The sequence below is a fragment of the Rhodoferax saidenbachensis genome (assembly GCF_031457975.1).
GTDB classification, from domain to species: domain Bacteria; phylum Pseudomonadota; class Gammaproteobacteria; order Burkholderiales; family Burkholderiaceae_C; genus Allorhodoferax; species Allorhodoferax saidenbachensis_A.
Map to the genome: position 1 here is coordinate 673,466 of NZ_JAVDXO010000002.1, position 103,713 is coordinate 777,178.

At 62.2% G+C, this 103,713-nt stretch carries 104 protein-coding genes and 6 pseudogenes (1 of these 110 running past the window's edge); 41 read left to right on the top strand and 69 right to left on the bottom strand.

All coding sequences use genetic code 11. The features are described 5' to 3' along the window. The 4 genes from J2X15_RS07425 to J2X15_RS07440 form a co-directional block, all read left to right on the top strand. Window positions 1-262 carry the end of a DeoR/GlpR family DNA-binding transcription regulator gene (locus tag J2X15_RS07425; RefSeq protein ID WP_310340962.1) on the top strand. 506 nt of this gene lie to the left of the window's left edge, so only the last 262 of its 768 coding nucleotides appear in the window; its start codon lies off the left edge, out of view; the stop codon is at window positions 260-262. 35 nt (window positions 263-297) lie between these two features. Further along, complete coding sequence (gene glpK / locus J2X15_RS07430) at window positions 298-1,788, top strand: glycerol kinase GlpK (protein WP_310340964.1); 1,491 nt, start codon at window positions 298-300, stop codon at window positions 1,786-1,788. A gap of 73 nt (window positions 1,789-1,861) precedes the next feature. Then, the gene (gene proC, locus J2X15_RS07435) at window positions 1,862-2,677 is read left to right on the top strand and encodes a pyrroline-5-carboxylate reductase (RefSeq protein ID WP_310340966.1); all 816 of its coding nucleotides are present in this window, start codon (window positions 1,862-1,864) and stop codon (window positions 2,675-2,677) included. A gap of 2 nt (window positions 2,678-2,679) precedes the next feature. Beyond that, window positions 2,680-2,943 (top strand): DUF2164 domain-containing protein, encoded by a 264-nt coding sequence (locus J2X15_RS07440; protein WP_310340967.1) that lies wholly within the window; start codon window positions 2,680-2,682, stop codon window positions 2,941-2,943. Between the two features lie 109 nt (window positions 2,944-3,052). On the opposite strand, the gene J2X15_RS07445 is transcribed toward J2X15_RS07440, so the two are convergent. The 5 genes from J2X15_RS07445 to J2X15_RS07465 all read right to left on the bottom strand — a co-directional run bounded on the left by J2X15_RS07445 (window position 3,053) and on the right by J2X15_RS07465 (window position 8,467). Next, on the bottom strand, window positions 3,053-3,991 hold the full coding sequence (locus J2X15_RS07445) for a LysR family transcriptional regulator (protein WP_310340968.1): 939 nt from the start codon (window positions 3,989-3,991) through the stop codon (window positions 3,053-3,055). A gap of 61 nt (window positions 3,992-4,052) precedes the next feature. Beyond that, window positions 4,053-5,753 carry an ATP-binding protein gene (locus J2X15_RS07450; RefSeq protein ID WP_310340969.1) on the bottom strand — a complete coding sequence of 567 codons (1,701 nt, stop codon included), beginning with the start codon at window positions 5,751-5,753 and terminating at the stop codon, window positions 4,053-4,055. 28 nt (window positions 5,754-5,781) lie between these two features. Further along, window positions 5,782-6,888: a substrate-binding domain-containing protein gene (locus J2X15_RS07455; RefSeq protein ID WP_310341247.1), complete on the bottom strand. Its 1,107-nt coding sequence runs from the start codon at window positions 6,886-6,888 to the stop codon at window positions 5,782-5,784. Between the two features lie 88 nt (window positions 6,889-6,976). Beyond that, the gene (locus tag J2X15_RS07460; RefSeq protein WP_310340971.1) at window positions 6,977-8,161 is read right to left on the bottom strand and encodes a CaiB/BaiF CoA transferase family protein; all 1,185 of its coding nucleotides are present in this window, start codon (window positions 8,159-8,161) and stop codon (window positions 6,977-6,979) included. Window positions 8,162-8,167: 6 nt separating this feature from the next. Beyond that, entirely contained in the window at window positions 8,168-8,467 is a 300-nt protein-coding gene (locus J2X15_RS07465) for a Dabb family protein (RefSeq protein ID WP_310340973.1), read from the bottom strand. Between the two features lie 138 nt (window positions 8,468-8,605). On the opposite strand from J2X15_RS07465, the gene J2X15_RS07470 reads away from it, so the two are divergent. The 3 genes and pseudogenes from J2X15_RS07470 to J2X15_RS07480 all read left to right on the top strand — a co-directional run. Beyond that, window positions 8,606-10,846 (top strand): malate synthase G, encoded by a 2,241-nt coding sequence (locus J2X15_RS07470; protein ID WP_310340974.1) that lies wholly within the window; start codon window positions 8,606-8,608, stop codon window positions 10,844-10,846. Between the two features lie 158 nt (window positions 10,847-11,004). Next, window positions 11,005-11,148, top strand: coding sequence for a hypothetical protein (locus J2X15_RS07475; RefSeq protein WP_310340977.1), 144 nt, complete (start codon window positions 11,005-11,007; stop codon window positions 11,146-11,148). Further along, window positions 11,135-11,782, top strand: a pseudogene (locus J2X15_RS07480) (transposase); the annotation flags it as partial. The gene J2X15_RS07475 and the pseudogene J2X15_RS07480, both read left to right, overlap by 14 nt. A 189-nt stretch (window positions 11,783-11,971) precedes the next feature. On the opposite strand, the gene J2X15_RS07485 reads toward J2X15_RS07480, so the two are convergent. The 3 genes and pseudogenes from J2X15_RS07485 to J2X15_RS07495 form a co-directional block, all read right to left on the bottom strand. Continuing rightward, window positions 11,972-12,214, bottom strand: a complete 243-nt coding sequence (locus tag J2X15_RS07485) for an ATP-binding cassette domain-containing protein (protein ID WP_310340979.1) — start codon at window positions 12,212-12,214, stop codon at window positions 11,972-11,974. After that, window positions 12,211-12,914, bottom strand: a pseudogene (locus J2X15_RS07490) (ABC transporter permease). The gene J2X15_RS07485 and the pseudogene J2X15_RS07490 overlap by 4 nt, the downstream one beginning before the upstream one ends. Window positions 12,915-13,009: 95 nt before the next feature. Continuing rightward, window positions 13,010-13,918 (bottom strand): MurR/RpiR family transcriptional regulator, encoded by a 909-nt coding sequence (locus tag J2X15_RS07495; protein ID WP_310340984.1) that lies wholly within the window; start codon window positions 13,916-13,918, stop codon window positions 13,010-13,012. Between J2X15_RS07495 and J2X15_RS07500 the strand changes: the two genes are divergently transcribed. Continuing rightward, on the top strand, window positions 13,919-14,971 hold the full coding sequence (locus J2X15_RS07500; RefSeq protein WP_310340986.1) for a LacI family DNA-binding transcriptional regulator: 1,053 nt from the start codon (window positions 13,919-13,921) through the stop codon (window positions 14,969-14,971). It begins immediately after the preceding gene. Window positions 14,972-15,004: 33 nt separating this feature from the next. On the opposite strand, the gene iolG is transcribed toward J2X15_RS07500, so the two are convergent. From iolG to J2X15_RS07525, 5 genes are all read right to left on the bottom strand, one after another. Next, the gene (iolG, locus tag J2X15_RS07505; RefSeq protein ID WP_310340989.1) at window positions 15,005-16,015 is read right to left on the bottom strand and encodes an inositol 2-dehydrogenase; all 1,011 of its coding nucleotides are present in this window, start codon (window positions 16,013-16,015) and stop codon (window positions 15,005-15,007) included. Window positions 16,016-16,071: 56 nt separating this feature from the next. After that, the gene (locus J2X15_RS07510; RefSeq protein WP_310340992.1) at window positions 16,072-16,854 is read right to left on the bottom strand and encodes a TIM barrel protein; all 783 of its coding nucleotides are present in this window, start codon (window positions 16,852-16,854) and stop codon (window positions 16,072-16,074) included. 69 nt (window positions 16,855-16,923) lie between these two features. After that, window positions 16,924-17,712 carry an ATP-binding cassette domain-containing protein gene (locus tag J2X15_RS07515; RefSeq protein ID WP_310340994.1) on the bottom strand — a complete coding sequence of 263 codons (789 nt, stop codon included), beginning with the start codon at window positions 17,710-17,712 and terminating at the stop codon, window positions 16,924-16,926. Window position 17,713: 1 nt separating this feature from the next. Next, entirely contained in the window at window positions 17,714-18,754 is a 1,041-nt protein-coding gene (locus J2X15_RS07520; RefSeq protein ID WP_310340996.1) for an ABC transporter permease, read from the bottom strand. Between the two features lie 146 nt (window positions 18,755-18,900). After that, the gene (locus J2X15_RS07525) at window positions 18,901-19,833 is read right to left on the bottom strand and encodes a sugar ABC transporter substrate-binding protein (RefSeq protein ID WP_310340997.1); all 933 of its coding nucleotides are present in this window, start codon (window positions 19,831-19,833) and stop codon (window positions 18,901-18,903) included. A 445-nt stretch (window positions 19,834-20,278) separates the two neighbouring features. Here J2X15_RS07525 and J2X15_RS07530 point away from each other — a divergent pair. Beyond that, window positions 20,279-20,795, top strand: a pseudogene (locus J2X15_RS07530) (hypothetical protein); the annotation flags it as partial. Between the two features lie 3 nt (window positions 20,796-20,798). Here J2X15_RS07530 and J2X15_RS07535 read toward each other — a convergent pair. Then, a pseudogene (locus J2X15_RS07535) lies at window positions 20,799-22,004 on the bottom strand (aldehyde dehydrogenase); the annotation flags it as partial. A gap of 5 nt (window positions 22,005-22,009) precedes the next feature. On the opposite strand from J2X15_RS07535, the pseudogene J2X15_RS07540 reads away from it, so the two are divergent. Beyond that, window positions 22,010-22,213 (top strand): annotated as a pseudogene (locus J2X15_RS07540) (hypothetical protein); the annotation flags it as partial. Between the two features lie 82 nt (window positions 22,214-22,295). On the opposite strand, the gene J2X15_RS07545 reads toward J2X15_RS07540, so the two are convergent. Further along, on the bottom strand, window positions 22,296-22,943 hold the full coding sequence (locus J2X15_RS07545) for a glutathione S-transferase family protein (RefSeq protein WP_310341000.1): 648 nt from the start codon (window positions 22,941-22,943) through the stop codon (window positions 22,296-22,298). A 103-nt stretch (window positions 22,944-23,046) separates the two neighbouring features. On the opposite strand from J2X15_RS07545, the gene J2X15_RS07550 reads away from it, so the two are divergent. Continuing rightward, window positions 23,047-24,015 carry a helix-turn-helix transcriptional regulator gene (locus J2X15_RS07550; protein ID WP_310341002.1) on the top strand — a complete coding sequence of 323 codons (969 nt, stop codon included), beginning with the start codon at window positions 23,047-23,049 and terminating at the stop codon, window positions 24,013-24,015. Window positions 24,016-24,107: 92 nt separating this feature from the next. Here the strand turns inward: J2X15_RS07550 and mmuM are convergent, their stop codons facing one another. From mmuM to J2X15_RS07570, 4 genes are all read right to left on the bottom strand, one after another. Then, on the bottom strand, window positions 24,108-25,049 hold the full coding sequence (gene mmuM / locus J2X15_RS07555; RefSeq protein ID WP_310341005.1) for a homocysteine S-methyltransferase: 942 nt from the start codon (window positions 25,047-25,049) through the stop codon (window positions 24,108-24,110). A 124-nt stretch (window positions 25,050-25,173) separates the two neighbouring features. Next, complete coding sequence (locus tag J2X15_RS07560) at window positions 25,174-25,869, bottom strand: ABC transporter permease (protein ID WP_310341008.1); 696 nt, start codon at window positions 25,867-25,869, stop codon at window positions 25,174-25,176. A gap of 3 nt (window positions 25,870-25,872) precedes the next feature. Then, on the bottom strand, window positions 25,873-26,544 hold the full coding sequence (locus J2X15_RS07565; RefSeq protein WP_310341011.1) for an ABC transporter permease: 672 nt from the start codon (window positions 26,542-26,544) through the stop codon (window positions 25,873-25,875). 55 nt (window positions 26,545-26,599) lie between these two features. After that, on the bottom strand, window positions 26,600-27,385 hold the full coding sequence (locus J2X15_RS07570) for a transporter substrate-binding domain-containing protein (RefSeq protein WP_310341012.1): 786 nt from the start codon (window positions 27,383-27,385) through the stop codon (window positions 26,600-26,602). Between the two features lie 305 nt (window positions 27,386-27,690). Between J2X15_RS07570 and J2X15_RS07575 the strand changes: the two genes are divergently transcribed. Further along, window positions 27,691-28,158 (top strand): Lrp/AsnC family transcriptional regulator, encoded by a 468-nt coding sequence (locus tag J2X15_RS07575; protein WP_310341015.1) that lies wholly within the window; start codon window positions 27,691-27,693, stop codon window positions 28,156-28,158. 200 nt (window positions 28,159-28,358) lie between these two features. On the opposite strand, the gene J2X15_RS07580 is transcribed toward J2X15_RS07575, so the two are convergent. The 6 genes from J2X15_RS07580 to J2X15_RS07605 all read right to left on the bottom strand — a co-directional run bounded on the left by J2X15_RS07580 (window position 28,359) and on the right by J2X15_RS07605 (window position 31,672). Then, on the bottom strand, window positions 28,359-28,961 hold the full coding sequence (locus tag J2X15_RS07580; protein ID WP_310341017.1) for a DUF4139 domain-containing protein: 603 nt from the start codon (window positions 28,959-28,961) through the stop codon (window positions 28,359-28,361). Beyond that, window positions 28,861-29,235 (bottom strand): hypothetical protein, encoded by a 375-nt coding sequence (locus tag J2X15_RS07585; RefSeq protein WP_310341019.1) that lies wholly within the window; start codon window positions 29,233-29,235, stop codon window positions 28,861-28,863. The genes J2X15_RS07580 and J2X15_RS07585 overlap by 101 nt, the downstream gene beginning before the upstream one ends. Window positions 29,236-29,271: 36 nt before the next feature. After that, window positions 29,272-29,835 carry a DUF1993 family protein gene (locus tag J2X15_RS07590; RefSeq protein ID WP_310341022.1) on the bottom strand — a complete coding sequence of 188 codons (564 nt, stop codon included), beginning with the start codon at window positions 29,833-29,835 and terminating at the stop codon, window positions 29,272-29,274. A 38-nt stretch (window positions 29,836-29,873) separates the two neighbouring features. Then, the gene (locus J2X15_RS07595; RefSeq protein WP_310341024.1) at window positions 29,874-30,737 is read right to left on the bottom strand and encodes an alpha/beta hydrolase; all 864 of its coding nucleotides are present in this window, start codon (window positions 30,735-30,737) and stop codon (window positions 29,874-29,876) included. 86 nt (window positions 30,738-30,823) lie between these two features. Then, window positions 30,824-31,138 (bottom strand): hypothetical protein, encoded by a 315-nt coding sequence (locus tag J2X15_RS07600; protein ID WP_310341027.1) that lies wholly within the window; start codon window positions 31,136-31,138, stop codon window positions 30,824-30,826. Between the two features lie 75 nt (window positions 31,139-31,213). Further along, complete coding sequence (locus tag J2X15_RS07605) at window positions 31,214-31,672, bottom strand: CYTH domain-containing protein (protein ID WP_310341030.1); 459 nt, start codon at window positions 31,670-31,672, stop codon at window positions 31,214-31,216. Between the two features lie 52 nt (window positions 31,673-31,724). Between J2X15_RS07605 and J2X15_RS07610 the strand changes: the two genes are divergently transcribed. After that, entirely contained in the window at window positions 31,725-31,970 is a 246-nt protein-coding gene (locus tag J2X15_RS07610) for a cysteine-rich CWC family protein (protein WP_310341032.1), read from the top strand. On the opposite strand, the gene J2X15_RS07615 is transcribed toward J2X15_RS07610, so the two are convergent. Next, window positions 31,939-32,274: a hypothetical protein gene (locus tag J2X15_RS07615; protein WP_310341034.1), complete on the bottom strand. Its 336-nt coding sequence runs from the start codon at window positions 32,272-32,274 to the stop codon at window positions 31,939-31,941. The genes J2X15_RS07610 and J2X15_RS07615 overlap by 32 nt on opposite strands. A 73-nt stretch (window positions 32,275-32,347) precedes the next feature. On the opposite strand from J2X15_RS07615, the gene J2X15_RS07620 reads away from it, so the two are divergent. From J2X15_RS07620 to J2X15_RS07635, 4 genes are all read left to right on the top strand, one after another. Beyond that, window positions 32,348-33,841, top strand: a complete 1,494-nt coding sequence (locus J2X15_RS07620; RefSeq protein ID WP_310341036.1) for an AMP nucleosidase — start codon at window positions 32,348-32,350, stop codon at window positions 33,839-33,841. A 4-nt stretch (window positions 33,842-33,845) separates the two neighbouring features. Next, window positions 33,846-35,000 (top strand): GGDEF domain-containing protein, encoded by a 1,155-nt coding sequence (locus tag J2X15_RS07625; protein ID WP_310341038.1) that lies wholly within the window; start codon window positions 33,846-33,848, stop codon window positions 34,998-35,000. 24 nt (window positions 35,001-35,024) lie between these two features. Then, window positions 35,025-35,948, top strand: a complete 924-nt coding sequence (locus J2X15_RS07630) for an ATP-binding cassette domain-containing protein (RefSeq protein WP_310341042.1) — start codon at window positions 35,025-35,027, stop codon at window positions 35,946-35,948. Window positions 35,949-36,080: 132 nt separating this feature from the next. After that, window positions 36,081-36,860, top strand: a complete 780-nt coding sequence (locus J2X15_RS07635; RefSeq protein WP_310341043.1) for an ABC transporter permease — start codon at window positions 36,081-36,083, stop codon at window positions 36,858-36,860. Window positions 36,861-36,864: 4 nt separating this feature from the next. On the opposite strand, the gene maiA is transcribed toward J2X15_RS07635, so the two are convergent. The 13 genes and pseudogenes from maiA to J2X15_RS07695 all read right to left on the bottom strand — a co-directional run bounded on the left by maiA (window position 36,865) and on the right by J2X15_RS07695 (window position 47,028). Beyond that, window positions 36,865-37,515, bottom strand: a complete 651-nt coding sequence (maiA, locus tag J2X15_RS07640) for a maleylacetoacetate isomerase (RefSeq protein ID WP_310341044.1) — start codon at window positions 37,513-37,515, stop codon at window positions 36,865-36,867. 3 nt (window positions 37,516-37,518) lie between these two features. Beyond that, window positions 37,519-38,232 carry an ABC transporter ATP-binding protein gene (locus J2X15_RS07645; RefSeq protein ID WP_310341046.1) on the bottom strand — a complete coding sequence of 238 codons (714 nt, stop codon included), beginning with the start codon at window positions 38,230-38,232 and terminating at the stop codon, window positions 37,519-37,521. Then, window positions 38,229-38,468: an ABC transporter ATP-binding protein C-terminal domain-containing protein gene (locus J2X15_RS21225; protein WP_409034259.1), complete on the bottom strand. Its 240-nt coding sequence runs from the start codon at window positions 38,466-38,468 to the stop codon at window positions 38,229-38,231. Before J2X15_RS21225 ends, J2X15_RS07645 begins: the two co-directional genes overlap by 4 nt. Window positions 38,469-38,474: 6 nt before the next feature. Further along, window positions 38,475-38,921 (bottom strand): annotated as a pseudogene (locus J2X15_RS21230) (ATP-binding cassette domain-containing protein); the annotation flags it as partial. 68 nt (window positions 38,922-38,989) lie between these two features. Further along, entirely contained in the window at window positions 38,990-39,961 is a 972-nt protein-coding gene (locus J2X15_RS07655; RefSeq protein ID WP_310341050.1) for a branched-chain amino acid ABC transporter permease, read from the bottom strand. 5 nt (window positions 39,962-39,966) lie between these two features. Next, entirely contained in the window at window positions 39,967-40,884 is a 918-nt protein-coding gene (locus tag J2X15_RS07660; protein ID WP_310341052.1) for a branched-chain amino acid ABC transporter permease, read from the bottom strand. A 4-nt stretch (window positions 40,885-40,888) separates the two neighbouring features. Continuing rightward, the gene (locus J2X15_RS07665; protein ID WP_310341054.1) at window positions 40,889-42,070 is read right to left on the bottom strand and encodes an ABC transporter substrate-binding protein; all 1,182 of its coding nucleotides are present in this window, start codon (window positions 42,068-42,070) and stop codon (window positions 40,889-40,891) included. A 53-nt stretch (window positions 42,071-42,123) separates the two neighbouring features. After that, window positions 42,124-42,444, bottom strand: a complete 321-nt coding sequence (locus J2X15_RS07670; protein ID WP_310341057.1) for a non-heme iron oxygenase ferredoxin subunit — start codon at window positions 42,442-42,444, stop codon at window positions 42,124-42,126. Window positions 42,445-42,460: 16 nt separating this feature from the next. Continuing rightward, complete coding sequence (locus J2X15_RS07675) at window positions 42,461-42,949, bottom strand: aromatic-ring-hydroxylating dioxygenase subunit beta (protein ID WP_310341060.1); 489 nt, start codon at window positions 42,947-42,949, stop codon at window positions 42,461-42,463. Continuing rightward, a complete protein-coding gene (locus tag J2X15_RS07680; protein WP_310341062.1) occupies window positions 42,946-44,211 on the bottom strand; it encodes an aromatic ring-hydroxylating dioxygenase subunit alpha in 1,266 nt (421 codons plus the stop codon). The genes J2X15_RS07675 and J2X15_RS07680 overlap by 4 nt, the downstream gene beginning before the upstream one ends. Window positions 44,212-44,246: 35 nt before the next feature. Then, a complete protein-coding gene (locus J2X15_RS07685; RefSeq protein ID WP_310341064.1) occupies window positions 44,247-44,942 on the bottom strand; it encodes a fumarylacetoacetate hydrolase family protein in 696 nt (231 codons plus the stop codon). Between the two features lie 31 nt (window positions 44,943-44,973). After that, the gene (gtdA, locus tag J2X15_RS07690) at window positions 44,974-46,020 is read right to left on the bottom strand and encodes a gentisate 1,2-dioxygenase (protein ID WP_310341068.1); all 1,047 of its coding nucleotides are present in this window, start codon (window positions 46,018-46,020) and stop codon (window positions 44,974-44,976) included. A 24-nt stretch (window positions 46,021-46,044) separates the two neighbouring features. Further along, a complete protein-coding gene (locus J2X15_RS07695; RefSeq protein ID WP_310341070.1) occupies window positions 46,045-47,028 on the bottom strand; it encodes a 2Fe-2S iron-sulfur cluster-binding protein in 984 nt (327 codons plus the stop codon). Between the two features lie 133 nt (window positions 47,029-47,161). On the opposite strand from J2X15_RS07695, the gene J2X15_RS07700 reads away from it, so the two are divergent. Then, window positions 47,162-48,064: a LysR family transcriptional regulator gene (locus tag J2X15_RS07700; RefSeq protein ID WP_310341073.1), complete on the top strand. Its 903-nt coding sequence runs from the start codon at window positions 47,162-47,164 to the stop codon at window positions 48,062-48,064. A gap of 1 nt (window position 48,065) precedes the next feature. Here J2X15_RS07700 and J2X15_RS07705 read toward each other — a convergent pair whose 3' ends face one another. Further along, complete coding sequence (locus J2X15_RS07705) at window positions 48,066-49,667, bottom strand: GMC family oxidoreductase (RefSeq protein WP_310341076.1); 1,602 nt, start codon at window positions 49,665-49,667, stop codon at window positions 48,066-48,068. A gap of 142 nt (window positions 49,668-49,809) precedes the next feature. On the opposite strand from J2X15_RS07705, the gene J2X15_RS07710 reads away from it, so the two are divergent. The 9 genes from J2X15_RS07710 (at window position 49,810) to J2X15_RS07750 (ending at window position 59,316) form a co-directional block, all read left to right on the top strand. Beyond that, window positions 49,810-50,268, top strand: coding sequence for a MarR family winged helix-turn-helix transcriptional regulator (locus J2X15_RS07710; protein ID WP_310341078.1), 459 nt, complete (start codon window positions 49,810-49,812; stop codon window positions 50,266-50,268). A gap of 62 nt (window positions 50,269-50,330) precedes the next feature. Then, entirely contained in the window at window positions 50,331-50,759 is a 429-nt protein-coding gene (locus J2X15_RS07715; RefSeq protein ID WP_296467939.1) for an organic hydroperoxide resistance protein, read from the top strand. Between the two features lie 89 nt (window positions 50,760-50,848). Further along, window positions 50,849-51,961 (top strand): DUF2855 family protein, encoded by a 1,113-nt coding sequence (locus J2X15_RS07720; RefSeq protein WP_310341083.1) that lies wholly within the window; start codon window positions 50,849-50,851, stop codon window positions 51,959-51,961. An 83-nt stretch (window positions 51,962-52,044) separates the two neighbouring features. After that, entirely contained in the window at window positions 52,045-52,797 is a 753-nt protein-coding gene (locus J2X15_RS07725; protein ID WP_310341085.1) for a metallophosphoesterase family protein, read from the top strand. Further along, a complete protein-coding gene (locus J2X15_RS07730; RefSeq protein WP_310341087.1) occupies window positions 52,794-54,317 on the top strand; it encodes a serine/threonine protein kinase in 1,524 nt (507 codons plus the stop codon). Before J2X15_RS07725 ends, J2X15_RS07730 begins: the two co-directional genes overlap by 4 nt. 45 nt (window positions 54,318-54,362) lie before the next feature. After that, complete coding sequence (locus J2X15_RS07735; protein ID WP_310341089.1) at window positions 54,363-55,412, top strand: serine/threonine protein kinase; 1,050 nt, start codon at window positions 54,363-54,365, stop codon at window positions 55,410-55,412. Between the two features lie 193 nt (window positions 55,413-55,605). Next, on the top strand, window positions 55,606-56,118 hold the full coding sequence (locus J2X15_RS07740) for a response regulator (RefSeq protein ID WP_310341092.1): 513 nt from the start codon (window positions 55,606-55,608) through the stop codon (window positions 56,116-56,118). Between the two features lie 178 nt (window positions 56,119-56,296). Continuing rightward, window positions 56,297-58,570, top strand: a complete 2,274-nt coding sequence (locus tag J2X15_RS07745; RefSeq protein WP_310341093.1) for a sensor histidine kinase — start codon at window positions 56,297-56,299, stop codon at window positions 58,568-58,570. 68 nt (window positions 58,571-58,638) lie between these two features. Beyond that, the gene (locus J2X15_RS07750; protein WP_310341094.1) at window positions 58,639-59,316 is read left to right on the top strand and encodes a phosphatase PAP2 family protein; all 678 of its coding nucleotides are present in this window, start codon (window positions 58,639-58,641) and stop codon (window positions 59,314-59,316) included. On the opposite strand, the gene J2X15_RS07755 is transcribed toward J2X15_RS07750, so the two are convergent. From J2X15_RS07755 to J2X15_RS07765, 3 genes are all read right to left on the bottom strand, one after another. Beyond that, complete coding sequence (locus J2X15_RS07755) at window positions 59,297-60,148, bottom strand: NAD-dependent epimerase/dehydratase family protein (RefSeq protein ID WP_310341097.1); 852 nt, start codon at window positions 60,146-60,148, stop codon at window positions 59,297-59,299. The two genes, J2X15_RS07750 and J2X15_RS07755, sit on opposite strands and share 20 nt — an antisense overlap. An 87-nt stretch (window positions 60,149-60,235) precedes the next feature. Beyond that, entirely contained in the window at window positions 60,236-61,039 is an 804-nt protein-coding gene (locus J2X15_RS07760; RefSeq protein ID WP_310341099.1) for a phosphatase PAP2 family protein, read from the bottom strand. A gap of 8 nt (window positions 61,040-61,047) precedes the next feature. Then, window positions 61,048-62,547, bottom strand: coding sequence for a glycosyltransferase family 39 protein (locus J2X15_RS07765; RefSeq protein WP_310341102.1), 1,500 nt, complete (start codon window positions 62,545-62,547; stop codon window positions 61,048-61,050). 72 nt (window positions 62,548-62,619) lie between these two features. On the opposite strand from J2X15_RS07765, the gene J2X15_RS07770 reads away from it, so the two are divergent. Then, entirely contained in the window at window positions 62,620-62,811 is a 192-nt protein-coding gene (locus J2X15_RS07770) for a 4-oxalocrotonate tautomerase (RefSeq protein WP_310341105.1), read from the top strand. A gap of 63 nt (window positions 62,812-62,874) precedes the next feature. Continuing rightward, window positions 62,875-63,765 (top strand): class II glutamine amidotransferase, encoded by an 891-nt coding sequence (locus tag J2X15_RS07775; protein WP_310341108.1) that lies wholly within the window; start codon window positions 62,875-62,877, stop codon window positions 63,763-63,765. Window positions 63,766-63,795: 30 nt separating this feature from the next. On the opposite strand, the gene J2X15_RS07780 is transcribed toward J2X15_RS07775, so the two are convergent. Continuing rightward, window positions 63,796-64,362 (bottom strand): PKD domain-containing protein, encoded by a 567-nt coding sequence (locus J2X15_RS07780; protein ID WP_310341110.1) that lies wholly within the window; start codon window positions 64,360-64,362, stop codon window positions 63,796-63,798. Between the two features lie 75 nt (window positions 64,363-64,437). On the opposite strand from J2X15_RS07780, the gene J2X15_RS07785 reads away from it, so the two are divergent. Further along, window positions 64,438-65,397, top strand: coding sequence for an SMP-30/gluconolactonase/LRE family protein (locus J2X15_RS07785; RefSeq protein ID WP_409034254.1), 960 nt, complete (start codon window positions 64,438-64,440; stop codon window positions 65,395-65,397). Here J2X15_RS07785 and gshB read toward each other — a convergent pair. The 7 genes from gshB to J2X15_RS07820 all read right to left on the bottom strand — a co-directional run bounded on the left by gshB (window position 65,319) and on the right by J2X15_RS07820 (window position 73,887). Then, window positions 65,319-66,278 (bottom strand): glutathione synthase, encoded by a 960-nt coding sequence (gene gshB / locus J2X15_RS07790; protein WP_310341112.1) that lies wholly within the window; start codon window positions 66,276-66,278, stop codon window positions 65,319-65,321. The genes J2X15_RS07785 and gshB overlap by 79 nt on opposite strands. A 39-nt stretch (window positions 66,279-66,317) precedes the next feature. After that, window positions 66,318-67,535 (bottom strand): benzoate/H(+) symporter BenE family transporter, encoded by a 1,218-nt coding sequence (locus J2X15_RS07795; protein WP_310341115.1) that lies wholly within the window; start codon window positions 67,533-67,535, stop codon window positions 66,318-66,320. Between the two features lie 48 nt (window positions 67,536-67,583). Continuing rightward, complete coding sequence (locus tag J2X15_RS07800) at window positions 67,584-69,452, bottom strand: potassium transporter Kup (RefSeq protein ID WP_310341119.1); 1,869 nt, start codon at window positions 69,450-69,452, stop codon at window positions 67,584-67,586. 159 nt (window positions 69,453-69,611) lie between these two features. Next, window positions 69,612-70,898: a glutamate--cysteine ligase gene (gene gshA, locus J2X15_RS07805; protein WP_310341122.1), complete on the bottom strand. Its 1,287-nt coding sequence runs from the start codon at window positions 70,896-70,898 to the stop codon at window positions 69,612-69,614. A gap of 94 nt (window positions 70,899-70,992) precedes the next feature. Further along, complete coding sequence (locus tag J2X15_RS07810; RefSeq protein ID WP_310341125.1) at window positions 70,993-72,315, bottom strand: glutamate-5-semialdehyde dehydrogenase; 1,323 nt, start codon at window positions 72,313-72,315, stop codon at window positions 70,993-70,995. 119 nt (window positions 72,316-72,434) lie between these two features. Next, entirely contained in the window at window positions 72,435-73,019 is a 585-nt protein-coding gene (locus tag J2X15_RS07815) for a hypothetical protein (RefSeq protein WP_310341128.1), read from the bottom strand. Between the two features lie 19 nt (window positions 73,020-73,038). Then, on the bottom strand, window positions 73,039-73,887 hold the full coding sequence (locus J2X15_RS07820) for a hypothetical protein (protein ID WP_310341131.1): 849 nt from the start codon (window positions 73,885-73,887) through the stop codon (window positions 73,039-73,041). Window positions 73,888-74,031: 144 nt separating this feature from the next. Between J2X15_RS07820 and J2X15_RS07825 the strand changes: the two genes are divergently transcribed. Together J2X15_RS07825 and J2X15_RS07830 are read left to right on the top strand one after the other, a co-directional pair. Beyond that, entirely contained in the window at window positions 74,032-74,892 is an 861-nt protein-coding gene (locus tag J2X15_RS07825) for a hypothetical protein (protein WP_310341132.1), read from the top strand. A gap of 56 nt (window positions 74,893-74,948) precedes the next feature. Continuing rightward, window positions 74,949-75,386, top strand: a complete 438-nt coding sequence (locus J2X15_RS07830; RefSeq protein ID WP_310341133.1) for a hypothetical protein — start codon at window positions 74,949-74,951, stop codon at window positions 75,384-75,386. A 13-nt stretch (window positions 75,387-75,399) separates the two neighbouring features. Here J2X15_RS07830 and holA read toward each other — a convergent pair whose 3' ends face one another. The 10 genes from holA to J2X15_RS07880 all read right to left on the bottom strand — a co-directional run bounded on the left by holA (window position 75,400) and on the right by J2X15_RS07880 (window position 85,012). Next, complete coding sequence (holA, locus tag J2X15_RS07835) at window positions 75,400-76,494, bottom strand: DNA polymerase III subunit delta (protein WP_310341135.1); 1,095 nt, start codon at window positions 76,492-76,494, stop codon at window positions 75,400-75,402. 32 nt (window positions 76,495-76,526) lie between these two features. After that, window positions 76,527-77,435: an arginase gene (locus tag J2X15_RS07840; protein WP_310341137.1), complete on the bottom strand. Its 909-nt coding sequence runs from the start codon at window positions 77,433-77,435 to the stop codon at window positions 76,527-76,529. Further along, window positions 77,432-78,484 (bottom strand): ornithine cyclodeaminase, encoded by a 1,053-nt coding sequence (locus tag J2X15_RS07845; protein WP_310341140.1) that lies wholly within the window; start codon window positions 78,482-78,484, stop codon window positions 77,432-77,434. Before J2X15_RS07845 ends, J2X15_RS07840 begins: the two co-directional genes overlap by 4 nt. A gap of 180 nt (window positions 78,485-78,664) precedes the next feature. Further along, on the bottom strand, window positions 78,665-79,144 hold the full coding sequence (locus tag J2X15_RS07850; protein WP_310341142.1) for an Lrp/AsnC family transcriptional regulator: 480 nt from the start codon (window positions 79,142-79,144) through the stop codon (window positions 78,665-78,667). Window positions 79,145-79,146: 2 nt separating this feature from the next. Then, window positions 79,147-79,641: an LPS-assembly lipoprotein LptE gene (locus J2X15_RS07855; RefSeq protein WP_310341144.1), complete on the bottom strand. Its 495-nt coding sequence runs from the start codon at window positions 79,639-79,641 to the stop codon at window positions 79,147-79,149. Between the two features lie 7 nt (window positions 79,642-79,648). After that, window positions 79,649-82,399 (bottom strand): leucine--tRNA ligase, encoded by a 2,751-nt coding sequence (gene leuS, locus J2X15_RS07860; protein ID WP_310341146.1) that lies wholly within the window; start codon window positions 82,397-82,399, stop codon window positions 79,649-79,651. 70 nt (window positions 82,400-82,469) lie between these two features. Next, on the bottom strand, window positions 82,470-82,913 hold the full coding sequence (locus J2X15_RS07865; protein WP_310341148.1) for an ExbD/TolR family protein: 444 nt from the start codon (window positions 82,911-82,913) through the stop codon (window positions 82,470-82,472). Between the two features lie 82 nt (window positions 82,914-82,995). Continuing rightward, complete coding sequence (locus J2X15_RS07870) at window positions 82,996-83,640, bottom strand: MotA/TolQ/ExbB proton channel family protein (protein ID WP_310341150.1); 645 nt, start codon at window positions 83,638-83,640, stop codon at window positions 82,996-82,998. Next, window positions 83,637-84,440, bottom strand: coding sequence for a 4-hydroxy-tetrahydrodipicolinate reductase (gene dapB / locus J2X15_RS07875; protein ID WP_310341153.1), 804 nt, complete (start codon window positions 84,438-84,440; stop codon window positions 83,637-83,639). Before dapB ends, J2X15_RS07870 begins: the two co-directional genes overlap by 4 nt. A 23-nt stretch (window positions 84,441-84,463) precedes the next feature. Next, window positions 84,464-85,012, bottom strand: a complete 549-nt coding sequence (locus J2X15_RS07880; RefSeq protein ID WP_310341156.1) for an outer membrane protein assembly factor BamE — start codon at window positions 85,010-85,012, stop codon at window positions 84,464-84,466. Between the two features lie 83 nt (window positions 85,013-85,095). Here J2X15_RS07880 and fur point away from each other — a divergent pair, with 83 nt between their 5' ends. After that, window positions 85,096-85,524 (top strand): ferric iron uptake transcriptional regulator, encoded by a 429-nt coding sequence (fur, locus tag J2X15_RS07885; RefSeq protein WP_310341159.1) that lies wholly within the window; start codon window positions 85,096-85,098, stop codon window positions 85,522-85,524. A 16-nt stretch (window positions 85,525-85,540) separates the two neighbouring features. On the opposite strand, the gene hprK is transcribed toward fur, so the two are convergent. From hprK to J2X15_RS07905, 4 genes are all read right to left on the bottom strand, one after another. Further along, window positions 85,541-86,488, bottom strand: a complete 948-nt coding sequence (hprK, locus tag J2X15_RS07890; RefSeq protein ID WP_310341162.1) for an HPr(Ser) kinase/phosphatase — start codon at window positions 86,486-86,488, stop codon at window positions 85,541-85,543. Between the two features lie 22 nt (window positions 86,489-86,510). Then, window positions 86,511-86,978 (bottom strand): PTS sugar transporter subunit IIA, encoded by a 468-nt coding sequence (locus tag J2X15_RS07895; protein WP_310341165.1) that lies wholly within the window; start codon window positions 86,976-86,978, stop codon window positions 86,511-86,513. A 78-nt stretch (window positions 86,979-87,056) separates the two neighbouring features. Then, window positions 87,057-87,386 (bottom strand): ribosome hibernation-promoting factor, HPF/YfiA family, encoded by a 330-nt coding sequence (gene hpf, locus J2X15_RS07900; RefSeq protein WP_296472434.1) that lies wholly within the window; start codon window positions 87,384-87,386, stop codon window positions 87,057-87,059. 157 nt (window positions 87,387-87,543) lie between these two features. After that, the gene (locus J2X15_RS07905; protein WP_310341169.1) at window positions 87,544-88,767 is read right to left on the bottom strand and encodes an MFS transporter; all 1,224 of its coding nucleotides are present in this window, start codon (window positions 88,765-88,767) and stop codon (window positions 87,544-87,546) included. A 201-nt stretch (window positions 88,768-88,968) separates the two neighbouring features. Here J2X15_RS07905 and J2X15_RS07910 point away from each other — a divergent pair, with 201 nt between their 5' ends. Further along, a complete protein-coding gene (locus J2X15_RS07910) occupies window positions 88,969-89,958 on the top strand; it encodes a magnesium and cobalt transport protein CorA (RefSeq protein ID WP_310341170.1) in 990 nt (329 codons plus the stop codon). Between the two features lie 41 nt (window positions 89,959-89,999). Here the strand turns inward: J2X15_RS07910 and J2X15_RS07915 are convergent, their stop codons facing one another. From J2X15_RS07915 to J2X15_RS07930, 4 genes are all read right to left on the bottom strand, one after another. Next, entirely contained in the window at window positions 90,000-90,755 is a 756-nt protein-coding gene (locus J2X15_RS07915; protein ID WP_310341172.1) for a 5'-methylthioadenosine/adenosylhomocysteine nucleosidase, read from the bottom strand. 90 nt (window positions 90,756-90,845) lie between these two features. Beyond that, window positions 90,846-92,519: a long-chain-fatty-acid--CoA ligase gene (locus tag J2X15_RS07920; protein WP_310341175.1), complete on the bottom strand. Its 1,674-nt coding sequence runs from the start codon at window positions 92,517-92,519 to the stop codon at window positions 90,846-90,848. 114 nt (window positions 92,520-92,633) lie between these two features. After that, window positions 92,634-94,052, bottom strand: coding sequence for a Re/Si-specific NAD(P)(+) transhydrogenase subunit beta (gene pntB / locus J2X15_RS07925; protein WP_310341177.1), 1,419 nt, complete (start codon window positions 94,050-94,052; stop codon window positions 92,634-92,636). Window positions 94,053-94,064: 12 nt separating this feature from the next. Continuing rightward, complete coding sequence (locus J2X15_RS07930; protein ID WP_310341180.1) at window positions 94,065-95,675, bottom strand: Re/Si-specific NAD(P)(+) transhydrogenase subunit alpha; 1,611 nt, start codon at window positions 95,673-95,675, stop codon at window positions 94,065-94,067. Between the two features lie 180 nt (window positions 95,676-95,855). Between J2X15_RS07930 and J2X15_RS07935 the strand changes: the two genes are divergently transcribed. From J2X15_RS07935 to J2X15_RS07965, 7 genes are all read left to right on the top strand, one after another. Beyond that, the gene (locus tag J2X15_RS07935; protein WP_310341182.1) at window positions 95,856-96,353 is read left to right on the top strand and encodes an NUDIX hydrolase; all 498 of its coding nucleotides are present in this window, start codon (window positions 95,856-95,858) and stop codon (window positions 96,351-96,353) included. Between the two features lie 90 nt (window positions 96,354-96,443). After that, window positions 96,444-97,562: a tRNA 2-thiouridine(34) synthase MnmA gene (gene mnmA, locus J2X15_RS07940; protein ID WP_310341184.1), complete on the top strand. Its 1,119-nt coding sequence runs from the start codon at window positions 96,444-96,446 to the stop codon at window positions 97,560-97,562. Window positions 97,563-97,700: 138 nt separating this feature from the next. Beyond that, window positions 97,701-98,024: a hypothetical protein gene (locus tag J2X15_RS07945; protein ID WP_310341186.1), complete on the top strand. Its 324-nt coding sequence runs from the start codon at window positions 97,701-97,703 to the stop codon at window positions 98,022-98,024. A 3-nt stretch (window positions 98,025-98,027) separates the two neighbouring features. Further along, window positions 98,028-100,214, top strand: coding sequence for a type I secretion system permease/ATPase (locus J2X15_RS07950; RefSeq protein WP_310341188.1), 2,187 nt, complete (start codon window positions 98,028-98,030; stop codon window positions 100,212-100,214). Continuing rightward, on the top strand, window positions 100,214-101,635 hold the full coding sequence (locus J2X15_RS07955; protein WP_310341190.1) for an HlyD family type I secretion periplasmic adaptor subunit: 1,422 nt from the start codon (window positions 100,214-100,216) through the stop codon (window positions 101,633-101,635). Before J2X15_RS07950 ends, J2X15_RS07955 begins: the two co-directional genes overlap by 1 nt. Beyond that, on the top strand, window positions 101,632-102,270 hold the full coding sequence (locus tag J2X15_RS07960; RefSeq protein WP_310341193.1) for a response regulator transcription factor: 639 nt from the start codon (window positions 101,632-101,634) through the stop codon (window positions 102,268-102,270). Before J2X15_RS07955 ends, J2X15_RS07960 begins: the two co-directional genes overlap by 4 nt. Before the next feature lie 92 nt (window positions 102,271-102,362). Further along, window positions 102,363-103,713 (top strand): retention module-containing protein (locus J2X15_RS07965; protein ID WP_310341194.1); only part of this gene is annotated, 1,351 nt, incomplete at its 3' end.

Genomic DNA, 103,713 nt, shown 5'->3' on the forward strand with positions numbered 1-103,713 from the left:
GCTGATCGGCATCTCGGGCATCGAGGCCGATGGCACGCTGCGCGACTACGACTACCGCGAGGTGAAGGTCGCGCAAACCATCATTTCGCATGCGCGCGAAGTCTGGCTAGCCGCCGACATCAGCAAGTTCAACCGCCCCGCCATGGTCGAGGTGGCCACGCTGTCGCAGATCGACCGGCTGTTCACCGACGCGCCACCGCCCGAACCCTTTGCCGCCCTGCTGGCCGAAGCGCAGGTGCGCCTGGCCGTGGCCATACCCTGATTCGCTCCTCCTGATTTATTGACACTCCGATTGCAATGACCTACCTGCTCGCCCTCGACCAAGGCACCTCCAGCTCCCGCAGCATCGTGTTCGACCCCAGCGGCCGCACGGTGGCCATGGCGCAAAAGGAACTGACCCAGATTTACCCCCAGCCAGGCTGGGTGGAGCACGATGCGCTGGAGATCTGGCGCATCCAGCTCGCCACCGCGCGTGAGGCCCTGGCCAAGGCCGGCATTACCGCGGCGCAGGTGACGGCCGTGGGCATTACCAACCAGCGCGAGACCACCGTGGTGTGGAGCCGCTTGACCGGCCAGCCCATCCACCACGCCATCGTCTGGCAAGACCGGCGCGCCGAGCCCACCTGTGTGGAGCTGCGCGCACGGGGCCTGGCCGACACCATCCGCGACAAGACCGGCCTGCTGGTGGACGCCTATTTCTCAGGCACCAAGCTCAAATGGATCCTGGACCAGGTACCCGGCGCGCGCGCGCAGGCCGCCAGCGGCGAACTGGCCTTTGGCACCATCGACAGCTGGCTGATCTGGCAGCTGACCGAGGGGCGCGTGCATGTGACGGACGTGAGCAATGCCTCGCGCACCATGCTATTCAATGTGCATACCAACCTGTGGGACGAAGACCTGCTGGCCGCGCTGGACATTCCCGCCAGCCTGATGCCCACGGTGCAACCCTCGGCCTCGCTGTTTGGCGAGGTGGCGCCCGCGCTGCTGGGCCATGCGATTCCGATTGGTGGTGTGGCGGGCGACCAGCAAAGCGCCTTGTTTGGCCAAGCATGCTTCAAAGCCGGCATGGTGAAGAACACCTACGGCACGGGGTGCTTCATGCTCATGCACACCGGCCACAACTTCCAGACCTCCGAGAACGGCCTCATCACCACCAGCGCCGCGCAAACCACCGCCAAGCCCGAATTTGCCCTGGAAGGCAGCGTGTTTGTGGGCGGCGCCGTGGTGCAGTGGCTGCGCGACGGGCTGCACGCCATCCAGGGCAGTGGCGAGGTGCAAAGCCTGGCGCAAAGCGTGCCCGATTCGGGCGGCGTGATTGTGGTGCCGGCCTTCACCGGCCTGGGTGCGCCCTACTGGAAGCCTGATGCACGCGGATCTATTACAGGGCTCACCAGGGGTTCAACCCTCGCCCACATTGCGCGGGCCGCTCTCGAAAGCATAGCATTCCAAAGTGCGGCGTTGCTGCAAGCCATGAGCCGCGACGCCGTGCGCGCGGGCGGTGCGCAGGTGTCTGAACTGCGTGTGGACGGTGGTGCCTGCGTGAACGATTTGCTCATGCAATTCCAGGCCGACCTGCTGGGTATTCCCGTGGTGCGCCCCGCCGTGACCGAGACCACCGCGCTGGGCGCGGCCTATCTGGCGGGCCTGACCACCGGTGTGTACGGCAGCACCAGCGAACTCACCGACCTGTGGAAGGCCGAACGCCGCTTCTTGCCCACCCTGGCCCCGGCACGCGCCCGGGAGCTGATGGACCGCTGGGAACACGCGGTGCAGCAAACCACGCTGTAAGCCGCGGTTGGTCTTGGGCGCTTTTGCCTTTGGATAGACTCTGGCGCTCAACCACACCACCAGAGGACACACCATGGGCAAGCGCATTGCATTCATCGGCGGCGGCAATATGGCCAGCGCCATCATCGGCGGGCTGGTCCGCCAGGGCTTTGCGGCCAGCGATATCGACGTGGTGGAGCCCTGGGCCGAGGCGCGCACACGCCTGCAGGCCGACTTTCGCATTGCCGCGCAGGCTGAGGCCAGCGCCTTTCTGGCCAGTGCCGACCTCATCGTCTGGGCCGTGAAGCCACAAACTTTCAAGGACGCGGCCGCTGCAGTGGCCACGCACAACACCAGCGCCCTGCACCTGAGCGTGGCGGCCGGCATCCCCAGCAGCAGCATTGCTACCTGGCTGGGCAGTGAACGCATCATCCGCACCATGCCCAACACGCCTGCGCTCATCGGCAAGGGCATCACCGCGCTCTATGCCCGCCCCGCCGTCACGCAGGCCGACAAAGACTGGGCCAACGAGGTGATTGCCACCACCGGCGCCACCGTGTGGCTGACAGCCGAGGCCCAGTTGGACGCGGTGACCGCCATCAGCGGCTCGGGCCCGGCCTATATGTTCTATTTCATGGAGGCCATGACCGAGGCCGGCGCCCAGATGGGCCTGGAACGCGAGCAGGCCTACCAGCTGGCCGTGGCCACCTTCATCGGTGCGGGCGAACTGGCCCGTGCGTCCACAGAGCCACCCGAGAGCCTGCGCGCCAAGGTCACCTCCAAAGGCGGCACCACCTATGCGGCCATCACATCCATGGACGAGAGCGGTGTGAAAGCCCTGTTTGCCAAAGCCCTGTTTGCCGCCCAGAAGCGCGCGGGCGAACTGGGCCAGGAATTCGGCGGGGCCTGAACATGGCCATCGACATCTCCAAGGAAGCGCGCAAGCAGGCCATCACCTCCATCGAGCGCTACTTCCGCGAAAACATGGACGAGCCCATCGGCAACCTGGCCGCGGGCGCGCTGCTGGGTTTTTTCCTCGAGGAGGTGGGGCCACTGGTCTACAACCAGGCCGTGACCGATGTGCAAGACCGGCTGCAGGCCCGTGTGATGGAGGTGGACCTGGAAGTGCACGAGGACGAGTTCCAGTACTGGCGCAAGTTCGACAAGAAACGCTGAGACGCCACCGAACACCGGCTGATCCAGCGCATGGCTGATGGCACGATGCATCTGACCGGCTTAGTACAAAATAAGCCACCAGCCCCCGTATCCATTGCGCGAGCAGCTCCTATTTTTGTAGCACCTGCCAAAACCCCGGTGCGCTGTAGCGTTCCTTGATGAAGTCGATCCACAGCCGCACGCGCAGCGGCAGGTGTTTGCGTTGGGGGAAGACGGCGTAGATGCCGTTGGGCGGTGCGGCATAGTCTTCCAGCACGGCAACCAGCTGGCCGGCGGCGATTTCGGCCTCCACCTCCCAGGTGCTGCGCCAGGCAATGCCCAGGCCTTGCAGGCACCAGTCGTGCAGCACCTGGCCGTCGCTGCAGTCCAGCGGGCCGGCGGGTTTGAGGTAGACCACCTCGCCCTCTTTGCCGTCCTTGGCCCCTGCGGGCAGCTTGAAGCCCCAGCCCCGGGTCTGCGAGGCATCGCTGGACAGCGTCAGGCAGTGGAACTTGGCCAGGTCCGCCGGCGTTTGCGGCGTGCCGTGGCGCTTCAGGTACGCCGGCGTGGCCACGCACAGGCGGCGGTTGTCGGCCATGCGCACGCTCACCAGCGACGAGTCGGGCATGTCCCCCACGCGCACCGCACAGTCAAAGCCCTCACCCGCAATGTCCACCACGCGGTCCGACAGGTTCAGCGATACGGTGACCTCGGGGTGCAGCGCGCGGAACTTGGGCACCAAGGGCGCCACATGGCGGCGGCCAAAACCGGCCGGTGCGGTGATGCGCAGGTGGCCACTGGCCTTCACACCGCCGGCGCTCACGCTGGCCTCGGCATTGGCCACGTCGGCAATGATGCGCTGGCAGTCTTCCAGAAACGCACTGCCCTCGTGCGTGAGCGTGATGCGCCGCGTGGTGCGCAGCAAAAGCTTCACGCCCAGGCGTTCTTCCAGCCCGTCCAGGCGGCGCCCCATGATGGCCGGAGCCACGCCTTCGGCATTGGCCGCAGCGGTCAGGCTACCGCGTGTGGCGACGGATACAAAAGATTCGAGTTGCTTGAGCTTGTCCATGGGGTTGTACCGGTATGGGTGAGTGCATACAGGTCACTGCAGACTCAGGAAGTGGGCTTGGTCAAACCGCTTCCGAATGGGTTTCAGCAGGTGCAACAACAGTTTGACGCGGCAGCAGCACCCTGAAAGTCGCGCCTTTGCCTGGTTCGCTTTTGACTTCGATGCGCCCACCATGCCGACTGACAATGCCATAGGCAATGGAGAGGCCCAGCCCCGTCCCCGTGCCAACGGGCTTGGTCGTGAAGAAGGGGTCAAAGATGCGGTCCAGATTCTCAGGGGGGATGCCACCGCCTGTGTCCTGCACGTCTACCCAGATATGGGTGCTGTCGTAACCTGTGCGCAGGGTGACAACGCCGCGCCCCTCGATCGCCTGCCCTGCATTGATCAGCAGGTTCATGAACACCTGGTTGATTTGCGAGGGAATGCATTCAATTTCGGGAATCGCACCGTATTCCTTCTGCACTTCCACCTTGTCCTTGAGCGCGCTCCACACCACGTTCAGCGTGCTGTCGAGGCCAGCTTCCAGATTGGCCCATTGCTTGTCAGTCGCGTCGACATGGGAAAAATTCCGCAGATCCTGCACGATGCGTTTGACCCGCTGCAATCCGCTCATCGACTCGGCCAACAAGCTGCTCATGTCCTCGCGCAGATAGACGATATCGATCTGCTGCTTCAGGTCGCGCATGGCCTTCTGTGTCGCGGGGCTCATTTCCTTCTCGCTCTGCTCATAAGCAGCCAAGGTCTTGAAAAGGTCCTCGACATAGCCCTGCAAAGTGCCCAGATTCGAGTTCACAAAGGCCACAGGGTTGTTGATTTCATGCGCGACGCCTGCAGCCAACTGGCCAATGGACGCCAGTTTTTCCGATTGCAGCAATTGGCTATGGGCTTGTGCCAGCTTGCGGATAAGTTCTTCCTGCCGGGTTTTCTCGACCAGCAGTGCCGCGTTGGCCAACGCCAGTTGCCGACGGTCTTCCTGGAATTGCTCAACGGCTCGCGCCATGGCACCAATCTCATCCTGGCCCCGCACCGGAACCACAAAACTGCCCTCTCCAATCTCTGTTTTGCGCAAGCTTTCGCTGACCAGCTCCAGGCGTGCCAGCACATGCTTGCCCAGAAAGCTCTGGGCAACCGCCCATGCCAGCAGCAAACTGGCAGACAACAGGACTGTGACCCAGCGCTGGTTCTTTTGAGAGGTTTCTGCCAGGGCGAGCATGGCCTCCCGGTATTCCTGGGTCACGCGATCCGATTGCGCTTGGGTCGTTTCCACCATCTGTCCGGCCTGTTCGCGCAGTTCGGTATGAAACTGCTGTTCAGACTCAGCGTTGTTGGGAGACGAGGCCCCGGCGGCTTTGAGTGCGCCTTCCCGCAACTGCCCGACGATGTTGACGGTGTTGCGAAACAGCTGGCTGGACTGATGCAGATCAAGCACGCCGATATCGTCGTCAGTGGCGGCCAGACGGTCTATCGTGTGGTCAAACGACTCCAGATGTTTAAGGATGTCTGCGTAGCTGTCGCGCATGTCCGCCACGGATACAGCCGTGGCCAACTGATAGGCCTCGCGTTCAATCAGCAGGGTGCTCCGGACCAAGTTTTGCGCATCCTGCATCTGCCCCAAGCGTTTTTCAACCAACAGCCGGGTGGCATTGGTATTGACATGCAAGGCATACACAGCGGTCACACCGCCCGCGAGAACCAGAGTGGCCAGTGCCGCGACGGCCAATATGAATTGGCTGCGCAAAGACTTGGGTAGCGACAAACCCATATTCAGCTGTACATGTCCACGCGTGTTTTCACCGTTTCCAGATGCGGCGGTAAACGGCACGGTAGCCATTGTCCGGATCGTACTGGCGCTGGGCACCACCGTCGAAAGCGATGTTGTCGGACGTCACCAAATGCACCGGAACAATGTAGCCACTGACAGGTTGGTGAGCCAACAGGCGGTTCAACTCATCGACCAACTGCCAGCCATGGAGGTTGAGCGGCTCGGACACTGTGCCCGTCTGGAATGTTCCGGCCCGAATGCGCAAGAACGCAGCCGCGCTGCCATCGCCAGCGGAAAGCATGTTGATGCTTTTGCTCGACTTGCCGGCATGGGTGAGTTCGGGCGCGGCATAGTCAAAATAAATGTCGTTGATGGCCAGGGCATGGGTCCACTGTGCGCCGTGTCGGCTCAGCAAATCTTGTGTCGCCGCAGGCATCAGCTCGGCACTTCTGGAAATGGGCATGTCCTTGATTTCCAGCAAACGGCAGCCCTTGCAAGCCCGAATAATGTCCGCCATGGCGTTGGACTTGGCCATGGCAATTTCAAAATTGCTGTCTGTGAACACGACCACACCCGCTCGCCCCTCAGATGCAACAACGGCCGCCATCGCGGTAATGCGCGCCACATCCAGGGGATTGGTGGACACATTCATGGCTATGGGGCTACCGGCGATCGGGCCGGCATTGGGGCCGACATGCCAGCCCACCATGGGTATCTTGCGTTCTTCAAAGGGTCCCAATTGGGCCTGGACCTCTTTCACATCGACCCCGACCAGAATGACCCCATCGGGCTTCAAGGCCAATGCTGCGGCAATTGCGCCAGCGCGTCCGGCAGGTGTGCCGCCGGCGTCGTAGATTTTGGTTTTCCAGCCAATCGTCTTTGCCGCTTCCTGAATACCTTTGCCGACCCCCAGAATGCCGCCGTTGCGCAGGTCCTCGCTAATGATCGCGATGGTGGCGCCGGGCTGTGCCGCAGGGCCTGATTCAGGCCCGTTCCACGGCGCGCCATGCTTGCTGGCATTGGCAACAGCCTGCCGCATGGCATCCAGACTGAGCTCAGCAGGGGCCGCCGGGCGGGGCGATTGTGCATGCACGAGATGCACCCCCACAAAACAGAAACCTACCACCAAACACATCCGTCTAAGGTATGACATGTGGAATCTCCAGAGTTGCAGTCACTTTATACATGCTAACGGCCAAAATCACTATACGCCGCTACGGTTTTCATAGCACGACGCCTTCCGCATGCAGTGCAGTCACCTCGCCCGCGGAATAGCCCAGGCTTTGCAGTAGCGCATCGGTGTGCTCACCCAGTTTGGGCGGGTCCAGCCGCAGGCCCAGGCGTTCACCGTCCAAGGTGATGGGCAGCAGCGGCACCTGGGTCTGGCGGCCGTCGGGCAGCTCCATGGGCGCCAGGCCACCGGTTTGCTGCAGGTGCGGATCGTCAAACAGATGCTGTGGATCAGTGATGGGCGCAAACGGCAGGCCCACTTTTTCGAAGCGCGCTGACAGCTCCGCCCGGTTGAACTGGGCCAGGCGCTGGCGCAGTTCGGGAATCAACCAGCTGCGGGCCAGCACGCGGTCGTTGTTGGTGGTGACGCGCGGGTCGGCAAACAGGTCGGCGTAGGCAAAGGCTTCGCAAAAGGTCTTCCACTGCCCGTCGCCCACTACGGCCAGGAAGATCTGTTCGTTGTCTTTGACGCTGAACACGTCGTAAATGCCCCAGGGCGAGATGCGCTCGGGCATGGGTGCGGCGGCCTTGCCGGTCACGGCGAACTGCATCATGTGCTGGGCTACGAGGAAGATGTTGTTCTCGAACAGCGCGCTTTGCACCTCCTGGCCCTTGCCGGTCTGCTGGCGCTGCATGAGCGCAGCCATGGCGCCGATGGCACCGAACATGCCACCCATGATGTCGTTCACACTGCTGCCCGCGCGCAGCGGGTCACCCGGGCGCCCGGTCATGTACGCCAGGCCGCCCATCATCTGCACCACCTCGTCCAGCGCGGTGCGGTGGTCATAGGGGCCGGGCAAGAAGCCCTTGTGGCTCACATAGATGAGGCGTTCGTCCAGCTTGCTGAGAGACGCGTAGTCCAGCCCCAGCTTCTGCATAGTCTCGGTCTTGAAGTTCTCGCTGACGATGTCGGCGGTGGCAATGAGCTTGAGGACGATCTCTCGCCCTTTGGGGCTTTTCAGGTCCACCGCAATGCTCTTCTTGTTGCGGTTGAACAGCGGGTAAAAGCCCGCGCCACTACCCAACAGCTTGCGCGTGCTGTCACCGGCCAGCGGTTCTACCTTAATGACCTCGGCGCCCAGGTCACCCAGCGTCATGCCGCAGGTCGGGCCCATCACCATGTGAGTGAACTCGACCACGCGGATGCCGGCCAGCGGCAGGGCTTTGGTTTCGCTCATGGACACTTACACCGTGTAGTCCAGCACCACCACGTCGTCCAGCGTGGGCTTCAAAATCTCCACAAACGCCAGGTGGTCCGGATGCGGCAGATAGACCGCACGGCCCGCGTCGTCGGCAAAGGTGAGGTTGAAGCAGTGGGTGAAGCCCTTGGCCAGGCCTTCGGGGCTGTTGTTGGTGCCCCATTCCAGGCTTTGCACGGCACTGATCTTGCTGCGCAAATCGACAAATCCTGCTTCGATCTTCTGGATCTCAGGTGCGGTCACAGTGGCTTTGAACTTCAGCAGAACCAGGTGGCGGATAGACATGAAATACCCTTGGTTTTGTCACAAATAGATTGATATTCTTCCATATAGTGGCTCGCAAAGGATGGAATACAGTAGCCCACTAGCCTCAGGCCTATAGCGCCGGCAACCCATTTCTCTTTTTCTCGAAAGGCATCGCCCATGTCCAACGCAAACACCACGCCCCGCACCACAGTGCACCGCCTGCAGGTGGCCACCAGCCTGCATACCTTCATCGAAGAGAAAGTGCTGCCCGGCACCGGCATTGCACCCGAAGCGTTTTGGAAAGGCTTTGACGCCATCGTGGCCGACCTGGCACCCAAGAACATCGCCCTGCTGGCCGAGCGCGACCGCTTGCAGACCGAGCTGGACACGTGGCACAAGGCCCACCCCGGCCCCATCACCGATATGCCTGCCTACAAAGCCTTCCTGGAAAAGATTGGCTACCTGGTGCCCACGTCCAAGAAAGTGAAGATCAGCACCAAAAATGTCGACGCCGAGCTGGCTGCGCAAGCCGGCCCGCAGCTGGTGGTGCCGGTGCTGAACGCGCGCTATGCCCTCAACGCTGCCAATGCGCGCTGGGGCAGCCTGTACGACGCGCTGTATGGCACCGATGTGATCAGCGAAGACAAGGGCCAGGAAAAGGTTGGCCCCAAGGGCTACAATCCCAAGCGCGGCAAGAAGGTTATCGAATACGCACGCCATGTGCTGGACCGCACCACACCGCTGAAGAAGGGCTCACACGTGGGCTCCACCGGCTACGCCATCAAGGGCGGCGATCTGGTCGTGACATTGAAGGACGGCAGCACAAGCAAGCTGGCTGACAAGGCCCAATTCATCGGCTTCCAAGGCGCGGCCAAAGACCCATCTTCCGTGCTGCTGCAACACAACGGCCTGCACCTGGACATCATCATCAACCGCAGCACGCCCATCGGCAAAAGCGACGCGGCGGGTGTGAGCGATCTGGTGCTGGAAGCGGCACTCTCCACCATCCTGGACCTGGAAGACTCCGTGGCCGTGGTGGATGCTGAAGACAAGGTGCTGGCCTATGGCAACTGGCTGGGCATTCTGCAAGGCACGCTGGTGGAAAGCTTTGAGAAGGGCGGCAAGACGCTGACCCGCGGCCTGAACGCTGACCGCGTGTACACCGCGCCCGATGGCAAGAAGGACGTGAAGCTGCACGGCCGCAGCCTCATGTTTGTGCGCAACGTGGGCCACCTGATGACCAACCCGGCCATCACCTATACCGCGGCCGATGGCGCAACGCACGAAATCCCCGAAGGCATCATGGATGCCGTGGTCACCACCACCATCGCCCTGCATGACCTGAAGAAAACCAAGAAGGACGCCATCCGCAACTCGCGCAAGGGCTCGGTCTACATCGTCAAACCCAAGATGCACGGCCCCGCCGAAGTCGCGTTTGCGGCCGAGCTGTTCACCCGCGTGGAGAAGATGCTGGGCCTGGCCGACAGCACGGTCAAGCTGGGCATCATGGACGAAGAGCGCCGCACCAGCGTGAACCTGAAGGCCTGTATTGCCGCCGCGCAAAGCCGCGTGGCCTTCATCAACACTGGCTTCCTGGACCGCACGGGCGACGAGATGCACACCAGCATGCACGCCGGCCCCATGGTGCGCAAGGCGGACATGAAAGCCAGCGCCTGGATCCACGCCTATGAGAAAAACAACGTGCTGGTGGGCCTGAGCTGCGGCCTGCGCGGCAAGGCCCAAATCGGCAAGGGCATGTGGGCCATGCCCGACCTGATGAAGGCGATGATGGAGCAAAAGATTGCCCACCCCAAGGCCGGCGCCAACACCGCCTGGGTGCCCAGCCCCACCGGCGCCACACTGCACGCCCTGCACTACCACCAGCTGCTGGTGAGCGATGTGCAAAAGGACATCGAAGCCACCCACGCCAAGCGCAATGCCAAGCAGGAGCACGACGCCCTGCTCGCTGGCCTGCTGCACATCCCCGTGACCGCCACCCCCAACTGGACCGCGGCCGAGAAGCAACAAGAGCTGGACAACAACGCCCAGGGCATTCTGGGCTACGTGGTGCGCTGGGTGGACCAGGGCGTGGGCTGCTCCAAGGTGCCCGACATCCACAACGTGGGCCTGATGGAAGACCGCGCCACGCTGCGCATCAGCAGCCAGCACATGGCCAACTGGTTGCATCACGGCGTGGTCACCAAGGCCCAAATCACCGAAACGTTTGAACGCATGGCCGCCGTGGTGGACAAGCAAAACGCGGGTGACAAGCTGTACCAGAAGATGGCCGGCAACTTCACCACATCGTCTGCCTACAAAGCGGCGACGGAGCTGGTGTTCAAGGGGCTGGAGCAGCCCAGCGGCTACACCGAACCGCTGCTGCATGCCTGGCGCCTGAAGGTGAAGGCGACAGCTTAAGCCGCCGAGGACGAGCAACTTACTATCAATTTAGGAGCTGCTCGCGCGCATTCCATGGGCGCGAAGTGCCAATTTGGCATTGAATCTCCAGTCAAAAACGGCACCTTCGGGTGCCGTTTTCTTTGCAAGTGCCAGCTCGATCAAATGGTTGCCAGCACATGGCGAACTGGTTGCACCACGGCGTGGTCACCAAGACCCAAGTAGAAGAAACCTTCCAGCGCATGGCTGCCAAGGTGAACAAGCAAAACGCCGGCGACAAGCTCTATACCCCCATGGTGGGCAACTTCAAGGGCGCGGCCTAACGACCTGGTGTACCGATGTGCCAAGCAGTACAGCGAGCCCAGCAGTGACAAGCATGGTGCCAAAGCAGACGAACTCACCCTCAGTCCACTGGAGCTGATCGACCGCATTGCGGCCCTGGTGCCGCCACCGCGTACGCACCGACATCGCTACTTTGGGGTGTTGGCACCGAATTCGCCGTTCAGGGCGGCGGTGACGGCGCTGGTACAGGTCGCAGTGGTGCAACCGGCGCAGGTGCGGGCCGAGCCATCCAGCACGGGGGAGTGCGCGCCTGGTGTGGTGCCGATGGGCAGCGCGCTACCCACCCAGAGCGAGCCGATGCTGCCCAAGCGCCCGGCCCACTATCTGTGGGCGGTGCTGATTGCCCGCATTTACGAGGTGTTCCCGCTCTTGTGCCCCATCCGTGGTGGGCAGATGCGCATCATCGCGTTCATCACACATAGCGCCGATATCCGGCACATCCTGGACCACATCGGGGCAGATTCCGAGTCGCCCCGCATCGCCTCGGCGCGCGGGCCGCCACTTTGGGATGACTGTGGTGATGCGCCAGGTGAAGGGATGCAAATCGAGCCGGATTCGGATTTGGTAGCGCAACCCGCACCGGATTACGAGGTCGATCAGCGCATCAGTTGGTAAGGAAGGAAACCGGCACATCCCATGGGCTGCTGGGAGAGGCTGTGTACGCGGCGGCTGCACAGCCGACCACAGCCGACTCGCTCGGGGCGCCCTCGCTTCTTGGCCGCTGTGAGCGCTCAATCTGCAGATTTCAACGGGGTCAGATCGCCCAAAATACCTGCCATACTTGGCCTCATGCTGTTGAATTTCCTATCCGTTGCTGGCCTCGCGCGGATTCTCGAACAGAACCGGTTTGCCATTCATCAGCATTTCGCCGGAGGTCGGCTTGTGCACGCCGGACAGCAGCCGGATCAAGGTGGATTTTCCGGCGCCGTTGTCGCCCAGCAGGCACAGCACCTCGCCGGCACACACCTCCAGAGAAATATCGTGCAAGACGTCGATGGGACCGAAGGACTTATGGACGCCTTTCAGTTGCAGCAGAGGGGTGGTCATTTGCCGGCCTTTCTTTTCGCGCTGGGTGCGGAGTGGGTCAATGCCATGGTATGGAAGGTGTTGTTAAGGAGCACGGCCGCCAACAGGAGCACACCAATGATCAGGCTGGCCCAGTTGGCGTCAAAGCCGGTGTAGTAGATGCCTTGGTTGACGATGGCAAAGGTGACCGTGCCCAGCGCGATGCCCAGCACCGACCCATAGCCCCCCGTGAGGAAGACGCCACCGATGACCACCGCAATGATGGAGTTGAAGATGAAGGATTGCCCAGCGGAGACCTGGGCACTGTTGTAGAGGATGGCCTGGCACATGCCCACAAAAGCCGCGCAGAAGCCACTGGCCATGTAGAGCGCGTGTTGAGCTTGTCGGTCGGAATATCGGCATTGCGGGCGCTGACCTTGTCGCCGCCGAGCGCCAGTATCCAGTTGCCGTATTTGGAGTAGCTCAGGATGTAGCTGACCAAGGCGATGGCGGCCACCCACCACAGCAGGATGACTTCAAATTTGCCGTCAATGAAGTCGCCAAAAACCATTTTGTAAATTGGACCGCTTTCCAGGGCCACGCTGGTGCTGCCTGCCAGGATCACCGACAAGTCCAGCGTCAGGCCCGCCACCGCAAACAAGGTGGCCAGCGTCACCACGAAGGAAGGCAGATCGGTGCGGATGATCAGGTAGCCGTTGAGAAAGCCGATGGCCAGGCCCAGGCCGCGGGGATGGTCAAAAAGTCATCGGCCCAACAGGTCACTTCTGGATGGAAATCAGCAGTAAGTGTTTCCCCAAGACAGGATTGACCTGACCGCTACTCACGCAAGCATGCGCACAGGGCGTTAACCAACGCGATGCCGGCAAGTGCAAGGTGCTCCGGAAAATCTGCATAGGAGAAAAGGCCCAAATGCGACATGGCGTTGGTCGAAAAAGCGGGTGACGGTGACACGGTGATGCGTACAAATTTCGTCATCGCAGTTGGCAACACCTTGCCGTAATCCGCCGATCTGCCATCCAAACCAATGTCGATGTCAAACAGGACATCGATCGGTGCAGGGAAGTCACTCTTCAAATACTTCTTTTCACTAAGCACGATGGTGGGTCTGCACAAGCGACGCAAGAGCGTTTCAAGATGCATGGCGATGGGCTTGTCGTCATGGGACCGTGCCAGCAGACCGATCAGGCTTGCGCTCCGGCCCCAGCGGACGGCTTGTTGAAAGGAGGTCGTCGTCACCACATCTTTGAGGGCCAGGGCGCCGGTCGACGCAAGCTCCAGCTCCCACAAGGCCGCGTGCATATGCAGTGTCCGGTCATGGACGGGCAACTCGCGTTTTGGTGCTTCACCTGGGACAGCCGCTGGCAGAAACGCCAGCTTGAAGTCATGGAAGCCCACGTAGCCATATCGTTTGGCAAAGCGCACCACGGTGGAGGGAATGTTGCCGGTTTGATCGGCCAACTCCAGAATGCGCATGTGATGCAAAGCATGCACATTCCTCACACAGAAGTCTGCCAGGTTGCGCATCTTGGGGCTCAAGCGCCGCTGGTCCTCATGGATTGCATTCAGGAGTGCCTGGCCCTGTTTGCGCTCCTTGGCAGCACCTTCTGAAAGACCTTGCGAGCCCCTCCGCAATTTCGATGGGTAAGAGCCATCTGTACTGTATCCTTCATGGGATGCACCCGGTTGCATACCGAGATATCCCTGTTTATTTGTCAGCGCATGCATATGAAATCAAAAGCCCTTACGGAAACATCCAAGCCGGTACGCGAGCCGCTAGGCAAAAAGGTCACGGCCAAAGACGTTGCGGAACGCGCGGGCGTATCCAAATGGACGGTGTCGCGAGCCTTTACCGATGGCGCTTCGATTGCTCCGGACGTCAGGGAAAAAGTTTTGAAGATGGCTTCCGAGATGGGCTACACGCCCAATCTGCTGGCCCGCAGCCTCTCGACGCGAAGCACGCAACTGATTGCCCTGGTGGTGGATGAACTCGGCAATCCGAACCAGTTGCGGACTCTGGATGTGACCACCCGCCAGTTGCAGGCCAAGGGCTACAGCACCTTGTTGCTCAATATCAGTCCCGAATACAGTCCCGCCACCGCGCTGCGCTTGGCCGACCAATTTCAGGTCGACGGCATTATCTTTCTGGGCACCACGCTCAAACACGAGCTGATCCAGTTCGCTCAGCAGGTCAAGCACATTCCACTGGTCGTCATTCTTCGCAACAGTGGCGAGGCCGACATTCCTTACGTAAGTACGGACGGTTATGCCGCCGGCGCCGAGATTGCGGATCTGTTTCTTGCGCAGGGGTACAGCCGGATTGGCTACATGGCCGGTCCGCTGTCGGAGCGGACCGAACTGCGGCGCTTGGAAGGATTTCGCGATCGGTTGAAAGAAAGAGGAATTGACCCGGCGACCGTGATGGAAGCGGCCCATTACCGGCGTGAAGAAGGAATGCAGGCCTTGCTTCGCTACATGGAGGCCACACCCAGGGCCGGCCGCCTGGAAGCGATCTTCTGCGAAAACGACATCCTGGCAATTGGCGCGATGGACGCTTTGGTTCTTAGCAACGCGCAAAATAAGATTGCCATCGTTGGCTTTGATGACATTGAACTGGCCAACGCGCCGAGCTACCAACTGACGACGTTTCGCCAGCCCATCGAATATCTGGTGGGGGAGGCTATTCTCCGCATCGTCGACCCGGAAATGGTCGGCCGCCCGTCTCTGATGGCCCCCGGTACGCTGGTGATTCGTGCATCGCATCGCCGCACCCCTTGGTAGATTTGTAAAGAGATGCAGCGTTAATCAGCAAGCTCAGGCTGCGACAGGACGTCCGTCCTTGAGTTGCACTGTCCGGCCCGTTTTCCAGGACAGCGTTGCTGCCTCTGCCACGGCCAGGGCATTTACGCCGTCTTGCAGAGTAACGGGATAGTTGGAGCCCGCTTCCACTGCGTCGACGAAGGCACGCCACTCTGCCTCATAGGCTTTCATGTAGCGTTCGAGGAAGAAGTATTCAGGCTTGGCGCTGAGTGCGCCTGCGGTTGTGATCTTGGCCACCGTGTTTTCCAGCACATTCCCAGCGGACAGCAGCCCGGTAGCACCCAGTAGCTCTACCCGTTGGTCGTAGCCATACACAGCTCGGCGGCTATTCTTGATGACTGCAATACGGCCATCTGCAAAATGCAGCGTGATGACAGCGGTGTCCACGTCCCCTGCGGCGCCAATGGCGGGATCCACGATGCTGGATCCGATGGCGGTCACCGATGCGGGCGCACCACCAAAAATCCAGCACGCCATATCGAAATCATGGATGGCCATATCCCGAAACAGCCCGCCGGAAACGTTGATATAGCTTACGGGCGGAGGAGATGGGTCAAACGATGTCACCGACAGCAACTCGCCTTTGCCAATTTCACCGGCATCAAAAGCGCGTTTGAGTGCCGCAAAGTTAGGGTCAAAGCGGCGGTTAAAGCCAATCATGACCGGACGGCCCGCCTTGGCAGCAAGGGCCTGGCAGGCCAGCGCACGCTCCAGATTCAGGTCTACCGGCTTTTCGCACAGCACGGCTTTGCCCGCCGCAACAGCCGCTTCGATGAATCCGGAATGGGTGTCGGTGGACGTTGCAATCAGAACGGCATCGATGCTGCTGTCCGCAAGAATTTCTTGCGAAGATTTGGCAGTGGCACCGCAAGTTGCAGCCAGTTGGCGTGCCGCTTCTTCATTGACATCCGATACGGCAACCAACTGGCTGCGCGAATCGGCAACGATGCTCTTGGCGTGAACCTTGCCGATACGACCGGCGCCAAGCAGACCAACTTTAATCATGGGTAACTCCTGAAAATGACTGTGTTGAAGGGAAATAGAAGCGTTAAGGGTGTGGACTACAACGTGAAGGCCGACTTGAATGCCTGCAGAGCCGCTTCCGGATCACCGGAGGCAAAAGCCTCCATGCCGACGGGGCCGCGGTAGCCCATGGCGAACAGTGCGCGGGCAACGCCGGCGTAGTTGATTTCGCCGGTACCGGGCTCCATGCGACCAGGTACATCCGCCACTTGCACCTCGCCAATCCAGGGCAGGCAGCTGCGGCACAGTTCGATCAAGTTGCCTTCGCCGATTTGCGCGTGGTACAGATCCAGATTGAGGCGCAGGCGTGGATGGTTCACGGCTGAGACCAATGCCAGTGTGTCCTCTGCCCGCCCGAAGGGAACACCGGGGTGGTCCACTGGCAGATTGAGGTTCTCCAGCGTGAAGGTAACGCCTTCCTCATCCGCCATATCGGCAATGCGGGCCAGGGTGTCGCGGGCCTTCAGCCACATGGAGCCAGTGATGGCTTCGCAGGGAGTGACGGGCAAACCGCCCTCGCCCAAGCCTGTGCCGTGCAGGTTCAGCCGTGCCACGCCCAAGCGCTTGCCGACCTGCGCAGTTTCGCGTGCCGTGCGCAGCAGTTCAGCCGCCCCCTCATCGTCCGTAAGACGCCCGCGCAGATAGCCATTCATGATGGAGAAGGTCGCGCCCGATTTCTCCAGCATGACCAGATCATGGTCGGGCCAGTTCCACAGGCCCACCTGGAAGCCCAGCTCGGTGAGGCGTTTGACACGCCACTCCATGGGTTTGTCGCGCCAGAGCATTTCGGCGCAGGCTGCAAGTTGAAAAGCTTGATTCATAAGTTTTGATTCCACTACGCGACCATCGTTGACCCTGGTGGCTTGGGTTGTATTTCTCTTGTTGATCTATCAGACGGTGCCGCCCAGTGAGCCTTCCAGCGTGGCAAGTTCCTGCCCGCCCGCCATCAGGTCCTGTAGCTGCTCGGCCGTGAGGTCTCCGCGTGCAGCCGTGCCCAGGGTCGTACCCCGATTCAGCACAGTGAAACGGTTGCCCACGGCCATGGCGTGACGCACGTTATGGGTGATGAAGATGACGCCCACACCCAGCTTGCGCACCCGATCAATCGTGGCTAGCACGTTGGCGGTCTGGCGTACCCCCAATGCAGAGGTCGGCTCGTCCAATATCAGAACCTTGGCACCAAAGTAGACCGCGCGGGCAATCGCCACGCATTGACGCTCGCCACCGGACAAGGTGCCGACCGCCTGGTCGGGTTCTCGCAGACGTATGCCCATACGCTGCATTTCGGCCATGGTGACCTCGTTGGCGCGCTTGACGTCGAAGCACTTGAATGGTCCCCAGCCTTTGGTCGGCTCACGTCCCATGAAGAAGTTGCGGGTGACGGACATCAACGGAATCATGGCCAAGTCTTGGAACACAGTGGCAATGCCTGCATTCATGGCTTCACGTGGACTCCGCAGCACGACCTCGCTTCCGTTGACCAGCATGGTTCCACGCGAGGGCGCATGCACGCCAGACATGGTCTTGATGAAAGTGGACTTGCCCGCACCGTTGTCTCCCAGCAGACAGTGGCATTCCCCCGCGTTGACACTGAAGGAAACGCCTGAAAGCGCAATTACGTTGCCGAAATGCTTTTCTATGCCCCGCATTTCAACCAAAGGATGTTGTGTATTTGTCATTTCAACGCTCCCCGGTCACGCGCTTGCGGATGATGTTGTTGAATAGCACAGCCACCAGCAGCATCGCGCCAAGAAACACCAGGTACCAGTCCTGGTCAATGCGGGTGTAGGTCAGGCCGATCATGACCATGCCGAAGATGATGGAGCCCAGGAAGGCGCCCACTGCAGAGCCGTATCCGCCGGTCAACAAGCAGCCGCCAATTACCGCTGCGATGATGGCTTCAAACTCTTTCTGAAATCCACGCCGGGCATCCGTGGACCCGCTGTCCAACACCGTGATGATGGCGACCAAGCCTGCACATAGTGCCGCCAGTACAAACAATCCAATCTTGACATTGCGCACGGGTACACCGGAGTTTTTGGCAGCGATGGGATCACCACCTGAAGCGAATATCCAATTACCCAGAGGTGTGCGCAACAGCACCCAGGTTGCCAGTGCCGTGAGCGCCACGAACCAAACAATTTCCACCGGGATGCCTGTAATCATGGCTTCGCCATTCGGAAATTTGGGGATCAGGCCATGCTTACCCATGGTCGTGAATACACCTTCAAAGGCCTTGCCGCTAAAGAACCCAAGCAAGGCACTGCCCTCAACTGCTTCGGTCACGCCGCGCAGTTGGGTAGAACCACCGGTTGCCCATTTCAGGCCCACCAGACTCAATCCCCGCAAGATGAAAAGCGAAGCCAGTGTCACGATGAAGCTGGGTAAGGCCGTGCTCAGGACAATCCATGCATTCAAGGCGCCGATTGAACCGGCTACCAGCAAAGTCAGCAGAACGGCCACGATCAGCGGAAGCTGGAAGACCACGATAGCAGCCGAGAAGACCAAGCCGCCAAAGGCAATCATCGATCCGATGGACAGGTCAAATTCGCCGCCAATCATCAGCAAGGCGGCACCCAGGGCCAGAATTCCGAGCTGGGCTGCTGGGGTCAGGAAGTTGACCAGGCCAGCGAGGTTAAACATCACCGCATCGGCGGTGGCCATGAAGAACACTGTTACCAGAATCAGGCCGGCCACGGCGCCAAGTTCGGGGCGCCTCATAAGTTGCGAAAAGATAGACGTGTGCTTTAGGCGGTCGTCGGTCTTCTTTAAAGCTGGGGAGTTCATATAGCCTTCAGGGAAGAGATGGACTTCGGGACCCAGAGAACTGCTGCTGCAGCGCCTCTGGGTCTCACGGGGTCTAAGGCTTAGCGAATGCCCTTGGCGGAGAGATCAATCACCTGTGCAGCCTTTTCAGACGTAATCAGGTTGGGGCCGGACGGCACGTTGCCGCCGGGAATCAGTCCAAATTTGGCGTGCAGAGCCAGGAAGCTCACCGGCAGATAGCCCTGCAGGAACTGTTGTTGGTCGATTGCGAAAGCAGCTTCCTTGGCCGCAATCGCCTTCAGGAAACCCGCTGACAAGTCAAAGGTTGCGACATTGATTTTGGCCAGACGTCCAGATTCTTTGGCTGCTGCCAGCGCAGGCTCACCCGCGGTGGATGCGCCCAAGGCCATGATGGTGTCAATCGATGTATCAGAATCCAATGCTGCCTTGACCTTTGAGCGCACTTCGGTGGGGTCATTGCCGGTGGGAACCACCTTGGACTTGCCGCCAAAGCCGTCCGCAAAGCCCTTGCAACGGAGATCTAGCGAAACATTGCCGACTTCCTGGTTTACGCAGATGCCATTTTTGCCGCCCATGGCCTTGAGTTTTTCACCGGCTGACTTGCCTGCGTCGTATTCAGACTGCCCAATGTGCAGCACAGCACCCAGCTTCTTGGAGGACTCCAGACCCGAGTTGATGGTGATGACGGGGATGCCGGCTTTCACTGCGCGTTGAATGGCTGGGCCAAGCGCGGACGCGTCAGGCAGGGAAACCACGAGTCCATCGGGTTTCTGGTTCACGGCTGCATCGATCAGCCGGCTCATGGCAACCATGTCAAAGCTCTCGGGTGCACGGTAGGTAACCTTGACGCCAGAGTCCTTGGCCGCGGCTTCGACTCCGTTCTTGACGACAGACCAGAAGGCGTCGTTGGCTTGACCGTGGGTAACCACAGCAATGTTTTGCGCATAAGCAGCACCAAAAGCCAATGCCGCGATGGCAACAGCGGACTTAACGATCTTGCGTGTGAATTTCATGTTTGCTCCTAAAAGTTTTTAGCGAATGAAGGACTCTCGACCCCAACCACCGGCGGTTTGGGCCACTCCCGGATGGAAGTCAGGGCACTTCTTCTGGACTGACCGATGCACCTCAGCAACATTTGCAACCGAGTGCAAGAATGATACGAATTTTGGTGAAATTTTTTCCGGGTAATTACCCTTATAGAATAAAAATTCTATTTTATTGAGGTGCAAAGAATAACTTTCGAGCCACGTCGCGAGGCTCGGGCCAGCTTCTTTAGCACTGCCATATGTTTGAATTCATGACAGAAATTGCGGCGAAAAATGGCAAACGTCTCTACGGCAACGTAGCATCACGCAGCAATTTCTCCATACTTTTTCGTTTTGCAAGGAACCCGGTTTTCATTTGAAAATGATTTCCTTTAAATGAGCAACCGGTTGCACAAAAGATAAATAAAATTCAAAATTTTTGGAAAGCATTGGGTTTGAGTTGCGCGGCAAGCACGCCGTGGTGATCGGTCGCAGCAATATCGTCGGCAAGCCCATGGCGCTGATGCCGCTGCAAAAAATGCCACCGTCACCATCTGCCACAGCGCCACAGCCGACCTGAAAGCCATGACCCTGCAGGCCGACGTGATCGCCGCCGCCGTCGGCAAACGCCATGTGCTGACCGCCGACATGGTCAAACCCGGCGCCGTGGTGCTGGACGTAGGCATGAACCGCGACGACCAGGGCAAGCTCTGCGGCGATGTCGATTACGCGGGTATCCGCCAGGTAGCCGCTTACATTACCCCGTGCCCGGTGGAGTGGGCCCCATGACGATTGCCATGCTCCTGGTCAATGCGATGGAAGCCGCTGAAAAGAGCAATGGCCCCATCAGGCACCGCAACAGTCCACCGCATCTTAGAACCCGTTCGCAATCTTTGGGTCCGGTGGCGCCCGACCCGCTGTACCGGGTACTGGCCGACGCCATGGCATAGCGGCTACAACGGGCTGTCGATGCGGATCCAGATGGTCTTCAGCTCGGTGTATTTGTCGAAGGCATGCAGCGACTTGTCGCGCCCGATGCCGCTTTGCTTGACGCCGCCAAAGGGTACGGTGATGTCGTCCTCGTCATACTGGTTGACGTACACCGTGCCAGCTTTCAGCGCGCGCGCCACGCCGTGGGCCTTGTTGATGTCACGGGTCCACACCGCAGCCTGCAGGCCATAGATGCTGTCGTTGGCCATGCGCACCGCCTCCGCGGCTTCGGTGAACGACAGCACCGGGCCAAAGATTTCTTCCTGGGCAATGTGCATGCGGTTGGTGACGCCGTCAAACACCGTCGGTTCTACATAAAAACCACCTGTATCGCCCATTACCTGTGCGCCACCTGCTATCAATTTTGCGCCTTCTTGCTGGCCCAGGGCGATATAGCGCAGCACCGTTTCCATCTGCGTCCGGTCGACCAGCGCGCCCATGATGGTGGCCGGGTCCAGCGGGTTGGCCGGGGCGTAGCGCGGCACCAGGGCCAGGGCTTTTTCCAGAAACCGGTCTTTGATGGAGGCCTCGACCAACAGGCGCGAGGGGGCATTGCAGCTTTCGCCCTGGTTGAAAAACACGCTGCCCACCGCCGCCTCGACCGCCCGGTCCAGGTCGGGGCAATCGGCGAACACGATATTGGGCGACTTGCCGCTCAGCTCAGTCCAGGCGCGCTTCAGGTTGCTTTGTCCGGCCATCACGTGGATGTGCTTGCCGACCTTGGTCGAACCGGTGAAGGCGATGCAGTCCACATCCATGTGCAATGCCAGTGCCTCGCCGGCCTCGGGGCCAAAACCCGGCACGACATTGAACACACCGGGGGGAATGCCGGCTTCCAGGGCCAGCTCTGCCAGGCGCAAGGCGGTCAGCGGCGACTTCTCGCTGGGCTTGAGCACCACAAAATTGCCGGCCGCCAAGGCCGGTGCGATCTTCCACGCGGCCATGATCATCGGGTAGTTCCAGGGCACGATCACGCCCACCACACCGATCGGCTCACGGGTGATCAGCGCCAGCGAATTCTTGCCGGTAGGGGCGATTTCGTCGTACACCTTGTCCACCGCCTCGCCGTACCAGCGGATGCAATTGGCTGCGCTATTGACGTCCACCGCGCGCGCATAGCGCACCGGTTTGCCCATGTCCAGGGTTTCCATCAGGGCCAGCGCGTCGGCGTGCGCAAGAAACCTTTGCCCGCATGGCCACCGTGGTGGACAAGCAGAACGCGGGCGACAAGCTGTACCAGAAGATGGCCGACAACTTCACCACGTCGTCTGCCTACAAAGCGGCGACGGAGCTGGTGTTCAAGGGGCTGGAGCAGCCCAGCGGCTACACCGAACCGCTGCTGCATGCCTGGCGCCTTAGGGTCAAGGCGGCAGCCTGATCGACAGTGCCTGCAAGCCGCTACTTATTTGGTAGCTGCTTACGCATATCCCAAGCGGGCTACAGGCCAATTTGGTACTTAATTAAGCCTCGATCTGCATCGCCGGCCGCGCCTGTACAAGGCCCAGCCATCGCTGCACGTTGGCATGGTCGGCCACCGGAGCGCCGACATAGGCGCTGTAGCCCATCACCGAGCCCACCAGCAGGTCCACCAGCGAATACGTATCGCCCAGCATCCAGGGCTGGCGCGCCAGCCTGGCATCGAGCAGGGCCAGCAGTGCATTCAGTTCGGTCCGGGCCGCGTCGGCATGGGCGCTGCTGCGCAGTGCCTCATCAAGCGCGGTGCAGGTCGCGCGGTGCAGCCGCGTCAGCACCGCGCCATAGCTGACATAGGCCCAGGCGCACCACGAGAGGGCTTGCAGGCGCTCGGGCGAGCCGGCTGTCGGCCACAGCCCGCGCTCGACCCCAAAGGTCTCGCCCAGCCACAGCTGGATGGCCAGCGCCTCAAACATCGGCGCGCCGTCGACCGTCAGCGTAGGCACCTTGCCATTGGGGTTCAGGGCCAGGAAGTCCGGGCGGTGTTGCTCGCCAGCCCGGATATCGATCTTGACCTTCTCATGCGGCAGGCCCAGCTCGGCCAGCGCACAGGCGACGGGGGTGGCACTGGACATGGGGTGCCAGTACAGCTGGACACGGGGTACCGGTACAAAACGATTGAAAACGATGGACATCGTGTGTTCTCCTTGTTGATGCATCGACACAGCGCCGATGAGGAAACCACTGTAAAAACCATTGCGGACAGATTCGGCCCTCAATCGTGGCTATAGTGGCCCGATGTTGAGTGCTTCCTCGCGACTGCTGCGGCTGCTTTCCTTGCTGCAGGCCCGACGCCATTGGGCCGGGCCCGAGCTGGCCGAGCGCCTGGCCGTGCATCCGCGCACCCTGCGGCGCGATATCGACCGGCTGCGCACGCTGGGCTATCCGGTTGCGGCCAGCAGCGGCGTCGCGGGCGGTTATGCCTTGCGGCCGGGCCAGGCCCTGCCGCCGCTGCTGCTGGACGACGAGGAGGCGCTGGCGGTGACCATCGCCCTGCGCACCGCCGCCTCCGGCCGGGTGGGCGGCATCGAGGAGCCCGCGCTGCAGGCCATGGTCAAGCTCGAACAGTTGATGCCGCTGCGCTTGCGCCAGCGCGCCGATGCGCTGCGCTCGGCCGTGCACGCGCTCGATGCGGTCGGGCCCAGCGTGGATGCCAGCCTGTTGACCGATCTGGCCGGTGCCTGCCGCGACCAGCTGGGTCTGGAATTCGACTATGTGGATGCAAAAGGCGGGCCTAGCCGGCGGACGGTCGAGCCGCAAGGCGTGGTCCACACCGGCAGCCGCTGGTATCTGGTGGCCTGGGACAGGGCGCGCTGCAACTGGCGCACCTTCCGCATCGACCGCATTGCCGGCGCAGCAGCGGTCGGCGGGCATTTTGCGCCGCGTATCGGCCCCGAGGGCGGCGATCTGCGTGCCTTTGTTGCACGCTCCGTGGTACTTGGGCCCCATGCCGAGCAGGCCAGGGTGATCCTGCACGCACCGCTGGCCCAAATGGCCGCCCGCATTCCGGCCACAGCCGCGCAGCTGGAGGCAGTCGACGGCGATGCGCAGCGCTGCCTGCTGCAATGCGGCACCCACGCGCTCGATTCGCTGGTCTACTGGCTGCTGGTGCTGGATGTCGAGTTCGAGGTGCTCGAGCCGCCGGCCTTGCGGGAACGGCTGGCACTGGCAGCTCAGCGGATCACGCGCAGCTCGGCCAGGGGCTGACGCGGCGGCCGCCGTGATGTAGCAACTGAACGGTGGTTACACCAGGCCGCTGCTGCATGCATGGCACCTGAAGGTGAAGTCGGCGTAACGTGTCAGGCTGCGGACATGTGGCGCACGGCGCGGATGTCGTCCGGGCCGGTGCGGCAGCAGCCACCGATCATGCGGGCACCCTTGGCTTGCCAGCGCGCGGCCTGCTCTGCGTATGCAGCAGCCTCGTCGCAGGCACCACTCCAAACCTTGCCTTCGGCGTCGTAGTGTTCACCAGAGTTGGGGTAGGCCAGCACTGGTTTGGTGGTGTGGGCTTTGGCCTGTTCCACGAGGCTGGCTACGTACTCGGGTGCGGTGCAATTCACTCCAATGGCGATGATGTGCGGGTAGGCCTCCAGCGCGGCCACGCAATCTGCCAGGCGCTCGCCTTGAACATTGTGCGTGCCATCTTTGCAAGAGAAGCTGATCCAGGCCGCGATGCTGCCCTGCTCGGTCAACACATCGGCAATTGCCAGGGCCTCGTCCAGGCAAGGAATAGTCTCGCAAGCCAACAGGTCGGCGCCCGAAGTGGCCAGCACCTGCAGGCGCTCGCGGTGGAAGTCTGCCAGCGCAGTGCGCCCCAGGCCGTAGTGGCCGCGGTACTCCGAGCCGTCGGCCAACATGGCGCCATACGGCCCCACCGATGCTGCCACCAGCGGGCGCAAGCGCCCCACACGGTTGGCGGGTTCGGCCCAAAAGGCATCACGCGCCTCGCAGGCCAGGGTGACGGAGAGGCGCATCAAATCGGCGGCCTGTGTATGGCTCATGCCACGGCGGGTAAAGGCTTCAAACGTGGCTTGGTAGCTGGCCGTAGTGGCGACGTCCGCACCGGCGGCAAAGTAGTCGGCGTGCACTGCGCGAATGAGGTCGGGCTGCTCGATCAACAGCTTGGCAGACCATAGCGCGTCGTTCAGGTTGGCGCCGCGGCGCTCCAGTTCGGTGGCGAGTGCACCGTCCAGCACCATCAGGCGGTCGTTCGTCAGGAAGCTTTCAATAGGGTTCAGCATACTTTGCATTGTTCAAAAACTGGCATCCAGAGTAGCCAAAATCCATGCGCAGTGGCGGCAAACTCGTACCTCTGTTTGCGGAGAAGAAGCACGCAAGCGGCCTTTGCGGCGGCCGTGCAGCACGTCAGGCTGCGTGGCGGTTACGCAGCCGCCCCAGCAGGTGCACGCCCGCGGCAATCAGGAGGGTCAACGCCCCGTACACCACGCCAGCCAGCACCAGGGCATCGGTGGTGTACGACTCGGTCGACAAGCGGCGGGCCACGCCGGTGAGGTCGAACACGGTGATGGTGCTCACCAGGGCCGTTGCCTTGAGCAAGGAGACCACCTCGTTGCCCAGGGCCGGGGTGGCAATGCGCAGCGCCTGCGGCAGCACAATGCGGCGCAGCAGGGTAAAGCCCTGCATGCCGAAAGCCCGGGCCGCCTCTTGCTGCCCCCGCGGCACGGCCAGAATGCCGGCGCGGATATCCTCGGCCATGTAAGCAGCGATGTTGAGTGTCAGGGCGATCAGGCCGCAGTACAACGCGTCCTCCAGAACCACCCACGCTGCCGAGGCCCGCACCCATTCAAACTGGCTGAGCCCGTAGTACAGCAGAAACATCTGCACCAGCAACGGCGTGCCACGCAAGGCCGCGCTGTAGGCACGCACAAGCCGCCGCACGGCCGGGCCGCCCTGGGTAGCGCCGAGCGCCAGGGTGATGGCCAACACAAAGCCCGCGACCCCTGACGTGGCCCACAGCTGGAGCGTGACCGTCAGGCCTTCCCACAGCTCGGAGCTGTTGTCTCGCAGCAGAGCGAGGTAGTCGGTCAGCAATGCTTCCATGGGCTAGCGACGATAGGGGCGCTGGGCTCGGCGTTCCAGGGCGGAGAACACCGGGTCCGACAGGGCCAGCAGCCCGAAGTACATCAGCGCCGCGGCCATCAAAAACAAGAAGGGCTGGTGCGAGGCCTGCGCCGCCATATTGGATTTCTTCAGCAGGTCTTCCAGCCCCACCACCGACACCAGCGACGTGTCTTTGAGCAGGGACTGCCAGAGGTTGCCCAGGCTGGGAATGGCGATGCGCCAGGCCTGTGGCAAGCGCACCAGAAAAAAGGTTTGCACCGGGCTCAAACCCAGAGAGCGGGCGGCTTCCAGTTGCCCGCGCTCCAGCGCCACAAAGCTGCCGCGAAACACCTCGGACGCATAGGCCCCCAACACCAGCGCGAGAGACACAACACCCGCAAAAAACGGGCTGATGTCAAAGGCGCTGTCAAAGTGGTTGTTGATGAGATTGGACAGACCGAAGTAGCAAACCAGCACCACCAAAAACTCTGGCACACCGCGCAGCACGCCGGTGAGCACCGCCACCGGGCGGCGCAACCAGCCATGCCGGCTGAGCTGGCAGGCCGCCAGCAACAAGCCCAGCGCCAGCCCGCACAGCAGGGCGGTGCAGGCCAGTTGCACGGTCATCAGCGCACCTTGCAGCAGCTGGCCCGTGTAGGCCTGCAAAACATCCATCTCGACTCCAGGAAAGCGCGACCACCGCCCACCAAGAGCGGTAGCGGCCTGTCAATTACTTGCTAGCAGGTGCAATGCTAAACGGGAACACCTTTTTGTTCTCGGCTGCAAAGCTACCGTCTGCCATCACCTTCTTGATAGCGGCGTTGAGGCGTGCCTTCAATGCATCGCCCTTGCGCACGGCGATGCCGGTGCCTTCACCGAACATCTCTACATCGTTCAGCGGCTTGCCGGCAAAGTCAAAGCCTTTGGCCTTGCCGGTCTTCACCAGCCACTCGTAGGCTACGGTGGTGTCAGTCAGGGTGGTGTTCAATCGACCAGCTTCCAGGTCCAGCCAAATGGCATCCTGGTTGGGGTAGGACTTGGTGGCAATGCCAGACTTGGCCTTGGGCAGACGCTTCTTCAGATAGGTCTCGTGGTTGGAGCCGCTGTAGACACCCACGGTCTTGCCACGCAAGGTGGCCGGATCTTCGCTGATGCCGGCGCCCACCTTGGCCACGTATTGCACGGGGGCCAGCGTGAACAGGTCGCTGAAGTCCACCACCTTTTTGCGTTCGTCCGTGATGGACATCTGCGCCAGCACCGCATCGATCTTCTTGGCCTTCAGCGCAGGAATCAGTGCGTCAAAGTCCATGGTGACGTATTCGCACTTGGCTTGCATGTGCTTGCAGATGGCGTTGCCCAGCTCAATCTCCATGCCCTTGAGCTGGCCCGACGCATCCTTGTATTCAAACGGAGGGTAGTCGGACAAGGTACCGATGCGCACCGGATCCTGCGCACAAGCCAGACCTGCGGCCATCCACAGACCGGCCACCACCATTTTCAAAACCTGACGCTTCATTCTTTGTTACTCCAGACAAGACCGGCCAACCGGCCGAAACCAACCCAATCACGGGTCACCCCTCCCACGCACCGACTCTTTCAAAAGACACCTTCAGCAAGCGCTTTGCTGCCTATAGCCATCTGAATCGAGAGCCCTGTGTTAGCCACGCAAAACTGCATTTTTGAGGCGCAAAGGAAGCTCAAGTTTCCCCAAAAGAAATGGCGCCAGGCGGCGTAATTAGCACGGTTTGCGCGGAAAAACGGCGCACAAGACCACCCCAACGCGGATTCCGACCAACCACCCATGTTGCCTACAATGAACCGATGGAAACGCCTTTGGACCCCTTTGACCGGAAGATTCTGGAGTTCGTGCAACGCGATTGCCAGGTCAATGCAGAAGTGATTGCTGAGGCTGTGGGGCTGTCCGCCTCTGCCGTGCAGCGTCGCCTGCGGCGCTTGCGTGCCGACAAGGTGATTACCGCCGAAGTGGCGATTGTGGACCCGCACGTCATCGGGCAGCGCATGCAGTTCATCGCCGGCATTGAGCTCAAGGACAACTACGAAGCCCTGCCCCGCATCCGCGCCTGGGTGCATAAAGAACCGGAAGTGCAACAACTGTTTTATGTGACCGGTGCGGTGGACCTGGTCATGGTCATCCTGAGCAAGAGCGTCAAAGAATACGACGCCCTCTCCGCCCGCCTGATGGCCGAAGTCCCCCAGGTCGTCCGCATGACCACCAATGTGGTGATCGATGCAATGAAGTCCGACCTGTACGTGCCGGTCGACGACTGAACGGCATGACGGCACCTCATCACGGCTTTTATTGACGCTCCTGCACTTCAATATCTTTGGAGTAGCGGATGGTGTGCTCGGCACTGAACTGCGCCGTCGCGCCGGCTGCAAGGGGCTGCTGTCAGGCCACGGTGCCAGGGTTGCCATTCCAAATCAAATCGGTGAGCTGGGGTTGGTAACGCGATTCGATCTCGATCTTTTCATTGCGAGAGACAGGCGCAGCGTGCAACACCTGCAGCGTAATCGCGGTCTTGTGGCGGCAACGCACGCACGGTGACCAGCTCGTCGCGCCTGAAAGCCAGGCTGCTTTTGCTGGCTGTGTTGGTCGCGGAGGCGAAGTCGATGCGCCCGGTACCAACAAAGGCGCCATCACGGTACAAGTTGGCAGACCCCACAGGCCACACCCCGGGCGGGGGTGCTAGCTCTGCCACCAAATAGGCTGCCTCCTCCACTGCTGGGGCGACACGGGTGAGAAGTGTGACGGGCGCGGTGTGCGCACCCAGCGCGAGCGTGACGCGCTGGCCATTGGATGGCACGGTGATGCGCTGCGGCACTGAGAACTCGGTGGAGAACCCTTTGTCAACACTACTCACGTCGAAACTGGGCAGGGCTTCCTCCGCGTTGATGCGCTTTTGTGCAATGGGCGACATCGCGGGCGCTGGTGCAGGCGCCGCAGCGAATGTACCGTAGTTTGCGGCGGCGTTAGTCGGCTTGACCGGTTGCACGACGTCCAGCGTCCAGGGGCGCGGTAGTCGGCCCTGGGTCGCACGCCCAGGTTGACCCGTCGACAAGGTGAGCTCCACGTTGCGCCGGCGTGAGCGGCTGCAGGCGGCCGTTGGCTCCTTCCGCAGCACCGGCAACCGCCACGGTCTTGAGGTAGCTGTCCACCAGTTGCAAGGACTCCATGTCAGCCTTGACGGAGGCGATCTGGTCTTCCATTTCGCAGATGCGCCCGTCCAGCGGGCTGGCGCAAGCGGTGACGACATCGCGGTCTTGGGTACGCACATTGAACTCGCCCACACGCACGCCGGCATCGGCGTTGATCTGCAAGCTCTGCGCGTCCAGCGATGCGGGCAAACAATCCAGGGTGATGCTGCGGGCCTTAGCCTGCCCTCAGTGCACCAAGGTGTAGGGGTCGGGGCCGCCAAAGTCGGCCTTGCCGATGGGCACGCCGTTGGCGCGCAGCAGCGCATAGACCATGGAGAGGTGGAACAGTGCGTTGGGTACGGCGTAGCGCTCGGCAAAAACAGTTGCCACAAACTGCCGCGCATTGCCGGGGCGGCGTACCGTCAGCACGGCGTCGGGCTGCACCCAGTGCGCGGCAGTCGCCAGGGCTTGTGCCTCACTCTGCGCAATGGCAACGCGGTCCAGCGCGTCATCCAACGTGCGCCAGTGCAAGTAGGGCAACAAGTCTTCTCCGCGGTTGAACACTTTGCCAGTGGCTACATGGTCCGCGCCCGCCAACAGGGCCACGCTGCCCACCACGGCATCAGCCAGCACCTCCACCTGGTGCGCCAGGTGGAGCATGTCGGGCGCCAGCCGTGCAGCCAGCAATGTGCTGTGCAGCGACGCACCGCCTGCGGACAAGTGGCGCTGCGCGATGCGCAACAGGTGGGTAGTGCGGTCCAGGCTGTGCAAGAGCTGCCACACGCAGGGGTCAAAGGGCGAGGTGTTCATAGTGCTTGCCATTGTGGTGCAACGCGTTTTTCATATCTTCAGGGCTTTGCTGGCCCCAGCCCCAGGGCCGCGTCAAAGAAGTCCACCACCACATCCTGGTAGGTGCTGCCAAAGCGCGGGGTGAAGGCCTCGATGTGACCACCGCCCGGTACGGTGATGAGCCGCTTGGGCTCTTGGGCCTTGTCCAGCAACTGCACCGCATGCGCATAGGGAATCACCGGGTCAGCGGTGCCGTGGATCAGCAGCAGCGGCAGGGGCGCCAGCCGGTCCACAAAGTTGGCGGCGCTGTAGCTGTCGTTCATCAGCAGGCCTGCGCCACTCACCTTGTCGCTGGCAATGCGGCTGTAGGAGTAGAACGTGGCCTCGATGGCCACGGCGCGCACGCCGACCCGGTTGCCGCTGCCCACGGCGGCAATCGCATTGGTGCCGCCCAGGCTCTGGCCCAGCACCAGCAGACGCCCGGGGTTCACGTCCTTGCGGGTGCGCACATAGTCCAGTGCGCTGCGGGAATCCTCGAACACACCCTTCACCTCGGGTTCGCCCTGCGATGCGCCGTAGCCCCGGTAGTCAAACGCCAACACGTTGTAGCCGCGGCGCGGGAGCCAGGCCACATACTGCCAGTGCGCGGTCATGTTCTGGGCGTTGCCATGGAAGTGCACCACCGTGCCCTTGGCATCGCGCGGGTTGGCGTAACCGGCGGCAGGAATGAACCAGCCGATGAGCGGTGTGCCATCCTGGCTATGGAAGCTCACCGCCTCAAACCGCAGCCCCAGATCGGCCGGTGTGCTGTAGAGCACGTGGTCTGGATGGTAGAAAACACTTTGCACGCCACAGCCGCCCAGCAGCAGCCCCAGGCACAGCAACAAGTAGCGCAAGCCGTGAAAAGACAATGTGGCGCTCATGGCGATCCGGTGTAACGCTCCTGATTTAGGAGCTTTTCGCACATATTCCACGGGGGCTACAGCCCCATTTCATACCAAACCGACCCTTAGTTGGCTGGTTTGGGCGGTGGTTTCCCCTGGCCATCGCCTTGGGGCGGCTGCGCGGAGCGACAGGCCAGTGGCTTGCCTTCGGGGCCGCCACAGGTACCGGTCAGGGTGCCACGCGGGGTGGTCATGCTGCAGGCCGCGCCACTGGCCAGCGACTTGCAGGCCGCCAGTGCCTCGGGCGGTGGGCCGCGATGGGTGGGGTCCTGCCCATTGCCCTGGCCTTCGGGTGGCTTGGGCGGTGCGCTCTGTTGGGCAAGTGCTGCGTAGCACAGCAGCGCGGCACAGATGGCCAGCGAGGGAGGAAGGGTGCGCATGGTCGGTCTCCAGTGATGCTGGCCTCTACTGTGCACCAGTCATGTTGCAGAAATGTAAATTTTCCAGTCCATGTGTCACCACTTGGTAAAGGGATGGCTCGCCAGGTTGGAATTGAAATAGCGTGCGTCGTGCGTCACCTCTGCGCCCAGCCAGTCGGGCCGGACAAAGGGCTGGTCTTCCGACGCCAGCTCCACCTCGGCCACCACAAGGCCGGCGTTGTCGCCGGCAAACACGTCCACCTCCCACACCGTGCCTTCATGGGTCAGCACGTGGCGGGTTTTCTCGATCAGCGGGCCGTCGCACAGCGCCAGCAGCGCCTGGGCATCGGCCACGGGGATCGGGTATTCGAACTCGGCCCGCGTGGCGCCCACGCTCACGCCCTTGATGGTCAGAAACGCAGCGTCACCGGCCACGCGCACCCGCACCGTGCGGGTTTTGTCACGGTTCAGGTAGCCCTGGCGATACGGTACACCGGGCGCCTGTTGCCAGGCGGTGCCGGTGACCAAAAATTTGCGTTCGATTTCGATGGCCATGGCGGCAGGTGTCCTCGCTGAAAAAATGAGAGGTGGTGGCTACACTGGGGGCATGTCCACGCCACGCCCCACCAACCCTGAAGTGTGCCCGCTGTGCGGCCAGGGCAACCTGTGCGCGATGGAGGTGGAGCGCGTCACGGGCCAGAAGCAGCCGCCCTGCTGGTGCACCCAGGCCAGCTTCAGCGCCGAGTTACTCGCACGGGTCCCCGCCGCCGACCGGGGCCAGGCTTGCATCTGCGCCGCATGTGCGGCGCTACAGCCCCCCACTATTCCAACCGGTGCAACCCCGCCAGGTTGATCAGGGCAGACAGAACTTCAGGCTTGAAGCCCACCCGATTGCGATTGGTATCGCTGTAGCCACCGCTGAGCACCAGGGTCTGCAGGTACTCCACGCAGTCGCGGTGGCCCCAGAATTTCTCAATGGCCAGGGCGATGCGGATGTGGTGGTGCGCGATGATGGCCATCTCGTGGTCGATGCGGGCCTGCAGCGGCCGCTCGTGAAACGGCATGGGACGCGTGGGCAAACCCTCCTCTTCCCACTGCAATGAGGGGAAACCGGTTTCCTGAAAACGAGAGTCTTTGGGGTCTTTGGGATCTGGCACCACGGCCCTTGGTTAGCGTCTTGCCCATCACTCTACCGCATACCGGCGCAACAATCACGGGGCACAATAGGCTATGTCCAGTCTGCCCCCCTTCATCGCCCCCGCCCGTTTTACCGACCCGGCCGCCGCGCTGGCCCAGGTAGCCCGCATCTACGATTCCAGCATCCAGCACCTGCGCCAGGCCATGCAGCGCTTTGTGACCGGCGACGACAGCGCAGGCCATGTACGGGCCTGTTACCCCTTGGTGCGCATCCACACAGACACCGTGTCCCGCGCACCTACGGCCGACAAATCCCTGTTGAGCTACGGCTTTGTGGCCGGCCCCGGCCGGTTTGAGACCACGTTAACCCGCCCCGACCTGTACAGCGGCTACTACCTGGAGCAATTCAGTCTGCTGCTGCAAAACCATGGCGTCGAGCTGGAGATCGGCACCAGCAGTCAGCCCATCCCCGTGCATTTCTCGTTTGCCGAACACGACCACGTGGAGGGCAATATGTCAGCCGAGCGCCGCACGCTGATGCGTGACATGTTCGACCTGCCCGACCTAGCCGCTATGGACGACGGCATTGCCAATGGCACCTATGTGCCCAAGGCGGGCGAAGCGCTGCCGCTGGCCTTGTTCACCGCGCCGCGCGTGGACTACTCGCTGCACCGCCTGCGCCACTACAGCGGCACCGGGCCCGAGCATTTCCAGAACTTTGTGCTATTTACCAACTACCAGTTCTACATCGACGAGTTCGTGCGCATGGGCCACGCCGCCATGGCCGACCCCAACAGCGAGTACTGCGCGTTTGTCGAACCCGGCAACGTGGTCACCCGCCGCGTGGGCCTGGCCGCCGAGCCCAACGACGCACTGGGCGCCGCCCCGCCGCGCCTGCCCCAAATGCCAGGCTACCACCTGGTGCGCTCGGACAACGCGGGCATCACCATGGTGAACATCGGTGTGGGCCCGGCCAACGCCAAAAACATCACCGACCACATCGCCGTGCTGCGCCCGCATGCGTGGATCATGGTGGGCCACTGCGCTGGCCTGCGCAACAGCCAGCAGCTGGGCGACTACGTGCTGGCCCACGGCTATGTACGCGAGGATCATGTATTGGATGAAGAGTTGCCACTGTGGGTGCCAATTCCGGCGCTGGCCGAAGTGCAAATGGCGCTTGAAAAAGCCGTGGCCGAGGTGACCCAGGTGCAGGGCGCGGCGCTCAAGAGCATCATGCGCACCGGCACCGTGGCCAGCACCGACAACCGCAACTGGGAGCTGCTGCCCGACAATCAGCCCCAGCGCCGCTTCAGCCAAAGCCGCGCCGTGGCGCTGGACATGGAGAGTGCCACTATTGCCGCCAACGGTTTCCGCTTCCGCGTGCCCTACGGCACCCTGCTGTGCGTGAGCGACAAGCCACTGCATGGCGAGATCAAGCTGCCCGGGATGGCCAACCACTTCTACCGCGAGCGGGTGGACCAGCACCTGCGCATCGGCATCCGCGCGCTGGAGCTGCTGCGCGCGCAAAGTCTGAACAAGTTGCACAGCCGCAAGCTGCGCAGCTTTGCCGAAGTAGCCTTCCAGTAGGCGCATGGAGCACCTCAGTGTCCTGACCATCCTGGTCCTGACAGCGCTCAACCTGAGCACCGTCTCGATCGCATTGCCAGTCATCATGGGCAAAGACATCAGCCGTGCAGCCAAGCTGGCACAACTCAGCCTGCTGAGCCAGACTATTGGCTGGATGGCCATCATCAGCTCCGGTTTTTTTGGTGGACACTGGCTGGACCCTGCTCTCTCTACCGTGTCCATGGCGTTTGGCTCGCTGGCCAACTGCCTGATGTTCTTCGCCCTGTGCGAATGGCTGGGCCCCCGCCCCTATCCGCGCCTGCTGGTGGGCCTGGCCATCGCGATGCCCATTGGCTACGTCCTGGTGTTTGGCAACTACAGCTGGCGCGTGGGCTATGCCAACCTGCTGTTTGGCATGCAGTTGCTCATCGTCGCGCGCGCGGCCCTGTTCCCCCGAGGTGATGCCAGCCTGCGGTGGCGTACGCTGATCGCGCTGTGCTACACGGCCTTTGCCGTGGCCAATCTGGCCCGCGGTGTGCTGGGTGCGTTCTTCCCCGAGCTGTACCCCAGCTTTGATGCACCCCACGTCGTGAACATCGTGGCCCAGATCACCGCCAACGTGGCACTGGTCTTGACCACCGTGGCCATCCTGGTCGCCTGGCGCGAAGAGGCCGAGGCCCAGCTGCGCGAACAGGCCTTTACCGACAATGTCACCGGGCTGCTGAACCGCCATGGTTGGGACGACCGCGCCACCGCGCTGTTTGACCAGGCCCGCCGTCACGGCACGCCGCTGGCCCTGATCCTGCTGGACCTGGACCACTTCAAGCGCATTAACGACACCCAGGGCCACGAAATGGGCGATCAGGTGCTGCGCATGACCGGTGGCGTACTGGAAGAAAACCGGCGCAGTAGTGATGTGGCCGCGCGCATTGGCGGCGAAGAGTTCGCCCTACTGCTGCCGCAGACCGACCGCTCTGCCGCCCTGCATGTGGAGCAGCGCCTGCGCCTGGCGCTGCGCGAAGAAGGCATCCAGGAACCCCACATGCGGGTGAACTACAGTGCCGGGCTGGCCTTGTTGCAGCCAGGCGATCTGAAGCTTGCAGACCTGATGGCGCGCGCGGATGCGGCGCTATACCAGGCCAAGGCCCAGGGTCGTGGCCGCCTGCTGCAAGCCGACTGAGAGGCCCTGCGGCACAATGGCCGCATGAATGCAAAACTGTTTGAAGTGCAGCACTTGCACAAGCGCTACGGCGACGCGGAAGTCGTCAAAGACCTGTCATTCGAGATCGCGCCGGGCGAATGCCTGGGCGTGATTGGCCCCAACGGCGCGGGCAAAACCACCACCATCCGCATGTGCCTGGGCCACACCGTGCCCGATGGCGGCAGCATCCACGCGTTGGGTCTGGAAATGCCGCGCGACGCGCTGGCCATCAAGGCCCAGTTGGGCGTGGTCACCCAATTCGACACGTTGGACCCTGACTTCAGCTGCGCGGAAAACCTGCTGGTCTATGGCCGCTACTTTGGCATGAAGGACCCCGACATCCGCGCGCGCATTCCGCAGCTGCTGGAGTTTGCCGCCCTGACCCACAAGGCCAACGCCAAACCCGGTGAACTATCGGGCGGTATGCGCCGGCGCCTGAGCCTGGCGCGCGCGCTGGTGAACGACCCCAAGCTGCTGCTGTTGGACGAACCCACCACCGGCCTGGACCCGCAGGCCCGCCATCTGATGTGGGAGCGCCTGCAGGTGCTGCTGCAACAGGGCAAGTCCATTTTGTTGACCACCCACTTCATGGACGAGGCCGAGCGCCTGTGCAACCGCCTGCTGGTGCTGGACCATGGCAAAAAGATTGCCGAGGGCACACCGCGTGCGCTGATCGCCCAGCACCTGGAGCCCGATGTGGTGGAGGTGTTTGGTGTGGGCGCACTGGCGCTGGTGGACGGCCCGCTGCGCAGCCTGGCTGCGCGCGTGGAAGTCAGCGGCGAGACCGTGTTTTTTTACACCCAGGATGCCGGCGCCCTGCTGCAAGGCCTGGCCGCCCACCCGCAGCTGCGCACCCTGCACCGCCCGGCCAACCTGGAAGACCTGTTTTTGAAACTCACCGGACGCCAGATCCGCGAGGACGCCTAAATGCAAGACCAAGATAAAGAAGCACTTGAGGGCCGCCGGGCCGCCCCAAGGCCCGAGGGCCCCCTCGGGGGGCAGCGAGGACACGCCAGTGCCGAGCGTGGGGGTCCACAGTCCCTTTGGCGCGCGCCTGAAGTGTCACTGCGCTTCTGGCCCGTGTTTTTGCGCAACCTGCTGGTCTGGCGCAAGCTGGCCATCCCCAGCCTGGTGGGCAATATTGCTGAGCCGCTGATGTGGCTAGTCGCCTTTGGCTACGGCATGGGGGCACTGGTCGGCCAGGTCACCGTGGTCGGCCCGACGGGCAGCGTGCAGGTGCCCTACATCCTGTTTCTGGCCAGCGGCTCCATCTGCATGAGCGCCATGCAGGCCGCGTCGTTCGAGGCGCTGTACTCCGCCTTCAGCCGCATGCATGTGCAGAAGACTTGGGACGGCATCATGAACGCCCCGGTAGCATTGGACGACGTGGTGCTGGCCGAGATGCTGTGGGCCGCATTCAAGTCGCTATTCACGGTGACCGCCATCATGGGCGTGATGCTCGCGCTGGGCATCAGCCACAGCCCCAAGCTTTTCGTCGCTTGGCCCATCCTGTTTGGCGTGGGCGTCACCTTCAGCTGCATCGCGCTGATCTTCAACGCGCTGGCCAGGGGCTACGACTTCTTCACCTACTATTTCACGCTGTTCCTCACGCCCATGATGTTCCTCAGCGGCGTGTTCTTTCCGCTGGAGCAACTACCCGTGGTGGTACGCGTGGTGGCCGACTGGCTGCCGTTGTCCAACGCCGTGGCCTTGATCCGCCCGCTGTTCATGGACCAGTGGCCGGCGGAGGCAGCACGCCATCTGGCGGTGCTGGCGGTGTATGCAGTGGGATCGTTCTGGATTGCGCTGGCGTTGACACGCAAGCGGTTTGCCAAGTAGCCGGTTACTCCGCGTCCGGCTGGCGCGCAGGGTGGGCCGCGGCAAAAGCTGGGAGTTGTTCGCATCGCCCGTAGATGCCGTTCACCAGTGGACAGTCTGACAGATCGACCCCGAACCGTTGGGCACTGAACACCTGGGGCACCAGGCAGCAGTCGGCCATCGTCGGCGTGTCGCCGTGGCAGAAGCGCCCCACCTGCGTGCGCCGCTGCAGCTGCGCCTCGAAGGCCTGCAGGCCGACCGAGATCCAGTGCGCAATCCACTGCGCCTTGTTGTCTTCCGACACGCCCATCGCACCGGTCAGGTACTTCAGCACGCGCAGGTTGTTGAGTGGATGGATGTCGCAGGCGATGCCCAGCGACAACTGGCGCACGAAGGCGCGGTCGGCGGCACGCGCGGGCAGCAGCGGCGTTTGCGGATAGACCTCTTCCAGGTATTCGATGATGGCCAGCGACTGGCTGACCTGCACCTCACCATCGCGCAGCACCGGTACCAGAGACTGCGGGTTGATCGCCCTGAATGTATCAACGAACTGTTCGCCGCCATGGCGGGTAAGGTGGACGAAGACCTGCTCGGTCTCCAGGCCCTTGAGGTTCAGCGCGATCCGCACGCGGTAGGCTGCCGAGCTGCGAAAGTAGGTGTGAAGAATGCGGTCCATGTTTCAAACTCCCAAATATTGATGCACGATTTCGGGTTGGCTTTTGAGTTCGGCGGACGTGCCGCCCCACACCACGCGGCCCTTCTCGATCACGAAATGCCGGTCGGCCAGGCCTAGCAAGGCCTTCACGTTCTTGTCGATCACGATCTGCGACAGGCCGTCCTGCTTCAGCTCCGCCAGCGCGCGCCAGATCTCGTTGCGGATCACCGGCGCCAGGCCTTCGGTGGCCTCGTCCAGCACCAGCAGGCGCGGGTTGGTCATCAGCGCCCGGCCGATGGCCAGCATCTGCTGCTCGCCGCCGGACAACTGCGAGCCAAGGTTGCCACGGCGCTCCTTCAGCCGCGGAAAAAAGCTGTAGACCCGCTGCAGATCCCAGCGTCGGCCGGCGCCCTTCTTGTCGTCGCGGGCGGTGGCCACCAGGTTTTCCTCGACACTGAGGTTGGGGAACACCTGCCGGCCCTCGGGCACCAGAGCCAAGCCCTGCCTGGCAATACGGTGCGAGGGCAGATGGTCGACCCGTGCTCCGGCGACGGACACGCTGCCTCCGCGCACCGGTAGCATGCCGAACAGGCACTTCACCGTGGTCGAACGGCCCATGCCATTGCGACCTAGTAGCGTCACCACTTCACCTTCGGCCACGTCAAAGGAAATGTCGAACAAGGCCTGGGCATGGCCATACGAGGCTTGCAGACCTTGGACGGATAAAAACGCGCTCATGCTGCAGCCTCGGCTTCTTCTTCGCCCAGGTAGACCGCGCGGACTTCGGGGTGGTTGCGAATTTCATCCGGCGTCCCGGTGAACAGTATCTTGCCGTAAACCAGCACGCTGATGCGGTCGGCCAGGGCAAAGACGGCATCCATGTCGTGCTCGACCAGCAGGATGGTGTAGCGGCGCTTCAGGCGCTGCAGCAGTGCCACCACGGCGGTGGATTCCTGCACGCTCATGCCGGCCATGGGCTCGTCGAGCAGCAGGAACTGTGGCTGTGCCGACAGGCTCATCGCCAACTCCAGTTGGCGCCGCTCGCCATAACCCAGATCGCCCGCGGCGGCATGCAGCCGGTGCGTGAGGCCAGTGGCTTCCAAGGACTCTTCGGCGACGCGGCGCGACTCTTTGCTGGCCAGCATCGGTGCCCAGAATTTGAACGCATGCTGGCGCGAGGCGAGTGCAGAAAAAGTGGCGTTCTCCAGCACGGAGAAGTCTTCGAAGATGGAGGTGATCTGGTAGGAACGCAGCAGGCCCAGCCGGGCGCGCTCGTGGATGGGCAGCGCGGAGACGTCGCGCCCCTTGAACCAGACGCTGCCGCTGTCGGCGGCCAGCTCGCCCGAGAGCTGGTTGATCAGCGTGGTCTTGCCGGCGCCGTTCGGGCCGATGATCGCGTGGAGTTCTCCCTCGCCGATGTCGAGCGACACGGCATCGGTGACCAGCAGCGCGCCGTAGCGCTTGGTCAATGCGTCGGTGCGGAGTACGCTGGCCATCAGAGGGTTCCTTTCGCGTTCGTGGCACTTCCATCCCAGTCTTGCAGCAGCCCGACGATGCCGCGCTTGCCGAGCAGCGCGACGATGACGATCAGCGGACCGAAGATCACCATCCAGTGCTCGGTAAAGCCCTTCAGCACCTCTTCCAAACCCAGGAACACCAGCGCACCCATCAGGGGGCCGAATACCGTGCCCAAGCCACCGATGACCACGATGACGATCAGCTCACCGGACACCGTCCAGGCCAGGGTGCTGGGCGAGGCAAAGGCGTTGAGATTAGCCAGCAGCAGGCCGGCCACGCCGCACAGCATGCCCGACATCACATAGGCCAGCAGCTGGTAGCGCACCACCGGAATGCCGGCCGCGCTGACGCGGCGCGTATTCTGCTTGGCCCCGCGAATCACCATGCCGAACGGCGCTACCCGCAGCCGGGCCAGGCACCAGATCGACAGCACCAGCACGACGAAGGCCGTGATGTAGACACTCGTGGCCGACGACAGGTCCACCGGGCCAAACCGGCTGGTGAGCGTGATGGCCAAGCCGTCGTCACCGCCGTAGTTTTTCAGGCTTACGAACAGAAAGTAGCCCATCTGCGCAAAGGCCAGTGTGATCATGATGAAGGCGATGCCACTGGTGCGCAGGCTGATGGCGCCAGTGACCAGGCCAACGCATGCGCAGACGCCCAGGCACAGCGCCAGATGCACCCAGCCGTTGCCTACGCCATGGAAGGAAGCCAACCCCACCGCATAGGCGCCAAGGCCGAGGAACAGCGAATGGCCAAAGCTCACCAAGCCACTGAAGCCCAGCGCGATGTTGAGCGCACAGGCAGCAATCGCATAGATGATGATGCGGGCAAAGAATGCGACATAAAACGGCTGACTGATGGCCTGCGCCACAAAGGGCACACTGGCCAGCGCCAGCAGCACCAACAGGGGCACCCAAGTGCCGGGACGTGAAAACAAAGTGTGCATGGGGATTACCGGTTGGCGGGAAACAGTCCGTGCGGGCGCCAGGCCAGCACCATAGCCATCAGCAGGTAGACCAGCATCGAAGCCAGTGCAGGGCCGGCGGCATCCGCAAACGAGCGTTCAGCCATCTGGCGCAGCATGAGGGGCAGGAAGACGCGGCCCATGGTGTCAACAATGCCGACAATGAGCGCCGCATAAAAAGCGCCCGTCACCGAGCCGATGCCGCCGATGACGATGACCACCAGGGTGGTGATCAGCACCGACTCGCCCATGCCCGACTGCACCGACAGAATGGGGCCAGCCATGGCCCCGGCCAGACCGGCCAGCATCGCCCCCACACCAAACAGCATGGCGTTGAGCAGCCGGATGTTGACGCCCAGTGCGGCGACCATGGCCGGGTTCGTCGCGCCGGCGCGGATCAACATGCCGACGCGGGTCTTGTTGATCAGCAGCCACGAGCCCACCGCCACCAGCAGCCCCACCACGATGATGGCGAAGCGGTAGGCGGGGTAGCTGAAGCCGCCGATGTCGATGGCGCCACCGAGGAACTCGGGCACCTGCAGGAAGACCGGCTGCGCCCCCCAGATGATGCGCACCAGCTCGTTGAAGAACAGCACCATGCCAAAGGTGGCCAGCACATGGTCGAGGTGGTCGCGCCGATAGAGCCGGGCTACGGCAACGAACTCCAGCGCCAGGCCCAGCAGCAGCGAGCCGCCCATGGCCGCGGCGACGGCCAGGCCGAACGAGCCGGTGTATTGGAAGGCGCTGGCCGCGAAATAGGCGCCCATCATGTAAAGCGAGCCGTGCGCCAGGTTGACGAAGCTCATGATGCCGAAGACCAGCGTCAGTCCCGCCGCCAGCAGGAACAGCAGCACTCCGAACTGCAGCCCGTTCAGCAGCTGCGCAAAAACAAGCGTGGCGCTCATGGGGTCACTTCAGGGCACATTGCGTGTGGTAGGCATCGACCTGCTTCGCCAGCGGCGTGGCCACCAGCTTGCCGGCGACGGTACCACCGGTCTTGACGGTTTCAAAGGCGTAGTAGTTCTGCACGGGCAAGTTGTTGTTGTTGAAGGCGAAGGGGCCACGCACAGACTTCACTTCATCGCCAGCAGCTTTGACCGCAGCGGCCAGAGCGGTCGCATCGCCGGGCTTGGCCTTGGCCAGTGCAATGTTTAGGATGTTGGCTGCGTCATAGGCAGTGGCCGCGTAGGCGCTGGGCGTGCGCTTGTACTTGGCCTCGAACGCGGCCACGAATTTCTTGCTCTCCGGCGTGTCCAGAGACGCATCCCACATGGCGCCGCTCACGCTGCCGATGGCGGCATCGCGCAGGCCTGGCAGGGTCGTTCCGTCCACCGTGAACACCGAATACAGGGGCAACTTGCCCATCAGGCCAGCCTGCGCCATTTGTTTGACGAAATTCACCCCCATACCGCCGGGGTAGAACACAAATACCGCGTCGGGCTTGGCCGCCTGCAGCTGCGCCAGTTCGGCCGAGTAGTCGGGCTGATTCACCTGGGTGTAGACCTCGTCAACGATCTGGCCCTTGAAGTAACGCTTGAAACCAGTCAGCATGTCCTTGCCAGCCTGGTAGTTGGGCGCCATCAAGTACACCTTCTTCACGCCTTTGTCCTGCGCAAACTTGCCCATGGCCTCGGCTGCACCGTCGTTTTGCCAGGCGGTGGAGAACACGTTGGCCTTGCAGCCCGCGCCCGCCATTGGCGACGGGCCCGCGTTGGTGGCGATGGCCACGGTACCGGACTCGACGATGCGCGGCAGGCTGGCCATCAGCACGTTGGAGAAGCTCAAGCCCACAATGGCATCGACCTTGTCCTTGTCGATGAACTTGCGCACGATCTGTCCACCGATCTCGGGCTTGAGCTGATCGTCTTCCTTGATCACGGTCGTCGCCTGGCCACCGAGCTTGCCGCCGAGCTGCTCAAGCGCCAGCATGAAACCGTCCACCTGGTCCTGCCCGACAACCGCCACCGGCCCGGATAGGGGTGCCATGAAACCGATGGTCGCCGCCGTGGCGAAAGGGCTGGCCACTGCAAGCGTTGCACCACTCAGGGCTGCGAATGCGGTACGGCGAATAGAGGTCTGTAATGTCTTCATTGTTTTGTCTCCTGGAATAAAAGTGGGGAACGGAACACGGCCGAGGCAGGCCCTCAGTCGCTCAACTTCAGAAAAACCCGGCCGCCTTCGATGCGGACCGGGTAGCTGCGCACAGCATCGACAATGGGCGCGCAGGTGCCACGCCCATTGCGAATGTCGAACTTGCCCTGGTGCAGCGGGCATTCGATTTCGTAGCCGTCAAGGAAGCCGTCGCACAGGCGTGCGTGGCCGTGGGTGCAGATGTTGTCGGTCGCGAACACACTGCCCTCGACTTTATACAGGGCCAGGTCTTTACCCGCGACCTGCAGGCCGATCACGTCGTCTTCGGGCACACCGTCTTCATCGGCGGCATCAATCCATTGGGAATCACTCATGGCAGTCACTCAGTATTTAGATGGGATAGATGATGGAATTCGGGATCATTTCGCTGTCGTACACGCAGTGGCGTGACGCGAACTTCAGCCCCGTGGGCGTGCGTACGATCACATCCAGGTAGCGGCCCACGTTGAACACCGTTGACTCCTTGGACAACTTGGTGCGGAACACCGCGTAATTGGCTTCGGTCTCAAAACGCTCGGCCTCGGCCTTGTGGACCAGAGGCGCACTTACGACATGGCGTTGGTAATACGGGTCGTGGAACAACGTCTCGCGGATGCCGTAGGCGCGGTCCTTCAGCATGCCCTTGCTCTCAAAAAACAGTGTGGCGAGAGGGAAACCGCGCTCGTGGTTCTCGCGCGGAATCAGCTTGTAAATGCAGTCGTCAATAAAGAACTCGGTCCACAGGTCCCAGTCGCCGGAATCGACGACACGGGCGTAGTCGGCATACAGCTGCGAGATCTGCAGGTAGTCGGCGAAGCCGATGTTCACAACCGTGCTCATGCCTCGGCCTCCATCACTTCACGCCAGTATTCGTACATGCCGCGAATTAGCGTCTCGGTGACCATATGGTCAGTATCTTCAACCGTGCGGCCTCCAAGCTCGGCCAGGGTGCGGTGAAAAGGCTTTTGCTCGAAGCCCTGTTGTGAGAATTCGATGACCTCGCCATCGTCGGCCGACACGAAGCCAGCCGGGCCAAACAGGTTAGCCTGGCGCAGGCGGCGCTGCGTCATCTCTTCGCTGTCGTCCTCGAAGCCGAAGTGTGTCCAGACGAAATCGAAGGCGCCGTGGCCATCGGGCTGGATATGCCGCGTCGACACGCTGTTAACCTGCTGCTGCAGTATGACGCTGGGAAACAGCGTCATCATCACAGCGGTTGGCCCATTCCACCAAGGCTCGGGCACGATGTCGAGAAAGCGCGGGTCATTGAGCGCCATGCTCTCCTTGAAGCTGGAGACCTGCGTGACCTGGTCGGCCCGGCCGGACTGGCCGCGGGTGGAGATCATGGCCGCGTGGCGGTGCCGGGCGTCCATCTTCAGCTCGCTCTTGTTGTCGGCACGCCAGAGGCCGAAGGTGACGAACCAGGTGTGCAGCAAGCCGGGATGGTAAGGGTCCTTGATGTTCTCCTGCATCAGCTTCCAGTTGCCCGGAATGCGCTGGCGGTTGTAGCCCAGGATCTTCAGTTTGCGCCCATCGAAGAGCCGGTCGAAGTAGCCGAGGATGACCGGGCCCACAAAATCCTCGAAAGACTCGATCTCATGGTCGAAACTGGCGAAGACAACGCCGCCGCGCGTGGCCACCTTGAGTTTGGTCAGGCCGTGGTCTGTGGTCTTGAAATCCATGGGCATGCCGCCGTTGACCTTGCCGTCCTGCTTGACGCCGCGGCGAAACGGCACGCCCTGCAGGTCGCCCTTGAGGGTGTAGCTCCACTGGTGGTAGGGGCAGACGAATTCCTTCTTGTTGCCATGGCGTTCACGGCAGAACTGCATGCCGCGGTGCGCGCAGACGTTTTCGACCACGCTGATGCCACCATCGGCATCGCGCACCATGATGACCGAGCGTTCGCCCACTACCGTGCGTTTGTAGTCGCCGGGGTTGGGCACTTCAGCCTCCAGGCCGACGTAGTTCCAATGCGCCTTGTAGAAGAAACGATCAAGCTCCTTCTTGTGTTGATCGGGGTCGGTGTAGGCCATGAAGGGAATGCGGCTCGTGCCTTCTGACTCCCAATGGATCTTGACGGGAAAAGTGGGGGTGGATGGGGTCATGGCCTGTCTCCTTGGATCGAATGCACGGCCGCTGCTCAGGTCCCGACGGTCACCGTGATGCCGGCCAGGCCGGCGATGTCGCCCTGCATCACGTCACCCGCCACCACCGCGTTCACGCCTTCGGGCGTGCCGGTCATGATGAGGTCGCCAGGCTCCAAGGTTTCGTATTCGCTGAGATAGGCGATGCACTCGGACACCGACCAGATCAGCTTGGCCACATCGGACGACTGGCGCGCGCCGCCGTTCACAAGGACGCTGATGGCGCCCTCGGCGATGTGCCCCACATCGGCCACCTTGGAGATGGCCCCGATGGGCGCCGACAACGCGAAGGACTTGCCGAACTCCCAGGGCCGGCCCTTGTCGCGCGCCTCCAGCTGCAGGTCGCGGCGCGTCATGTCCAGGCCGGTTGCGTAGCCATAGACGTGGTTCAGTGCATTCGCCTGCGCGATGTTCTTGCCGCCCTTGCCGATGGCCACGACGAGCTCGATCTCATGGTGGAAATTGGCGGTCTTGGGTGGATACGGAATGCGCGCAGGCGAGGCGGCATCGACCGCCGCGTTCGCAGGCTTCATGAAGAAGAAAGGCGGATCGCGGTCAGGGTCCTTGCCCATTTCGCGCGCATGCGCGGCGTAGTTGCGGCCCACGCAAAAGATGCGGTTGACCGGAAAGCGTTCGGCTATGCCGGCCACGGTGAGCGAGATGACGGCTGCGGGTGGGATCACGTAGTTCATGGGGTGTGTTCTCGAAAGGAAGAAGGGGAAATCAGTTGCGCTGTTCGCGCCACAGGCCCAGGGCCTGCTGCACCGGGCGGTCGGAATAACTGAACAGCACGGTCTCGGGGCCGGCGCGGAACTGGTGGCTGTGCCAGGAGGGCACAACGATCACGTCGTTCTCGCCCAGGCGGAAGCTCTGGCCCGCCACGCTGGCCTCGGCGCTGCCGCGCAGGCACACGTACACCGTGCCGTCGGTGCAGCGGTAGGGCCGCGTCTCGAAACCGGCGGGAATCAGTTGTGAGAACGCAGCCATCGTCGGCATGGGGGAGCGGCCTGTGGCCGGATTCACGTAGCGCTGCTTGTGGCCGAAATGGGTATCGGGTGTGCCGCTGGCTATCGCCCGTAGCGAGGCCAGCGTGCGCTCCCAAGGGTAGACAAACACCTTGGTCGGCTCCGCAGGCTGCTGGTAAAAATCAACCGGAACCATGTTGGCGCCATAACGCGCCAAGGCGTCGCCTTCGGGGCGGACCACGGCCTGGTAGGCGCTGTCGCTCTTCTCGGCAAAACCGGCGTCGAGGAAACGCACGATGGGGATGTCGAGGCCGTCGAGCCAGACCACCGGCTCATTGCCGAGGTTGCCATGGTCGTGCCAGGTCCAGGCCGGGGTGATGATGAAGTCGCCACGGCGCATGGTGGTGCGCTCGCCATCGACCGCGGTATAGGCACCCTCCCCGTCCAGCACCAGGCGCAGCGCGGATTGGGTGTGGCGGTGGGCTGGCGCGACCTCCCCCGGCATGATGAGCTGCAGCCCGGCATACAGCGACTGCGTGATGCAGGACTGGCCGTGCAGCGCCGGGTTCTCGAGGATCAACACGCGCCGCTCGGCCTCTTCGGCGCTGATCAGGCGGCCTGCCTCCATGACGCTGTCGCGCACCGCGGCATACTTCCACTGGTGCGGCACGGCCGGGGACTTGGGCTGGTGCGGCACCAGCGCGCCAAGCACTTCCCACAGCGGCGTCATGCTGTCTTTGCCGATGCGGTCGTAGTAGGCCTTGCGTTGCTGCTGGGCTGCGGGGTCGAGATTGTTGGCGTTCATGAAAAATCCTGCAAGGGGTACGACTCAGGTGCCGCTGGCGTAGAAGGCATCGGCGTAGATCTGCGAAGGCAACACGCCCATCTGGCGCACCAGCAGCGTCGTGGCCTCCACCATGGGCGGTGCGCCGCAGAGGTAGGCGCGAAAGCCTTCGAGGCTGCGCCAGTCCTCGGCGATGGCTTCGGTCACCAGGCCTGTGCGGCAACCCGGCGCCGTGCCCGAAGTCACCGCCACATGCACCTGCAGTTGCGGGTGCTGGCGCTGCAGCGCGGCCAGCCATTCGCGGCCATAGATGTCGCGTTCGGAGCGCACGCCGAAATACAGGTGGATCGGGTTCTGCATGCCTTCGGCGATCACGCCGCGGATGATGGACAGGATGGGCGCGAGACCGGTGCCGCCGGCAACGCACAACATCGGCCCCTCATGTTTACGGCGCAGATAAGCCGAGCCCAACGGGCCGCTGACCCGCACCGCGTCGCCCACCCTCAGCGTATGGGCGATGTAGCCGGTGACGCGGCCATCAGCCACCAGGCGCACATGGAATTCGAGTTCGCTGTCGGTATGCAGACCCGCCATCGAATAAGGCCGGATGTGGTCGGGGGTGAACTGGAGCTGGGCGTACTGCCCCGGAGAAAACTCGATCGGCTTGGCCGGCTTCAGGCGAATGCGCTTGATGTCGTGGGTCTGGTCCTCAATGGCGACCACGGTCGCCTTGACGATCTTGGCGGTATGCACCACCACCTCGTCGGGCTCGGGAATCTCAACCGTGCAGGATTCGGTGAGGAAGGTTTGGCAGGCCAGCACGTAGTGCTCGTCATCCGCTCCCGGGCGCTGCGTTTCGCGGCCCGACTCCAGCACCTCGCCTTCGACCACCTTGCAGCGGCAGGTGCCGCAACGTCCGGCCAGGCAGCTGTACGACACCGGCACGTCGTTGGCGCGCAGCGCGTCCAGCAGGTTGACACCCGCATTGACGCTGATTCGGCGCTGCAAAGGACGCACAAAAATTTCCATGTTCTTCTGTCGCTTGGTTGTCTCGTGGGGAAATCGGCTCAGTGGGGGCGATGATCGATACCGCATCAAAATCAGTCAATACAATGACATCAATGATTAACATCATTTGAATCAATAGTGAAGCGAGGCGGCAATGGAACTCGAAGATATGGATCTGAACCTGCTGGTGATCTTTAACCAGCTGCTCAAGGAAAGAAAAGTTTCCAAGGTGGCGGAGAACCTGGGTCTGGGCCAGCCCGCCGTCAGCAACGCGTTGGCCCGCCTTCGCAAGCTGTTCGGTGATGAGCTATTCCTGCGCACATCCACCGGCATGCAGCCCACACCGTTTGCCGATCAACTGGCAGAGTCGATCGGCTATGCGTTGGGCATGATCCACAGCGCGGTGAACGCGCGCAGCTCTTTCGACCCGGCCAGCAGCAAGCGCAGCTTTTCCGTGGGCATGACCGACATCGGTGAAATCTATTTCCTGCCGCGGCTGATGCAGTGCATCCGTGACGTGGCGCCCTTGGTTTCCATCAGCACCGTGCGCAACACCGCCGTCAATTTGAAAGACGCCATGGAGGGCGGTCAGGTCGATCTGGCCATCGGGCTGCTGCCGCAACTCAAGGGTGGATTCTTTCAACGGCGCCTGTTTGTCCAGCGTTACGTCTGCCTGTTCCGCAAGGGCCACGCACTGGACAAGAAAACCATCCGTGAGTCGGAGTTTTATGCAGCCGACCACGTGGCGGTGGTCTCGGCGGGTACCGGCCATGGCAAGGTGGATGAGATCCTTGACAGCAATTCACCCCAGCGGCGGGTGAAGCTGCAGGTGCCGCATTTCGTGGCCATTGGCCACATCCTGCAAACCACCGATCTCGTGGCCACCGTGCCGGAACGTCTGGCCGAACGCATGGTCGGCCCCTTCGACCTCAGGTACGTTTCCCATCCGGTGAAGCTACCGCAGATCGCCATCAACCTCTTCTGGCATGCGAAGTACCACAAGGACCCCGCCAACCAATGGTTGCGCAGCTTGATTTTCGATATGCATGCCGGCTGATCTACGTCGGAGCCTGCCACGCCGCCTTGATCAAATCCGCCGCCTTCTCCGCAATCATGATGGTCGGCGCATTGGTATTGCCGCTGACCACGCGGGGCATGATGGACGCGTCCACCACGCGCAGGCCTTGGATGCCGTGCACGCGCAGTTCGTGGTCCACCACGTCCAGTGGACCGGGGCCCATGCGGCAGGTGCCTACCGGGTGGTAGACGGTGTCGGCGTCGTCGCGGATGAACTGTTCAATCTCAAAGTCGTTGCGCGCTACCGCTGAGCGTGGCCCCTCTTTGCCGCCCAGCGCGGCCAATGCAGGCTGCTGCAGCACGGTGCGCATGAGTTTGAAGCCACGCACCAGGCGCTCCACATCATCGCGTTCACCCAAAAAGTTCGGGTCGATGAGCGGCGCAGCCATTGGGTCTTTACTGGCCAGGCGCACGCTGCCGCGGCTGAACGGGCGCAGCAGGCACACGTGGCACGAATAGCCGTGGCCCAGCACCGTGCTGCGGCCGTGGTTCACCAGCTTGGCAATGGCGAAGTGGAACTGCAAGTCGGGCGTGCGTTCGTCGGGTTGGCTTTTGATGAAGCCACCCGCCTCGGCAAAGTTGGTGGTGAGCATGCCCGTGCGCTGCTTGCGCCACTCAAAAATGCCGCGCACGGCGTTGACCAAGCCTGTGAATGACACACCAACAGTCTCGGTCAGCTGCGGAGCGTTCACCATCTGCACCACGTCGATGTGGTCGTGCAGGTTTTGCCCCACGCCGGGCAGGTCGTGCAGCGTGGCAATGCCTTTTTCCACCAGATGCTGGTGCGGGCCAATGCCCGACAGCATGAGGATCTGTGGCGACTGCAGCGCCCCCGCACACAGCAGCACCTCGCGGCCGGCGCGCAGCTCTTTCATCTCCCCGTCGTGCATGAACTCCACGCCCACGGCGCGCTTGTGTTCTAGCAGGATGCGCGTGGTGTGGGCGCCAGTGAACACGTGCAGGTTGCTGCGCCCGCGGTGGGGCGTGAGGTAGCTCTTGGCCGCGCTGAAGCGCTCGCCGTTCTTGTGCGTCACCTGGTAGACGCCTACGCCCTCTTGGCTTTCGCCGTTGAAGTCGGGGTTGACGGCGTAGCCCGCTTGGCGTCCCGCCTCTACAAACAGCGGGCCCAGGCGGTTCGGCGTGGTCAGGTCCTGCACATGCAGGGGGCCGCCCTGGCCGTGGAAGGCGTCGGCGCCACGGTCGTTGTCTTCCGCCTTTTTGAAGTAAGGCAGCACGTCCGCATAGGCCCAGCCCGGGTTGCCCTCGGCGGCCCAGTGGTCGTAGTCTTCCTTTTGGCCGCGGATGTAGATCATGGCGTTGACCGAGCTGGAGCCGCCCAGCACCTTGCCACGCGGCTGGTAGCCACGGCGTCCGTTCAACCCCGGTTGCACCGTCGTTTCGAACTTCCAGTTGGCCTGGCCGTTTTTGGCCAATACAGCCAGGCCGGCGGGGCAGTGGATGAGCACGCTGTTGTCCGCCGGGCCGGCTTCCAGCAGGGCCACGTTCACGGTGGGGTCTTCGCTCAGGCGGGCCGCCAGCACACAACCGGCCGAGCCACCGCCAACAATGATGTAGTCAAACACGAGTCCGCTCCTCTCAAAGTGGCGTTGACGTTACCGCAGAGGCCGCGGCCCTGCCAAGCCCGGTTTACCCTTGCAACCGGCAGGAAACAATTTCTTGCAATTTGCATTGTGTACAATTTAATTGCTTGCTATAATTCAACCCATGCCAAGCAGCCGCACCATTTCCGCCAACGACGCCGCCCTGCGACTGGACAACCAGCTGTGCTTTGCGCTGTACTCCACTTCGCTGGCCATGACCAAGCTGTACAAGCCGCTGCTGGAAGCATTGCAGCTGACTTACCCACAGTACCTGGTGATGATGGTGCTGTGGGAACAAGACGGCCTGAGCGTCTCGGCCCTGGGTGAGCGCCTGTATCTCGATTCCGGCACCCTCACCCCGCTGCTCAAGCGCATGGAACAAGCCGAGTTGCTGAGCCGCCAGCGCAGCGTCGCCGATGAGCGCCGCGTGGAAGTGTTTTTGACCGCCAAAGGCCGCTCCCTCAAGGTGCAGGCCGCCCGCATTCCGGCCTGTGTGCTGGCCGCGGCCGACTGCCCGTTGGACGAGCTGATGGACCTGACCCAGCAGGTGCAGGCCTTGCGCCAGCGCCTGACCGCTCCGTAGTTCCCCTAATTTCCCCATTACCCACCCGCTGCAACACCGCAGCACTTTATGAAAGAAGCGCCATGAGCAACAAGATCGAAAAAGTAATTTACCAAGCCCACGCCAAATCCACTGGCGGCCGCGACGGCACCACCCGCACCTCCGACGGTCTGCTGGACCTCAAGCTGGCTGTGCCCAAGGAAATGGGCGGCCCCGGCGGCGGTGTGAACCCCGAGCAATTGTTTGCCTCCGGCTACAGCGCCTGCTTCATCGGTGCGATGAAGTTTGTGGCCGGCACCCAAAAGATTGCCCTGCCTGCAGACACATCCATCAACGCCACCGTCGGCATTGGCCAGATTCCCCAAGGTTTTGGCATTGAAGTGCAGCTGGAAGTCTCCATCCCCGGCATGGACAAGGCCGCTGCCCAGGCCCTGGTCGACAAAGCCCACCAAGTGTGCCCCTACTCCAACGCCACCCGCGGCAACATCGACGTGACCATCACCGTGGTCTAAATCGGCAGCGCTGACAAGGCCCTGCGCCCTGTCACCTCGGAGGCCGGACCCGCTTGGCGGGCCCGGCCTTTTGTTTTATGGTGCGGCGCATGCACACCACCGAACTCCGGGTTCGCAAGAACCAACTCACCCAAACCCAGTTGCACAGCACCATGCTGGCCCCCCTGCAGGCCGGCCAGGTCCGCCTGCGCATCGACCGTTTTGCGCTGACGTCCAACAACATCACCTACGCCGCCTTTGGCGATGCCATGCAGTACTGGCAGTTTTTTCCGGTCACCGATGGCGAGGACGCCGCGGCCTGGGGCCGCATCCCCGTGTGGGGCTTTGGCACCGTGGTGCAAAGCCAGCACGCGGAAGTGCCCGTGGGTGAGCGCGTGTATGGCTACTTCCCCATGGCCAGCGCGGTGGACCTGACACCCGGCAAGGTGAACGCCAATGGCTGGTCCGATGTGGCGCCCCACCGTGCCACGCTGCACGCGGTCTACAACCAGTACACCCGCTGCGCCACCGACCCGTTCTACACTGCCAGCACCGAAGACATCCAGGCCCTGCTCCGCCCGCTGTTCATCACCTCGTGGCTGATCGACGACTTTCTGCACGACAACGCCTGGTTTGGCGCCACCGACACGGGTAAAGCTGCCATCCTGCTGTCCAGCGCGTCCAGCAAAACGGCCTATGGCACCGCCTTCCAGCTCGCGCAGCGTGAGGGCATTGAGGTGGTCGGGCTGACCTCGGAGCGCAACGTGGCGTTTTGCGAAAGCCTGGGGGTGTACCACCGGGTGTTGACCTACGCACAGTTGGACCAGATTGCGCCCGGCACGCCCTCCATCTACGTGGACTTTGCAGGCAACGCAGCGTTTCGCAAGGCACTGCACACGCACTGCACGGCACTGGTCTACAGCAGCTCCATCGGCGGCACGCATGTGGCCGAGCTGGGCGGTGGCAAAGACCTGCCGGGGCCGCGTCCCACGCTGTTTTTTGCACCCGCGCAAATCAAGAAGCGCAGCCTGGAATGGGGGGGTGCCGAGTTGGGCCGCCGCCTGCTGCAGTCCTGGCAGGCATTTACCGCGCAAGTGGCCAATCCGGCCCAGCCCTGGCTGCAGGTGCAGCACCACACGGGGCCCGAGGCGGTGCAGGCCGCCTACACCGCCATCCTGGCGGGCGAAGGCAATCCGCGCGGCGGGCACATCCTGTCGCTGTAACCCCAGCGGGCTGACCCTACTGCAAACTTGCCGTCAGGCGGGTGGCGCATGATGGCGTTTTTGCATTCCCCACCGGAGACTTGATGAGACTGGCGCTGCTGTCGGACATTCACGGCAATATCCAGGCGCTGGACGCCTGCCTGGCCCATGCCCGCGCGCAGCAGACGCAGCGCTTTGCCTTTCTGGGCGACATGGTGGGTTACGGTGCCAACCCCGCCCAGGTGGTGGAGCGCATCAAGCTGCTCACCGAAGAAGGCGCTATCGTGCTCAAGGGCAACCACGATGAGATGGCTGTCAATCCACCGGAGGTGGTGAAGACGGTGGGCGACAGCACCGCCGCGTGGACGCACCATCAGTTGTCAGACGCGCAGCGCCAATGGATAGACGCACTGCCGCTCACCCAGCACCTGGACACCGTGCTGCTGGTGCACGCCAGCGCCGATGCGCCCGAACTGTGGCGCTATGTGTACGACCAGCGCGCCGCCACCGCCAGCCTGAACGCCGCCACCCAGTGGAGCGGCGTGCGCTATGTGTTTGGCGGCCATGTGCACCTGCAAACCCTGTACTACCGCGGTGCCACCGACGGCCTGATGATGTTCATTCCCCAGCCCGGTGTGGCGGTGCCCGTGCCCAAACACCGCGAGTGGCTGTCTACCGTAGGCTCGGTCGGCCAGCCGCGTGACGGCAACCCCCAGGCCATGTACGCGCTGCTGGACACCGAGCGCGCCCAGCTGACCTTTCACCGCGTGTCGTATGACCACGGCGCGGCCGCCCAGGCCATCCGCCGCGCGGGCCTGCCCGAGTTCTTTGCCCACCGGCTGGAGCAAGGCCGATGAAACTGCTGGAGCCAGGCGCCGAGCTGGACGGATTCACCATCGAGGAGTGCATCCACTCCGGTGGCATGGCGCACATTTACCGTGTGGTCTACGCCGATGGCCGCCCCGGCCCGGGCTTTGCCATGGCCATGAAGGTGCCGCGCATGACCGCGGGCGACGGGGCCGAGAACATCGTCAGCTTCGAGGTGGAATGCCAGATCCTGCAGGCCCTGCACGGCAGCACTGTGCCGCGCTTTGTGGCTGCGGGCGACCTGCAGCGCGTGCCATACCTGGTGATGGAATATGTGCCGGGCGTCACCCTGCAGCACTGGCTGGATGGCCCGCAGCCCGTGGCGCTGGACGCCATCCCCAAGCTAGGCACCGCCATGGCCCGCGCGGCGCATGCGCTGCACCAACAAAACACGGTGCACCTCGACCTGAAGCCCGCCAACGTGCTATTCCGCGAGGACGGCAGCGCAGTGCTGCTGGACTTTGGCTTGTCGTGCCACGCGCACTACCCCGACCTGCTGGCCGAACAGCTGCGCAAGGCCGTGGGCTCGCCCGCATGGATTGCGCCCGAGCAGGTGGTGGGCGTGCGTGGCGACCCGCGCAGCGACGTGTTTGCCATCGGCGTGATGCTCTACCAGCTGTGCACGGGCGAGCTGCCCTTTGGCGAACCGCAAACCACGGCCGGCCTGCGCCAGCGCCTGTGGATGGACCCCACGCCACCGCGCAAGCTGCGCGCCGACCTACCGGCCTGGTTGCAAGAAGTGGTGCTGCGCTGCCTGGAGCCCGAGGCCGCCAGGCGCTACCCCTCGGCCGCCCACCTGGCGTTTGACCTGAGCCACCCCACACAGGTGCACATCACGCGGCGCGGCACCAACACCGTGGGCACGCCGTTGCGCACCCACTTCAAGCGCTGGCTCAAGGCCGCGGGCATGCACTACCAGCCCAGCCCCGTGCCATCCCGCCAGGTGCAGGAGGTGCCTATCGTCATGGTGGCCGTGCCGCACAAGGACGTGACCGATGCCACGCTGTACAGCCTGCGCGAGGCCGTGGCTCGTGCGCTGGGCACACGCCCCGGCGCCCGCCTGGCCTGTGTCACCGTGGTCAGCGGCAGCGCTACCAGCACTGCGGACGAGGACCAGAGCGAAACCCAGGTACACCGCCGCCACCTGGCCGCACTGCGCCAGTGGGCCCAGCCGCTGGACCACCCGGGCCACCAGACCTCCTGCCACGTGCTGGAGAGCGGCGACGTAGCCCAGGCCCTGCTGGACTACGCGCGCGGCAACCATGTCAGCGTGATCGTCATGGGCGCCGCCACCCATGGCCTGCTGACCCAGCGCTTTGTCGCCACCGTCCCCATCAAGGTGGCCATGGACGCGCCCTGCACCGTCATCCTCGTGAAACAAAGCCTGCCGTTTGAACAACTGGGCGATGTGCCCCACCCTACGCAGCCTCCTGCGGGTGGCTATTCAGATTCGGACGCCGACAGTGCGGCGCCCAAGCTGTATGGGGATGACCTGGGGCCGCTGGGCTAAGCCACCTGCGCGTGCAAGGACAAGCCCGCAGACGACAATCGGGGCATGCACAGCACCACGGGCAGCGCCCTTCACCCCTTTGAACCCCTGACCCCCGACCTGGTGCTGGACGCACTGGACAGCGTAGGCCTGCGCGGCGATGGCCGCCTCACCGCCCTGTCCTCCTACGAAAACCGCGTCTACCAAGTGCAGCTCGAAGAAGGCGCCCCGGTGGTGGCCAAGTTTTACCGGCCGGAACGCTGGACGGACGCGCAGATCCAGGAAGAGCACGACTTTGCCGCCGAACTGATGGCCGATGAAATTCCGGCTGTGGGGCCCCTGGTGCTCCATGGTCAGACGCTGCACCACTTTGGTGGCTTCTCTTTCAGCGTCAGCCCACGCCGCGGTGGGCGCCCGCCCGAGCTGGACGATGGCGAGGTGCTGGAGTGGATTGGCCGCTTTCTGGCGCGTATCCACGCCGTCGGTGCCAAGCGCCCGTTTGCGCACCGCCCGGCGCTGGATGTACAAACCTTTGCCATAGAGCCCATGCAATGGCTGCTGGCCAACCACATGGTGCCGCTGGATGTGCAAAGCACCTGGACCCAACGCTGCCAGGAAGCTATTGATTTGATAGCTGCTCGCGCAGATATGGCGGGGGCTAGCGGCCAAAACAAGTCCAATAACAGCGGTATACGCCAGTTGCGCCTGCATGGCGACTGCCACCCCGGCAACATCCTCTGGACACCCACCGACGCGGTGGCTGCCGCCGGGCCCGGCCCGCACTTTGTGGACCTGGACGACGCGCGCACCGGCCCCGCCGTGCAAGACCTGTGGATGCTGCTCAGCGGCGACCGCCAGCAGCGCACCCGCCAACTGGGCATGCTGGTGGACGGCTACGAACAGTTCCGCGAATTCGACCGCGCCGAGCTGGCGCTGATTGAACCCCTGCGCACGCTGCGCCTGATCCACTACAGCGCCTGGCTGGCCCGGCGCTGGACCGACCCCACCTTCCCCGCCAACTTCCCGTGGTTTGGCAGCAGCGACTACTGGAAGGGCCAGATCCAGATGCTGGAAGACCAGTTGGAAGCCATGCAGGAAGACCCGCTGCGCGTATAGCCCGCCCCTCCCCGCGCTGATGCATACACTCGATTTTGGGTAAATTCACTTCCTGTGTAATAGTAGCAACCATGGTGCGAAGCGCAGCAAAGAAACTGCGTATTTCATGGGCTGCAAACTCCGAAATTCGGAGACAGAATCGCGTTCCGTCCAAGTGCTAACGATGGCGGAAACGTGAAACGAGGGAGGCGCGATGAAGGCAGAAATTATTCTGTGCGTGGATGATGACCGTACCGTGCTCACTGCCCTGCGCGACTTGCTAAGTCGTGCGTTGGGCAAGAGCGTACTGATCGAGATTGTTTGCAGCGGTATTGAGGCACTTGAGTTTCAGCAAGAAGTACGCAGCAACGGAGAGGAAATAGCGCTTGTCATTTCCGACTACATCATGCCGCGCATGAATGGAGACGAACTGCTGGTGCAATTGCATAAACTCACACCACGCACGGTCAAGGTCATGCTGACCGGTCAAAGCGACATGGCAGGTGTCAAACGTGCAATCAACGAGGCTGCCTTGTACCGTTTTCTGGAGAAGCCTTTCAACAACGCTGATTTGGTGCTCACCGCGCGGTCCGCTTTGGACGCCTATGCCCAGACGCTTGCCATGCAGGCCCAAAAACTGGAGTTGCAGCAAGTCAAAGCGCACTTGCAAAGCCTGCTGGCCGAATTCGGGGGCCACCTTGCACAGCCCTCGAGAAATAAGCAATAAGCACCTTGCTTTGCCTGTTTTGTATTCCATTCACTTGAAACACCTCTTGTGCGGATGGGAAAGGATGCTGCGCGTGATGGCGGCGCTGCTATTTTGTCTGTTGCAGCCAGCTTGGGCTGCGCAGCCGCCCGCCGAGTTATCAAAGCCCGTCGATGTAAATGCCTTGACTACCCATGGCATGAAACTGCACTGGTCCGTTCTGGAGGACCCGCAGCGGACCATGACGCTGCAGGACGTGCGCCAGGCTGATGCAGCGAAGCGCTTTAGCCCAGCCGCCGAGGAGGATCTGAGTTTGGGCTACACACGCTCTGCCTACTGGCTAAAAGTCGAGCTGCAAAACAAGGGCCCCTCCGCCACCCGATTGCTGGAGATCGCCAACAGCGGCCTGGCATATCTGGACTTGTGGAGCCCCAATGCGGACGAAAACTATCAGGTCCAGCGCACGGGCAACCTGCTCCCGCTTGCCACTCGCCCCTATGCCCATCGGTACTTTGTGTTTCCTCTGCAGGTGGCCAGCGGCAGTGTGCAACCCATCTACCTGCGTCTGGAATCGATTGGCCCTTTGCAGGCCCCCTCTCGTTTATGGACTCCTGAGGCATTTCATGCCTATGAGCGCACGGACTATGCTACGCAAGCAGGCTACTTTGGCATGGTATTCGCCATTGCGGCGTTCAATCTGCTTTTGTTCATCGCACTGCGCGACCGAAGTTTCCTGCTGTATGTGAACTTTGTACTGTGCACAGCTTTCACGATAGCGTCGCAAAACGGGCTGTTGCGTGCTTTACTGGACATTGAGTCGCCGCTGTGGTGGGCCATTTCTACCAACGTGGGCTATTGCCTGTCTTTGGCCGCACTACTGATGTTTATGCGCACCATGCTGGCGACACGTCGCCTCGCGCCCCGCACGAACCGAGTCATTGGTGTGCTAACCCTTGTTCAGTTGTCACTGCCTGCGGCATTTGTATGGGACTTGTCGCGTTCGATTCAGCTAGCGGCCTTGAACTATTTGTGCACCGCCGTTTTTATTCTCGCTGTGGGGCTGTACGCCGTCTACAAGCGACAGCGCAGCGGTATGTTTTTTGTGGCTGCTTTTTCCATGCTGTGCCTGGGAGGCGTGGTAACCGTACTCCGGGCTATGGGGTGGCTCCCCACCCATTTCTTCACCATCAATGCTATTCAACTGGGCTCATGCCTTGAAATGCTATTACTGGCATTTGCCTTGGCCGATCGCTACAACGTGGGGCTTCGCGAGAAAGCGCAGGCGCAGCAAATGGCCATTGATGCAGAGCAGCGCTTGGTCAGCACCCTCAAAGCATCGGAAAAGTTGCTGGAAGACCGCGTAACTCAGCGCACCGTGGCGCTGAGCGAAAGCAACACCGAGCTCTCACGCCTTAACAGCGACTTGAACCTCGCCTATGCGGCGGCGGCGGCCGCACATACCAAAACCACCCACGCACTGGAGACTTTGCGAGCGACCCAGTCCCAGTTGGTGCAATCGGAAAAAATGGCCGCATTAGGCCAGCTTGTTGCCGGAGTGGCACACGAAATCAATACACCGATAGGTGCCATTCAAGCCAGTGGAAAAAACATCGCCGATGCGCTAACGCACACATTGAACAATGTGCCGCATCTACTGCAAACCCTGGACACGGCTACGCAGGCACTGGTGCTGCGTTTGGTGACTGCCGCCGCAGCTCACCCCCCGGTGGTACAAAGCACCCGCGAGGAGCGCGAACACACTCGCTCTCTAGCAAAGCGACTGGAGCAAGCCAACATTGCGGAGGCGCGGTACAAGGCAGACATCCTGGCGCAACTGCACTGCGACGCAGACCTGGCAGACTACCTCCCCCTGCTCACCCACGCCCAAAGCGAGCACATCCTCGATTGCGTCCACAGCGTGGCCAGCATCCTGAGCAGCTCAAGCAATATCAATGTGGCAGTAGGCCATGTATCCAAAATCGTATTTGCGCTCAAATCGTTCTCCCGCATCGACAACGGCGCGGAGAAGCGCCCAGCGCAATTGCAAGACGGGCTGGAGACCGTACTCACTTTGTACCAGTCGCAGCTCAAGCCGGGGGTGGAGCTTGTTCGACTTTTTGCGCCCATGGAGCCCTTGCTGTGTTGTCCCGACGAGCTCAACCAGGTGTGGATCAATCTTGTGCACAACGCACTGCAGGCCATGCGCTACGAAGGCACCTTGACGATTGAAGTGGGAATGGCGGACGGGGCTGCCCGGGTGGCCGTGAGCGACACGGGCTGCGGCATCGCCAGCGAGCATTTGGACAAAATTTTTGATCCTTTCTTCACCACCAAGCCTGCAGGCGAAGGCAGTGGCCTAGGGTTGGACATTGTTCAAAAAATTGTCACCAAGCACGGTGGTCGGGTGCAAGTGCAAAGCGAAGTAGGCCGGGGCTCGACCTTCGCCGTCTACCTCCCTTATCTGAGCGCCTAGCCCCAAGGCCCTGCGCCCGCTCGGCCAGGGCTACACTGGCGCCACTTTTTTGCACCGCAACATTTCCCATGCCCGACGCCCATTTGCCACCCGCACACGCTTGGTGGATCCTGACCCACCTGGGCGCCTCCAGCCTGCTTCTGCCCGCGCTGGTGCTGGTACTGGGAGGCCTGTGGGAATCCGGCGCACGCGATGCAGCCAAGCGCTACCTGCTGCGGCTGGTCATCGCGGTGGGCATCACCGTGGTGAGCAAGTGCCTGTTTTTTGGCTGGGGCATTGGCATTGCGGCGCTGGACTTCACGGGCGTCAGCGGCCACACGCTCTTGGCCACCAGCATCCTGCCGGTGCTGCTGCGCGGCATCCCCTGGCCCGCACTGCAGGCGCGGGGCGGCGGCGTGGCACTGGGCTGGCTGCTGGCACTGGTGGTGGGGGTGTCACGTTTGGCCGTGCACGCGCACAGCCTGAGCGAGGTGGTGGCAGGCTGGATTTTGGGCGCGGCAGTCAGTTGGCCCACGGTGCGCCAGCTCGCGCCGCTGGCCTTGTCGCACTGGGCTAGCAAACTCGCACCACTGGTTTTGTTGCTGGCGCTGAACACATCCACTGCCACCTACCTGCCCACCCACGACATTGAGGTACGCCTGGCCCTGCTGGTCTCTGGCCAGGGCAAGCCGTTCTCCCGGCACCAGTTGCACGCCGGCCCCAAGCCGGCCGCCCCTACCAGCTCAATCAGCCCAATACATCCTTGACGCCATACTGCGGCGCGTAGCCCAACAGGCGCGCCGCCTTGGCATGCGAGATCAGCGGGTCCGTGCCCGCAAAGCCCGGCGCAAACTCGGTCACTTCAGGCCAGAACTCGGCCAGCAACTTGCGGCCGTCCTGGCCGGTCCAGTTGTGCGGGCCGGTGATGAAGAAGGCCTCGTGCGGGTTCTCCAGCTCCACTTCCAGCGCCAGGCGATGGGCGGTGGCGACATCGCGCGCGTCCACAAAGGTCCAGAGGTTTTTGTACCAGTTGGCATATTCGGCCACCAGCGTTCGGTAGAAGGGCCGCTGCGCATCGTCGGGCAGCCAGACCCAGGGCATGCGCAGGCACACGGTGCGCATGCCGTAGCGCTGGGTGTAGGTCTTGCAGATCTGCTCGCTCACCACCTTGCTCAGGCCATAGGGGTCTTGCGGGCGCGCGGCATGGGCTTCGTCCACGGGGATGTAGAGCGGCGCCAGCCGGTGCGTGGCAAACGCAAAGCCCATGGTCGATTCGCTGGAGGTGAACACCACCTTGCCAATGCCATGCTGGGCCGCGGCCTCCAGCACATTGAAGGTTCCATTCACATTCACATCGAACACGCGTTTGGCCGGGTCATTCAGCGGGTGTGGAATCCCCGCCACGTGCATGACGGCGTCGTAGCCGGCCATGGCCTGCAACACCGCGTCCAACTGCAATACATCCACGGCGTGGTGCACCACGTCGCTACGCGCAGGGGCAGCGAGATCCAGCACACCGACCTGGTAGCCGTGCTGCACCAGATCGTCCACTACATATTTGCCGACGGCACCGGTGCCGCCTGTAACGAGAATTTTCATAAAGGGGATGGTAGTAGCTGTGGGTGCCTGGCTCAAGTCACTATCAAAACAGGAGCAGCTTGCGCAATATCAACAGGGGCTAGCGCCCTATTTCGCCTTGAAACTCTGGCGTGCAAAGGCCAACAGACTCAGCACCGCCACGGCCGCCAGCACCCATTGGGCGGGTTGGTTCTCGGCAAAGTCCAGTTCCTCGGTCAGCAGGTGGAAGACCGCCAACGCCACCAATGCGGCCACCAGGCGCAGGCTCCATGCCCGGGGCGCCCAGTGGCGCGGGGCCAACCGCATCCACAGCTGGTGGCCCAGCAGGCCGGACAACAGGCCCAGGCTGGCTCCCACGGCCACGTCACCGGGCCAGTGTGCGCCTACGGCAATGCGCGACAGACCCGTGCCAGCTGCCAGCAGCCACAGCCAGGCATGGCGGCGGCGCTGCGCTGGCGTGAGCGCGAAGAAGATGCCCGCCGCCACCGCAAACGCGGTGAGCGTGTGGCCCGAGGGCATGGAAACGTTGTGCAGCAGCTCGCCCACCACGCGCATCTGGTTGTTGTCCACCACGGCGGCAGGGCGCGGGCTTTCAATGAAGAACTTGCCGGTACGCGCAAAGAGGATGGCAAATGGCGCAGCGCACAACCAGCCCCACATCAGACGCGGCGCCAGCACCAGCAGTGGTGCGGTCACGCCCAGAATGCCCCAGCCATTGCCCAGCAGCGACAAGCCCGTCCACACCGGCGCAGCCACCGGCGCACACCACTGGTTGATGGCGATGAACAGGGCGGGTTCCCACACCTGCAGCCACAGCGGAGCGCCCAGCACGAACAGCACCAGCGGCAGCCACCACACCCAACGGGCAACCGGGCTGCTGAGGGCATGGGGCAAAAGAGGGGGAGCAAACATGGGCAGATTCAAGAGGTGGGCGCGAGTGTAAGGCGGGGCTGCGGCGCGCCAGACCAGCCGCGGCAATCGTAAAAACGGAAGCTGGCCAGCGGCATGCCCCAGTGGCTGGCTTGCTGCGTCTCCAGCAGCGTGCAGCTGGCAAACCCGTGGGGTGCCACCGGCAGGTCGTAGGCCATGTGCGACCAGTCCACCAGCAACGTATTGCCTCCCACGGGCAGGTCTGCGGCCCACAAGCGGAATTGCGAATCGCCGCTGTCCAGCACATGCACCGGCAGAGGGCGGGCGTACCAGCCCAGGCGGCTGGCCAGCGTCCAGTTCTGCACAGCCACACTGTCCAGCTGCTGCTGCGCGGCCAGGGCCTGCGCGCGCGCGCCAGCAGCCTGCCAGCCGTGCAAATCTGCAAATGGGTTGGGCGGTGGCGCCACGGCCGCCGCACTGCCCGCCACCAACGGCCAGCCCGCGCTGAGCATCAGCCCCAGCAGCGCCACACAGGCCAGCGCCTGCATGGCGACCAGCGCGCACACCGCCCAACGGCGGCCCGCCTGCCACCACGTGGTCACACCCCAACCCGCAAACGGCGCCAACGCCACCCACGCAGGTGCAGTCCAGTGCGGCAGGCTGGAGCCGCCACCGGAGAGGTAGGTAAAGAGCGCAAACGGCAGCCCAAAAAACAGCAGCAGCCAAACCACCGGCCCCGTGCTGCGCCGCCAGCCAACCCAACCCAACAGCAACAGCGGCCCATAGGCCAGCAGCTGGGTCAGCACAAAACGCAACACATGCTGCGCCTGCCACACACTGCCCTTGCCGTGCGCCACCTGGTAAGTGAACGAGATCCAGCCGTTCTGCGCATTCCACACCGCCACTGGCACCACCATCAGCATGGCCAGCGCCAATGCGGCCCATAACCTGGGCTTACGCAGCACAGCCACGCCATGCACGGCCAGCAGGCAGCCTCCCACCGCCACCGCGGTAAACACCGCCGTGTACTTGGACAAACCCGCCAGCCCTAGCAGCACGCCCAGCACCAGCCAGTTGCCCAGGGTGCCGGCCGTGGGCGACTGCACCAGGGTCCAGGTCTGCCACAGCAAGGCGACGGTCAGTGCCATGAGCAAGGTGTCGGGCAAGAGACCAATGCCCAGGATATGCAGCAGCGGCGCCAGCGCTAGCACCCACACGGCCGCCAGTGCGGCCTGCGGTGCCATGGGGTTTGGCGCGAAGATGCGCAGGGTCAGGCGGTACACGCCCCACACCGTGGCAAGCCACAGCAGGCCGGGCAGCAGGCGCAGCACGGCCACGGGTGCCTGCAGCGCCACCAGCGGCCACTGCACCCAGCCCACCAGCGGCGGGTGGTCGAAGTAGCTCAGGGCGGGGTGGGCGGCATACAGCAGGTAGTGCGCCTCGTCCACCGACAGGCCCAGGGCCGCACCCAGCAGGGCGTGCAGGGCAAACACAGCCCATAGCACATGGCCTGCACGGGCACCGGCGTGGGGCGGGAACAATAATTGCAAGGGGAAGTCAGAGGAAAATGGAAACCCCCGCAGTCTAATCTGCCCCTTGCATCCCCCACCCCAAGGACCGTCATGCCCACCTACCATATTGAACTGCTAGAAGGCCGCACCCAAGAGCAAAAGAAAAAGCTCGTGGACGAAGTAACCCGTGTGACCGTCGAAACCCTGGGCTGCTCGCCCGAGGCGGTGGACATCATCTTTGTGGACGTCAAGCGCGACAACTGGGCCACGGGCGGCAAGTTCTGGAGCGAGCCGCGCGCATAAGCTCTGACGGATTTCGCATAACGCTTTTCGCCCCCAGCCACAACCCCGGAGTACACTGTTTCTATGTGCCAACTGCTTGGGATGAACAGCCATTTGCCGGCCAGCCTGACGCTGAGCTTTACCGGCTTTTCGCAGCGCGGCGGCTGCACCGACCACCATGCAGACGGCTGGGGCATTGCCTTCTTCGAGAGCGAAGGCGACCTGCCCGGCAAGGCGGCCCGGCATTTTGTGGACAAGGAAAGTGCATCGACCTCGCCGATTGCGAAGATGCTCAAGTCCTACCCCATCAAGAGCCACAACGTGGTGGCCCATGTGCGCAAGGCCACGGTGGGTGCGGTCACGCTGGAAAACTGCCACCCCTTCACACGCGAACTCTGGGGCCGCTACTGGGTGTTTGCCCACAATGGTGACCTCAAGGAATTCAACCCACCACTGCACGGCAGCTTCAAACCCGTAGGCACCACCGACAGCGAACTGGCGTTTTGCTGGCTGCTGCAGGAGCTGAACAAATCCCACGCCTCGGTGCCCTCAGTCGAAGAGCTGACCCGCACCCTGGCCGAGTTGGTACCCAAAATTGCCCGCCATGGCACCTTCAACTTCCTGCTGAGCAACGGCCAGGCCCTGTGGGCCCATGCGAGCACCAAACTTTGCTACGTGGTGCGCCAACACCCCTTCAGCCATGTGCAACTCAAGGACGAAGATGTGACGGTGGATTTGTCCGAGCTCAACGGCCCGGAGGACCGGCTGGTCATCGTGGTGACAGAGCCGCTGACCACCAACGAGACCTGGGTGGCCATGGAGGCTGGCGAACTGCACGCCTTTGTGGACGGCCAGCCCCTCACACGTACGGTGTGCAAAGCCACGCTGATTGCGGCGGCTGCCGCCGCGGCGGCCCAGCGCGAAGCAGAAGAGGCTGCCAAAGCCGCAGCCCTGGCAGCCCCTGCTGCGGTTTAGATTATCAGCGGGCCGCTAGCCCGCCTGCCCTCAGGGCTTGCAGCCGTACTGGCCTTTCTTGGCGTTCTCAAAGTAGCTCAGGTCGCCTTTGCACACTGGCTTTTCGGCAGGCAAAGCGGTTCCAGCTTTGGCAGCACAGGTAAAGGTTCCGGTCTTGGCATTGAGCTTGCCGGAGAGCTTCCAGCCCTTGGCGCAAACGTCCGCAGGCTTCAATGGCATGGGTTTGGCAGGGGTGGCAGCGCCTGTCACAGTGATGTCTACCGCCCTCTCCGGGCCACCGCAGTTGGGGTGGTTCTGTACATTCTTGCCTCCCAGCGTCACGTGGTAGGCACCGGCTTTGGCATAGGTATGGGTCAGCACCAACGGCGTGGCATTGCTCACATCGCTCACGGCGTCCTTGAAAGCACCGTCACCGAAACCCACCACGAAGCCGCAGTAGTTGGCACTCACAACATCAATGGTGGCGCTCACCGTGACGGGCTCGCCCACTTTGGCCGCGGTAGGCGTTGCGGTGATGGCACCCAGCACCTGCGCATGCGCGCTCAGGGCAAGACACGAAACGGCGGCCAGTGCGGCACAAACGGTAGACATACGCATGATGGGCTCCTAGAAAAATGATGTCGAAGGCTACCACGAAGACCTGCGGCCGTCTGTTTTGGCCAAGTGCTTGCATTGGGTACAGTGCGGACCAAGAACTTCATAGACGCACGGCACCCGCACTTTGCCACCCTGTTTGCTGGTGCCCCTCCAGAGCAGTTGGCCAGTGGCTGCAAATGGGCTGAGGGGCCCGCCTACTTGGCGCAACAGCGCTGCGTGGTCTGGAGCGATATTCCCAACGACCGCATGCTGCGCTGGGACGAAGTCACGGGCGGCGTCAGCATCTATCGCAGCCCTGCACGCTACACCAACGGCCATACGTTGGATCACGAAGGCCGCTTGATCAGCTGTGAACACGGCTCTCGCAGTGTGACCCGACTCGAACACGACGGCAGCACCACGGTGCTGGCCAGCCACTGGCAAGGAAAACGCCTGAACAGCCCCAATGACGTGGTGGTGGCGCGCGACGGTGCCATCTGGTTCACCGACCCGGCCTACGGCATCGACAGTGACTACGAGGGCCACAAAGCCGACAGTGAGATAGGCGCCTGCCATGTGTACCGCGTAGACCCCGCCAGCGGCACGTGCGAAACGGTGTTGACCGACTTTGCGCGCCCCAATGGCCTGGCGTTTAACGCCGATGAAAGCCTTTTGTATGTAGCCGACACCGGCCGCACGCATGTGGCCGACGGGCCCAAGCACATCCGCGTGTTCACGGTGGGTGCTGGCTATGCACTATCGGGCGGTGCGCTGTTTGCCAATTGCGATGTGGGTCTGTTTGACGGCTTCCGCGTGGATGCGCTGGGCCGGGTATGGACCAGCGCGGGTGACGGTGTGCACTGCTATGCGCCCAGCGGCGCGCTGCTGGGCAAGGTGCTGCTGCCCGAGCCCGCAGCCAATCTGGTGTTTGGCGGTGTCGGCGGCAGTGACCTATTTGTCTGCGCCACCAGCGCGCTTTACCGCGTGCGGCTGGCCTCGGACTGGGCGACTTCGAGCGCGTCGATGAACATGGCGGCCACGTCAAAGCCGGTCTGATCGGCAATTTCCTGGAAGCAGGTTGGGCTGGTGACGTTGATCTCGGTCAGCGAATCACCAATCACGTCCAGCCCCACCAATAGCAAACCGCGTGCGGCCAGGATGGGGCCCAGCGCCTCGGCAATCGCGCGGTCGGATGCACTGATGGGTTGGGCCACGCCCTTTCCACCGGCCGCCAGGTTGCCTCGCACCTCGCCGCCCTGCGGAATGCGCGCCAGGCAGTAGGGCACGGGCTTGCCCCCAATCACCAGCACGCGCTTGTCGCCGTCCTTGATGGCAGGCAAAAATTTCTGCACCATGATCGTCTGGGCACCATCCTTGTTCAGCGTTTCGATGATGCTGCCCAGGTTCAGGCCGTCGTCCTTCACGCGGAAGATGCCCATGCCACCCATGCCGTCCAGCGGCTTCAAGATGATGTCGCGGTGCTCGGCGTGGAAGGCGCGCACCGCGTCGGCATCGCGCGTGACCAGTGTGGGGCCGATGAACTGGGGAAACTCCAGAATCGCCAGCTTTTCAGGATGGTCACGCAGGGCGCGCGGCTTGTTGAAGACCTGGGCACCCTCGCGCTCGGCCTGCTCCAGCAGGTGGGTGGCGTAAAAGAACTCGGAATCAAACGGCGGGTCCTTGCGCATGACCACGGCGTCAAAGTCTTTGATGGCCACAGTGTCCGCCGTCTCGGTGAACCACGCCTTGGCGTCGCCGGTGAGCGTGATGCGGCGCACGGCCGCCTGCACCACACCGCCGCGCTGCCACACGAGGTGACGGGGCTCGCAGGCAATGATGCGGTGGCCGCGGCGCTGGGCCTCGCGCATCATGGCAAAGGTGGTGTCCTTGTAGATCTTGAAGGATTCCAGCGAATCGGCAACAAACAGAATGTCCATGGCTACTTTCTATGAAGGCTGCAAAACAGGCGTAGCAGCTCAGGCGGTGGCGGCGGGTTTGCGGCCGTAGTGTTGCACCAGCAGCGCCAACGCGCCGGCCACCACGCCCCAGAACGCCGAGCCTACGCCAGCAATGACCACGCCGCTGAGCGTAACCAGGAAGGTGATGAGGGCTGCTTCGCGGTTGGCATCGTCCTTGAGCGCGGCCGTCAGTGCGCCGCCAATGGTGCCCAACAGCGCCAGCCCCGCAATGGCGGCAACCAGCTCTTTGGGGAAGGCGGTGAGCACACCCGTGATGGCGGCGCCAAACAGGCCGATGACGATGTAGATGGCGCCGCAGGACACCGCCGCGGTGTAGCGCCGTGTAGGGTTGCTGTGGGCCTCAGGGCCCATGCAGATGGCAGCCGTGATGGCGCTGAGGTTGATGGCAAACGCACCAAACGGCGCCAACACCAGCGTGGCCAGCCCGGTGAGCGTGATGACCTTGGAGATGGGAATGCCTGCATCGCCACCCTGGGCCCTGCGGTCCGCATAGCCGGCAGCCTGGATGGCCGCCACGCCGGGCAAGTTTTGCGAAGCCATGGTGACCACGAACAGCGGTAAGGACAAGCTGACAAACGCCGCCAGCGAGAACTGGGGGTTGATGAAGACCGGCCATGTCAAGCCAAAAGCAATGTCAGCCCTTGTAAAACCTGCGCCAGCAGCTACAAAAACAATAGCGATCAGCAGCGTGAGTGGCACTGCATAGCGTGGCAGGAAGCGCTTGCCTAGCAAGTAGGTCACCACCATGGTGGCCACCAGCGGCAAGGCGGTTTGCGCGGCGCCAAAGCCCGACAAGCCAAAACGTGCCAGCACGCCGGCCAGCAAGGCCGAGGCCAGCGCCAGCGGGATGCGGTTCATCACGCGCTCAAACCAGCCGGTGGCGCCCACCAGCGTGATCAGCAGTGCGCACAGGATGAAGGCGCCCACGGCGTCCGCCATACTGAAGCCGCCGGCCAGACCGGCAGACGCCAGCACGGCCGCACCGGGCGTACTCCAGGCCACCATGACGGGCTTTTTGAGCCACAGCGAAGGCACTAGCGTGCACAAGCCCATGCCGATGCTCAGCGCCCACATCCAAGAAGCGGTGATCTCCGGCGTGGCACCAAAAGCCTGAGCCGCCTGAAAGACGATGGCCACCGAGCTGGTGAAGCCCACCAGCACGGCCACAAAACCGGCTGTGAAGGCCGAGAGACTCAGGTCTTTGAAAAATTGCATCAGGCTTCATCCGTTAGGGACAGAGCCACAGATCTGTCCCCAACCGTTTTAGATTTCGATTTTGGAGCCCAACTCCACCACGGAGTTGTTCGGCAGGTTCAGGAAGTCTGCCGCGGCGCTGGCATTGTGGTGCATTTGCGCAAACAGCTTCTCGCGCCAGGGCGCCATCCCCTCACCCAGCGTGGGTACCACGGTGTCGCGCGACAAGAAATAGCTGGTGGTCATGGCATTCATGTCACAGCCTCGACTCTTGATCTGCGCCAACGCCTTGGGCAGGTCGGGGTCGTTCTTAAAGCCGTAGTGAACCACCACCTGCCAACAGTCATGGCCCAGCGAGTCCATTTGCACACGCTTGTCCAACCCGATCCAAGGTACCTCGTGGTTCTTGACCGTGACGAACAAGTTGCTGCTGTGTAGTACCTTGTTGTGCTTGAGGTTGTGCAACAGAGCGTTAGGCACCGTTCCAACTTCAGCCGTCAAAAATACAGCCGTTCCGTCCACCCGCACAGGAGGACTGACAAACACGGCTTCCAGAAAACTAGGCAGATCCAAGGCATCTGAACGCAACTTGGAGTTCATCAACCGCCTACCGTCCTTCCACGTGGACATCACCACATACAGCCCGGCGGCCATGGCTAGCGGAAACCAACCGCCTTGCGCAATCTTCAGCGAATTGGATGCAAAAAATGCTGCATCAATCACAAAAAATACACCGGTCGCAGCGATGCAAAGAGGGAGTGGATAGCCCCAGCCATAGCGAATCACAAAGAAGGTCATCACCGTGGTAATGACCATGACCATGCTGACCGAGATCCCATAGGCGGCGGCCAAAGCGGTCGATGAACCGAAGAAGACCACCGCCGCAATCACGCCAGCCAGCAATGCCCAGTTGACGGCGGGGATATAGATCTGCCCCGTGTCCTTGATCGAGGTGTGCAAGATGGTCAACCGGGGCAAAAAGCCCAGTTGGATGGTTTGTTTGGTGGCCGAAAAAGCCCCCGTGATCAACGCTTGCGAGGCAATCACGGTGGCCGCCGTGGCCAACCCCACCATAGGGATCAGCGCCCAGTCCGGCATCATGTTGAAGAAAGGATTGGAAGCAGCTTGCGGGTCACCCAGCACCAATGCCCCTTGGCCCAAATAGTTCAGTATCAGCGATGGCATCACCAGACCGAACCAGGCGATCCGGATGGGCGTTTTTCCAAAATGCCCCATATCTGCGTACAGAGCTTCCGCCCCTGTCAGGCAAAGAAAGACAGCGCCTAACGTGATAAAAGCCAACGCGTAATGTTCGACAGAAAAACGGATGGCGTACAGAGGCGAGATGGCCATCAAGACACTGGGGGTTTGGGCAATTTGAACCGCACCAAATACGCCAATCGCCAAGAACCACACCACCGTCACAGGGCCAAAAAAACGCCCAATGTCGCCCGTACCGCGCCGTTGCACCAAAAACAAGCCCACCAGCACACCGAGTGAAATCGGCACTACATAAGGTTTTGCATTGGGGGTAATGGCCTCCAACCCCTCAACAGCAGACAACACCGAGATGGCTGGCGTGATGACACCATCTCCAAAAAACAGCGCGACGCCGAAGACTCCCAGAACCATCAAAAAACCACGCACTTTAGGCCGCGACTTGGTGGACAAGGATGCCAAGGCCAGCAATGCCATCAGACCGCCCTCCCCGTGATTGTCCGCACGCATGATCAGACCCACATACTTCACGGAAACGATGACGGTGAGTGCCCAAATAAACAGGGATAAGACACCCAGTACGTTGTCATGGGTGATAGGAACGTGTCCACTGATGAAGACTTCTTTGAAGGCATACAGCACGCTGGTGCCGATGTCGCCGTAGACCACGCCGATGGCGCCCAGAGTGAGCGCCGTAAGAGACGATTTTGATGCTGACACACATTGACCCGGCCGGCAGGCGCCGCCGGGTTCCATTCCGTTAGGGATCGCTATTTTGCTCCCGGCGCTTGGGGCCGCAAGGACGCAATCGCCAAATTCAACGGATTTTCAGCGCATGTTGCAGCGCAGCAACTGTTGCTCAAAATGGGTTGACGCGCCTCAGTCGTAGCGCTCCGCATCGGGGTCGGTGGCTTCCAGTTCGTAGCTGGCGGCCAGCATGGCCAGGCGGCCGATGACGCCGTACATATAGAAGCGATTGGGGGCGCTGGCACCGGGTTTGACGCCTGGCTGAGGTAAGTGCGTACTCTCGGCAAACGCCAATGGCACGTAGCTGGCACCCGGCGCGCTGAGGTTCTCGTCGATGCCGCGCTCGGCGTGCATGCGGTAGAAGCCGCCCACCACATAGCGGTCCATCATGTAGACCACGGGCTCGGCCACGGCGTCGTTGACACGCTCATTGGTCTGCACGCCCTCTTGCAGGATCAGTTCCAGCGGGTCCGGCGAAGCCTCCTGCCCGGCGCCCAGCTTGCGCAGCTTGGCGTCCAGGTCCTTGGTGTCACGCACGGTCAGGATGGCGTTGCCGCTGGTGCGGTTGTCCGCCTTGATGACGAGGAAGGGCTTTTCCTTGATGCCGTATTCCTTGTACTTCTTCTTCACCTTGGTCAGCATCGCGTCCACGCGCTGGTGCAATGCGTCAACGCCCTGGGACGTGCTCAGGTCGACCACGCCGTATTTGTCGAACATCGGGGTAATGAGCCAGGAATCCACGCCAATGAGCTTGCCAAAGCGCTTGGCCACCTCTTCGTAGCACTTAAAGTGGGCGCTCTTGCGCCGTGTGGTCCAACTGGCGTGCAGCGGGGGCAGCAGGTACTGCTCGTGCAGGTCTTCCAGAATGCCGGGCACACCGCTGCGCAGGTCGTTGTTCAGAAGGATGGTGCAGGGGTCAAAGTCCTTCACGCCCAGGCGGCCCTTGGTGCGGATCACGGGTTCCAGCGTGATCGTTTCGCCATTGGGCAGCTCGATGGTGGTGCTTTTCTTGATATCGGGGCTGATGGAGCCAATGCGCACATTCAGGCCTGCCATGTGGAAGATGCGGCGCAGCTGGGCCAGGTTGCTCATCTGGAAGGTGCTGCGCGCGTTGTTGTCGGGCACGATGAGCAGGTTGCGCGCCTCTGGGCAGATCTTCTCGATGGCGGCCTGCGCGGCCTGCACGGCCAACGGCAGCATGGCGGGGGTCAGGTTGGTCCAGCCACCGGGGAAAAAGTTGGTGTCCACCGGGGCTAGCTTGAAGCCAGCGTTGCGCACATCCACCGCGGTATAGAAGGGGGGCGTGTGTTCCATCCACTCCAGCCGGAACCAGCGCTCGATGGCGGGCATGGAATCCAGAACCCGTTGCTCGAGTTCATTGATGGGGCCCGTCAGGGCGGTAACGAGATGCGGAACCATACGACGCTTTCAAGAAGGATCCCCATTCTAGGGGTCGCCCCTAGGTGGTGAACCTTGCGCCGATTTCAAGTCCCCGGCCGCTGCCCATTGGCATTTAAGTGCGCACTTCGCCTTCGCCGAGCACCACGTACTTCAGCGAGGTCAGCCCCTCAATGCCCACCGGGCCGCGGGCGTGGAACTTGTCGGTGCTGATGCCGATTTCCGCGCCCAGCCCGTACTCAAAGCCATCGGCAAAGCGGGTGCTGGCGTTCACCATCACGCTGGCCGAATCCACCTCGCGCAGAAACTTCTGGGCGTGCACGTGGTTGGTGGTGAGGATGGCGTCCGTGTGGTGGCTGCTGTACTGGTTGATGTGGGCGATGGCCTCGTCCACGCCGGCCACTACCTTGACGCTTACGATGGGGGCGAGGTATTCCTCGTACCAGTCCTGCTCGGTGGCGGGCACCAGTTTTGCTCCTGAATTCGTAGCTGCTTGCGCAGGTTCTACGGGGGCTAGCGGCAGATTGGCCTTCAAGATGGCGAGCGCCTCGGGGTCGCAGCGCATTTCCACGCCCTTGGCAGCGTAGACCGCGCCGATCAGCGGCAAAAACGCGACCGCAGAACCGCGCGCCACCAGCAAGCCTTCGGCGGCGTTGCAGGGGCTGTACTTGTTGGTCTTGGCGTTATCCGCCACCTTGACCGCCATGGCGATGTCGCAGGGGTCGTCCACATACACATGGCAGTTGCCGTCCAGGTGCTTGATGACAGGCACCTTGGCGTCGCGGCTGATGCGCTCGATCAGGCCCTTGCCGCCGCGCGGGATGATCACATCCACATACTGCGGCATGGCGATGAGCTGGCCCACTACTTCGCGGTCGGTGGTCTGCACCAGTTGCACAGCGTCCGCGGGCAGACCGCTTTCCACCAGCGCCTGCTGCACCAGCTTGGCCAGCGCCTTGTTGGAGTCAATCGCCTCGGAGCCGCCGCGCAAAATGCAGGCATTGCCGCTCTTGATCGACAGGCTAGCCGCTTCAATGGTCACGTTGGGCCGGCTCTCGAAAATCATGCCGAACACGCCAATCGGCACCCGCATCTGCCCCACGCGGATGCCGCTGGGCTGCTGCTTCATGCCAATGATCTCGCCAATCACATCCGCCATGGCTGCCAGCTGCTCGCAGCCTTCCGCGCAGGTTTCCAACACCTTGGGCGTCAATTTCAGCCGGTCCACCATGGGCGCGGCCAAGCCGTTGGCTATGGCCCGCTCAATGTCCTTGGCGTTGTCCACCTGCAGCGCTGCCGTGTTCTCGCGCAGCAACCGGGCCAGTGTGCGAAGCGCTACGTTTTTAGTAGCTGCCGGCGCACGCGCCATGAGGGCGGAGGCCACTTTTGCTTGAGAACCCAGAGCCAGGGCGTAGTCGGTGGTATTGGACGCGTTCATGAGAGAGATTTTCGCAGATTGACCACCACTGCCCCTAAAACGGCAATTTAACCTTTGGACAAGCCTCGCAACCCAACACCCTGCAGACAGACCTTGGGCCTATCTGCAGGTCGACGCGCTTATTTGGCGGCAGTTTTGGATTCAGCGCAGGCCGACTGCAAAGCAAGCGCCAGTTTGTTTGCCACGTTATTGAAAGCGTAGTTCAAAGTAGTCAAATGCTCCGAAGTCGCGCCCCACATATTGGCTTTGCTACCCGAGGCGCGGAATTTCTGCACCTTGCGCTCTCCGCCTACCGGCGTAACACCAATATCCATGGCGACCATGCCATTAATGCGCATATTTCCAAACCATGTGTAGGACCTGATGAGTTCTAAATCAAGGTTAACCGCATCTGGCAAGGGTGAAGTGCTTTGCTGAACTCCGTACCCGTAGGCCTTCAAACTACTCAGTCCATTTCCAACCCACACATTCGGCGCTCCGGCAAGAATTGGAATATCTGCGCTGATGCTCTCTTGATTGGTACGTTGATCGGCAATGCTCACCACATTGAGCAAGCACGCACCAGGCAAAATTGTGGGAACGACATCCATGGCACTTGCGTCATAAACAAGGGCAAGTTTTTCAGGTTCGGCGGCCAGGGCAAATGTGAACGCCCCCGTAGCAAAGGCGGCAACAATGACGCGACGGACAGATATTGATTTCATAAAAATACTCCTGCCTGCGTTATTGAGGTACCGAATAGAGGAAACCATCTGCATTGCGCATGATGGTGCGATCTGCTTGGGTGTCCAGAACTGGTCCCGTGATCTTGAAGGTTCCCGGGGCATCCATGCTTGCCACGGTTAGAGATTTCGCCGGTGCACTCTCTGTGGAAGGTGCACTGATATCCATTCGAATCATTTTCGCAATTTGGTCTGCGGCTTGACTCACAGCCTTGCGATAGCGTTCTCCATTGTCTTTCGACCAAAGACCCAGCGCATCAGCACCAGAATTGCTCACAGCCGCCGATTGGTAGAAAAAATTGTTGGAGTAAACCGGCACGCTCTTCCCACCCTGCCAAAGGTCAACATGGGTTGACATATTCAGTCGGGAGAAATCCGGAGAAAAGGTGTATGTAGTCCCAATTTGCATGAACCCTTTGCCAGGCTGCAAAGCCGCCTTCTTGGCATCAAGAGCGGAGCCAACCAACGCCACGGCAGAACCTCGAACGGTATCCACATTGATTGCAAAGTCGCTCCCCAGGCCAGCGGACAATGCATTCACCAAGTGCTTGCGCACATCCACATCGTCCACAGAGGCATAGAAGGGCTCCAACGCCCCCTGGATAGTGTTTTGACGTCCTTTGGCAATATTCGAATCGATGAGCGCACCAATCAACCCCCCACCCATCGCAGCGCTCACGCCGCCAGCCTGCGCCCGCACGATGACCTCATCCTGAGGAACAAAAATATGGGCTTCTGTGCGTGAGAGCTCTTTCTTGGCATCGGCACTTAAAGCCGTACGGGTCGGCGCGGACGCACATGCACTCAAGAGCAGCACTACGCAGCCACCCATAAGCAGTCGTTTGAACATAAAAACACTCCCTTTCTGACGTTATGAATTTTGAATTGCACGGGATTGTACGTTTCGCAATCAGTGCTTACTTTTAGAAACCCCGGCCGCCAATAGTCGCCAAAACATAGTAGAGTGCCTCCCCATAAAAAGGGAGTTTCAACAATGAAGTCTTGCATTCGCGCGATCGGGTTGGGCATTGCCGCAGCATCCATCCTTCTGATTTCCGCTTGCGGCGGCGGCGGCGGTTCCGCCAGCACCACCAAAATCGGTGTCTTTTCCGACAGCCCCGTAGAGGGCCTGACTTACATCATTGGCTCGCGCACCGCGCAGACCAATGCGTCGGGCCAGTTCAGTTACGAAGAGGGACAGACCGTCACCTTCAAAGTCGGCGACATTGTTCTGGGCAGCGCCACCGCCAGCGCGTTCGTCTCTCCCATTTCCCTGGTCGGCGGCGCGACGGATGAGAACGACACCACCGTGGCGAACCTCGCCAAGTTCCTGCAAACGATTGACGACGACAACGATCCCAGCAACGGCATCAAGTTGACTCCTTCCATCCACAATGCAGCGCTGGGCCGAACCATCAATTTTGCGCAAACGGACGTCAACTATGACGCCGACGCTACCGTCGCCAATGCCTATACGGCACTGACAAGCGTCAGCAGCGCCGGGGTCCATGCGGGCGTCACCGCTGCCACGGCAAAGAACCACCTGCGCAATACCTTGTTCACCGCGCTTTCCGGCACCTACTCCGGCAGCTATTCGGGATCCCGCAGCGGCACCTTCAGCATCAGCATTTCGACTAGTGGCGTCATCACGGGCACCGGCATCGAAACTTCACCAGCTCCCGCCAGCTTTTCCGTCACCGGCACGGTATCCACAAGTGGCACCGCCAATTTTGCATCTGGCTCAGCAGGAATCGCCACTTTCACCGGATCCGTCAACGTGAGCACAGGCACGGTGTCGGGGAGCTGGACCTCGAACAGCGGCACCCGCACAGGCACCTATTCCGGCCACAAATAATCCCCCGGCATCAACAGCCATCCAACTGACTTCATCAACACCGAGGAACTGAAATAATGATCCGTCCTACCGCAATACTTTTGGCACTTTCACTGGCCGTTCTCGGCGGTTGCGCAAGCAATCCCCAAAAAGCAGCTACATCTAGTCCAACTATCAGCGTTCCCGCCTTGAAAGTAGAACTGGCTTGCGGAACGTGCCAAGTGCGTCCCAACGTGCCCGCATTGATCCAAGAGGGCTACAACACCGCAGCAGCGAATGCCGGCGCGAAAATCAGCCCGTCCTCAGAAGCTGTTCTGACTATCAAGGAATATTCTGAGCGCGGAGATGCAGCGAGATTTTGGGCAGGCGCGTTTGCGGGCAAAGATGAGATCAAGGCCACTGTGGTTGCCAAGGGCAAGCAGTTTGCCTTGGAAGACTACTACCGCAATGCTTGGCAAGGTATTGAGTCGTTGGCCCGAAAAATCGGTGCTGCGGCGTTCGATCAGCTCCAGTAAAAACGGAGAGGCCTCACCGCCTGAACGCCGGTGCTCCCGGTGTAGCCGCCCCCGCACACAGCCCACATAACTGCAGCGCCAGCCGGTGCAGCGCCTGCCAGCCTGTGGTGGGCCAGTCCGGTTGCTTGAGGCCTTTGACGATGCCGTCTACCAGGTGGGCGGACTGCAGCAGCTCGGCCAGCTTGGATTCGGAGAGCTTGGGCAGTACGCGCTCGAACAGGCGCTCTTTCACGCCCCAGATGCGGTTTTCGCGCAGGGCCATGGGCAGGGGGCGGCCCTGGGCCATGGCGTCTTTCACACGCTTGAGGGCGCGGATGTCTTCGGCCAGCGTGTAGTGCACCAGCACCTCGGCTTCGCCCTCGGCCTGCAGGCCGTCCAGCATGCGCTGCACCCGCACCGCCTGGCCAGCCAGCACCGCTTCACTGAGTTTGAACACGTCGTAGCGTGCCACGTTGAGCACGGCGCTTTCCACTTGCTCCAGCGTCAGCACGCCACCGTTGGCATCGGCTGGGAATAGCAGGGCCAGCTTCTGGATTTCCTGGTGCGCGGCCAACAGATTGCCTTCCACGCGGTCGGCAAAAAACTGCAGCGTGCGCTGGCCCACTTCGCCGGCTTCTACGCGCTGGCCCTGGGCACCCAAGCGTTGGGCAATCCACTGCGGCAGCGCGCCGCGCTCCACGGGGCTGACTTCTAGCGTAACGCCGTTGGCATCCAGGGCCGCAAACCAGGCCGTGGACTTGGTCATCTTGTCCAGGCGCGGCAGCATGACGATGGTGAGCGTGGAATCGTTGCCCTGGGCGCCTTCGGCCAGCTGCTGCAAGGCTACGCTGCCGTCCTTGCCGGGCTTGCCGCTGGGGATGCGGATTTCAACGATCTGTTTGTCGGCAAACAGGCTCAACGAGCCCCCGGCCGCCAGCACCTCGCTCCAGTCAAAGTGGGCTCCGGCCACGGTGTGCGAGGTGCGCTCGGTGTAGCCATTGGCACGGGCCTTGGCGCGGATGGCGTCCAACGCCTCTTGTTGCAGCAGCGGCTCGTCCCCATGCAAGGTGTACAGGCTTTTGAGCCCACGCTGCAGGTGGTTGCTGAGTTGATTCGCTGCGAGTTGCATAGGGGCCCAAGTTTAAGGCCCCACGCTTCACCTCACGCCGCCAACCCTAACGCGTTGGCTTGGGGCGCGAGCATGGAACACACCAGATCCGTCGCAGCCTGGGCGGTTTGACCGCCAAAGTCGCGCAGCGGGTTGTACTCCGTCAGTTCCAGTGCCACAAACTGCGGATCCTGGCTGCAACCGGCCAGCACCTGCAGGGCGTCGGCCAGGCGGATGCCCTGCTCCACCGGCGTGCCGGTGCCCGGCGCGTCGCGCGGGTCCAGGCCGTCCAGGTCAAAGCTGATGCCCCAACCCACAGTGCCAGCCTGCACGCGGGTGCGGGCCTCATCAAAGCAGGCGGCAAAGCCCCGCTCCAGCACCTCGGGCATGAACATCACGCGCACACCCAGGCTATCGAGCAGCGCCGTCTCGGCCGGCTCATAGCTGCGCGCGCCGATGATGACGAGGTGCTCAGGACGCAGCTTATGGCGCCAACCAAATAGATCTGTCATGCCCACCGAGCCATGGCCTAGCAGGGCCGCCACGGGCATGCCGTGCGGTGCCTGGCTGTCCGAGGTGTCGGGGGTGTGGGCGTCCAGGTGTGCATCGATCCAGACCAGGCCCAGGGCACCTTGCGGACGCAGGTGCTCGGCCACGGCGCTCCAGGTGCCCACGGCACAGGAATGGTCACCGCCCAACACCAGCGGTTGCTGGTTCTGGCGCAGCACCTGGGCTACCGTGCCAGCCAAGCGTTCAGAGAACCCTTCAATGGCGTTCAGCCGGCTCGTCGCCAGCATGGGCTGGGCGGTTACCGTGTCACCCCAGGTGACGGTGCGGCCGGTCGCCGCCAAGGCTTGCGCAATGCCATGCTCGCGCAGCGCAGCAGCGCCCCACTTGCAGCCGCCATCGCTGGCGCCCTCGCCCACCGCGGCGCCGACCAGGTGCAGAACAGCGTTGCTCATGCGGCTTTGCGCAGAACAGGGCGCGCTGCAGTGGCGCAGGCAAACAGGTCTTTGGGGTCCGGCAGGTCGGGCACCAGTTGCACGGTGCTGCCCACGCCCAGCGTTTGCGACAGGGCGTGCACATAGCGCAGGGCCGACAGGTCTTCCAGCGCAAACCCGACGGAATCAAACAGCGTGACCTGGGCGGCGTTATCGCGGCCTATGGTGCTACCGGCCAGCACCTGCCAGAGTGGATACGTCACAAAGTCGGCCGGCATTTGCTGCAGCTCGCCCTCGATGCGGGTTTGCGGCTCGAACTCCACAAACACCTTGGCGTGGTGCAGGATCTCGGCCTGCAGCTCGGTCTTGCCGGGGCAGTCGCCGCCCACGGCGTTCAGGTGCATGCCGGGCTCGACCATGTCGGCCGTCAGGATGGTGGCATTGGTCTTGTCAGCCGTCACCGTGGTCACGATGTCAGCGCCGCGCACGGCCTCGCGCGTGGAGGCGCAGCGCACGATGGTGAGGCTGCCGGCGTCGGTGTAAGGGCGCAGGTTGGACACCAGCTTGTCGGTGGCCTTGGGGTCCACATCGAACACGCGCAGCGTGGTGATGCCCAGTTGGGTCATGAAGGCAATCGCCTGGAATTCGCTCTGCGAGCCATTGCCGATCAGGGCCATGGTCTTGCTCTCGGGCCGTGCGAGCACTTTGGCGGCCATGGCGGAGGTGGCCGCGGTGCGCAGCGCGGTGGTGATGGTCAGCTCGCTGAGCAGCTCGGGGTAGCCGGTGGCCACATCGGCCAGCACGCCAAAGGCCATCACGGTGGACAGGCCTTGCAGCGGGTTTTTGGGATGGCCGTTGACGTACTTGAAGGCGTAGAGCGCGCTGTCGGACACGGGCATGAGCTCGATCACACCGTTGGTGCTGTGGTTGGCGGTGCGGGGGGATTTGTCAAAGTCTTCCCAGCGCAGAAAGTCTTCGCGGATGGTCTGGGCCATCTCGGACATCATGGGGGCCAGGCCGTGCTGCAGCACCAGTTGCTGCATGTCGTGGACGTCGATATAGCGGGTCATGTCGTGTCTCCTCAGGTGACCGGGAGAGGTGCGGAATCCGCAAACCCTGATGGGCCGCCCGGCATACCAAGAAGTTTAGGCGTGGGGCGGGCGCTGTAAGCGCCGAAGCGTGAGTGGCAAAGCGCGTAAAGCGCTGAACTGGCAATCCAACGCTTCCGTTTCGGAATGCCCCGAAACAACTTAGCTGTCGTCGCGCACCATCAGCGGAAAACCCGCAAACTCTTTGACGGTCTGCAGCTCGGTGCTGGTGATCACCTTGTCGATCCCCAGACCGATGTCGTCGATCCAGGTGTTGGTGAGGTCGCGGTAGTGCGCGAGGTCGCGGCAGGCCAGGCGCACCAGGTAGTCGTAGCGGCCGCTCACCAAGTGGCAGGCAATCACCTCGGGGCAGGCCACCATGGCGGCCTCGAAGCGCTGCACCGTGGCCTGGCGCTGGTCTTTGAGGGCAATCTCGGCAAACACTGACACATGCTCGCCCAGCGCCTTGCGCGCCAGCAGCGCGCGGTAGCCCGCGATCAGGCCATCGTCTTCGAGCCGACGGATGCGGTTCAGCGTGGCGCGGGCCGAGAGGTTGACCTCTTCGGACAGGGCCTGGGCGCTCATGCGCCCGTCGCGCTGCAGCAGCTCCAGCAAAGTTTGGTCCACGCGGTCCAGTGCCATGCTCAGTCCAGGGTTTTGACCGCCGCAAGGCGGCGCAGCAACTGTTGCACGATGTCGGACTGCATGTCGCGGTACAGCAGGCCTTCTTCGGCCTCCTTGGCCAGCACCGCGGACTCGTTGAAGCTGATGTCGCGCTGCTGGATGATCTCGGTCTCGTCAATCAGATCGCGCCCCTGCGGCGTGCGCATGCGGAATTTCAGGCGGATGCGCAGCTGGAACTCGCGCACCTGGCCCGAGGCGTTCACGCCCACCACGGTCTTCTCACGCAGCTCCTGCAGGATGTCCACAATCACCTGCGGCGGCTGTCCACCAGCCGGTGGCGCCACCGGGCGCACGGCATCACCCAGGTAGCGGACCAGCTCGGACGCCACCGCACCACCCCGCTCGGGCGTGACGGCAATGGTCTCGAAGGCAAAGGTCTGTTTGCCGCGCAGCTTGAAGCCGCAGCCAGCCAGCAGGGCCGCAACGGGCAGGGCAATCAGGTGGCGGCGTTGCATCACAGGCTTAGACCACCACGTTGACCAGTCGGCCAGGCACCACGATGACCTTCTTGGCCGTGGCGCCTGCTGCGTGGCTCAAGAAAGCCTCGCTGGCCAGGGCGGCAGCTTCGATGGCTTCCTTGCTGGCGCCGGCAGGTACGCGCACCGCGCCGCGCAGCTTGCCGTTGACCTGCAGCACCAGCTCGATCTCGTCCTGCACCAGGGCCGAGGTATCGACTTGCGGCCAGGGCGCATCCAGCAAGTCGCCCAACGTGCTGGCGTAGCCCAGTTCAGACCACAGCGCGTGCGCCAAATGCGGCGTGGCCGGGTAGAGCACGCGCAGCAGAATACTGAAGCCTTCGATCAGCGCCACCTGGGCGCCCGCGCTGTCCAGAGCCTTGAAGCCCTCCAGCGCGTTGATCATCTTCATGGCGCCGGACACCACGGTGTTGTATTGCATGCGCTGGTAGTCAAAGTCCACCTGCTTGAGCACCGAGTGCATCTCCAGGCGCAGGGCTTTCGCCTCTTTGCCAAATTCAACATCTTTCAGGCTGCTAGCCCCCGTTGTATCTGCGCCAGCAGCTACAAAATCCATAGCAGACAGCTTGTAGCCAAAGTTCCAGACGCGGCGCAGGAAGCGGTAGCTGCCCTCCACCGCGGCGTCGTTCCATTCCAGTGTGGCCTCGGGCGGCGCGGTGAACATGGTGTAGATGCGGGCGGTGTCGGCGCCGTACTTGGCGATCAGTGCCTGGGGGTCCACGCCGTTGTTCTTGGACTTGGACATGGTGCCCACGCCCTCGTAGTCAATGGCGGTGCCCACGGGCAACCGGCCGTCGCCGCTGTCCGCTTCATTCTTGAGCTTGGCGCCCACCACCTTGCCGGCCTCGTCCAGCACATGCTCCACGTCATGCGGCCAGAAGTAGTCCTTGCCGCCCTTCGCAGTGCGGCGGCTGTAGATGTGGTTCAGCACCATGCCCTGGGTCAGCAGCTTGGTGAACGGTTCGTCCACCTTCACCAACCCCAGGTCACGCATCACCTTGGTCCAGAAGCGCGCGTACAGCAAATGCAGGATGGCATGCTCGATGCCGCCGATGTACTGGTCCATGCCGCTGCCACCGGTGGCCAGCTGTTGGTCCCGCATCCAATAGTCGGTGCCGCCGGCCACCATGGCCTCTGCGTTCTTGGGATCGCAATAGCGCATGAAGTACCAGGACGAGTCCACAAAGGTGTCCATGGTGTCGGTCTCGCGGCGTGCGGCCTTGCCGCACACGGGGCAGACCACCCCGGCGTGGAAGCCTTCGTGCTTGTGCAGCGGGTTGCCAGAGCCATCAGGCACGCAGTCCTGTGGCAGCACCACGGGAAGGTCTTTTTCGGGCACGGGCACGGCACCGTGCTCCTCGCAATGGATGATGGGGATGGGTGTGCCCCAGTAGCGCTGGCGGCTCACGCCCCAGTCGCGCAGGCGCCAGGTGGTCTTCTTCTCGCCCAGGCCCTTGGCGGCCAGGTCAGCTGCCACGGCGTCCACGGCGGCCTTGTAGGTCAGGCCGTCGTACTTGCCGGAGTTCACGGTCACACCGCGTTGCTTATCCCCGTACGAATCCGCCCAGACAGTGGACGAGAAGCTCTCGCCCTGCACCGCCACCACCTGCTTGATTTCAATGCCGTACTTCAGCGCAAACGCAAAGTCACGCTCGTCATGCGCCGGCACGCCCATCACAGCACCATCGCCATAACCCATGAGCACGTAGTTGCCCACCCACACCGGCACTTGCGTACCCGTCAGCGGGTGCGTGACAAACAGGCCTGTAGGCTGGCCCTTTTTCTCTTGCGTGGCCAGCTCGGCCTCGGTGGTGCCGCCGTGCTTGCACTCTTCAATGAAGGCGGCCAATGCGGCGTTGCCCACGGCCGCGTGCGCGGCCAGCGGATGCTCGGGCGCTACGGCGCAAAAGGTCACGCCCATGATGGTGTCGGCGCGTGTGGTGAACACATACATGCGGCCGTCGCCAATCAGTGCGCCACTCGCGTCCTTGATGTCGTGCGGGAAGGCAAAGCGCACACCTTCGCTCTTGCCAATCCAGTTTTCCTGCATCAGGCGCACGCGGTCGGGCCAGCCATTCAGCGTGGCCTTGTCGTTGCCCATCTGCACATGGTCCAGCAGCTCTTGGGCGTAGTCGGTGATCTTGAGGTAGTAGCCAGGGATCTCACGCTTCTCCACCACCGCACCGGTGCGCCAGCCCTTGCCGTCGATGACCTGCTCGTTGGCCAGCACGGTCTGGTCCACCGGGTCCCAGTTCACCACCTGGGTCTTGCGGTAGGCAATGCCTTTTTCCAGCATCTTGAGGAACAGCCACTGGTTCCACTTGTAGTAGTCCGGATCGCAAGTGGCGACCTCACGGCTCCAGTCAATCGCCAGGCCCATGGCCTGCATCTGGCCCTTCATGTAGGCAATGTTCTCGTAGGTCCATTGGGCAGGCGGTACCTTGTTCTTCAGTGCAGCGTTTTCGGCGGGCAGGCCAAACGCGTCCCAGCCCATGGGCATGAGCACGTTGTAGCCGTTCATGCGCAGGTAGCGCGTGAGCATGTCGTTGATGGTGTAGTTGCGCACATGGCCCATGTGCAGCTTGCCGCTGGGGTAGGGCAGCATGGAGCAGGCGTAGAACTTCTTCTTGCCCTCGTCCTCGGTCACGCGGTAGGCGTTCTGGCCGTTCCACAGGGGTTGGGCCCAATGGTCTTGGGCCGATTTTTCTACGTCGAGGTGCTGGTACTTGTCTTGCATTGGATGGGTGGGCAGCACAGGCGCTGCCAGAGGAGAAGCTGGAGGGATTTTAGGCGCTGCGCCGCGCGGCTCAGTTGCTGGCGGACGCGGGGGTACTGGGTGATTCGGGCTCGGCCACAAAGCCTATGCGGTTCAAGCCCGCTTTTTGGGCCAGTCCCATGACCTCCACCACCCGGCCATAGGGCACCGTGGTGTCTGCACGCAGCTGTACCTCGGTCAAGGGGTTTTGGGTGGCGGCCGTTTGAAAGGCCTGGGCCAGGACATGGGGTGGCGTGGGCTGGTCGGCCAGAAAAATCTGGCCGGTTTTGTCAATCACGACGGACAGGTATTTGGGGGCATCCGCCGCCTGCGCGCCCTCAGCCTGCGGCAGGTCTACCTTCACCGCACTCACCAACAACGGGGCGGTGATGATGAAGATCACCAGCAGCACCAGCATGACGTCGATCAACGGCGTCATGTTGATCTCGCTCATGGGCTTGGCGCCAGGGGTGCGCTCCAGGCGGCCGAAACTCATGCCCCCACGCTCCACCGCTGCGCGGGTCGCTGCCCCCCAAGGGGGCTAACTCGCCTTGGGGCGGCCCGGCGGCGAGTTGTTGTCATGGCTGCGACGTCAGCAACAGCTCGCGCAGATCGCGCGCAAAGCCTTCCAAATCCGCTTCGATGCGCCCGATGATGCGACCCAGGATGTTGTAGCCCAGCACGGCGGGAATGGCCACCGCCAGGCCCGCGGCCGTCATGATCAGGGCCTCGCCCACGGGGCCTGAAATCTTGTCGATGCTGATCTGGCCTGCGCCGGCAATGCCGATCAGCGCATGGTAGATGCCCCACACCGTGCCCAACAGTCCGACAAACGGCGCAATGGAGCCCACGGTGGCCAACAGCACCTGACCGGCCTGCAGGCGATGCAGCACGCCATGCAGCGCATCGCGCAGCACGCGCGTGAGCTGCTGGGAACGGTCACCGCCGGCAGCCAGCGTCCCCTGGGTGGGTACCTGGGTGGCGTCCACCAGCGGGGCCACCAGGGCCTCGCGGTCAAAGTTGCGCACCGCCTGCTGGGCCTGCGCCCAGTCTGGCGCCTGCCAGAACGCAGCGGTGCTGCGCGCCACATCGGCCAGTGCACGCGGCAAGAGCCAGCCTTTCCAGAGAATCACCACCCAGCTGCACACCGACATGCCCAGCAGCAGCACGGACACCGTGCTGCTCACCGCGTCACCCTTGAACAGCAGGTCGATCGCGCTCATTTCAGGTTCAGCACGTCAAACATGTCGAACAGGCCCGCCTTGCGTCCGGCCAGAAAGCGTGCGGCGCGCAGGCTGCCCTGGGCATAGGTGGCACGGCTGGAGGACTTGTGGCTGATCTCGATGCGTTCACCGGTGCCGGCAAACAGCACGGTGTGGTCACCCACGATGTCGCCACCGCGAATGGTGGCAAAGCCGATGCTGGACGGATCCCGCTCACCCGTCACGCCGTAGCGCTCATAAACAGCGCATTCCTTCAGGTCACGCCCCAAAGCACCCGCAATCACTTCCCCCATCTTCAGGGCAGTGCCCGACGGTGCATCGACCTTGTGGCGGTGGTGGGCTTCCACAATCTCGATGTCATAGCCCGTAGACAGCGCCTTGGCGGCCATCTCCAAGAGCTTGAGCGTGACGTTCACGCCCACGCTCATGTTGGGCGCCATGACGATGGCAATGTCCTTGGAGACCTCAGCAATCTCGGCCTTTTGGACGTCAGTGAAACCGGTGGTACCGATCACGACCGACACACCGAATTCACGGCACACCTGCAAGTGCGCGAGCGTGCCTTCGGGGCGGGTGAAGTCAATCAGCACGTCGCAGCCCTTCAGGCCTTGCTTCAAGTCCGAGGTGATCAGTACACCGCTGGACTGGCCACCGAACGCCCCGGCGTCCTGCCCCAGCGCGGGGCTGCCGACCATGTCCAGGGCGCCGCCCAAGCGGCAATCGTCGGCCGCACGCACGGCCTCAATCAACATCTGGCCCATGCGGCCGGAAGCGCCAGCAATGGCAATGGTGTGGGTCATGTCCCTGTCCTGTGGTGAAAAAATCAGGGCCCGGCAGCGGGCTCCAGTGGGGGGTAAACAGTAGGTGCGCCACCTGCTGCGGTACCCGGGGCGTCGGTCTTGGCAGGCGCGGGGAATTTGCTGAGGTTTTCTTCCGATGCTGTCAACGGGGGCAGCGGCCCCTTGATGGGGTTGGACTTCAGCGTGGCCACAAACTCGGATTCACTGGGCAGCTCGTCGGCCTCCACACGGTCCATGGCATCGCCCTTGAAGAATACCGTGACACGGCGTGCCTGGGGCTCTGCCCCCTGACGCTTGAGGGTGAACACATAGTCCCAGCGCTCGGCATGGAACACGCTCGTCAGCAACGAGGTGCCCAACACATCCTGCACCATGGCGCGCGGCATACCGGGACGCAGTACGGCCACTTGTTCACGCGTAACCACGTTGCCCTGGACGATGTCGATCTTGTAGGGAGTGATGGCCTGGGCGGCCTTGCTGCCCGCACCACTGAGCGAGCCGCAACCAGTCAGGGCCAGCAGAGTCAGGGCGACCCAGGAAGAAGCGACACCGCGGCACAGGTTATGGAGCATGGAAAGTAAGGGGCGATATGATCGTGCGATTGTAGCGGTTGGCCCTTGCCAGCCGGACTGGCCCCAGCGCTGGAAAGATGCCCATGAGCAACATCGATGAACTGAAAAATACGGGACTGAAAGCGACCGTGCCGCGCCTGAAAATTCTGGAAGTCTTCCAGCGTGGCACGCAACGCCACATGACGGCCGAAGATGTGTTCCGCGTGCTGCTGCAAGAGCGCTCGGACGTGGGCCTTGCCACCGTCTACCGCGTGCTCACCCAGTTTGAGCAGGCTAGCATTCTGAGCCGCAGCCACTTCGAGAGCGGCAAGGCGGTGTACGAACTCAACGAAGGCCAGCACCACGACCATTTGGTGTGCCTGGACTGTGGCAAAGTGGAAGAGTTTTACGACGCTGAGATTGAAAAGCGCCAGCATGCTGTCGCCAAGGCCAAGGGCTTCACCATCGCCGACCATGCGCTGAGCCTGTACGCCACCTGCACCAAAGACCAGTGCCCCAACCGCAAATCCTGAGGCTTTGCAGCGCAGCCTAGCCTTGGAGCATCGCCTTGCGGTGGCGCTCCACAAACTCCTGATAAGTGTCAATGCCGCGCAGTTGCAGGATGGTGTTGCGCACAGCCGCCTCCACCAGCACGGCGATGTTGCGACCGGCCACCACCTGAATCACTACCTTGCGCACGGGGATGCCCAGCACGTCCTGGGTCAGGGGTTCGTAGGGGATGCGTTCGTATTCGCGCTCCAGCGTCTCGCGGCGCACCAGGTGCACGATGAGCTTGAGGCGCATCTTGCGGCGCACCGCGGTCTCGCCAAAAATGCCACGGATATCGAGCAGCCCAATGCCGCGCACTTCCAACAGGTTCTGCAGCAGTTCGGGGCAACGCCCCTCAATCGTGGTCTGGTTGATGCGGTACAGGTCCACCGCGTCGTCAGCCACCAAACCGTTGCCACGCGAAATCAGCTCCAGGCCCAGCTCGCTCTTGCCAAGGCCAGACTCGCCCGTAATCAGCACACCCAAGCCCAGAATGTCCATGAACACGCCGTGCATGGACATGCGTTCGGCAAAGTGCTTGGACAGGTAGGCCCGCAGCACATCAATCACGAACGCCGACGACTCCTTGGTCGCAAACATGGGAATCTGCGCGCGCTCGCACATGGACAACAGCGCCTGCGGCGCGGCCTGACCGTCGGCCAGCACCAGCACGGGCGGCTCCAGCGTCACGATGCGTGCAATCCGGCGGGCACAGTCTTCGGGGGTGGCGTTGGTGATGTAACGGATTTCCCGCTCGCCCAGAATCTGTACGCGATAAGGGTGGATGTAATTCAGGTAGCCGACCAAGTCGGCACCGGAACGGGCCGCGCTGATGGCCACTTCGTCAAACCGGCGCTCGGAAGCCCCCAGACCCGCGACCCATTCCCAGCGCAAATGCGCCCGAAACTCCTCAAACAGAGCATCGGCACTGACCGCGGTGGGTTTCAAGGGCGTGGCCTCGGAAGAAAAATCAGGCCGCGCGGGCCGACTGCCAGCCAGAAATCAGGTCATACAGCAGGCCGCTGTCAGCGCAACTGGTGATTTGCTCGCGCAAAACGGCATCGCTGAGCAATTCAGCAATTTCAGACAGGATTTCGAGGTGCTTCTGGGTGGCCGCTTCGGGCACCAGCAGAAAAATCAGCAAACTGACCGGAATATCATCTGGAGCGTCAAACCCGATCGGGCTGGCCAGTTGGAACACTGCGGCCATGGGGGCCTTGAGCCCCTTGATACGTCCATGGGGGATGGCCACACCATGACCCAAACCGGTAGAACCCAACCGCTCCCGGGAGAACAGACTGTCGGTGACCAGCGCACGGCTCAGGCCATGCAGGTTCTCGAAAAGCAGGCCAGCTTCTTCGAAAGCCCGTTTCTTGCTGGTGACGTCGACTTGCGCAAGTACTTGCGAAGCGGAAAGGATGGACGCGAGTCGGTTCATGGTGTGAGCGAATTATGCACACAAAAAAACCGCCTATGAAAGGGCGGTTTTTGAGTGGCAGTCCCTAGCACTTTGGGGCTACATCAGACGCTTGGGAGCCTCGTGGTGGTGGTTTTGCAAGCGGTCCTTGTGGCGGACCACCTGGCGATCCAGCTTGTCGACGAGTTCGTCGACCGCGGCGTACAAATCCTCGTGGGCACTTTCGGCGAACATGTCGCTGCCCTTGACGTGGATGTTGCATTCGGCGCGTTGCCGTCGCTCCTTTTCCTTTTGCTTCTCAACGGTGAGTAGAACCTTGACATCTACCACTTGATCAAAGTGACGCATGATGCGATCGAGCTTGGTCGTGACATAACTACGCAGGGCCGGGGTAACTTCAAGGTGGTGACCGCTGATCGTCAAATTCATAAATAGCCTCCAGTTGCTCTCAGGGTTGACAAAGCCTTCCATTGGGATGGTCGGCACACGAAAAGCGGAATCTAAATGCGGTCGTCTTGAGAAAGACTATGCGCCCGAATCAGACCGAATGCAACGCATTTTTGTAATGCGATGCAACATCGAAAGGTCATTTGGGGACGGACGGCATGGCGGGCTGCAGGTTCAGGCGGCTGCCCAGCACAACGGCCAGGATACTGGCTGTTCCGCCCACAACGGCGGCCATCCAGTAGTTCTGCACCAGGCCAGCGGCATCACGGCTGATGATGGCACCGCCCACCAGTGCCGCCACGCCCATGGCGGCAGACTGAACCGCCGAATTCAGGGTCATGAAGGTGCCCCGCAGCGCTGGGTTGGCGGCCGAGGTGAGCATGGCCATGCCAGGAATCATGCGCCCGCTCATGCAGACAAAAAACAGGGTGGACACAGGCAAGGCCCAGTACAGGCCTACGGGCCCGAGCAAGGTAGTGGCCAGCATGGGCACGACCACGGCCACCGCCATTACACGGAAGGTCTTGAATTTGCCCCAGCTGTCGGCCACGCGGCCCACCCAGCGTGCCGAGACCAGGGTGGCCACACCACCGCAAAGGTAGATGTAGGGAATCTGGTCGGCATGCAACCCCACATTGGTCTGCATGTAAATGGTGATGTAGGGGATCACCGTGAACCCGGCAAACATCAACAGTGAAGAAAACATGAAGGCACGCTGGTGGTTGGCATCCTGCAACGCTTCGCGGATGCGGCTCCACGACGAGGCGGGTGCATGCAAGGCCAAGTGAGCATTGAGCACCGGCATGGACAGCTGCGCAAACACCATGAGCAGGAGGCACATGGCCGCAATGCCGAAAAATGGCACATGCCAGCCCAGGTGCGCCGCCAGGAACAGGCCCAGCGGCACCCCAGCCACGGTGGACACGGAAAAAGAGGTCATCACGATACCCATGGCGCGGCCGCGCCGCTCAAAGGGAATCACATCACCAATGATGGTCTGCCCCAGGGCAGACAACACGCCGCCAAAAATACCGGCACTGATGCGTGCAGCCATCAGCTCGCCATAGGTGGAAGCCAGGCCGCAAGCCAGTGTAGACAGTGCAAACAGGCCATACAGCACCAGCATCAGGCGCTTGCGGCCAAACCGGTCGATGTAGGTGGAGGCGGCCAGGCCGGAGACACCACCGGCCAAGGTATAGGCCGAAACCAGCAGTCCAAATTTCGCATCACTGATGCCAAACAGCTGGGTCAGGGCAGGGCCCAGCGGCATCATGATCATGAAGTCCAGGATGTTGGTGAACTGGATCCCGGCCAGGGTGATCAGAAGCCAGAGTTCACGGCGGGGAGTCAAGGCAATGGGCATGGGGTGAAAGCGAAGTGGGCGGCTGCAAAGCCAGCCGAGCACTCTATCACCGCCCTGACGGTGCGATAATTTCGGCATCGCAACATTTGGAGAGCGCTCCTTGGAAACCTACCCCAGTCGGTAGCTTTCAACTCCCACCACTGCATCGGGGTTGAAAGCACCATAGCCCTTTTGCAGACACCACCACATCGGGAGTGAGCCATGCTCAATATCTTTACGCTCGCCAACGGACGGCTCTTTCAGGAAGAGATCGAGTCGCTGGAAGAGCTTTCCAAATTCCAGCCCATCTGGGTCGACCTGGAATCGCCCACTATTGAAGAAAAGCGCTGGGTCAAACAGTACTACGGCCTGTCCATCCCGGAAGACGCGATGGACGAGGACATCGAAGAGTCCGCCCGCTTCTACGCCGAAGACAACGGCGAAATCCACATCCGCAGCGATTTCTTGGTTGCCGATGAAGACGAGCCCCGCGCAGTGCGCGCGGCTTTTATCTTGAATCTGGTGAACGACGACTTGAAGAGCAAAGGCGTCCTCTTCTCGATCCATGACGAAGACGTGCCCGTGTTCCGGCTTCTGCGCATGCGCGCACGCCGCGCCCCGGGCCTGATTGAAGACGCCAAGGAAGTGCTGCTCAAGCTGTTCGATGCCGATGCGGAGTATTCGGCCGACACGCTGGAAGGCATTTACGACGAGTTGGACAAGGTCAGCAAGAAAGTCTTGTCTGGCAACGTCACGGATGCCATTGCTGGCGAGGCGCTGGGAGCCATCGCCCGCCACGAAGACCTGAGTGGCCGCATCCGCCGCAATGTGATGGACACCCGCCGTGCGGTGAGCTTCATGATGCGCAGCAAAATGCTCAACGCCGAGCAGTTCGAGGAAGCGCGGCAGATTCTGCGCGATATCGACTCACTGGACTCCCACACCGCATTCCTGTTCGACAAGATCAACTTCTTGATGGACGCCACGGTCGGTTTCATCAATATCAACCAGAACAAGATCATCAAGATCTTCTCGGTGGCCAGCGTGGCGCTGCTGCCACCCACCTTGGTAGCCAGTGTCTACGGCATGAACCTGAAGTTCCCGGAACTGGAGTTTCTGGGGACCTGGAGTTATCCATATACCGTGGCGCTGATGGTGGCCACTGCGCTGGTGCCCATGTGGTACTTCTACAAACGCGGCTGGCTTCGATAAAAACAGCCCTCCAGCCCGCGTACTTATTGCGCGAGCAGCTCCTATTTTGATAGTGAACTGAGAAGCACGTGGATGATGTTGCGGGCGTAGATGCTGGCGACTTCGTTCACGAACTGGCTGAAATCCAGGTGCGCGCTGTCATCGGCCCGATCCGAGATGGTGCGCACTGCGGCGAACGGCACGCCATAGTCGGCACACACCTGGGCCACAGCCGCGCCCTCCATCTCCACGGCCAGCGGTGTATGGCCCGCAGCCGTCAAGGCCCCTACCAACGCCGCCACCTCGCTGGCGCCATTCACAAACCGGTCACCGCTGGCAATCAGACCGCAGTGCACGGCGGGCGCGCGGCCCTGGTGGAGCGTGCCTGCCAAGGCCTGGCCGGTTGCGCTTTGCAAGGCCGCGCACAGCGCCACTTCACCCGCAAACACCGCCTGCCCGTACAGAGGAACCTCATAACGCGGGAACAGCGGCGAGGCATCCATGTCATGCTGCACATAGGATGTTCCCACCACCACATCCCCCACCTGCACGCCGGCACCCACGCCACCCGCCACGCCCGTGAACACTATCCGACCCACACCGAAGTGGGCAATGAGCGCCGTGGCGGTAGTGGCGGCCGCCACCTTGCCAATGCGCGACAACGCCAGCACCACGGGCTGGCCACACAGGCGGCCACACCAAAACGTGCGACCGGCGTGCTCCACGCGCCGGGGGGATTCCAGTACCTCAATAAGCCCGGCCTGTTCTTCGGCCAGGGCGCTCAGAATGGCAATGGGGGCGGGGGCAGCAGCAGTCATGAAAAAGCGGGGTGGTTGAACGCAGACGTGAAGCGTAGCAGGCGTAAAAAAGCGACCCGAAGGTCGCCTTTCGTTTACCGCATAACTGCATCATTTATCACGCAGCTCGCGGCGCAGGATCTTGCCCACGGGGGTCTTGGGCAGCTCGGTGCGGAACTCCACCACCTTGGGCTGCTTGTAGCCGGTCAAGTTTTCCTTGCAGAAGTTGCGCACGTCTTCTTCGCTGAGGTTGGGGTCTTTCTTCACGATCACCAGCTTCACCGCTTCGCCGGTCTTGGCATCGGCCACACCCACGCAAGCGCACTCCATCACGCCGGGCAGCTGGGCCACCACGTCTTCGAGCTCGGTGGGGAACACATTGAAGCCGCTCACCAGAATCATGTCTTTCTTGCGGTCCACGATCTTGAAGAAGCCCTTTTCATCCACCACGCCAATGTCGCCGGACTTGAAGAAACCGTCGGCGGTCATGACTTTGGCAGTTTCGTCGGGGCGCTGCCAATAACCGGCCATCACCTGTGGCCCCTTGATGGCGATCTCGCCGCTCTGACCCATGGGCACTTCGTTGCCATCATCGTCCAGCAGCTTCAGATAGGTGCTCGGCAAGGGCACGCCAATGGTGCCGGTGTACTCGGTGGACGTAACAGGATTGCACGTGGCCGAGGGTGAGGTCTCGCTCAGGCCATAGCCTTCGCAAATGGAGCATCCGGTTTTCTCGAACCAGATTTTGGCCACGCCGCTCTGCACCGCGGTACCGCCTCCCACCGACACCTTCAGGTGGCTCCAGTCCACCGTGTTGAAGTCGGGGTGATTCGCCAGGCCGTTGAACAGCGTGTTCACGGCGGGGAAGCTGTGGATGGTGTGCTTGGTCAGCTCCTTGAGCACGCCGGGAATATCGCGCGGGTTAGGGATCAAGATCAGCTTGCCGCCCGTGCGCATCGACAGCATCATGCCCACGGTAAACGCGAAAATGTGGTACAGCGGCAAGGCGCAAACGCCCGTAGGTTGTTCACCCGTCGGCACCTTCTTCATGACCGGATCGTTCCAGGCTTCGGACTGCAGCACGTTGGCAATCACATTGCGGTGCAACAGCACGGCACCTTTGGAGACACCGGTGGTGCCGCCCGTGTACTGCAGCACGGCCACGTCGTCGGCCTTGGTGTCGGGCTTTTTGAAAGGAGCCTTGGTGCCCCGGGCAATGGCGTCATTGAAGCGCACCGCACCGATCAGGTTGAATGCAGGCACCATCTTCTTGACGTTGCGCACCACGTAGTTCACCAGCGCGCCCTTCAACAGGCCCAACTGGTCGCCCATGGCGCAGAGCACCACGTGCTTGACGGGGGTGGCAGCAATGCACTTTTCCAGCGTGGTGGCAAAGTTTTCGATGATGACGATGGCCTTGGCGCCGGAGTCCTTGAGCTGGTGCTCCAGTTCGCGCGGGGTGTACAGCGGGTTCACGTTCACCACGACAAAACCAGCACGCAGAATGCCGGCCACGGCCACGGGGTACTGGGGCACGTTGGGCATCATGATCGCAACGCGGTCCCCTTTGACTAGGCCCAGGCTCTGCAGGTAGGCCGCGAAGGCCTGGCTCAGGCTGTCGGTCTGGGCATAGGTCACTTCTTTGCCCATGAAGTTGTAGGCCACGCGGTTGGCGTACTTCTGGAAGCTCTCCTCCATCAATCCCACCAGTGACGGGTACAACGCGGCGTTAATGTCCGCTGGCACACCCTTGGGGTAACTGCTCAGCCAAATGCGATCTGTCATGTCCTTGTCTCCATCCTATTTTTTAGATCCAGCCTTTTTAGATCTGGCTGGGTATTCTCATCGCCCGGGGCCAAGCACGGGCGTGTGCTTTCCCTAGGTTTTCGTCCGGACCACTCAGGTTTTTAACGCGCCCAGCACCTCGTCAAGCATTTTCTTGGCGTCGCCAAACAGCATGCGGTTGTTGTCCTTGTAGAACAGGGGGTTGTCCACGCCCGCGTAGCCCGAGGCCATGCTGCGCTTCATCACGATCGAGGTCTTGGCCTTCCAGACTTCGAGCACCGGCATGCCGGCAATCGGGCTGGTCGGGTCGTCCTGCGCCGAGGGGTTCACGATGTCATTGGCACCAATTACCATCACCACATCGGTGGCAGGGAAGTCGTCGTTGATCTCTTCCATCTCAAACACGATGTCGTACGGCACTTTGGCTTCGGCCAACAACACATTCATGTGGCCGGGCATACGCCCCGCCACCGGGTGGATGCCAAAGCGCACGGTCACGCCTTTCTCGCGCAGCGTGCGGGTGATCTCGAACACCGTGTGCTGCGCCTGCGCCACCGCCATGCCGTAGCCCGGCACGATGATCACGCTCTTGGCTTCACGCAGCAGCTCGGCGGTCTCGCCTGCATTGAGGGCCACCACTTCACCGGCTGGCTGTACTGCTCCACCCTCAGCTTTGGGAGCAGCAGGGGCACTGCCAAAACCACCCGCAATCACGCTGATGAAGCTGCGGTTCATGGCATTGCACATGATGTAGGACAGGATGGCACCGCTGGAGCCGACCAGCGCACCGGTCACGATCAACAGGTCGTTGGAGAGCATGAAGCCTGTAGCCGCCGCGGCCCAACCGGAGTAACTGTTGAGCATGGACACCACCACAGGCATGTCCGCGCCGCCAATCGCCATCACCATGTGCACGCCAAACAGCAGCGCCACCACGGTCATCACGATCAGCGGTGTCATGCCTGCGTCCAGGGTTTCGGCGTGCAGGAACACGCGACCGAAGTACAGCACCACCAGCAGGCCCGCCAGGTTCATCCAGTGGCGGCCTGGCAGCAGCACAGGGCTGCCACCAATACGGCCAGAGAGCTTGCCGAAAGCGATCACGGAACCGGCAAAGGTGACGGCACCAATGAAGATGCCGATGTAGATTTCCAGTTCATGGATGGTCTTGGCCGCCCCCTCAAAGCCCACGGTGGCGGCGGGGTCCACGTAGGTTGCAAAGCCGACCAGCATGGCGGCCAAACCCACCATGCTGTGCATCAGGGCCACCAGCTCGGGCATCTGGGTCATTTGCACGGTGCGCGCGGCGTACAAGCCAACGCCGCCGCCGACCAGCATCGCACCGACGATCCAGGGAATGCCTGCCATCGTCACGGCAGGGCCAAAGATGGTGGCCAGCACAGCCAGCGCCATGCCCACCATGCCATACAGATTGCCGCGCAGGGCGGTGGACTGGTTGGACAGACCACCCAGACTCAGAATAAACAGAATGGTCGCGCCAATGTAGGAGACCGTAGCCAAACTTGCAGACATCTTCAGGTCTCCTTACTTGCGGAACATGGCCAGCATGCGCTGGGTAACGGCAAAGCCGCCAAACATATTGATAGCGGTCAGCACAATCCCCGCGGCCGCCAGCCAGGTGATCAGGCTGTCAGGCCGCCCCACGGCGCCGGCAATTGGCGAAATCTGCACCAGCGCACCGATGGCGATGATGCTGCTGATGGCATTGGTCACGCTCATCAGCGGCGTATGCAGCGCAGGTTTGACGTTCCACACCACCATGTAGCCCACAAAGCAGGCCAGCACAAACACCGTGAAGTGTCCCAGGAAGGCGGCCGGCGCGTAGCTGCCGATCAACCAGAACAGCAGGGCCGCTACAGCCATCAGAATGGCGAGGCTCTTGGCGGACATGGGTTCGCTCGCACCGCCGTGGCCGTGCGCGGGCTTCTTCGCCACCACGGGCGCGGCCTTGGCCGCAGCCGCAGGCGCCGCCGGCAGCTTGGGCGCTGGGGCCGGCCAGGTCACGCTGCCGTCCTTGATGACGGTCAGGCCGCGGATAGCGTCGTCCTCCATATTGATGTTGGCCACGCCGTCCTTCGCCTTGCACAGCTCCTCGCTCAGGCGGAACAGGTTGTTGGCATACAGGGTGGACGACTGTTTGGACAGGCGCGAGGCCAGATCGGTGTAGCCGACGATGGTCACGCCGTGCTTCACGACGGCCTGACCTGGCTCGGTCAACTCGCAGTTGCCGCCCTGCTCCGCCGCCATGTCCACAATCACGCTGCCCGGCTTCATGGAGCGCACCATCTCGGCGGTGATGAGCTTGGGTGCGGGCTTGCCGGGAATCAGCGCGGTGGTGATGATGATGTCCACCTCGCGGGCCTGTTTGGCATACATCTCACGTTGTGCCTGCTGAAAGCCCTCGCTCATGACCTTGGCGTAACCGCCGCCACCGCCGCCTTCTTCCTCGTAGTCCACCTTGACGAACTCGCCGCCCAGGGAGGTCACTTGGTCTGCCACCTCGGCACGCGTGTCGTTGGCACGCACGATGGCGCCCAAGCTGGCCGCCGTGCCGATGGCGGCCAGGCCCGCCACGCCCGCACCAGCGATGAACACCTTGGCCGGAGGCACCTTGCCCGCGGCCGTGATCTGACCGTTGAAGAAGCGGCCAAAGGCATTGGCCGCTTCAATGACCGCGCGGTAACCGCTGACGCCAGCCATGGAGGTCAGGGCGTCCATCTTCTGGGCGCGGCTCAGGGTCCGTGGCAGCGCGTCAATGGCCAGCACCGTGGCCTTGCGGGCTGCCAGCTGTTGCAGCAGATCGGGGTTTTGGGCAGGCCAGATGAAACTGACCAGCGTGCCGCCTTCGCGCAGCAACCCCACTTCGTTGCTGGATGGGCCTCGCACCTTGAAGACGATGTCGGATTGAGCCCAAAGTTCAGCGGCCGTGGCAACCACCTCAGCGCCCGCGGCACGGTAGCTGTCGTCGTCGCAGTTAGCCAAGGCCCCTGCGCCCGATTCGACGCTGACCCGGAAGCCCAGCTTGATCAGCTTCTCCACCACCTCCGGAACCGTGGCGACGCGTTTTTCTCCAGGAAAGATTTCTCTGGGAACACCGATACGCTGTCCTGTTTCAGTGGGAACACTGGTCTGCATAAAGCAACTCCTCAACGTGGATGGGGGCTTGGCCGTGGGGCGTGGTTCGCGACGGTAAGGTTCGCGAAAGGGTTCTGGGCGGCAACTTTAACTGAATTTCCCTGCGCGAATGCCCGTCTGGCGCCGCCTGCGAGACGGGTGCACGCAAAACAGCCCAACCCTGCATGCCCATAATCCCGCATGACCCAACGATGGAAACCCAGTGTCACCGTGGCCGCTGTCATTGAGCAGCAGGGCCGCTTTCTGCTGGTGGAAGAACATACGCCCGAAGGCCTGCGCCTGAACAACCCGGCCGGCCACCTAGACTCGGCGGAATCGCCCACTCAGGGTTGTTCCCGAGAGGTATTAGAGGAAACGGCCTATGCCTTTACGCCAACCTACCTGGTCGGCTTGTACCTGTCGCGCTTTCAGCGCCAGCGTGCGGACGGCCTGGAAGACGTGACCTACCTGCGCTTTGCCTACGCGGGCACTCTGGGCGCTTTCGACGCGCAGCGCTCGCTGGACACCGGCATTGAGCGCACCGTGTGGCTGACCGCAGACGAACTGCGCGCCAACCAGAACCGCCACCGCAGCCCGCTTGTGCTGCAGTGCATGGAAGACTACCTGCGTGGCCAGCGCTACCCGCTGGAGTTGGTCTATGCCGACGCCAGCCTTTGGAACCCTGCTGCACCGCTATAAAAACAGGAGCTGCTCGCGCACTATCGACGGGGGCTAAGGGCAATATTGATACTTAAACCCCGCCGAAGGGTGCCCCAGTAAAATAGGGGTATGAGCAAGCAACGCATCGTGGTGGGGTTGAGCGGAGGGGTGGATTCCGCCGTCACCGCGCACCTTTTGAAACAACAGGGCCACGAGGTGGTCGGCATCTTCATGAAAAACTGGGAAGATGACGACGACAGCGAGTACTGCTCCTCCAACATCGACTTTGTGGACGCGGCCGCCGTGGCCGACGTGCTGGGTATAGAGATCGAGCACGTCAACTTTGCCGCCGACTACCGCGACCGCGTGTTTGCCGAATTCCTGCGCGAGTACCAAGCCGGGCGCACGCCCAACCCCGACATCCTCTGCAACGCCGAGATCAAGTTCAAGGCCTTTCTGGACCACGCCATGCGCCTGGGCGCCGAGAAGATCGCCACCGGCCACTATGCGCGGGTACACCTGAACGAGTCCACTGGCCGACACGAGCTGCTCAAAGGCCTGGACCCGGCCAAAGACCAGAGCTACTTTCTGCACCGTCTGAACCAGGCCCAGCTGTCCAAGACCCTGTTCCCGGTAGGCGAGCTGCACAAGACCGAGGTGCGCCGCATTGCCGACGAGATGGGCTTACCCAATGCCAAGAAGAAAGACTCCACCGGCATCTGCTTCATTGGTGAACGTCCGTTCCGCGAATTCCTGAACCGCTACATCTCCAAGGAACCCGGTCCCATCAAGAACGCCAAGGGCCACACCATTGGCGAGCACGTGGGCCTGTCGTTCTACACGCTGGGCCAACGCCAGGGCCTGGGCATTGGCGGGCTCAAGGCCAAGGGCGCCCAGCGCGGCGGTGGCGACCATGCCCCCTGGTTTGTGGCGCGCAAGGACATGGAAACCAACACCCTATGGGTGGTGCAAGGGCATGACCATCCTTGGCTGCAGTCGCTGATGCTGCAGGCGCAGGACGCCAGCTGGGTGGCGGGCCAGGCGCCGACCGACGCAGACATGGCCGCCAAGACCCGCTACCGGCAGGCGGACGCACCGTGCCATGTGCACGCAGATTCCAGCACCACCTTCCAGCTAAGCTTCCCCCAAGCGCAGTGGGCTGTGACCCCCGGCCAATCCGCCGTGCTGTACGACGGCGAGGTGTGTCTGGGCGGCGGCATCATCACCGCGTCCCCCGCTGCGGTCTGAGCCCCCGGCATCGCCACGGGTGCGCAAAGGGAAAACCGTGACATGGTTGGCGCAGCGCTGTGCAAAGCTGGTGCTAACATCCAGCACAACAAGCGAATTGCATACAGTTTGCCAGGAACCACCTCACGAACCACTGCCATGTTCCACGTACTTCGCAATGCAGATGGGTCCATCGCCTCGCTGTCTCGGCAAGAGCGCGCGGGGGGCGAGTTTCTGGACGATACCCACCCCGACATCGTAGGCTTCATGGGTGCGCGATCCACGGAGCCGGGGTTCGACGCAGCCGATGCGGAGTTTGTGCGCGTGCTGGAAGACTTGATCGACACACTGATCATGAAGAACGTGATCCGCCACACCGATTTGCCAGCCGCAGCGCAGCGCAAACTGACACTGCGCAAGGGCTTGCGCAACCGCATGCAAGGTGCGCTGAACTTGCTGGGCGGAGACGACCGTCTGCTGTAACCCATGGTGTCCACTCCCCCTTCAACACCCACCCACCAACCCAAGCCCACCGCCTGGCGCTTGGGTGAGCACAGCGTCCATTTCGATCCGCTGCTGGACAGTGTGGTGGCGATTGCCCGGATCTTTGGCATCTCTACCAGCCAGGAGGCCTTGTCCGCAGGGCTACCGCTGGAAAGCAACCTCGTCACCCCTGCCTTGCTGCCGCGCGCGGCAGCCCGTGCCGGACTGACCGCACGACTGGCGCGGCGTGCGCTCGCCAACCTCCGGCCCGGGCTACTGCCGGTGATCCTGATGCTCAAGGACAAGCAGGCCTGCCTGCTGCTGGAGTGGATGGATGACGGACAAGCCCGTGTGCGCTTTCCAGAAAGCGGTGAATCGGGGGATGTGCTGCCCAAGGAAGAGCTGGAAGCACTGTTTGCCGGTGTAGTGTTTTTTGTGCGGCCGGTGTTCAAGTTCGACCCACGCACGCCACAGACCGGCGATGTCAAAGCACGCCACTGGTTCTGGAGCGTGGTGTTCCAGAACTGGCGCCTGTACCGTGACAGCCTGTTGGCGGCCCTATTGATCAACCTTTTTGCGTTGGCCATGCCCATGTTCTCCATGACGGTCTATGACCGCGTGGTTCCCAACCGAGCAGAAGAAACACTGTGGGTGCTGGCGATTGGCGTGCTGGTGATGATGTGCTTTGACGCCGCGCTGCGCGTGCTGCGCGCCTACATCCTGGACACGGCGGGCAAACGCATCGATGTAACGCTGTCCTCGCGCATCATGGAGCGGGTACTGGGCCTGCGCATGGCCGACCGCCCAGCGTCGGTCGGCTCATTTGCAGCCAACCTGCGCGCCTTTGAATCGGTGCGTGACTTTGTGGCGTCTGCCTCCATCACCACCCTGGTAGACCTGCCGTTTGTACTGGTGTTCTTTGTCGTCATCATCTGGATTTCACCCTGGCTGGTGCTGCCGCCGCTGGTGTGCATCGGCATGCTGCTGGTGGCTTCGCTGGTGGTGCAGCAAAAGATGCAGGAGCTGGTGGACGTCACCCAGCGCGCGTCTTCGCAGCGCAACGCCACACTGGTGGAAAGCCTGGTGGGCATTGAGACCATCAAATTCATGGTGGCTGAAAGTGCTTTTCAGCGCAAATGGGAACAGTCCACGGTGTTCTTGGCGCAAAACAGCACCAAGCTCAAGTTGCTGTCCAATGCCACGCTGAACTTTGCGCAAATGATGCAGCAGCTGGTGTCAGTCACCACCGTGATCGTGGGCGTGTACCTGCTGATGGCTAACCAGATCAGCATGGGCGCCATCATCGCGGCCTCCATGCTGGCCGGGCGTGCCATGGCGCCGTTTGGCCAGGTGGCCGGACTGCTGATGCAGTACCACAATGCCAAAAGCGGGTTGGCGTCGATTGCCAACCACATGCAAACACAGCCCGAACGCGCGGACGACGCCGCGTTTTTGCACCGCGCCGGATTCCAAGGAACCATTGAATTCAAGAACGTCAGCTTCTCCTACCCCGGGCAACAGCAGGCCGTGCTGAGCCGTGTGTCGTTCAAGATCCATGCTGGCGAGAAGGTGGCCTTCATTGGCCGCGTCGGGTCGGGCAAGTCGACCATCCAGCGCCTGATCTTGGGCCTGCACCAGCCCACGGACGGTGCCATCCTGATTGACGGCATTGACCTGCGCCAGATTGACCCGGCCGAGCTGCGTCGGGCCGCAGGCTTTGTCTCACAAGACGTCAGCCTCTTCTACGGAACATTGAAAGAAAACATCGCCCTGGGCGCCCCTTTTGCCGACGATCAGGACGTGATCGCAGCGGCTGAGATTGCCGGTGTCACCGAGTTTGCCAATCGCCACCCGCGCGGCTTTGACATGCCCATTGGCGAACGCGGTGAATCGCTTTCGGGCGGGCAACGCCAGGCCGTTGGAATTGCACGCGCCGTGCTGAACGACTCGCCCATTCTGTTGCTGGACGAACCCAGCAGCGCCATGGACCACCAGAGTGAGGATCTGCTCAAGGCGCGCCTGCGCCGCTTCACCATCGGCAAGACCGTGGTGCTGGTGACGCACCGCACCTCGCTGCTGGAGCTGGTGGATCGCCTGATCGTGATTGACAACGGCCAGATCATGGCCGATGGCCCCAAGGCCCAGGTGGTGGAAGCCTTGCAAAGCGGCCGCATTGGGAGGGCTGTGTAATGGCAACTGCTCCCTCCGCACCGAAATCCTCCAAGCTCATGGCGCTGTGGGGCCGCTTTTATGGCTGGTGCTCGCGCTGGATCGACCGCGGCCTGCTGGCCGTCACCGGCAAACACAGCGACCAAGACAGCGACTTTGACGCCAATGCCGATTGGGCGATTGCCGAGCAAACGCCCAAGGGTGCGCGCATTCTCATATGGCTCAGCCTGATCGCGGCGGTGGTGTTGCTGGTGTGGTCGGCATTTGCCGTGCTGGACGAGGTCACGCGCGGCGAAGGCAAAGTGATACCGTCACGCCAGATCCAGATTCTGCAAAGCTTGGACGGCGGCATCGTGTCCGAGATCCTGGCGCGCGAAGGCCAGACCGTGAAGGCCGGCGACCTGCTGCTCAAGGTGGACCCCACACGCATGGTGTCCTCGTTACGGGAAAACCAGTCGCAGTACCTGTCATTACTGGCCAAGGCAGCGCGTCTGCGCGCACTGGCAGAGGGCTCACGTTTTATCCCTCCAGACGAAGTGACGAAGCAGGCACCGGAGATCGTGGAACAGGAACGCACGTTGTACGAATCGCGCCGGGCAGAGCTGGATGCGACGATTGGTGTAGCCCGTCAGCAATCCACCCAACGCTCGCAGGAGCTGATCTCGGTGCGCGCACGGCGTGAACAGGCCTCGCAAAGCTACAACCTGACCGCGCGAGAACTGGACATGACACGCCCATTGGTGAAAACTGGGGCGGTGTCGGATGTGGAACTGCTGCGCCTGGAGCGTGACGTGGCCCGTTACCGCGGTGAGCGCGACAGTGCAAGCTCCGACATCCCGCGCCTGGAGTCGGCCGTGGCGGAGGCTAACCGCAAGATCCAGGAGGTGGAGCTGACCTTCCGCAACATCGCACGCTCCGAAATGAGCGAGGTGAATGCCAAGCTCAATGCACTGTCTGAAGGCAGTGCCGCGCTGGAGGACCGCGTGAAGCAAACCGAGATTCGCTCCCCCGTGAATGGCACCGTCAAGCAGCTCAAGGTCAACACGGTGGGTGGTGTTGTGCAACCTGGCAAGGACGTGATTGAGCTGGTACCGTCAGACGACGCGCTACTGCTGGAAGCCAAGGTATTACCGCGCGACATCGCCTTCCTGCGGCCTGGGCAAAAAGCGCTGGTCAAATTTACCGCTTATGACTTTGCCATCTATGGTGGACTGGAAGCCACACTGGAGCAGATCAGCGCGGACAGTGTGGTCGATGACAAAGGCAATGCCTACTTTGTGGTGCGCGTGCGCACGCTGTCCAACAGCATTGGCCCCCAGAAGTTCCCCATCATTCCCGGCATGGTCGCAGAAGTGGACATCCTTACGGGTAAAAAATCGGTACTGTCGTATTTGCTGAAACCCATCTTGCGAGCCCGCGCGAAGGCGATGACCGAACGATGAGCGGGGCCAAGGCTTGGGTCTATGCGACGCGCGACGCGGGTTTGCGCCTGCACTGGCAAAAAGCATTGGGGCACCCCAAAGCTTTTGCCGCGGCGAGTTTTCAGGAACTGCATGCGCTCGCTTTGCCAAAGGGAGCTCAAATTTGGCTTGATTTGGCCCTGCCCGACCTACCCAAGTGGCAAGACCCGACTTGGCAAGCTCTGTGGGGAAATGCAGGGCACCGTGTCATTGCGGCAAGCTCCAACCCCAAGGATGACGAGGCCATGGCGGCTCTCGACGCCGGTTGCGCAGGGTATTGCCATGCATTTTCAGACCCCGGCACCTTGCGCCAAATCCAACAAGTAATCCAAACAGGACATGTCTGGATTGGCTCCGCTCTGATGCAAAGGCTGATCCGCGGCGCCAATCTGGCCGCCCCCCTGGTCTCTGCACCCTCTTCTACATGGAGCAGTTTGCTGACCCACCGGGAGACTGAGGTGGCCGTGATGGCCGCCAAAGGAGCCTCCAATTTGGACATTGCGGGTGCCTGCAGAATTTCCGAGCGCACGGTGAAAGCGCATCTCAGCGCCGCTTTTGAGAAACTAGGCGTCTCCGACCGCCTGCAGCTGGCCTTGAAAGTCCACGGAATCCAATAAAAAAGCACAAAACCTGTACCCAAGGACAATAGCCACGCGCACCGCCTTCCCCTAGAGTCAGCTGATCCAATTAGCTGAATTCCGGAGTTTTCATGGCTGCCAATCAAGTTTCCGCCCAAGCACGTGGTGTTGTCGTTGTTCTGCAAGGCAATGCATGGATCGTGAACCCGGATGGCAGCCGTAAAGCCTTGCGCCTGGGCGATGAAGTTCAAGAGGGCCAGGTCATCGCAACAGAAGATGGCACGCGGCTTGAACTGGCCATGCCCCATGACCAGCTCATCACTGTCGAATCTGGCCGTGAACTGCTGATTGACGCCAACCTGCTGGGAACGATCAAGACCGACCCGACGGAAACTGCACTCAAGGATCTCAACAGTGGCGCGGAGGCGATTGCCAAGGTTCTCGCTAGTGGAACAGGCGACCTTTCCGCGGAACTGGACGCCACCGCCGCAGGCCTTTCTGGCGGTGATGCCAGCGACTCACACAGCTTTGTCCGGGTGTTGCGCATCAACGAAGAGTTGACCCCATTGGGCATCCAGCGCGACAACAACCAGCAGGATGTCACCGAATTTGATCCATCGGGGGTAGCCAACCCGCCCACGACCACCGCATCGGGAACCACAACGCCACCTGGCTCCCCCAGCGTCTCCGTCCCCGATGAGAACGGCGCAGGGTTTGCGGGCAACAAGACGGTCGCCGAGACCGATGGCGCCATCCCCGGTGAGTTCACCGTCTCCGCGCCTGCCGGCCTGGCCAGTATTTCCGTGGGCGGCACAACCCTGAGCGCAGCTCAGCTCGCCGCTCTGGGCACCACGCCTGTCTCCATCACCACCACCGATGGCACGCTGGTGCTCAATGGCTACGCCCCTGCCACCGGCAAGGTCAGCTATACCTTTGATCCCGTGGTGCACAGCTCCAATGCCTCCGTCACCGCAGCTTTTCCCGTCACGGTCACCGATTCCCTGGGCGCCACCAGCACAGCCAACAACCTCGATATCGTCATCACCGACAGCAAGCCCGTCGCTGTCAATGACGCCGCCTCCATCACCGAGGACGCCGCCACCAATACCGTCTCTGGCTCGGTGCTCACCGGCACTGGCGCCGATACCGTGGGCGCTGACACCAACGCCACCCCGGTCACCCCCGCGACCGTGACCCTCTCCTATGGCTCTCTGGTCTTGAACGCCAATGGCTCTTACACCTATACGCTGGACAACAGCAATGCCACGGTCAATGCACTCAACGATGCCAGCGCTCCTCTGACCGATACCTACACCTACACCATCACCGACGGTGATGGCTCCACCTCCACCGCCACCCTGACCATCTCCATCAATGGCCATACCGATGGCTCCCCCAGCGTCTCCGTCCCCGATGAGAACGGCGCAGGGTTTGCGGGCAACAAGACGGTCGCCGAGACCGATGGCGCCATCCCCGGTGAGT

Coding starts and splice junctions, on each gene's coding strand:
- gshB (WP_310341112.1), bottom strand. CDS start 66,278: ATGGACATTCTGTTTGTTGCCGATTCGCTGGAATCCTTCAAGATCTAC.
- J2X15_RS07810 (WP_310341125.1), bottom strand. CDS start 72,315: ATGAACGCGTCCAATACCACCGACTACGCCCTGGCTCTGGGTTCTCAA.
- J2X15_RS07730 (WP_310341087.1), top strand. CDS start 52,794: ATGAAACTGCTGGAGCCAGGCGCCGAGCTGGACGGATTCACCATCGAG.
- J2X15_RS07575 (WP_310341015.1), top strand. CDS start 27,691: ATGGAAACGCCTTTGGACCCCTTTGACCGGAAGATTCTGGAGTTCGTG.
- J2X15_RS07845 (WP_310341140.1), bottom strand. CDS start 78,484: ATGACCCGCTATATCGACGTCCACGACATGCAGCAACTGGTGCTGCAG.
- J2X15_RS07595 (WP_310341024.1), bottom strand. CDS start 30,737: ATGAGCGCCACATTGTCTTTTCACGGCTTGCGCTACTTGTTGCTGTGC.
- J2X15_RS07610 (WP_310341032.1), top strand. CDS start 31,725: ATGTCCACGCCACGCCCCACCAACCCTGAAGTGTGCCCGCTGTGCGGC.
- J2X15_RS07825 (WP_310341132.1), top strand. CDS start 74,032: ATGAAGTCTTGCATTCGCGCGATCGGGTTGGGCATTGCCGCAGCATCC.
- J2X15_RS07920 (WP_310341175.1), bottom strand. CDS start 92,519: ATGACAGATCGCATTTGGCTGAGCAGTTACCCCAAGGGTGTGCCAGCG.
- J2X15_RS07700 (WP_310341073.1), top strand. CDS start 47,162: ATGGAACTCGAAGATATGGATCTGAACCTGCTGGTGATCTTTAACCAG.
- fur (WP_310341159.1), top strand. CDS start 85,096: ATGAGCAACATCGATGAACTGAAAAATACGGGACTGAAAGCGACCGTG.
- J2X15_RS07855 (WP_310341144.1), bottom strand. CDS start 79,641: ATGCAACGCCGCCACCTGATTGCCCTGCCCGTTGCGGCCCTGCTGGCT.
- pntB (WP_310341177.1), bottom strand. CDS start 94,052: ATGTCTGCAAGTTTGGCTACGGTCTCCTACATTGGCGCGACCATTCTG.
- J2X15_RS07755 (WP_310341097.1), bottom strand. CDS start 60,148: ATGAAAATTCTCGTTACAGGCGGCACCGGTGCCGTCGGCAAATATGTA.
- J2X15_RS07930 (WP_310341180.1), bottom strand. CDS start 95,675: ATGCAGACCAGTGTTCCCACTGAAACAGGACAGCGTATCGGTGTTCCC.
- J2X15_RS07520 (WP_310340996.1), bottom strand. CDS start 18,754: ATGAGGCGCCCCGAACTTGGCGCCGTGGCCGGCCTGATTCTGGTAACA.
- J2X15_RS07950 (WP_310341188.1), top strand. CDS start 98,028: ATGGTGTCCACTCCCCCTTCAACACCCACCCACCAACCCAAGCCCACC.
- J2X15_RS07895 (WP_310341165.1), bottom strand. CDS start 86,978: ATGAACCGACTCGCGTCCATCCTTTCCGCTTCGCAAGTACTTGCGCAA.
- J2X15_RS07470 (WP_310340974.1), top strand. CDS start 8,606: ATGTCCAACGCAAACACCACGCCCCGCACCACAGTGCACCGCCTGCAG.
- J2X15_RS07645 (WP_310341046.1), bottom strand. CDS start 38,232: ATGAGCGCGTTTTTATCCGTCCAAGGTCTGCAAGCCTCGTATGGCCAT.
- leuS (WP_310341146.1), bottom strand. CDS start 82,399: ATGCAAGACAAGTACCAGCACCTCGACGTAGAAAAATCGGCCCAAGAC.
- J2X15_RS07840 (WP_310341137.1), bottom strand. CDS start 77,435: ATGAGCAACGCTGTTCTGCACCTGGTCGGCGCCGCGGTGGGCGAGGGC.
- J2X15_RS07695 (WP_310341070.1), bottom strand. CDS start 47,028: ATGGAAATTTTTGTGCGTCCTTTGCAGCGCCGAATCAGCGTCAATGCG.
- J2X15_RS07820 (WP_310341131.1), bottom strand. CDS start 73,887: ATGTTCAAACGACTGCTTATGGGTGGCTGCGTAGTGCTGCTCTTGAGT.
- J2X15_RS07525 (WP_310340997.1), bottom strand. CDS start 19,833: ATGAAATTCACACGCAAGATCGTTAAGTCCGCTGTTGCCATCGCGGCA.
- J2X15_RS07945 (WP_310341186.1), top strand. CDS start 97,701: ATGTTCCACGTACTTCGCAATGCAGATGGGTCCATCGCCTCGCTGTCT.
- J2X15_RS07850 (WP_310341142.1), bottom strand. CDS start 79,144: ATGGCACTGGACCGCGTGGACCAAACTTTGCTGGAGCTGCTGCAGCGC.
- J2X15_RS07935 (WP_310341182.1), top strand. CDS start 95,856: ATGACCCAACGATGGAAACCCAGTGTCACCGTGGCCGCTGTCATTGAG.
- J2X15_RS07605 (WP_310341030.1), bottom strand. CDS start 31,672: ATGGCCATCGAAATCGAACGCAAATTTTTGGTCACCGGCACCGCCTGG.
- gtdA (WP_310341068.1), bottom strand. CDS start 46,020: ATGAACGCCAACAATCTCGACCCCGCAGCCCAGCAGCAACGCAAGGCC.
- J2X15_RS07515 (WP_310340994.1), bottom strand. CDS start 17,712: ATGACAAATACACAACATCCTTTGGTTGAAATGCGGGGCATAGAAAAG.
- hpf (WP_296472434.1), bottom strand. CDS start 87,386: ATGAATTTGACGATCAGCGGTCACCACCTTGAAGTTACCCCGGCCCTG.
- mnmA (WP_310341184.1), top strand. CDS start 96,444: ATGAGCAAGCAACGCATCGTGGTGGGGTTGAGCGGAGGGGTGGATTCC.
- J2X15_RS07440 (WP_310340967.1), top strand. CDS start 2,680: ATGGCCATCGACATCTCCAAGGAAGCGCGCAAGCAGGCCATCACCTCC.
- J2X15_RS07560 (WP_310341008.1), bottom strand. CDS start 25,869: ATGGAAGCATTGCTGACCGACTACCTCGCTCTGCTGCGAGACAACAGC.
- J2X15_RS07600 (WP_310341027.1), bottom strand. CDS start 31,138: ATGCGCACCCTTCCTCCCTCGCTGGCCATCTGTGCCGCGCTGCTGTGC.
- J2X15_RS07725 (WP_310341085.1), top strand. CDS start 52,045: ATGAGACTGGCGCTGCTGTCGGACATTCACGGCAATATCCAGGCGCTG.
- J2X15_RS07495 (WP_310340984.1), bottom strand. CDS start 13,918: ATGCATGCGCTGACAAATAAACAGGGATATCTCGGTATGCAACCGGGT.
- proC (WP_310340966.1), top strand. CDS start 1,862: ATGGGCAAGCGCATTGCATTCATCGGCGGCGGCAATATGGCCAGCGCC.
- J2X15_RS07795 (WP_310341115.1), bottom strand. CDS start 67,535: ATGCAATTTTTCAAAGACCTGAGTCTCTCGGCCTTCACAGCCGGTTTT.
- J2X15_RS07780 (WP_310341110.1), bottom strand. CDS start 64,362: ATGCGTATGTCTACCGTTTGTGCCGCACTGGCCGCCGTTTCGTGTCTT.
- J2X15_RS07565 (WP_310341011.1), bottom strand. CDS start 26,544: ATGGATGTTTTGCAGGCCTACACGGGCCAGCTGCTGCAAGGTGCGCTG.
- J2X15_RS07500 (WP_310340986.1), top strand. CDS start 13,919: ATGAAATCAAAAGCCCTTACGGAAACATCCAAGCCGGTACGCGAGCCG.
- J2X15_RS07760 (WP_310341099.1), bottom strand. CDS start 61,039: ATGTTTGCTCCCCCTCTTTTGCCCCATGCCCTCAGCAGCCCGGTTGCC.
- gshA (WP_310341122.1), bottom strand. CDS start 70,898: ATGGTTCCGCATCTCGTTACCGCCCTGACGGGCCCCATCAATGAACTC.
- J2X15_RS07735 (WP_310341089.1), top strand. CDS start 54,363: ATGCACAGCACCACGGGCAGCGCCCTTCACCCCTTTGAACCCCTGACC.
- J2X15_RS21225 (WP_409034259.1), bottom strand. CDS start 38,468: ATGGCCGGCATGAGCGTGCAGGAATCCACCGCCGTGGTGGCACTGCTG.
- J2X15_RS07455 (WP_310341247.1), bottom strand. CDS start 6,888: ATGTGTTTGGTGGTAGGTTTCTGTTTTGTGGGGGTGCATCTCGTGCAT.
- J2X15_RS07475 (WP_310340977.1), top strand. CDS start 11,005: ATGGCGAACTGGTTGCACCACGGCGTGGTCACCAAGACCCAAGTAGAA.
- J2X15_RS07625 (WP_310341038.1), top strand. CDS start 33,846: ATGGAGCACCTCAGTGTCCTGACCATCCTGGTCCTGACAGCGCTCAAC.
- J2X15_RS07715 (WP_296467939.1), top strand. CDS start 50,331: ATGAGCAACAAGATCGAAAAAGTAATTTACCAAGCCCACGCCAAATCC.
- J2X15_RS07770 (WP_310341105.1), top strand. CDS start 62,620: ATGCCCACCTACCATATTGAACTGCTAGAAGGCCGCACCCAAGAGCAA.
- J2X15_RS07570 (WP_310341012.1), bottom strand. CDS start 27,385: ATGAAGCGTCAGGTTTTGAAAATGGTGGTGGCCGGTCTGTGGATGGCC.
- J2X15_RS07685 (WP_310341064.1), bottom strand. CDS start 44,942: ATGAACTACGTGATCCCACCCGCAGCCGTCATCTCGCTCACCGTGGCC.
- J2X15_RS07720 (WP_310341083.1), top strand. CDS start 50,849: ATGCACACCACCGAACTCCGGGTTCGCAAGAACCAACTCACCCAAACC.
- J2X15_RS07665 (WP_310341054.1), bottom strand. CDS start 42,070: ATGAAGACATTACAGACCTCTATTCGCCGTACCGCATTCGCAGCCCTG.
- J2X15_RS07510 (WP_310340992.1), bottom strand. CDS start 16,854: ATGAATCAAGCTTTTCAACTTGCAGCCTGCGCCGAAATGCTCTGGCGC.
- J2X15_RS07590 (WP_310341022.1), bottom strand. CDS start 29,835: ATGAACACCTCGCCCTTTGACCCCTGCGTGTGGCAGCTCTTGCACAGC.
- holA (WP_310341135.1), bottom strand. CDS start 76,494: ATGCAACTCGCAGCGAATCAACTCAGCAACCACCTGCAGCGTGGGCTC.
- maiA (WP_310341044.1), bottom strand. CDS start 37,515: ATGGACCGCATTCTTCACACCTACTTTCGCAGCTCGGCAGCCTACCGC.
- J2X15_RS07450 (WP_310340969.1), bottom strand. CDS start 5,753: ATGGGTTTGTCGCTACCCAAGTCTTTGCGCAGCCAATTCATATTGGCC.
- mmuM (WP_310341005.1), bottom strand. CDS start 25,049: ATGCTGAACCCTATTGAAAGCTTCCTGACGAACGACCGCCTGATGGTG.
- J2X15_RS07465 (WP_310340973.1), bottom strand. CDS start 8,467: ATGTCTATCCGCCACCTGGTTCTGCTGAAGTTCAAAGCCACTGTGACC.
- dapB (WP_310341153.1), bottom strand. CDS start 84,440: ATGACCCACACCATTGCCATTGCTGGCGCTTCCGGCCGCATGGGCCAG.
- J2X15_RS07660 (WP_310341052.1), bottom strand. CDS start 40,884: ATGAGCGCCACGCTTGTTTTTGCGCAGCTGCTGAACGGGCTGCAGTTC.
- iolG (WP_310340989.1), bottom strand. CDS start 16,015: ATGATTAAAGTTGGTCTGCTTGGCGCCGGTCGTATCGGCAAGGTTCAC.
- J2X15_RS07815 (WP_310341128.1), bottom strand. CDS start 73,019: ATGAAATCAATATCTGTCCGTCGCGTCATTGTTGCCGCCTTTGCTACG.
- J2X15_RS07550 (WP_310341002.1), top strand. CDS start 23,047: ATGTTGAGTGCTTCCTCGCGACTGCTGCGGCTGCTTTCCTTGCTGCAG.
- J2X15_RS07880 (WP_310341156.1), bottom strand. CDS start 85,012: ATGCTCCATAACCTGTGCCGCGGTGTCGCTTCTTCCTGGGTCGCCCTG.
- J2X15_RS07745 (WP_310341093.1), top strand. CDS start 56,297: ATGAAACTGCACTGGTCCGTTCTGGAGGACCCGCAGCGGACCATGACG.
- J2X15_RS07870 (WP_310341150.1), bottom strand. CDS start 83,640: ATGAGCGCGATCGACCTGCTGTTCAAGGGTGACGCGGTGAGCAGCACG.
- J2X15_RS07955 (WP_310341190.1), top strand. CDS start 100,214: ATGGCAACTGCTCCCTCCGCACCGAAATCCTCCAAGCTCATGGCGCTG.
- J2X15_RS07630 (WP_310341042.1), top strand. CDS start 35,025: ATGAATGCAAAACTGTTTGAAGTGCAGCACTTGCACAAGCGCTACGGC.
- J2X15_RS07445 (WP_310340968.1), bottom strand. CDS start 3,991: ATGGACAAGCTCAAGCAACTCGAATCTTTTGTATCCGTCGCCACACGC.
- J2X15_RS07710 (WP_310341078.1), top strand. CDS start 49,810: ATGCCAAGCAGCCGCACCATTTCCGCCAACGACGCCGCCCTGCGACTG.
- J2X15_RS07905 (WP_310341169.1), bottom strand. CDS start 88,767: ATGCCCATTGCCTTGACTCCCCGCCGTGAACTCTGGCTTCTGATCACC.
- J2X15_RS07865 (WP_310341148.1), bottom strand. CDS start 82,913: ATGAGTTTCGGCCGCCTGGAGCGCACCCCTGGCGCCAAGCCCATGAGC.
- J2X15_RS07545 (WP_310341000.1), bottom strand. CDS start 22,943: ATGTCCATCGTTTTCAATCGTTTTGTACCGGTACCCCGTGTCCAGCTG.
- J2X15_RS07960 (WP_310341193.1), top strand. CDS start 101,632: ATGAGCGGGGCCAAGGCTTGGGTCTATGCGACGCGCGACGCGGGTTTG.
- J2X15_RS07485 (WP_310340979.1), bottom strand. CDS start 12,214: ATGACCACCCCTCTGCTGCAACTGAAAGGCGTCCATAAGTCCTTCGGT.
- J2X15_RS07675 (WP_310341060.1), bottom strand. CDS start 42,949: ATGAGCACGGTTGTGAACATCGGCTTCGCCGACTACCTGCAGATCTCG.
- J2X15_RS07460 (WP_310340971.1), bottom strand. CDS start 8,161: ATGAGCGAAACCAAAGCCCTGCCGCTGGCCGGCATCCGCGTGGTCGAG.
- glpK (WP_310340964.1), top strand. CDS start 298: ATGACCTACCTGCTCGCCCTCGACCAAGGCACCTCCAGCTCCCGCAGC.
- J2X15_RS07910 (WP_310341170.1), top strand. CDS start 88,969: ATGCTCAATATCTTTACGCTCGCCAACGGACGGCTCTTTCAGGAAGAG.
- J2X15_RS07680 (WP_310341062.1), bottom strand. CDS start 44,211: ATGACCCCATCCACCCCCACTTTTCCCGTCAAGATCCATTGGGAGTCA.
- J2X15_RS07740 (WP_310341092.1), top strand. CDS start 55,606: ATGAAGGCAGAAATTATTCTGTGCGTGGATGATGACCGTACCGTGCTC.
- J2X15_RS07655 (WP_310341050.1), bottom strand. CDS start 39,961: ATGCACACTTTGTTTTCACGTCCCGGCACTTGGGTGCCCCTGTTGGTG.
- J2X15_RS07830 (WP_310341133.1), top strand. CDS start 74,949: ATGATCCGTCCTACCGCAATACTTTTGGCACTTTCACTGGCCGTTCTC.
- J2X15_RS07620 (WP_310341036.1), top strand. CDS start 32,348: ATGTCCAGTCTGCCCCCCTTCATCGCCCCCGCCCGTTTTACCGACCCG.
- J2X15_RS07670 (WP_310341057.1), bottom strand. CDS start 42,444: ATGAGTGATTCCCAATGGATTGATGCCGCCGATGAAGACGGTGTGCCC.
- J2X15_RS07750 (WP_310341094.1), top strand. CDS start 58,639: ATGCCCGACGCCCATTTGCCACCCGCACACGCTTGGTGGATCCTGACC.
- J2X15_RS07775 (WP_310341108.1), top strand. CDS start 62,875: ATGTGCCAACTGCTTGGGATGAACAGCCATTTGCCGGCCAGCCTGACG.
- J2X15_RS07915 (WP_310341172.1), bottom strand. CDS start 90,755: ATGACTGCTGCTGCCCCCGCCCCCATTGCCATTCTGAGCGCCCTGGCC.